Source organism: Evansella tamaricis (genome assembly GCF_019042215.1).
GTDB lineage: Bacteria > Bacillota > Bacilli > Bacillales > Salisediminibacteriaceae > Evansella > Evansella tamaricis.
This window is the reverse complement of record NZ_JAHQCS010000178.1, coordinates 1-115343: the sequence shown is the minus strand read 5'-3', so window position 1 is coordinate 115343 and position 115343 is coordinate 1. Positions and strand designations below refer to the sequence as shown.

Below are 115343 nucleotides of genomic sequence, written 5' to 3'. Positions count from 1 at the left end.
AAAGAAATGGGGGCATGAAGCAATTGCTGTAACGGATCATGCAGTTTTGCAATCATTTCCAGAAGCTTACTCTGCAGGAAAGAAAAATGGTATTAAAATTTTATATGGTGTAGAAGCCAATCTAGTTAATGATGGTGTTCCTATTGCCTACAATGAGGCAAATCGCAGTTTACTAGAAGATACTTATATTGTATTTGACGTGGAAACAACCGGGTTGTCTGCTGTTTATAATACGATCATTGAATTAGCAGCGGTAAAAGTCAACAATGGTGAAATAATCGATCGTTTTGAATCATTTGCAAATCCCCATGAAAAGCTGTCTCCATTAATTATTGAGTTGACAGGTATCACCGATGACATGGTCAAAGATGCTCCGGAAATTAATGATGTAATAAAGGATTTTCATGAATGGATCGGTGATGATATTCTTGTAGCGCACAATGCCAGTTTCGATATGGGTTTCATTAATGCAGCCTTCCAAAAGATAGGGCTAGAAAAGGCAAGCAATCCTGTTATTGATACATTAGAATTGGGAAGATTTTTATATCCCACATTCAAAAATTATAGACTAAATACTCTTTGTAAAAAGTTTAACATTGAATTAGTAGCTCATCACCGCGCTATCTATGATGCGGAAGCGACAGGACATTTACTTTGGAAAATGGTAAAGGATGCGACTGAAAAGGGAATTGTAAAGCATTATGAACTGAATCAGCAGTCCTCTCCAGAGGATTATAAAAAACAACGGCCAAATCATTGCATTATCTTAGCAAAAACAAAAGAAGGTTTAAAGAATCTTTATAAATTAGTATCTTTTTCACATATTGACTATTTTCACCGTGTTCCACGAATTCCAAAATCTGTCTTATCCAAGTACCGCGATGGATTGATAGTCGGTTCTGGGTGTGATAACGGAGAAGTTTTTGATGCTATGATGCAAAAGTCCCCTGATGAAGTAGAGGAAGTTGCAAAGTTTTATGATTATTTAGAGGTGCAACCCCCTTCCAATTATCAGCACTTAATTGAGAGAGAAGTTATTAGAGATGAATTGGCGTTAAAAGATGTCTTAAAGAACATTATAGATTTAGGGGATAAACTTGGTAAAAAAGTTATTGCAACAGGGAATGTTCATTACTTGAACGAAGAAGATTATATTTATCGTAAAATATTGATAGGTTCTCAGGGAGGCGCCAATCCATTAAACCGAACTACTCTCCCTAAGGTCCACTTTCGTACTACGGATGAAATGCTTGAATGTTTTCGTTTTCTGCCGGAAGAAAAGGCAAAGGAAATTGTCGTCACTAATACAAAGCATCTATCAGACCAAATTGATGAAATCAAACCGATTCCTGACGATCTGTATACACCGAAAATCGAAGGTGCAGATGAAGAAATGCGGGAAATGAGTTATGGACGAGCAAAGAGTATTTATGGAGAAGATTTACCAAAACTGGTGGAAGACCGATTAGAAAAAGAGTTAAACAGTATCATCAGTAATGGATTCTCTGTTATTTACTTAATTTCTCAGAAACTTGTAAAAAAATCGTTAGATGATGGTTACCTAGTAGGGTCACGGGGGTCAGTAGGTTCCAGTTTTGTGGCGACAATGACTGAAATTACAGAAGTTAATCCACTTCCTCCACACTATGTTTGTCCGTCTTGCCATCATTCCATTTTCTTTGATGATGGTTCTGTAGGCTCAGGTTTTGACCTGCCAGATAAAGAATGTGAAAAGTGTGGATCAAAATATAAAAAAGATGGGCAAGATATCCCATTTGAAACGTTCTTAGGATTTAAAGGGGATAAGGTACCGGATATTGATTTGAATTTTTCAGGAGAATATCAGCCAACCGCTCATAATTATACGAAAGAATTGTTTGGTGAAGAATTTGTATACCGTGCAGGAACGATAGGAACGGTTGCTGAAAAAACGGCCTACGGTTATGTAAAGGGATATGAAGATGATAACCAGCTTCAATTAAGAGGAGCGGAAATTGACAGATTAGTTGCTGGATGTACCGGCGTGAAACGTACAACTGGTCAGCACCCTGGTGGAATCATTGTTGTGCCAGATTATCTAGAGATATATGATTTCACACCGATTCAATTCCCGGCTGATGACAGAGAGTCTGAATGGAAAACAACGCATTATGACTTCCATTCTATTCATGATAACTTATTAAAACTTGATATTCTCGGACACGATGACCCAACTGTAATTAGGATGCTCCAAGATTTGAGCGGAATGGATCCAAAAGATATTCCAGTTGATGATCCGGAAGTTTTTAAGTTATTTGGAGGGACTGAATCATTAGGGGTTACTGAGGAACAAATTATGTGTAAGACGGGAACTTATGGTATTCCTGAATTTGGTACTAGATTCGTTCGTCAAATGCTAGAGGAAACAAAACCAAATACGTTTAGTGAATTAGTACAGATCTCTGGGTTGTCTCATGGGACAGATGTTTGGCTAAATAATGCAGCGGAACTGATATCGAATGGAACGTGTGTATTAAAAGATGTTATCGGGTGCCGGGATGATATTATGGTCTATCTGATTTATAAAGGGTTAGAGCCATCCCTTGCTTTTAAAATTATGGAGTTTGTACGAAAGGGGAAAGGTCTGCAGGAAGAATGGATTGAAGAAATGAAGAAACATAAGGTGCCAGATTGGTATATTGGATCCTGCTTAAAGATCAAATATATGTTCCCGAAAGCCCACGCCGCGGCTTATGTATTAATGGCTGTTCGGATTGCGTACTTCAAAGTCTATCATCCAATTCTCTTTTACGCAGCTTATTTCACTGTAAGGGCTGATGATTTTGATTTAGATACGATGGTAAGAGGTTCCGCCTCTATTCGAAAAAGAATTGAGGAAATCTATTCAAGGGGCTTAGATGCCACACCAAAAGAAAAAAGTTTAGTAACAGTACTTGAATTAGCATTAGAGATGTGTGAACGGGGATTATCCTTTCAAAAAGTGGATTTATATCGCTCCTCTGCCACAGAGTTCATCGTGGAAGGGGATACGTTAATTCCACCGTTTAATGCTTTGACTGGGGTAGGAACAAATGCTGCCATTAACATTGTGAAAGCAAGGAAGGAGCGGGAATTCCTTTCTAAGGAAGATTTGCGTGAAAGAAGTAAGATCACCAAGACAGTGTTAGAGAACCTGGATGATCACGGATGTCTCGAGGCGTTACCGGATTCGAATCAGTTATCGTTGTTTTAAATTACAAACCAGGTGCCTATCGCTTTTCGACTGTCTAGCTCTAGGCACCATCGGCTCGAGACTCTTCAATCCTTCTCAGAAGTCAAAGAACGACTTCTGACGAAGGCTTTCCAGTGCTTTTCGCCGATAACCAGGTGCCTATCGCTTTTCGATTGTCTAGCTCCAGGCACCATCGGCTCGAGACACTTCAATCCTTCTCAGAAGTCAAAGAACGACTTCTGACGAAGGCTCTCCAGTGCTTTTCGCCGATAACCAGGTGCCTATCGCTTTTCGTGTTTATTTGCAAGGTTAGTTGGTTTATGATATAGTAAGATGGAAATACTGGAAAATAGCGACGTCAGCAAAGAGTGGGTTGAACCCACTCTTTCTTTTGCACTTAAATAAGGTAAGCAAATAAATAGATGATCGTAAAGGTTTTAGGGAATACTAATACTATACATATTGAACACAGTGTTTCGAGGAGGGAAAAACGTGTCAGGGAACGTACGAGAAATAACTGAAACCATACTTACTCCCATCTTAACTGAACTATCTCTTGAATTAGTAGATGTGGAGTTTAAGAAGGAAGGAAAAAATTGGTTCCTTCGAGTATATATCGATAAAGAAAATGGTGTGGATTTAGATGATTGTTCTGCAGTAAGTGAACGCCTAAGTGAATCACTGGATAAAAATGATCCGATAGAGCAGGCGTATTACCTGGAAGTTTCGTCTCCCGGAGCAGAACGGCCATTGAAGAAGGATCGGGACTTTGAACGGGCAGTGGGGAAGAATGTCCATGTTTCTACCTTTGCACCAATCAATGATGAAAAAGTGTTCGAAGGAAAACTTATAGATTTTAATGGTGAAACATTAACTATAGAAATGATAATCAAGACGAGAAAAAAGACCATTGAAATACCTTATGACAAAGTAGCTAAAGCCAGGTTAGCAGTTACTTTTTAATATCTGAAAGGGGGAAAAGGGATTCATGAATAGTGAATTTATGGATGCTTTAACAAGCATTGAAAAAGAAAAAGGTATTGATAAAGAAATTATTTTAGAAGCCATAGAACAGGCATTGATCACAGGTTATAAAAGGAACTTCAATTCAGCACAAAACGTAAGAGTGGATATTAACCGTGACAATGGGAGCATTCGTGTTTTTGCCAGAAAAGAAGTGGTGGAGGAAGTATTTGATTCCCGTTTGGAGATTTCTCTAGAAGCAGCAAAAAACATTAATCCCCAATATGATGTGGATGATGTCGTTGAAATCGAAGTCACTCCAAGGGACTTTGGAAGAATTGCTGCTCAAACAGCAAAGCAAGTGGTAACTCAACGTGTACGGGAAGCGGAAAGGGGAATTATTTATTCGGATTTTATCGATCGGGAAGAAGATATAATGACTGGTATTGTTCAGCGTCAAGACCACCGATTTATCTATGTGGATCTTGGTCGTGTGGAAGCATTGATGCCATTAAGTGAACAAATGCCGAATGAAACATACCGCCACAATGATCGAATTAAAGCATTTATTACAAAGGTGGAAAAAACAACTAAAGGTCCACAGATTATGATTTCAAGAACTCATCCTGGACTTTTAAAACGATTATTTGAATTGGAAGTACCAGAAATTTTTGATGGAACAGTTGAAATAAAATCCGTATCCCGAGAAGCGGGGGATCGTTCAAAAATAGCAGTTCATGCAGAGGATTCAGAAGTTGATCCGGTAGGTTCGTGTGTAGGTCCTAAAGGACAGCGTGTCCAAACTATTGTTAATGAATTAAAAGGGGAAAAAATTGATATTGTTCGTTGGTCTGAAGATCCAAAAGTCTACGTTGCTAACGCACTTAGCCCATCCAAAGTTTTAAAGGTAACGGTTAATGAGGAAGAGAAAATGACCCAGGTTGTCGTTCCTGACTACCAATTATCTTTAGCTATTGGAAAACGGGGACAGAATGCGAGACTAGCAGCGAAACTAACCGGATGGAAAATTGACATAAAAAGCCAAACCGATGCAGAAGAACTAGGGTTATATAACCCTAACGAAGAATATGATAATGAAATTGAAATGGATTCCGAAAAAGAGTTTCTAGAAACTGAGAATCAAGATTAAATAGGGTGTGGTTATAATGGCGGGGAAAAAAAAGTCACCACTTCGCAAGTGCATTGTGACAAATGAAATGAAGCCAAAAAAAGAATTAATTCGTGTTGTCCGTACACCTGAGGGCGACGTTTTAATTGATCATACTTCTAAGAAATCCGGAAGAGGAGCCTATATTTCTGCAAATGTGGAAGTGATCTCAGATGCAAAGAAGAAAAATGTCTTTGCTAGGCACTTAAAAGTGAAAGTCCCTGAAGAAATTTACGACCAACTTCTTGAAGAGGTGGAAAAGGGATAAAATGACGAATTCTCAATGGCTGAATATGTTAGGCTTAGTATATCGTGCAAGAAAAATGGTTACAGGTGAAGAACTGGTCGTTAAGGCGATTCAAAAGAACCATGTTTCATTAGTTCTCATTTCAGAGGATGCCTCTGATAACACTAAGAAAAAAGTTTTAAATAAGTGTGATTACTATAATATTCCTTGTTTTGTAAAGGGTGATCGGACTTCTTTGGGACGGGCGATTGGTAAAAGTGAGAGAGTTGTTTTAGGTATTGAAGATAGTGGATTTGCAGCAAAAATAAGGTCTTTAATTGAATAACTTCGTGATGTATCCATCCAAACTAAATAGGAGTGGGCGTGACGGAAGCGGGAGGTAAGTATATGAAAAAAATGCGTATATATGAATATGCTAAAGAGAAAAACGTAACAAGTAAAGAGGTCATTGATCGATTAACAGAAATGGGGATAGAAGTAACTAATCATATGAGTGTAATTACAGAGAACATCATCAGACAACTAGACGCAAAAACAAACAATCAAACGAAAGAGAAGAAAACAGAGGATAAACCGAAGCGAGAGGGAAATGGTAACGGACAACAACAACAGTCTAAGCCTAAGGGAAATCAAAAGGAAAAGAAAGCCCCGCAAACTCAAGATCGTAATCAGAATGGGAAATCTAAAGACAATAAAAAGAAAAATAAACGAAATCAACCACCTGCCCAACAGCAACAGCAACAGGAACAAAAGCCTGTAGAGAAAGAATCTCCAACTAAAATCTTGTACACACCACCAATTACGGTTGGGGGATTTGCCGATAAAATTAACAAAGAACCTTCTGAAATTATTAAGAAATTAATGTTTTTAGGGGTGATGGCTACAATAAATCAGGAACTGGACAAGGATGCTATTGAACTCTTAGGTGAAGAGTTTGGAATCGAAGTGGAAGAAGAAATCGTCGTTGATGAAACAGAATTTGAAAACTTCAAAGAAGAGGATGATCCAGCCTCTCTTCAGGAAAGACCACCGGTTGTAACCATCATGGGACACGTTGACCATGGTAAAACAACATTATTAGATAGCATTCGTCATACAAAAGTAACTGCTGGTGAAGCTGGAGGAATAACTCAGCATATTGGTGCATACCAAGTAGAAGAAAATGGTAAAAAAATAACTTTCTTGGATACACCAGGTCACGCTGCCTTTACAACAATGAGGGCAAGGGGTGCACAGGTTACTGATATTACCATCCTCGTTGTTGCAGCAGATGATGGTGTAATGCCACAAACGGTTGAAGCCATTAATCATGCAAAAGCAGCGAATGTTCCAATTATCGTTGCTGTCAACAAAATTGATAAGGAAGCCGCAAATCCTGATCGGGTAATGCAAGAATTAACAGAGCACGGTCTTGTTTCCGAAGCATGGGGTGGAGAAACAATTTTCGTTAATGTGTCGGCAATTAATGGAACAGGAATTGATGAACTTCTTGAAATGATCCTATTAGTGTCAGAAGTCGCTGAATTGAAAGCGAATCCCGATAAAGTGGCTAGTGGTACGGTTGTGGAAGCAGAACTTGATAAAGGGCGCGGACCAGTGGCAACGTTATTAGTTCAAGCAGGAACTCTCCATGTGGGTGATTCCATTGTGGTTGGGAACACATTTGGTCGTGTTCGAGCTATGGTTAATGATATTGGCCGTCGTGTGAAAGTGGCTGCTCCTTCTACACCAGTGGAAATTACTGGATTAAACTCTGTACCACAAGCAGGGGATCAGTTCCTTGTTTTCCAAGACGAGAAAAAGGCACGACAAATTGGTGAAACTAGGGCAATGAAGCAACGGGAAGCGGATCGTAGAGAAACATCACGAGTTAGTCTTGATGATCTTTTTGAACAAATTCAGCAAGGAGAAATCAAAGAGATTAATGTAATTGTAAAAGCTGATGTTCAAGGCTCTGTGGAAGCGATGCGTGGGTCTTTAGAAAAAATTGAAGTAGAAGGTGTTAAGGTTAACATTATCCATACAGGAGTCGGAGCGATTGCTGAATCGGACATTATTTTAGCCAGTGCATCCAATGCCATCGTTATTGGGTTTAATGTCCGCCCAGATGTGAATGCTAAGCGTACGGCGGATGCGGAAAAAGTAGATATCCGATTACACCGTGTTATTTACAATGCAATTGATGAAGTGGAATCTGCCATGAAAGGAATGCTGGACCCTGAGTATCGGGAAAAAGTAATTGGCCAGGCAGAAGTAAGACAGACGTTTAAAGTTTCGAAGATAGGGACGATTGCAGGATCATATGTTACGGATGGAAAAATCACGCGTGACTCTACTGTCCGATTGATTCGAGACGGAGTTGTTATCTTTGAAGGGGAAGTTGATGCCTTAAAACGTTTTAAAGATGATGTAAAAGAAGTTGCGCAAAATTATGAGTGTGGAATTACCCTCGAGAACTTCAATGATGTTAAAGAAGGAGATATTATTGAAGCGTATATTATGGAGGAAATTAAGCGTTGATTATAGGTACAATGATCGTGGAGGGGATTGTGTTTGATGCACAGTCCCTTAAAGACAAACGATCCGTTTTAAAAAGTATCGGTACGCGAGTGAGGCAAAAATATAATGTCTCCATCATTGAATCTAATCATCAGGATGTTTGGCAACGGACGGAATGGACAATGGTTTGTGTTGGAACATCAAAGTTACAGGTTGAAAAAGAACTGAAAAGAGCGTTTACTATCATCGATAATCATTCTGATTTGGAAGTGACAGGTGTCACTTGGGAGTGGTTATAGAGGATAGATCTATTCATCGATAGGGGTGTTGTATATGAGTAATGTTCGCGCCAATCGTGTGGGGGAACAAATAAAAAAAGAACTAACTGATATTATTCAACGGGAAATAAAAGACCCACGTATCGGCTTTATAACTGTAACTGCTGTGGAAGTGACAGGTGACTTACAACAGGCTACTGCATTTATTACAGTATACGGTGAAGAAGACCAGCGATCTAAAACTCTTGAAGGCTTAAGAAAAGCGAAGGGATTTGTTCGTTCTGAAATAGGCAAACGAATTCAGCTCCGTAAAACACCCGAATTGGAGTTTAAATTTGACGAGAGCATCGAGCGAGGCAACCGTATTGAAGAATTGCTAAGAAAATTAAATGACGATAAATAGCTCTGAAGAGGCTGGGACATAACTAAAGTGTTTAATCGAAAATCCGAACAACATACAATCATAGCAAGGAAGTAGACGCTCGTTCCTGCGGGATGAAAGGCAGGGGTGAGACCCCACAGTGCGTATGCACGAGGAGGCTCACCAGCCGCCCGCGGCAAAGAAGACACCGTGACTGCGAACGAAGTGAAGCAAGAACGGATGTCGCACTTGTGCCTGTGGTAAAAGCGAAGTATATTTCCGTAGCTAATGATTGCTTGGATTTTTCATTGATTAAAACACTTTTGTCCCAGCCTCTTTTGAGTATACATATTAAAGTAGGTGAGCTGATTTGAGTGAGGTAACAGGTGTTTTACTGTTGTGGAAACCTCGGGGAATGACATCGTTTGCAGCCGTTCAAGAAGTGAAGAAAATTTTTAAAACAAAAAAGGCCGGTCATACCGGCACCTTGGATCCAGATGTGGATGGGGTCCTTCCTGTCTGTTTTGGAAGGGCAACTAAAATTGTGGAATACTTAACTGCTGACAGTAAGACATATGTGGGAGAAGTAACTCTTGGAACATCCACTACGACAGAAGATGCCTCAGGTGAGGTTATTTCAGAGAAAAAAGTGACAAATGTAATCACCGAAGAGGAAGTAGAAGAGGTCTTTTCTCAACTCACAGGGGAGATTACTCAAATACCCCCTATGTTTTCTGCTGTGAAAGTGAATGGGAAACGATTATATGAATATGCTCGAGAGGGAATAACTGTTGAACGTCCACAGCGGCAAGTAACTATTTACGGCCTTACCCTTGAATCAAAAGTAATTAAAAAAGAAAATGGACAAGTGAGTTTTCGGTTTCAAGTGCATTGCAGCAAAGGAACGTATGTTCGAACTTTATCCGTGACAATTGGAGAAATGCTCGGTTACCCGGCACATATGTCTGACTTAACTCGAACTATTTCTGGAAGGTTTATGAAGGATCAATGTGTTACATTGAACCAATTAAAGGATATGTCAGTAAATGAGTTGGCTGGATGTTTAGTTTCAATTGAAGAATCCCTCTCCAATTATCCGAAAACAGTAGTGGATGAATCAACAGAAAATAAAATTATGAATGGAGCTATACTACCCCAATTAATAGACGAATCCCCTGTTGCTCTGTATAATCAACAAGGGGAATGTTTAGCATTATATCAAACACACCCCAAGCGGATTGGGATGATGAAACCGGCTAAAATGCTAAAAACAAACCATTAATTCCATGAATTGTAGGGTAGATAGAGGTGGCATAATTGAAAACAATACGAATAAAACATCCCCATGCCAAAATTGACTTTCCGGAAATGGTTATCGCATTAGGATTTTTTGATGGGGTCCATAAAGGGCATAAGGAAGTTATTTTAACTGCAAAAAAAGAAGCGATGAAGCGCCAATTGAAATGTGGAGTAATGACATTTTTTCCACATCCAAAGGAAGTCCTTCGAAAGGAAAAAAAAGTTAATTACTTAACTTCTTTAAATAAAAAGGAAGAATTAATGTTTCAGTTAGAAATTGATTATTTGATCATCATCGAATTTAATGAAGATTTTTCGGATCTGAATCCACAACAGTTTGTGGATCGTTATTTAATTGATTTTAATATTAAACATGTTGTCGCAGGATTCGACTATTCCTATGGAAGATTAGGGAAAGGGACGATGGAAACTTTACCGTTTCATTCCAGGAACAAACTAACCTACACCATCGTGGGAAAGGTGGAGGAAAATGGTGAAAAAATCAGTTCCACTAGTATCAGGAAAGCACTTTCCGTTGGAAACTTGGATAAGGTTACAAATTTTTTAGGCAGGTACTACGAAACAGATGGAGTTGTTGTGGAAGGAGAACAAAGGGGAAGGCAAATTGGTTTCCCAACAGCAAATATTGCCTCTACAAATCAGACATTCATTCCAGATAATGGTGTTTATATTGTTAAAATCCAAATAAACAATCAATGGTTACCAGCGGTTTGTAATGTTGGCTACAAACCAACCTTTCATGATAAAAATAAAATGGACCTGACAATAGAAGTCCACATTTTAAACTATTCTAAAGACATATATGGTCAAAAAGTGAAGATCCAGTGGATTCAAAAGATGAGAAATGAAGTAAAGTTTGAAAGTGTTAACGATTTAGTAAACCAATTGAAAAAAGATGTCTTTAATGCGAAGTATTTCTTTCAAACTTCGGAGTAAAAATATCTTTTTACAAGTAAGACTTGAAATAATGTTAAAAAACAGGTATGATAACTATTGTTCAACAACCATTGCTCGGCGTAACGAATCACCAACGTTCGCTTGGCACATGGGGATTTTAATGAAGGAGGTGGATCGGATGGCATTAACACAAGAACGTAAAAATGAGATCATTCAAGAGTACAAAACTCATGAAAGTGATACTGGGTCTCCAGAAGTTCAAGTAGCTATCCTAACGGAGCAAATTAATACACTTAACGATCACTTACGTACACATAAGAAGGATCACCACTCACGTCGTGGTCTTTTGAAAATGGTAGGTCAACGTCGTAACCTGCTTACGTATCTACGTAATAAAGATGTTACTCGTTACCGTCAGCTCATCGATCGTTTAGGACTACGTCGATAATTAAGGAAAAGCGGGAGAAATCCCGCTTTTTTCTGATTCTAAATTTGTTGTAATGTCGTATTACATCTAGTTACTGTGTATTAGAATAATACTATAACTAACTGTTACTCGGCATTGCCGGGTTTCTTTTTGTGGAAAACCAAGCTGTAAAGTGACAAATCATAGGTAACCTAACGGGAAGTATTTCATCTTCTACTATTTTTTGTTATGATAAATGTTAGGGTACAAAATGGAACAACTTTCCTTCCGTTAAATGAAATTTTTCCAAAATTCTAATGACAACATGTTTAGTACATAAAATTAAGCCAACAATGATTATAATAAGAAAAGATTAAAAGGACGAGAGGGGTACTCGTAAATGAAACAAGAAAAACAATCATTTTCAATGGAGTGGGCCGGTCGAACATTGACATTTGAAGTCGGTCAATTGGCGAAACAGGCTAATGGAGCAGTTTTAGTCCGCTATGGTGATACAGCGGTTTTATCTACAGCAACAGCTTCGAAAGAACCAAAAGATTTACCATTTTTCCCTTTAACTGTGAACTACGAAGAACGTCTTTATGCTGCCGGGAAAATTCCTGGGGGGTTCATTAAGCGGGAAGGACGACCAAGCGATCACGCTGTATTGACAAGCCGTTTAATTGACCGTCCAATTCGTCCACTTTTCCCTGACGGATTCAGAAATGATGTACAAGTAATCAGTATTGTCATGAGTAATGATCAGGATGCCACTTCTGAAATGGCGGCAATGGTAGGTTCATCCCTTGCCCTATCCATATCAGATATTCCTTTCTCTGGACCAATTGCAGGGGTGACAGTAGGGAGAATCAATGGAGAATTTATGATTAATCCTACACCGAGTCAGTTAGATCAAAGTGATGTCAACCTTGTTGTTGCAGGAACAAAGGATGCAATCAACATGGTGGAAGCTGGTGCAGAGGAAGTAACGGAAGAAACAATCCTTGAAGCGATCATGTACGGTCATGAAGAAATTAAGAAAATAATTGCTTTCCAAGAGGAAGTTGTTGCCAAAGTTGGCAAGGAAAAAATGGAAGTGAAATTAAAGCAAGTTGATCCTGACCTTGAAGCAGAACTACGTGGAAAAGTAATGGACGAATTAAAGACGGCTGCTTTAGTGGAAGAAAAACATGCAAGAGATGCTGCTGTTAAAGAAGTAATTGACCGTGTTGTGGAAGAGTATGTGACAGAAGAAGAGGATCGTTCTTCTGAAGCGAAAGAAGTTATGGACAAGCTCTTTAAAGAAACGGTTCGTGTTTTAATTACAAAGGATAAAATTCGCCCTGATGGAAGAAAGCCTGATGAGATCCGTCAGTTAGCATCTGAAGTAGATGTTCTGCCTAGAACTCACGGTTCTGGACTGTTTACCCGTGGTCAAACACAAGCACTCAGTATTTGTACATTAGGTGCATTAGGAGATGTTCAGATCTTAGATGGGCTTGGTATTGAAGAGTCAAAAAGATTCATGCATCATTATAATTTCCCACTCTTTAGTGTCGGTGAAACTGGACCAATCCGTGGTCCTGGCCGCCGTGAGATCGGACATGGTGCCCTAGGGGAAAGAGCATTAGAACAGGTTATTCCTTCAGAGAATGATTTCCCTTACACTATTCGTCTAGTATCTGAAGTTTTGGAGTCAAATGGCTCCACTTCCCAAGCCAGTATTTGTGCTAGTACACTTGCAATGATGGCAGCAGGAGTTCCAATTAAAGCACCAGTTGCAGGAATTGCAATGGGACTGGTAAAACACGAAGAGGACGTGACGGTACTTACAGACATCCAAGGAATGGAAGATGCCCTTGGTGATATGGACTTTAAAGTCGCCGGTACTTCGAAGGGGATAACAGCAATTCAAATGGATATAAAGATTGCTGGAATAAATCAGGAAATCTTAGAACAAGCATTGGCACAAGCTAAAGATGGGCGCTTAAAGATTTTAGAGAGCATGCTATCAGCAATTCCGGAGCATCGAAAAGAATTAAGTCAATATGCTCCTAAGATCCTCACAATGAAAATCAACCCAGATAAAATCCGTGACGTTATTGGACCTAGCGGGAAAATGATTAACCAAATCATTGAAGATACTGGTGTTAAGATTGATATTGAACAAGATGGAACAGTTTATATTGGCTCCACAGAGCAAGAGATGAACTTAAAAGCTAAACAAATCATCGAAGATATTATTCGTGAAGTGGAAGTGGGACAAACCTACTTAGGGAAAGTAAAGCGGATTGAGAAGTTTGGTTGTTTTGTGGAATTATTTAAAGGGAAAGATGGTCTTGTACACATTTCACAGCTTGCTAAGGAACGCGTGAATAAGGTGGAGGATGTGGTTTCCATTGGTGATGAAATAATGGTAAAAGTCACTGAGATCGATAACCAAGGCCGTGTAAATCTTTCAAGAAAAGCATTGTTACCGGAAGAAAATAGTAGCCGATAAGACTGGGATCTTCCCAGTCTTTTTAAAATTTTTCCTAGTTTCAGGTATCTAGTGGATGCTTGGCACTTCGGAAGTACCAAGCGAAGTCAAAGAGGTTTTGTACATATATGAATAGGTATCATCCAAGTTGTGTCTTTACAGAAAAGCCTATAGACGTTCTACCTTGTCCATCCTTTGCATATTTTTATTGATGAGGGGGGACAGTGGATGATAAAGAAATTTGTACTTCAATTTACGACGTTTCTATTCATTTTAATCTTATCGTTTTCAAGTATTCAAAATCCGATTACGACTGGATATCTTTATGAGTTGCAGGATCATGCAAAGACAGTAATGAGTGAGCAGGATCCTTTGTATTTAGAAATAATGGCGAAACAAAGTAATTATGAAATGGAAGCACAGGATGCTCATATTCATAAAGTGTGGAAGGCAATACCTGGATATAATGGGTTATCCGTTGATATAGAAAGTTCTTATAATAATATGTCCCAATTAGGGGAATTTCAAGAAGAGAGACTGGTGTTTAATCAAATTCCTCCCAATATCACTTTAAAGGATCTTCCCCCTGCACCAATTTACAGGGGACATCCTGATAAACCGATGGTTTCTCTTATGGTCAATGTGGCATGGGGGAATGAGTTTCTTCCTGATATATTAAAGGTAATGAAAGAACATAATGTTAAATCAACTTTTTTCTTAGATGGTTCATGGGTGAAAAATAATCCAAATCTTGCTAAGATGATTGTAGAAGAAGGTCATGAAATTGGGAATCATGCATATTCCCACCCTGATATGAAAAGTCTTTCACGGGATAGAATAGTGGAAGAGTTAGAGAAAACCAATCACATAATTGAAGCCACATTAGATCACACCCCAGAATGGTTTGCACCACCAAGCGGAAGTTTTCGCCAGGAAGTGGTAGACACGGCAAGGGAACTTGGAATGTACACCGTTCTGTGGACCGTTGATACGGTGGATTGGAGAAAACCGGAGCCAAACGCCATGGCTAATCGTATTGTACAAGAGGTTGATGGGGGTTCTCTTGTTTTAATGCATCCCACATCTTCTACGTTAGATGGACTAGAACCCATGATTGAAGGAATTAAAAAGAGGGGATATATATTAGGGACAGTTAGTGACGTATTAAGTGAGACCCGGGTTACAACAACGAATGAATAGTTATTTGTTCAGATTTTGACAGATGCATAGGAGGATACCAGTGATAAAACGCTTTGTAGGAAAAAATGGATTACGTGTTGTCTTTGAACCGAATCATAATGTCCGTTCTGTGGCAATTGGCATTTGGATTGGTACAGGATCACGATTTGAATCAAAACAGGAAAATGGAGTTTCCCACTTTCTTGAGCATATGTTTTTTAAAGGAACCAAATCCAGGTCAGCCCAGCAGATTGCAGAATCATTTGACTCCATTGGAGGCCATGTGAATGCATTTACTTCAAAAGAGTACACTTGTTATTATGCAAAAGTCCTGGATAGTCATGCAGAACATGCGGTGGATGTATTGGCGGATATGTATTTCCACTCCACTTTTGATAAAAATGAATTGGATAAGGAAAGGGGAGTTGTGTTAGAAGAGATAAAAATGTATGAAGATACTCCTGATGATATCGTCCATGATTTATTAAGTAAAGCAAGTTACGGAGAGCATCCCCTAGGTTATCCGATCTTAGGGACGGAAGAGACGTTATCCCAATTCTCACCTGAATCACTCTTCGAATATATGGATCAATACTATCACGCAGATAATGTGGTAATCTCCATTTGTGGGAATGTGGATGAATCCTTTGTGAAGTATGTGGAGGATGTGTTTTCGCCAATGAAAAAAGGGCCAGAAAAAACGAAGCCCTTTGAAAAACCTTTGTTTAATTCGGACCGAATTGCACGAAAAAAAGAGATCGAGCAGGCACATTTATGTATAGGTTATGAAGGATTTCCCCTTCATGATGAACAAATCTACAATCTTGTGCTTTTAAATAATACTTTAGGTGGGAGTATGAGCAGCCGATTGTTTCAAGAAGTTCGTGAAAAAAGGGGATTAGCCTATTCCGTTTTCTCATATCACTCTGCTTTTCATGATACGGGGATGTTAACCATTTATGCTGGGACTGCTCAAAAACATTTAGATGAATTGTTCGAGATCTTAATGAATACAGTGAAAGATGTTCAGGAAACAGGTTTGACGGAAAAAGAATTGGAAAACGGGAAGGAACAACTAAAAGGGAGCCTTATGCTAGGGCTTGAAAGTACAAACAGCAGAATGAGTAGAAACGGGAAAAATGAGTTGTTACTGGGACGACATCGTACATTAGATGAAATTATTGAAGCCATTGATAATGTGACGATGGACAAAGTCGCTGAAACGACGGAACAGATTTTTTCAAAAGACTTCTCTTTAACACTCATCAGCCCAAATGGTAAGCTGCCGAATGGTGTTTTATCCTAACTGTACCAGAGGTAAACTATAATGAAATCGCAAGGTCAGACTCGGTTATAAACTAATCATAAAAAATGTATGCCCCCTATTGTGAAGGGGGGCATGTTTTTTTTTTTTGATCATACGATGATAGTAATGAGGAGGGATAACGATGAGATTAAGTGAGATAAGTAATAAAGAAATTATTGATTATGAAAAGGGAGAACGCTTAGGAGTATTGGGACAGACTGATTTAATTATAGATGAGAAAACTGGTCAGATTGAAGCATTTGTTATTCCCACTTTAAAATGGTTTGGAATGGGGAAACGGGATAAAGAAGTGACTGTTTACTGGAATCAGATCAAGAAGATCGGAACGGATATGATTATTATCGAGGTTTAGGATTTTAAGTATTACATTTTAGGGAGAAAAATGGAAAGGGACTTGGAACATTGGGAATATAATTGGAACCAATCGGTTTTGCTGCTGGGAGGATTTACATCTTCCTGGTTTTTTTCATTTACGGTAAGATTTCCTGATATTTCTCCCTTCTTATCTGCTCTATTGAAAAAAAAGATGTCCACGTTTCACACGATAAGAGGGAGTAACATACTATGTCATGAGTTACACATCGCAAGCAGTGGTCCCCTTTAAATAAAATGAATCTCAAGAAAGGGGAGAGATCGTTGTTAACAGATATGCATATTGCCATTATTGGCGGAGATGCAAGACAGCTAGAGGTTATTCGTAAATTATCAGAATTGGATGGGAAAGTCTCGCTTATAGGGTTCGACCAATTAGATGATGGATTTGCTGGTGCTAGTAAACATTCGTTTCATTCTGTCGATCCTAAAACCATTGATGGGATTATTTTACCCGTTAGTGGCATGTCTGAGGAGGGAGAAATTGAATCTATTTTTTCCGGTGAAAAAATCACGTTACCAGAAGAATGGCTAAAGGAAATTCCGGCCGGCACGGTCATTTACACTGGTATCTCTACAGCCTTCCTAAAGAAATTAGCAATGGATCATGATTGTAAGCTCGTGGAATTAGTGGAGAGAGATGATGTTGCTATATATAATTCCATACCAACAGCAGAAGGAACTGTCATGCTAGTTATACAAAACACAGACATTACTATTCATAATGCAAATGTAATCGTAACTGGATTTGGCAGATTAGGGATGACAGTAGCCAGGACGTTTAGAAATCTTGGAGCGAAAGTGGAAGTAGTTGCAAATGAACCAGAATTAAGGGCAAGGGCCTTTGAGAACAACTTAACAGCATATCCTGTCCAAGAACTGGAACAAAAAGTAAAACATGCAGACATTGTTATAAACACTATTCCGGCAAAAATACTGTCCGTCAATGTTTTAGCGAAGATGATGCCACATACACTTGTGGTTGATTTAGCATCCAAACCAGGGGGAACTGATTTCCGTTATGCGGAAAAAAGAGGTATAAAAGCTTTATTAGCCTTAGGTTTACCAGGGATAGTCGCTCCAAAAACAGCTGGAAAAATAATAGCCAGTGTTGTAACAGATTTATTACAGGAGCAATGGGAAACAAAATAAAGGAGGAACCGATTGATGTCACTGAAGGGGAAACATATTGGGTTTGGTTTAACAGGCTCACATTGTACGTATGATGAGGTGCTTCCTGTAATGCAGGAATTAGTGGATGCTGGTGCCCGTGTTACTCCATTTGTTAGTTATACTGTACAAAACACAGACTCCAAGTTTGGGAATGCACAAGATTGGTTAGATAAGATTCAAGCCATCACTGACGAGCCACTTGTCAATACGATCCCAAAGGCAGAGCCGTTTGGTCCTCAAACACCATTGGATTGCATGGTCATTGCACCACTAACTGGAGGTTCAACCAGTAAATTTGCTAATGCCCTTACGGATTCGCCAGTACTAATGGGGGCAAAAGCAACCTTAAGAACGGGTAAACCTGTTGTATTAGGTATATCTACAAATGATGCACTTGGCTTAAATGGGGTTAACATTATGAAATTAATGTCAACGAAAAACATTTACTTTGTTCCATTCGGTCAAGACCACCCATATAAAAAGCCAAATTCTCTAGTTGCAGATATGTCAAAAATCCCTCAAACCATAGAGGCAGCAATAAACCATCAACAATTGCAACCAGTTTTAATTGAAAGATATAAAGAAGAATAGTGAAAAAATCAGTAACTGTTGTTAAAATAGATAAGAGGGTAAGAATTTAACTCTTGCTATGTATCCTTACTCGTAGTTAAGGGCCTTCCTTAACTACGTTATGTTTTTGTGGGATTATTGAAAAGCTAGTACTCCTCTTATGGAATTCTGGATTTTTTTGAAGCTCAATCATCTTTTCAATAGATTTAGAAACATGGCAGGAAAGCTAAAAACTATACCAAGATCTGTAATTATGGAAAGGAGATTATTCATAATGAGTAAAGCAGGATATCGAGTAGCTGTTTTAGGTGCAACAGGAGCAGTGGGACAACAAATGTTAAAAACACTTGAGCGTTTAGAATTTCCAGTAGAATCTTTATTACCTTTATCATCGAAACGTTCCGCAGGGAAAAAAGTGATGTTTAAAGGGGAAGAGCTTACAGTACAGGAAGCAACTCCAGATTCATTTGAGGGTATTGAGCTGGCTTTATTTAGTGCAGGAGGGTCTGTGTCAAAGGCAATGGCACCTGAGGCAGTAAAGCGAGGTGCGATTGTAGTGGACAACACGAGTGCATTTCGGATGGATAAAGATGTTCCACTTGTGGTTCCGGAAGTTAATGAAGGGGACTTGCATGATCATCAAGGAATTATCGCAAATCCCAATTGTTCCACGATCCAAATGGTAGTTGCCTTAGAACCAATTAGGAAGGCATATGGTTTGAATAAAATTGTTGTTAGTACGTATCAAGCGGTTTCAGGAGCAGGAGCAGAAGCTGTGGATGAAATGTATCAGCAATCGGGTCAAGTTTTAAATAACGAAGAAGTAAAGCCGGAAATTTTGCCTGTTGGTGGGGACAAGAAGCATTATCAAATTGCATATAACGCTGTTCCACAAATTGATCTCTTCCAGGAGAATGGTTATACATTTGAGGAAATGAAGATGATTAATGAGACAAAAAAAATCATGCATGATGATGAATTACATGTTGCAGCAACATGCGTTCGTTTACCAGTGGAAACAGGTCATTCTGAATCAGTATACATTGAAGTGGAACAAGAAGGTGTTTCTGTCTCTGAACTGAAAGAACTACTTCAAGGGGCTCCAGGAGTAACCCTTCAAGATGATCCGCAAGAGCAAGTATATCCGATGGCGGTGGATGCAGCAGGAAAAGATGATGTTTTTGTTGGCCGCATACGTCATGATCTAGATAATACTAAAGGTTTTCACCTTTGGGTTGTCGCGGATAACCTGTTAAAAGGTGCTGCTCTTAATTCTGTTCAGATTGCTTTCTCATTAGAAAAACTAGGGCTTTTAGGTAAGTAATTAATACCTTAGACACATATAAAATAATGGGTATGAGGTGAAAATAAAAAATGAATATTGTTGTGCAAAAATTTGGTGGGACATCCGTAAAAAATGAGGAAGCCCGTGACAAAGCTACGGAACATGTATTGAATGCACTAAAAGAAGGGTATAAAGTGGTTGTGGTTGTATCTGCAATGGGAAGAGTAGGGGACCCCTATGCAACGGATACCCTGTTAAACCTTGTAGGTGGTGTGGACAGTCATGTTTCGAAGCGGGAGCTTGACTTACTGGCATCATGTGGAGAAACCATTTCATCTGTTGTATTTTCCAATTTACTAAGACAAAAAGGAGTTAATTCCTTAGCCATAACAGGTGCTCAGGCTGGTTTTAGGACCAATGAGGATTATACAAATGCGAAAATAATGGAAATGAAAGTATCCGGATTGAAGGCATTACTTCAAGAACATGATGTTATTGTGGTAACGGGATTTCAGGGGGAAACTCCGAAGGGCACTACCGCAACTCTCGGAAGGGGAGGAAGCGATACGTCTGCTACCGCCTTAGGAGCAGCTCTAGAGGCTAATGTGGTGGATATCTTTACGGATGTTGCAGGAGTGATGACTGCAGACCCTCGTATTGTGGAATCCGCCAAACCACTATCAGTGGTGACATATAATGAAATTTGTAATATGGCTTATCAAGGGGCAAAGGTTATTCATCCTAGGGCTGTTGAAGTGGCCATGCAGGCAAAAGTGCCAATTCGAATCAGATCAACTTATTCCGACTCCCCGGGGACACTCATAACATCTAGTACGAGTAAGTCAGTGGGAAGAGATGTCGTTGAGCGTCATGTAACAGGTATTGCCCACGTCCAAAACGTAACACAAATAAAGGTTGCTGCAAATGAAGGGGAATTTGATTTACAGTCTAAAGTTTTTAAAGCGATGGCGAATGCGGGAATTTCTGTAGATTTCATTAATATTCATCCAATGGGAGTAGCCTATACCGTTAGTGATCATGTGGCGGATAAAGCAGAAGAGATTCTACGGGAAATGGGATTAGACCCCCAAGTCCTTAAACATTGTGCAAAGGTTTCTGCAGTTGGTGCAGGTATGACAGGAGTTCCTGGTGTTACTGCAAGGATTGTGGAGGCTTTGACAAGTAAAAACATCCAGATATTACAATCCGCCGACTCCCATACAACCATTTGGGTGTTAGTGAAAGATAATGATATGGTTGATGCTGTTAACGCTCTCCATGAGATGTTTTTACTTGAGAAAGAAGATGAGTAAAAGGAGTGCATTAACATGAATTTCGGTCGAGTTATCACCGCAATGGTCACACCATTTGATTCCAAAGGAAATATAGATTTTCAAAAAACATCCAAGTTGATTGAGTTTTTAATCAAAAATGGTTCAGACGGGATCGTCGTGGCAGGAACAACGGGGGAGTCGCCTACACTCTCCAATGAAGAGAAGATGGCATTATTTGAGCATTCAGTAAAAGTTGTGGACGGAAGAATCCCTGTACTAGCAGGAACTGGTTCAAACAATACTTACGCCTCTGTAGAATTAACGAGAAAAGCTGAGGAAATTGGTGTCGATGGGATTATGTTAGTGGCACCATATTACAATAGACCATCTCAAGAAGGTCTTTACGAACATTTCAAGACAATCGCAGAAAAAACTTCTCTCCCAGTGATGCTATATAATGTTCCAGGGCGAACATCTGTTAATATGGAATCGGAAACCATTATAGCCTTATCAAAAGTGAAGAATATTGTTGCGGTCAAAGAGGCTAGCGAACAAATTGATCAAATGACAAAGATTTTGGCTAATACACCTGATGATTTCCTTTTATACTCAGGGGATGACTCATTAACACTTCCAGTCTTAGCCATAGGTGGAGCAGGTGTTGTGTCTGTAGCAAGCCATGTATTAGGAAATGAGATTCAAGAAATGGTAACTACTTTTATAGAAGGTAATGTGGTGGAAGCGGCAAAACTTCATCAGAAATTATCCCCAAAAATGAAAGGGTTGTTTATTGCACCAAATCCAGTCCCTGTAAAAACAGCACTTCAATTTTACGGATTGGATGTGGGGGGAGTTCGATTACCCCTTGTTCGATTAACTCCAGACCAAAGACACCAGCTTTCAATCATTTTAGAAAAATAATTTATAAAAAGAGAAGCTGGGACAAAAGTGTTTTAATCAATGAAAAATCCGAACGAAATGATAATTGATTCAATTATTAGCTGCGGAAATATACTTCGCTTTCGTTGTGTATTGTTCGGATTTTCAATTAAAACACTTTAGTTATGTCCCAGCCTCTTTCTATTTGGATTTTAATCATTATTTTCTAGCACTCTTAACCGTTTTTCCGTTCCTGACTGGAATATAGAGACTTTCTAGGAATTCTTTTCTTGTTTTTCCAAATTTACATACGTTATACTACGAGTGAATCACTTTTCATTAGGAAATAAAGGAATAATTTCTTACTGCCTTTAAAACATAGGCTATGTTTAAGGCTAATGTTGATTTTTTAAAAGGATGATTTTTAGCGAAATTCGCGACACTCCTGCGGGAAAAGCGAGTTCAGGGGAGACCCCGCAAGGTGCGAAAGCAGCGAGGAGGCTCCCGAACCGCCCGCGGAAAGGGAGTGAATTTCGCAAAAATCAACATTGAACGATAACAAAGCCAAAACATAAACGTTTTTACAATAAATGATTATGAAAGAACCAGAATTAACATACAGGAGGTGTAACTCCTGGTGGCTATCATCTATCCTATAAAAATGATTATTAAGATAAATAAGAGTTTTGTTTATCCTGTTAATAGTGCACGTCTTCAACTGGTTCAAGACGAATAATATAAAGGTGATAGTACTAGGAAATAACGATTGTCTAATCAGAAAACAGAATCTATTCGTATTTTTTCCTTAGGTGGAATTGGGGAAGTTGGAAAAAATATGTATGTCATTGAACTTGACGAGGAACTCCTTATCATTGATTCGGGACTGATGTTTCCGGATGACGATATGCTTGGAGTTGATATTGTCATACCTGATATCACCTATTTAGTGGAAAACAAAACTAGGGTAAAAGGCATTATTTTAACACATGGGCACGAAGATCACATTGGCGGAATACCTTATGTATTAAGGGATTTAGATGTTCCAGTATATGGAACGAAACTCACTTTAGCATTAGTTGAAGACCATTGTAATCAAGTTACCATGTCTAAACCTCCAACATTAAGGGAAATCCATGCCGATTCTAAAATCAAAGTTGGGACAACCCCAGTAAGTTTTTTTAGAACGACACATAGTATTCCAGACTCAGTTGGTGTTATTATTCATACTTCACAAGGTCCAATTGTCCATACGGGAGATTTTAAATTTGATCAAAATCCAGTAGATCAACAGTTGACGGAAATAGGAAAATTAAGTGATGTTGGGGAAAAAGGTGTTTTATGTCTGTTATCGGATAGCACGAATGCGGAACGTCCTGGAATAACCCCATCGGAATCCATTGTAGGGAAGGGATTACAGGAAGTTTTTTATGAAGCACCAGGCCGTATTTTTATAGCAACATTTGCCTCAAATATTCATAGGATTCAACAAGTGATTCACGCTGCTGACTATAATAATCGTAAAGTGGTTGTTGTTGGTAAGAGTATGGATCATGCTGTTAGTATTTCAAAACGCTTAGGATATCTAATAGATGACGGAACATTAATTGATCTTGAGAAACTATCTGAATACGAAAAACACGAAATAGTCATCTTAACTACAGGAAGTCAGGGTGAACCTTTAAGTGCTTTAACTAAAATGGCAAAGGGAAATCATCCTAAGTTTAAAATAGAACCGAGTGACAGAATTATTTTTTCTGCTAATCCGATTCCGGGAAATGAAAAATCTGTTTCAAAAATGATTGATCTTTTATCCCGTATTGGAGCGGACGTTATATATGGTCAGAAGAATGTGCATACTTCTGGTCATGCGAGTACGGAAGAGTTAAAACAAATGATTAATATAGTCAAGCCGAGATACTTTATTCCTGTTCATGGGGAATTTCGAATGCAACATGCCCATGGTGAAATTGCAAAAGTATGCGGTATTCCGTCTGAAAATATCTTTCTTTTAGATAAGGGGGAGACCGTAGAGTTCTCTGATCGCACTGCTAAACTGGGTAAAAGAATTCCTGCGGGGCATGTTCTTATTGACGGTTTAGGGGTAGGGGATGTTGGAAATATCGTATTGCGGGATCGCCGTCTCTTGTCGGAAGATGGAATTCTAGTGGTTGTTGTCACGATTAACAGACATCGAAAACTACTATTGTCAGGTCCAAACATTATCTCTAGGGGATTTGTGTATGTACGGGAATCGGAAGAGTTAATTGTTAATGCAGAATCGTTGGTGAAAAATGCTGTCTTAAATACAATGGCAGAAGGATTTGTAGAATGGGCACAGCTTAAAGTACAAATAAGGGAGCAGTTAAGCCGCTTTTTGTATGAAAAAACAAAACGGAGACCAATGATAATTCCTATCATTATGGATGCTACAGTTGAATAAATGATGCCAGTCCTGTAGATATATTTTATCTATGGGATTTATGCTTGCATGAAACGACTTCTCTCACTGCATACTAGTTGTGAGAAAGGAGTGGTCGTTAGATGAATGAATCCCGTTTCAATAACTTATCCAATGAAACGCCAAATCCTAATCAGGATCAGGGAAAAGGTGCGAAAGAAGGTATTTTGGATAAGATTCAGCAGTTAGGACAAACGAATGTCCCACAGATGGAACAATCCAATATCCATATGGTTACGATCATTGGTCAAATTGAAGGACATATGCAGTTGCCACCACAAAATAAAACAACAAAATATGAACACATTATTCCACAACTGGTTGCAGCGGAGCAGAATCCTAAAATCGAAGGAATGTTAATCATTTTAAACACAGTAGGTGGGGACGTGGAAGCTGGATTAGCGTTGGCAGAAATGATAGCCTCCATGTCAAAACCAACCGTTACCTTAGTCTTAGGGGGAGGTCATTCCATAGGTGTTCCTATCGCCGTCGCTTCGAGATATAGTTTTATTGCAGAGTCGGCTACAATGACAATTCATCCTGTCCGCTTAACAGGACTTGTGATAGGAGTCCCGCAAACATTTGAATACCTTGATAAGATGCAGGACCGTGTAGTTAATTTTGTCACAAAAAACTCTACTATCACCGAAGAGGCGTTTAAAGAGTTGATGTTATCGAAAGGGAACCTCACTAGGGATATAGGGACTAATGTTGTTGGTAGAGATGCAGTGGAACATGGAATTATTAATGAAGTGGGAGGAATCGGTCCTGCCATAAAAAAATTGAATGAATTAATCCAACAAAATAAGCCTAACGAGGATGTTGTACAATGATACTATATACGTATCAATCCCAAGAAAGTATTTTTCCAGTGGATGATTCTGCCTTTGCAAACGTGGAAATGGTGGATGTTCCCGGAGGGCAATTACTGCTCGAAAGGCAAAAAGAAAGCAACAATCAGTATCGAATTGTAAGATTACTGTCAACGGATCCATATATGTATTTAGACCAACGTTATCAACCTGGCCAATTTTATGAATTGGGGAATCAAAATAAATAAAATCATCCTAATATGGAAAAGTCATGAAAGAATATGATATAATAATGAAAACAAGCGTTCGATCATAGAATGGCAGCCGTGGCTTTCGGCTGCTTGTTCATTTTTATCATGAGGTGGTTTCCATGGCCAGAAAACGAAGAAAAAAACAAGATAAATGGAAAAAACAATTAACGTATGAATTAGTGGGCTTATTTTTATTAATCATTTCATTAGTAACCTTTGCAAGACTTGGAGTTGTAGGGGATGGACTTGTTCACGTATTCCGATTTTTTCTGGGGAGCTGGTACATCCTTTTAACAATCTCATTAGCTATTTTATCCATATATATTATGGTGAAACGGACCTTTCCATTTTTGTGGACCCGAAAACTTATTGGTATTTATTTATTCGTTTTTTCTCTTACATTACTTAGTCATGTCCGTTTATTTACAAGACTTTCTACTCATGCAGAGTTTATCGATCACTCGGTCATTCGAAATACGTGGCACCTTTACTGGCTTCAAATCCAGGGGAATGCAATAATTGATGAGCTTGGGGGAGGGATGGTTGGTGCGGTTGGATTTGCCATGTCCCACTTTTTATTTTCAGAAAGGGGCACAACCATTTTTGCTATTGGCTTGATCTTGACCTCCATTGTCCTTATAACAGGAAAGTCATTTATTGATGCGTTGAAAAAAGGTGGTGGTGGATCTGTTTCCTTTTTCCAGAGAATTAAAAATTATTTTGTCCTTCAACTGAAAGAAATGGGAAAGGCGATAGGCAATATTGTAAATCGACTTAAAAATCGAAAGAAAAAACCAGAAGTGAAAACGAATCCAGTTGATAAGCTTCCAATACAAGAACAAGACACGAACGAGGAAGAGCCAATTATCTATGATTTTTCCACGAAAGCCTATGAAACTAATGGGCAAGGGAAAGCGGAAGTGATTGATGTGGAATCAAATGCGTTAAATAAACCAGACCGTAAAGAACAATCAGCCGAGAAACCGGAGCACATAGAGGTTACCCCATCTCTAGCTCCTTCCACTTCATTAGTAGTATCTGAAAAGGAAAATGAGTTCTATCAATTACCTTCCTTCGATTTATTGGCGACACCTTTGAAAGCGAATCAATCGAGAGAGCATTCTATGCTTTCTAAAAATGCCCGAAAACTAGAACGGACTTTAGAGAGTTTTGGAGTAAGTGCCAAAGTAACGAAGGTCCATTTAGGTCCTTCAGTTACCAAATATGAAGTTTATCCAAGTGTAGGTGTAAAAGTAAGTAAGATTGTTAATTTAACAGATGATCTTGCCTTAGCATTAGCTGCAAAGGATATTCGGATGGAAGCACCGATTCCAGGAAAATCTGCTATAGGAATAGAAGTTCCAAACCAGGAGGTTGCGCTTGTAACATTAAGGGAAGTCCTTGATTCCCAAATTATGAAGGAAAAAGACAATAAATTAGCCATTGCATTAGGTAGAGACATTTCTGGCGATGCTGTCATTGCTGAACTAAATAAAATGCCCCATTTATTGGTAGCAGGAGCAACCGGCAGTGGGAAAAGTGTCTGTATTAACGGTATTATAGTAAGTATCCTGATGAGAAGTAAACCACATGAAGTAAAATTGATGATGATTGATCCAAAAATGGTGGAGTTGAACGTTTATAACGGGGTTCCACATTTACTTTCACCAGTGGTGACGGATCCTAAGAAGGCGTCTCAGGCACTGAAAAAAGTAGTTAATGAAATGGAGCGGCGCTATGAGTTGTTTGCCTATTCAGGAACTAGAAACATAGAGGGATATAATTCTCATATAAACAGGGAAAATCTGTCCCGTCCGGAAGATGACCAGCATCAACCATTACCGTTTATTGTCGTTATTGTAGATGAGTTGGCAGATTTAATGATGGTAGCTTCTTCCGATGTGGAAGATTCCATTACAAGATTAGCTCAAATGGCGAGGGCTGCCGGTATACATCTGATTATCGCAACACAGCGTCCATCGGTTGATGTTATTACAGGTGTCATTAAAGCAAATATCCCATCTCGAATTGCCTTTGGTGTATCAAGTTCTACGGATTCCAGAACCATATTAGACGGGAATGGAGCAGAAAAACTTCTCGGGCGTGGAGATATGTTATTCTTGCCTGTAGGGGCAAACAAAGCCACTCGGATTCAAGGTGCTTTCCTCTCCGATGAAGAAGTGGAGAGAGTTGTCAATCATTGTATCGAACAACAAAAGGCACAGTATGCAGAGGAAATGATGCCTCAAGAAGGGGAAGAAACGGTTAAGGAAGAAGTGGATGATGACTTGTATGATGATGCTGTACAATTGGTAACTGAAATGCAAACCGCATCCGTTTCTATGCTGCAACGACGTTTTCGAATCGGTTATACCCGTGCGGCCAGGTTAATTGATGAAATGGAGTTACGTGGTGTGGTGGGCCCTTATGAGGGTAGTAAACCTCGAGAAGTGTTAGTATCCAAAACGGAAGATCAGGAAGTATCAGGACAATAATAATACATTACTATTGCCACAAAAGGTCAAAAACTGCCCTTTTGTGGCATTTTTTTGGTGATATTATTCATAAAACAAGGATGTCGTCTGATGAGGCTTTAGTACATTCCGTGAAATGAGTGTTCAATAGAGTAAGATAAACAACACCCATGTTCGAAAAACTCCATTACCACAATAAATAGTTAAATTTTGCATTATTGGTAGGTTTTTCGCTAAAATCAACTTATCAGATCATATTAAACATAAACTAAGTTAGGAATAGGTATGATAAACATAGGATCAAAAGGAGGGAATCCAGTTGGAAGAAAAACAATTTCATGAATTTTCCGTTGGCAATTTGAATGTTCATTTTTTACCATCTACAACGTATAAAACAAATACATTGTTACTTCATATGCGTGCACCGCTGGAAAAGGAAACGGTAACAAATCGGGCTTTGTTGCCATTTGTCCTTCAGAGCGGTACAAAGGAGCATCCGTCAAGGCAGGAAATCCGCAAGGCGTTGGACGACTTGTATGGAGCTACCTTAAATGTGGATGTTTCCAAAAAAGGTGAATACCATTTAATGAGTTTTAAAATGGAAGTGGCAAATGAAAAGTACTTAGCGGATACGAATCCGTTATTCGAAAAAGGAATGGAACTTTTTGCATCAGTCCTATTATCTCCAAAAGTGGAGAACGGAGAGTTTGATTCAACCATTATGGACGGGGAAAAAAGGACGTTAAAACAAAAAATAGCTTCTGTGTATGATGATAAAATGCGTTATGCTAATAAACGCTTGACAGAAGAAATGTGTGAAGGGGAACCATTCGGTTTATTTGTTTTTGGTGAAGAAGAATCTATTTCAAATGTTGATGGCTCCTCTTTATATCACTATTATCAGTCTGCAATCACTAACGATAATATGGATTTGTATATTATAGGTGATGTCCAGGTGGACGAAATGAAGAAACTGGTGGAAAAATATTTTAAAGGTATACAAGGAGAAAATCGCTCAACAGATCTTCTTCAAGTGGAACAAAAACAAATCACTTCTCCAAAGGAGATTATTGAAGAACAGGATGTTCAACAAGGGAAACTTCATATTGGATATCGAACAAATACAACATATGAAGATGATGAGTATTTTGCCTTACAGGTTTTTAATGGCATATTCGGTGGGTTTTCTCATTCGAAATTATTTATTAATGTAAGAGAAAAGGCCAGTCTTGCTTACTATGCCGCATCTAGAGTTGAGAGTCATAAAGGGTTATTAATTGTTATGTCAGGGATTGAAAGCAATAAATATGAAGATACGACAAAGATTATAAACGAACAGATGGAGCAGATGAAAAGTGGTAATTTTACGGAAGACGACTTGTCTCAAACAAAAGCGGTCTTGAAAAATCAATTACTTGAAACAATGGATGTTCCCCGCGGATTCATTGAACTGGAATATCATAATCAATTAACAACAAAAAAGCGTCAGCTCTCCCATTGGATGGAGGAGATCGATAAAGTTACGAAGGAAGATATTGTTCAGGTAGCAGAGAAAATACAGCTCGATACGGTATATTTTCTCAAAGGGAAGGAGGAGACGAAAGATGAATAAAGTAACATTTGATCAACTTCAGGAAACCCTATATCATGAGGTTCTTCCGAACGGTCTTCAAGTTTATCTTTTACCAAAACCGGGATTTAACAAGACATATGCTACATTTACAACAAAATACGGTTCCATTGATAATCATTTTGTCCCCTTGAATGACAAGGAAAAAGTTCGAGTACCAGATGGAATTGCTCATTTTTTGGAGCATAAATTATTTGAAGATGAAGAAGGAGACGTATTTCAACTTTTTAGTAAGCAAGGTGCATCTGCAAATGCCTTTACTAGCTTTACACGAACAGCTTATTTGTTTTCCAGTACGATGAATATTTCAGAGAATTTGGAAACACTATTAAATTTTGTACAAAAGCCTTATTTCACAGAAGAGTCTGTAGAGAAAGAAAAGGGAATTATTGAACAGGAAATAAAGATGTACGAGGATAATCCAGACTGGAGAAATTATTTCGGTTTAATAGCGAGTATGTATAAAAACCACCCTGTAAAGATTGATATAGCTGGTACAGTGGATTCTATTTACAAAATTACAAAAGATTCCTTGTACACGTGTTATGAAACATTTTATCATCCAAGTAATATGGTTTTCTTTGTTGTGGGGAACCTTGAGCCGGATACTACAATGGAACTCATCAGAAACAACCAAGCAGGGAAAACATTTGAGGAACCACAGGAGATTAAACGATATTTTCAAGATGAACCGGAATCAGTTGCTGAAAAGATCGTTACCATTCCCATGAATGTTCATACTGGCAAATGTCTTGTGGGATTTAAGGACCAAAAACCGGATCGTCAAGGAGAGGAATTATTAAAGCACGAATTATCGATCCAGCTTTTATTAGAAATGATGTTTGGTCAAAGTGGAGAAAATTATCAAAAGTTATATGAAGAAGGGTTAATTGATGACTCCTTCTCGTTTGATTACTCAGGAGAGCAAGGGTTTGGGTTCTCTGTCGTTGGGGGAGATACGGACAGACCAGAAGAACTTGGCAAGCGGATAGCAGGGATGGTAGATGATTTTATTCAAAAACCAATTGATGAACTGCAGATGGAAGGAATCCGAAAGAAAAAAATCGGCTATTTCCTGCGAGCGTTAAACTCACCTGAGTATATTGCGAACCAGTTTACCCGTTATCGATTTAATGATATGGATTTGTTTCAAGTTATCCCAGTCCTAGAGTCACTTACATCAAAGGATATGACAGACGCTATGAAGGATCATTTCCTAACTAATACTCAAATGAGCCAATGTCACGTAAAACCGAAGGGATAGGCTGATGACAGATAAGCCTTTAGCATTTATTTCAGGAGCGAGCGGAGGAATTGGGGGAGCTATTTCAGCAAGGTTAGCTGAAGATGGATTTGACCTTGTGTTACATTATAATAAAAATGAAGATAGTATTACTGACCTGGCAAGAAGTTTAGAGGAAAAATATGAAACGAAGATATACATTGTCCAAGCGGATTTTTCTAAACCAGAAGAAACCGTGGGGAAAATTACCAATTTATCCCTATTTCCCGATGTGATCGTTCATAATAGCGGATCGTCTAAATGCAGTTTAATAACGGATTATTCTCAGGAAGATATTAAAACGGAATTAGCGGCTGGGATTATGACCCCTTTTATGTTAACGCAAGCGTTCTTACCTTTCCTTATTCGAAAAAAACAAGGGAAAATCATTATTCTTTCCTCGATTTGGGGTTTAACCGGTGGATCGTGCGAAGTTCTTTACTCTACGGTTAAAGGTGGTTTAAATAGTTTTGTTAAAGCCTTGGCGAAAGAAGTTGCTCCAAGTAATATCCAAGTCAACGGTGTAGCTCCTGGTGCAATTAAGACGCCTATGCTTAACCATTTATCGGAACCAGAACAGCAGCAATTAGCGGAAGAAATTCCAGCAGGTCGTCTCGGGTCTCCAATGGAAGTGGCGTCTGTTGTGTCCTTTTTAGCCTCAAAAGAAAGTAATTATGTTAATGGACAAATTATCTCAGTCAATGGGGCATGGTATTGTTAAATGTAGATGCATATATTTCCTCCGTTGTGAAAAACTAAATTTGAATTACATCACAAGGAGGAATCTTTCATGTCTGTACTAGATAACTGGCAGCAGTGGAAAGAGTTTTTAGGAGAACGTTTAGACCAAGCCAAAGGCGAAGGTATGGATAATCAGGTTATCAATGATGTGGCTTATCAAGTGGGAGAGTACTTATCCGAGCAAGTGGAACCGAAAAATGAACAGGAAAAAGTACTTGCAGACCTTTGGCATGTGGCTTCCGAAGAAGAACAGCACGCCATTGCAAACATGATGGTCAAACTTGTTCAAAAGAGGTAAGCTGTGAAAAAAAGAAAGTGTCGCTTTAGCAGGCGACACTTTTTTCTTAATTCAATAAAATTGTGAAAAAAATAGAATAGATTTTATCTCATTACAAGAAACCTCTTTTAAAGGGGAAAAAAATCAATTATGATATGTATAACAAACTAGTAAGTAATGTAAGGGGATAAGACAAAAAAGAAAGGGGTTGAACAATGGGGGAGCCAAAAGAATGGTATTTAGAATATCGCATCAATGAAAATCGGCCAGGGTTGCTTGGTGAAATAGCCTCTTTACTAGGAATGCTGCGAATAAATATTTTAACGATTAATGGCGTGGAAGACCAAAGGAGAGGAATGTTGATAAAAAGTCAGAATGAAGAAGCGATCCTTCGTTTAAAATATATTTTAGAAACCATGGATATTATCACTCTGACTAAAATTCGAGAGCCAAAACTTAGGGATCGTCTTGCAGTGCGTCATGGTCGATATATTGAACGTGATGAAGATGAGAAAAAAACCTTTCGATTTGTCCGTGATGAGCTTGGTCTGCTGGTGGATTTCATGGCAGAATTATTTAAAAAAGAAGGACATCGGCTCATTGGAATTAGGGGTATGCCTAGGGTAGGTAAGACAGAATCAGTGGTTGCAGCTTCGGTGTGTGCCAGTAAACGTTGGTCATTCTTGTCATCAACACTGTTAAGACAAACAATACGCAGTCAGCTTGCCGATGATGAATTATCGGAAAACCATATTTATATTATCGATGGAATTGTATCTACAATGAGGGCATCCGAAAGGCATCAGTTGTTAGTAAGTGAAATTATGCGTTTGCCAGCTACAAAAGTGGTGGAACATCCTGATATTTTTGTTAGGGAAACAGAATATTCTTTAGATGATTTTGATTATATAATAGAACTACGAAGTGATGAAGATGAGAAGATTACATATGAAGCAGTGGACTCTGGATTCTCATCCTTTGATATTAGTTAAAGGTGGTAGGTGTTTCGATTGTCTGAATTAGGATTGCGGTTAAAAACCGCCAGAGAAGAAAAGGGATATACATTAGATGAGCTGCAAACGGTAACTAAAATTCAAAAAAGATACTTGTTAGCAATTGAAGAAGGGGATTTTTCCCGAATGCCTGGTGATTTTTATGCCCGTGCTTTCGTGAAAAGATATGCAGATGCCGTGGGATTAAGTTCTGAAATGTTATTTGAGGAACATAAGGATGAACTTCCACAACCGAAGCGGGAACCTGCTGAATTACCTCCCCGGGTAAACAGGACCAAGCCTAAACTCGTTAAGAAAAAATCAAAATTTGCTTCCCTTTTACCAACACTAGTAGTGGTTGTATTTATATTGATAATAGCGGTGTTTATTTACTACTGGACATTAGGCGATGACAATGCTGGTACAGGAATTTCCAGAGAAGATCAGCAAAATGATGCTTCCGTTGATTTACCGGATACTGATATTGATGATGATCAAGAAGAACCGGTGGAAGAGGAGCCTGAACCAGAACCAGAGCCTGAACCAGAGCCCGAACCGGAACCAGAGCCCGAACAATCGTTAGATTTTGACCGTACAGAAGGAACAGACTCCTATTATGTTCTGTCTAATGCAGATACATTTGAAGTAAGAATGGAGTTTTCCGGTCAGACGTGGATTAGGGTAAGGGATTCTGAAAACAATGATCTCCATGAAAGAACGTATAGCAATAATGATGAAATGTCGTTTGATTTCTCGGAGGAAGACCAAATTACTATCCGAGTGGGGAATATACTGACAGCTGACATTTATATTAACGATGAACTATTAGAGTATGCCATCGACAATAACGTTCAAAACATCATTATCTCTTACGAACCAGTAGGTGAATAGTCGTATAGGATAATTCCACTGGGTTACAAAAAAAGAGCTGTTCCATCAGCTCTTTTTTGTATTGCTCTAGTATGTAACAAATAATCAACATTCCAATAATTTTTCGATGTTTTTTACTTCGATATTGGATTTCAAAAGGGAATCCAACTTTTTCTAATAATGAAAAATAGTGTCTATTCATGTTGTATTTTACAAAAACTTTCAATAAATAAGAAGTAAAATTCGCAAAATACCTTTGTTTTTGGTAAAATTGATAAAGCTTATGACGATAATTTCTTCAGATTACTAACGCTGTTAGGGGGATTAAGGTGAACGTACCTAATCAAATCACTATTTCACGAATTATTCTTATCCCTATTTTTATGATACTGTTGTTAATTCCATTTTCATGGGGAGAGTTTCATTTATTAGGGGCAGACATTCCAATTCATCATTTGATCGCAGCCTTAGTGTTTATCATCGCCGCTGCTACGGATTGGTTGGATGGATTCTACGCAAGAAAATATAATCTAGTAACGAACATGGGTAAATTTCTTGATCCATTAGCTGACAAGCTTCTCATCACTGCAGCCTTTATCTCTTTAGTTGGATTGGATATGCTTCCTGCCTGGGCAGCAGTTATTGTCTTAAGTAGAGAATTTGCTGTAACAGGACTTCGATTAGTGGCTTCCGGTGAAGGAGAGGTTATCGCAGCAAGTATTTGGGGAAAATGGAAAACAGTGAGCCAAATTGTGGCAGCTTCTGCTTTAATGTTACATAATACAATCTTTGAGTTGATTGGTTTCCCTTTTGATAAGGTAATGGTTTATGTTGCCGTTTTGTTGACCTTATTATCTGGTATTGATTACTTCATAAAAAATAAACATGTGTTAGTAAAAAAACAATAGGGTGATATTCAATGAATTTGAATGCAGAAATTATCGCTGTAGGTTCAGAGCTTTTATTGGGGCAAATTGTAAACTCAAACGCAAAGTATTTATCTGAACAGATGGCTCACCTTGGAATTAATGTATATCATCACTCGGTTGTGGGAGACAATCCTGATCGATTAACCGACGTGCTTAAAGTGGCGACAAACCGTTCTAATCTAATTATTATGACTGGTGGATTAGGTCCAACAAAAGACGATTTAACAAAAGAAACAGTAGCTGCATTGTTAGGAAAAAAACTTGTTTACGATCCAGAAACTGAAAAAAGAATGGATATGTATTTTAAACAAAGAAACCGTATCATGACTGAAAATAATCGGAAACAGGCCATGATTATTGAAGGATCTCATGTGTTTACAAACGAACATGGTTTGGCATGTGGGATAGGTATAAAAACGAGTGAGTATCAAATTATTATGCTTCCAGGACCCCCGAGGGAATTAATCCCCATGTTCAATAAATTTGTTACTCCATATTTAAAGGGTCAGATATCTAAAGTAAATCATATTCAATCAAGGGTTTTGCGTTTCTTTGATATTGGGGAGTCCCAACTCGTCGAAATTATCGATGATCTTCTTGAGAGTCAAACAAACCCGACGATTGCCCCCCTTGCATCCGGTGGGGAAGTTACCCTCCGTCTGACAGTAATGGGGGAAGGGGAAGAGAAAAACCGAAATTCCTTAGATGAAGTGGAAGAAAAGATTCTAAGTCGGTTAGGAGAGTTTTTCTACGGATATGGAGAAGACACATTATTTGAAAATATAGTGAAACATTTAAAAGAAAAAAATAAAACAATCGCATCTGCTGAAAGTATAACGGGAGGTCTGTTTGCAACAGAAGTTACAGCAATAAATGGTGCTTCTCTTGTATTTCCAGGCAGTATTATATGTTATTCCAATGCAGCAAAACGATCCTTACTTAGTGTATCTAATGAAATACTCAATGATGAAGGTGCTGTCAGTCATACGTGTGCAAAGGAATTGGCAGAAAAAGTAAGAATCAACTTCCAGTCGGATTACGGGATTAGTTTTACTGGTGTTGCCGGTCCTGATCCATTAGAGGGGAAACCCCCTGGAGTTGTGTATATGGGTATAGCATCGAAGGACCGCACCGTAAGCTATGAATTAAAACTAGCTGGAAGTCGTCAAAACATACGTGAGCGTTCTGCTAAATACGGAGCCTATTATTTGTTACAATGGATGCGAAAGGAAACGAAAAAGGTGGATGAATAAACAATGAAATTTGAAGATTTTCCAATATCTGATGAGATTAAACGGGCAATTAAAGATATGGGGTTTGAGGCACCATCCCCTATCCAAGAAAAAGTAATACCTGAAATATTGCAAAAACAAGATGTAATCGGGCAGGCTCAAACTGGGACAGGTAAAACAGCAGCATTTGGGATCCCTCTCTTAGAACATGTAACAAGAGACAAGCATGTACAATCATTGATTTTAACACCAACGAGGGAGCTGGCGATCCAAGTAGCAGGGGAATTACAAAAGTTATCAAAATATAAAAATGCCCAGATTCTCCCGATCTATGGAGGTCAGTCAATAGGTCATCAAATTAAGGCTTTAAAACGTGGGGTTCAAGTTGTGGTTGGTACCCCTGGTAGGGTACTTGATCACTTAAACCGCAATACCCTTCAGTTAAGGAGTGTTCACACTCTTATTTTAGATGAAGCAGATGAAATGTTAGATATGGGATTTATTGAGGACATTGAAAAAATTCTGCAACAAGTCAACCGTGAACGTCAGACTATGCTGTTTTCTGCCACCATGCCACCTCCAATTCGAAAACTGTCGAACAAATACATGAATCGGCCGAAACAGATAACGATCAGCAAGGGAGAAGTGACTGCCCCTTCCATCAACCAAGTGTATTATAAAGTACTGGAAAAAAATAAGATGGAATCCTTATGTCGTGTCATCGACAGTGAAACGATCGACTTAGGTATTATTTTCTGCCGTACGAAAAAAGGTGTTGCGGAGTTAACAGAGGCATTACAGGCAAGGGGATATATGGCCGATGGCCTTCATGGAGATTTAACCCAAGCTCAGCGGGATATTGTCATGAAGAAGTTCCGTGATTCTTCCATCGAGTTCCTTATTGCAACCGATGTTGCAGCGAGGGGGATTGACGTGGAAAATGTTTCTCATGTCATTAACTATGATATTCCGCAAGATCCTGAAAGCTATGTCCATCGTATAGGAAGAACGGGAAGAGCTGGTCGTGAAGGAATCGCTGTAACATTAGTTACACCAAGGGAAATGAAACATTTACGCTCAATTGAAGCAGAAATTAAAATGAACATCCCATCTGAGAGATTGCCTTCTGTTGAAGAAGTGGTCGAGAAGCAACAGCATGTTTGGAAGGGACAAATCATTGATCTTATAGAGAGTGAAGAGGAAGATACAGGTTTATATGACGGTTTAGTAAAGGAACTATTAGATCAGTATCCCCCGGAAAAAATCGTCGGATCCCTCATGAAACTTGCTTTCTATAGTCATGATGATCTGAAAGATGATGGATATGACTTTGGGGATACAGGCGCACAAAAGGGAATGACACGTTTCTTTATTAATGTTGGAAGAAACATTGAACTCACGCCAAAGAAATTATCGGAAGAAGTTTCCCATTTAGTGGGTATTCCAGCCAGTGCTGTTGGGAGAATCGATATATTCGATAACTTCACCTTTATGGAAGTTCCTCAAGAGGTCGCCCCTTTCGTGTACGAAGGCTTGAAGTATTCCCGCGTAAATGGAGCGAGAATTAATTTAGAACCAGCAAAACCAAGACCGAAAAGAAGATAAAGGCCATCCAATGAATGAAATACAAAGCATGCATTTCAATAATTGAATTGCATGCTTATTTGTTCACAAAACGTTCCGGGACCTGGTCCCCGAACGTTTTGTGAACAGCAATATTTTTTGATTGAGATATATTGGTCCTTAAGCATCAAAACCTTCGATTTTCAAGTACTTATTGTCAATATTTAGCTGAATTTTTTTAATGAAAAAATAGCGAACGAACGTTTGCAAATATATTGGCAAATTGATAGAAAAAGGTTAAGATAGATATAGAAATGATAAAAGCCTTATTCGAGGCATCTATTATATCTATGTTGTTAATTATTGAAAAAAAGGAGAGGTAAACATGTCAGATCGCAAACAAGCCCTTGACATGGCCCTTCGCCAAATTGAAAAGCAATTTGGTAAAGGTTCTATCATGAAGCTAGGTGAACAAGCAGAGCAACGAGTATCGACCGTATCAAGTGGTGCCCTTGCTTTAGATATTGCTTTAGGAGTAGGGGGATATCCAAAAGGAAGAATAATTGAAATCTATGGTCCAGAATCTTCTGGTAAAACAACCGTAGCTTTACATGCAATTGCGGAAATACAACGGAATGGCGGACAAGCAGCTTTTATAGATGCTGAGCATGCGCTCGATCCTATTTACGCACAAAACTTAGGAGTTAACATTGATGAATTACTTCTTTCTCAACCGGATACAGGAGAGCAGGCACTGGAAATTGCGGAAGCATTAGTTCGCAGTGGAGCGGTGGACATGATTGTTATTGACTCGGTTGCAGCACTTGTTCCAAAAGCAGAGATTGAAGGGGAAATGGGAGACAGTCACGTTGGTTTACAGGCTAGATTGATGTCACAGGCACTTCGTAAGCTTTCCGGTGCCATTAACAAGTCAAAAACGATTGCTGTATTTATCAACCAGATCCGTGAAAAAGTCGGAGTAATGTTTGGTAATCCAGAGACGACTCCAGGTGGACGTGCATTAAAATTCTATTCCTCTGTACGTTTAGAAGTACGTCGTGCCGAAACATTGAAGCAAGGTAATGATATGATCGGGAATAAAACAAAGATCAAGGTTGTAAAGAATAAAGTTGCTCCACCGTTTAAGACCGCTGAAGTGGATATTATGTATGGAGAAGGAATTTCCCGTGAAGGTTCCATATTAGATATTGCATCTGATTTAGATATCGTTCAAAAAAGTGGTGCCTGGTATTCCTACAATGAAGAGCGTTTAGGTCAAGGTAGAGAGAATGCTAAGCAGTTCTTGAAGGAAAACTCGGACATGACTAGTACTATTGAATCGAAAATTCGTGAATTCCACGGGTTAAACGAAGCAGTTACTGTACCGGCAGCTGATCCAACGGAGTCTGGAGAAATACCTTTAGACATTAAGTAATAGACGAAAAGCACCCCACTAGGTGCTTTTTTCTTATTTGAACCTGATTCATAAAATCCCTTTCTATTTAAATAGCAGAATAACTAGCCCCTCACTGACACCTCTTTCAGATTATGTATTTCTATTAACATACAATGACTTGAAAGCACATCTTTCTCCTGAAAATTTTTAGTACTTTCCTATATATATGTAAAATAAAAGTGAAATAGTAAGAAATAAGACGGATAGATGTTACAGAACCTTTACCAATGCTTGACATTGTAAAATATGAAGAATACAATTAGAAAGAATACTTTTATACAACATACTCAAACTTGTTTTTAACTGTTATGGATGTGCGTTTTTTAATAACAAATGAACAAATGAACAAATGAAAACATGAAACTTAAGTTCCACCAAAGAAATAGCATGAGGAGGTGAATCTGTCTTGGACAGTTTAAGCGTTCAAATCCTCATTTTGCTATTCACTGCAGTGATCGTTTTCTTCATTGGATATTTCGTTCGTAAATCGATTGCAGAAGCCAAAATTTCAAGTGCGGAATCGTTAGCAAAGCAAACGATTGATGATGCCAAACGAGAAGCGGAAGCTAGTAAAAAGGAAGCCATTCTAGAAGCAAAAGATGAAGCACATAAACTTCGAATGGAAGCCGAAAAAGAAGTCCGTGACCGTCGAAACGATATTCAAAAACAGGAGAACCGATTAGTTCAAAAAGAAGAATTATTGGACCGTAAAAGTGAAACGTTAGACAAAAAAGAAGAGACTCTTGAAAAAAGAGAAGATGAATTGTCAAAACGTCAAAAACAAATCGACGAGATGAATAGCAAAGTCGAGGAAATGTTAAAAGAACAACAACAGGAATTAGAAAGAATCTCTGGATTTACAAAAGATGATGCACGTGAAATCATCATGAAAACTGTTTCTGAAGAATTAACACATGAAAAAGCAGTAATGATAAAAGATGCTGTCACAAGAGCAAAACAAGAATCGGATAAGAAAGCAAAAGAGATCTTATCCATGTCCATTCAACGCTGTGCAGCAGACCATGTGGCAGAAACAACCGTATCAGTGGTTAACTTGCCGAATGATGAAATGAAAGGTCGTATCATTGGGAGAGAGGGCCGAAATATTCGTGCCTTAGAAACCTTAACAGGAATCGACTTAATTATCGATGATACTCCAGAAGCTGTCATATTGTCAGGATTTGACCCTATTCGTCGGGAGATTGCTAAGACAGCTTTAGAAAAGCTTGTACAGGATGGAAGAATACATCCTGCTCGAATTGAAGAGACTGTGGACAAGTCCCGTCGTGAAGTAGATGAACTAATTCGCGAATATGGTGAACAATCCACATTCGAAATGGGTATTCATGGATTGCATCCAGATCTCATAAAGATACTAGGTCGCTTAAAATTCCGAACAAGCTATGGGCAAAATGTATTGAAGCATTCAATGGAAGTGGCTTATCTAAGTGGTTTAATGGCATCTGAACTTGGTGAAGATGTGGCATTGGCCCGTCGCGCAGGTCTCTTACACGATATAGGGAAAGCAATTGACCATGAAGTAGAAGGAAGTCACGTTGAAATTGGCGTGGAACTTGCAACGAAATATAAGGAACATCCAGTCGTAATAAACAGTATCGCATCACATCATGGGGATACCGATTCAACTTCAGTTATCTCGACACTTGTGGCTGCTGCAGATGCATTATCCGCTGCGAGACCAGGTGCCAGACGGGAAACTCTTGAAACGTATATTAAGCGTCTAGAGAAACTGGAAGAAATATCCGAATCATTTGAAGGCGTAGAAAAGACTTACGCCATCCAAGCAGGTCGAGAAGTTCGAATTATGGTGAAGCCTGACTTCATAACTGATGAAGACTCTTATCGACTAGCTCGTGATATTACAAAGAAAATTGAAGACGAGCTCGATTATCCTGGACACATTAAAGTGACTGTGATTCGTGAAACAAGGGCAGTTGAGTATGCGAAATAAAGTGGCGTTTTACTGCCACTTTATTTTTTACATATAGGCTATGTTAAAGGCTAATGTTGATTTTTTAATAGGATGATTTTTAGCGAAATTTACGACACTCCTGCGGGAAAAGCGAGTTCAGGGGAGACCCCGCAAGGTGTGAAACACCGAGGAGGCTCCCGAACCGCCCGCGGAAAGGGAGTGAATTTCGCAAAAATCAACATTGAACGATAACAGAGCCTACATATAAAATAGCATTTCGTAAATATTTTAAAAATAGTGTGCAAATACCGGTTCATACCGGTTCAGACTAATTGATTTTGTAACAAGGTGGAAAACTAAATTAAACATCAAGGATTGAGTGATTTACTGTGAAAGAAACATTCTCTTAGAATTAAAGGAGTAGGTTATATGAAAGTTTTATTTATTGGAGATGTGGTAGGCTCTCCTGGGAGAAACTGTTTAAAGCAATTTTTGCCGAAACTAAAACAAAAATATAGACCCGACATTACGATTGTGAACGGGGAAAACGCTGCTGGAGGAAAAGGGATAACGGAAAAGATTTATCATGAAATAAAGGAATCAGGGGCAGATGTGATAACCCTTGGGAATCATACATGGGATAAAAAAGAAATATTTGATTTTATTGATGATGTTCCAAGCCTCGTACGTCCTGCAAACTTTCCCGATGGAAATCCCGGTGTGGGATATGTTATTACCAAATTTGGTAATAAAAAAATCGGGGTTATAAGCGGTCAAGGAAGAACTTTTTTACCTCCGATAGACTGTCCATTTCGAAAATTAGATGAAATTGTTGATGAAGTGAAAGAGAAAACACCGTATATTTTTGTGGATTTTCATGCTGAGGCAACGAGCGAAAAACAAGCGATGGGTTGGTTTCTGGACGGAAGAGTATCTGCAGTGGTTGGTACTCATACACACGTTCAAACTGCAGATGAGAGAATTTTGCCACAAGGAACAGCATATATTTCAGACGTAGGCATGACTGGACCTTATGATGGGATCCTAGGTATGGACCGAGAGATCATTATTAACAGATTTTTGACCAGTTTACCATCCAGGTTTGAAGTAGCTGAAGGGCGAGAACAAATTAACGGCGTTTATCTAACTCTGAATAAAGAAGGTAAGGCAGAATCAATCCATAGGATTAACATAAATGAAGATCGCCCATTTTTTGACTAAATAAGTAAAAGAAGAATATTTGCAAAAGGAATGAATATATACAAAAAGAGAAAAAAATTAGAATTTTTTAACTTTTTGAAACCATTTCGTTGTAAAATATAGGTACAGAAAAATAGAGAGAGAAGTACTATTTACAATGTTTGGAAAGATCTTACCACATCATAATCCTTAAGGAGGTTCTCAAGTGGAAGTATTAAAAGTTTCAGCAAAATCTAATCCTAATTCCGTTGCCGGTGCATTAGCTGGAGTAATTCGAGAAAGAGGGGCAGCTGAGATTCAAGCAATAGGAGCTGGTGCATTAAATCAATCCATAAAAGCAGTTGCCATAGCCCGTGGTTTTGTGGCACCTAGTGGTATTGATCTCATTTGTATCCCGGCGTTCACAGACATCCAAATTGATGGGGATGAGCGTACTGCAATTAAATTAATTATTGAGCCTCGATAGTATAGTCATAGTTTTCCCTGCTTGGGTTTCAAGCAGGTTTTTTGTTGAAATGAAAGGGAAACCCCAGTATGCAGTAAAATAGCTTGAATATTCTTGTTTTAGAAATTGTGAAAGTTATGTTACAATATAAAAGTGAGTTAGAGAAAAATAGAATCGGAGTGAAAACGCTTTCTGTTATTCTATGAAAAGGATTTGTTTTTACTTCACAGTTTGAAAGGAACGAGGTCAATAAATGGGGATTGATGAAAGTAGAGGTGTTTCTTGGGATATTATTTAAAGGAAGACTCCAGGATAACACGTACATATTTCTGTTTTAGTGTAAATGAATGTTTTCACAATCACAATCGAAGGTTTCTCATTGTCACATTAGAAGGGGTGGAATAAGGATGATCAATCAGCTTTCCTGGAAAGTTGGAGGACAGCAAGGTGAAGGGATCGAAAGTACTGGTGAGATCTTTTCAATGGCTTTAAGCCGTCAGGGGTATTATTTATATGGATATAGACACTTTTCTTCAAGAATTAAAGGGGGACACACGAATAATAAAATCCGTGTGAGTACGACAGCAACGAATTCCATATCAGATGATTTAGATATTCTCGTTGCGTTTGATCAAGAAACGATTGACTTAAATCATCATGAATTGCGACCAGGCGGAGTTATTATTGGAGACAGTAAGTTTTCGCCTAAGCAGCCAGAAGGTTGTACAGCGAATCTTTTTTCTGTTCCGTTTACGGAGATTGCAACAGATCTAGGAACTTCTCTAATGAAAAATATGGTCGCAGTTGGTGCATCCAGCGCCTTATTAGGCCTTAAAGTAGAAGCATTTAATTCCGTTGTGGAACAAATCTTCTCCCGTAAAGGGGCTTCTGTCGTTGAAAAAAATCTTCAGGCCATTGAAGCGGGGATGGAATATTTCAAGAAGGAAGCAGAAGGTAGTGTAGGAGATTTTCAATTAAAAGAGGCGGATGGTAAAAGCCGGATGTTTATGATTGGAAATGACGCAATTGCCTTGGGAGCATTAGCAGGGGGAGCACGGTTTATGCCTGCCTATCCAATCACACCTGCTTCAGAAATTATGGAGTATTTAATTAAAAAACTTCCTGAATATGGTGGAACAGTGATTCAGACGGAAGATGAGATTGCTGCTTGTACGATGGCAATAGGGGCAAATTACGCAGGGGTGCGTAGTTTAACCGCGTCTGCAGGTCCTGGTCTTTCATTAATGATGGAGGCAATTGGGCTTAGTGGTATTACGGAAACACCTCTCGTTATTGTAGATACACAACGTGGGGGACCAAGTACGGGGTTACCTACAAAACAAGAGCAATCAGATATCTTTGCAATGATTTATGGAACACATGGGGAAATCCCAAAAGTTGTTATTACTCCTTCCACCGTGGAAGAAGCGTTCTACGATGCTGTTGAAGCGTTTAATATTGCGGAAGAATATCAAGTACCAGTTATTCTTGTCACAGATTTAGCATTGTCTTTAGGAAAACAAACTGTGGAACCGTTAGATTTTAGCAAAGTTAACATTCGACGTGGGAAATTAAATCTAGAAGAAGAACTACCTGAACTGGAAAAAAGTGCTTATTTTAAACGATATGAAGTTACTGACGATGGCGTTTCCAAACGTGTCATCCCAGGGATGAAAAATGGTATTCACCATGTGACCGGGGTTGAGCATAATGAACAAGGAAAACCATCGGAAAGCCCAGAAAACCGTAAAGCACAAATGGATAAACGACTTAGAAAATTACAGGAACTTCCAAAAGTGTTTCCGAGTCCTGTGTATAAAGATGAGCGTCATGAGGAAGCTGACTTGCTCATTCTAGGATTTAATTCAACTCGTGGAACAATTCAAGAAGCAATTCCTAGACTAGAAAAGGATGGTTTAAAAGTGAACCACGGACAAGTTCGACTTCTGCATCCTTTCCCGACTGATGAATTGAAGGCGATGGTTGATAAGGCGAAAAAAGTTGTTGTAGTGGAAAATAATGCAACTGGACAACTTACTCAACTTACGAAGATGAACCTTTCCCGTGGAGATATTCAATCGATTTTAAAATACGATGGAAATCCATTCTTACCATCTGAAATTCACAACCAATGCAAGGAGTTGTTTTAATATGGCCACGTTTAAAGACTTTAGAAATAACGTTAAACCTAACTGGTGTCCAGGGTGTGGCGATTTTTCCGTTCAAGCGGCTATTCAGCGCGCAGCAGCCAATGTTGGAATTGTACCTGAGGAGTTAGCTGTTGTCTCTGGAATTGGATGTTCTGGACGAATCTCTGGATATATTAACTCTTATGGTTTTCATGGAATTCACGGTCGGGCTCTTCCCATTGCACAAGGTGTCAAAATGGCCAATCGTGATTTAACCGTAATTGCATCAGGTGGAGATGGGGACGGTTTTGCAATTGGAATGGGACACACTATTCATTCCATTCGCAGAAACATTGATGTGACTTATATTGTAATGGATAACCAGATTTACGGATTAACGAAGGGGCAAACGTCTCCAAGAAGTGAAATGGGATTTAAAACAAAGAGTACACCTGCAGGATCTATAGAATCAGCCCTTGGAGTAATGGAACTAGCGATTTCAGCAGGAGCGGGTTTTGTGGCACAAAGCTTTTCAAGTGACCTGAAGGAACTTACTTCTATCATTGAACAGGGAATTAACCATAAAGGATTCTCATTAATCAATGTTTTTAGCCCATGTGTTACTTTTAATAAAATTAATACGTACGATTGGTTTAAGGAAAACTTAACTTCTTTGTCGACAATAGAAGGGTATGATCCGTCTAACCGTTCCCAGGCGATGAATACATTAATGGAATATAACGGTCTAGTGACAGGCCTGATTTATCAGGATAAGGAAAAACCTTCTTATGAATCCCTTGTAAAAGGATTTAAAGAAGAACCTCTCGCAAAACAGGATATTGCGTTGGATCAAGGTCAATTCGATAAATTACTAACTGAGTTTATGTAATAGGTAAAGTAAATAAAACGGTACCGATATATTGATATTGGTACCGTTTTTTATGTATTCATGGAGTAGTGCTCTCCCATTAGAGTATGGTTAGTTTCTATGGTAATTCCTAAAATAGCTCTACATATTTTCAACACTCAACTCCTGTTCATCTTCTTTTAATATATGAATAGCATCTTCCTCTTCCGATAGATCATAACTTTACTTCATACTATTTTCTTCATTCTTTTCATCCAGTAAATATAAAATGATTGTAAAGGTTAATGCAAGAAAAAAAATTAAAATATTTTTCTTGGGGGATTCATTTGTCCTCTATAAGTGGACAGTACTGTTTACGCGTACAAATACACATGCTAAAATGAGAGTGGATTATATTTTTCAAAGGGGTAATGGATTCTCAATCAAGGGGGAGAAACAATGACTAACATGATGAAAGCAATCGTAAAAGATAAAAGGGGGTTTGGTGCATCTCTTCAAGAAGTGCCCGTACCAACCATCGGAGATCAGGAAGTACTAATTCAAGTGAAAGCCACTTCCATTTGTGGAACAGATGTTCACATTTATGCATGGGATGAATGGTCCCAAAGCAGAGTAAAACCACCATATGTTTTTGGTCATGAGTTTGCCGGTGTTGTTGTGGAAAAAGGGGAAAATGTTTACAATGTGGAAGTAGGTGACCATGTTTCTGCTGAAACACATATTGTTTGTGGTCACTGTCCCCAATGTTTAAACGGGCAGGCTCATATTTGTGCCAATACACAAATTATAGGCGTGGATCGGGATGGCTGTTTTGCGGAATATGTTGCTCTCCCAGCCCAAAATCTATGGAAAAATGACCCTGAACTTCCATTTGACGTAGCAAGTGTTCAAGAACCATTTGGAAATGCAGTCCATACCGTACTAGCTGGTGATGTGGCAGGAAAAACCGTTGCTGTTATCGGGTGCGGACCAATAGGAATCATGGCGGTAGGCGTTGCCAAGGCAGCAGGGGCTTCTCAAGTCATTGCCTTTGATTTAAACAATTATCGTCTCCAATTAGCTACGGAAATGGGGGCAACAACAGTTGTCAACTCCAAAGAAGCGGATCCCCTCGAAGTGATGAACCAACTGACAAACGGAAACGGAGTAGATGTTGTCTGTGAAATGAGCGGTCATCCTATTGCCATGAATCAAGGGTTCAAAATGGTGACAAATGGTGGAAGAGTGTCCATATTAAGTTTACCAGTTAAACCTGTTGAAATAGATGTTACAAATGATATTGTATTCAAAGGAGTTACCGTTCAAGGAATTACCGGACGCCAAATGTTTAAGACATGGCAGCAAGTGTCGGGATTGTTAGGTTCAGGACAAGTGGACGTTAAACCGCTGATTACTCATCATTTTAAATTAGAAGAGTTTGAAAAAGGATTTGAATTAATGATTGAAGGTAAATGCGGCAAAGTGGTATTACATCCATAACAAGGAGGAGACGTTGTATGAAAGGTTTTGAATATTTAGAGCAGGAACTTCAAGAAATGAAAGAGGGGGGACTTTTCCGTTCACTGGTACCATTGCAGTCAGATCAAGGGGCGAAAGTGGTAATAAACGGAAAGGAAGTCATTCAACTTTCCTCAAATAACTATTTAGGATTAACTAACCATCCGAGAATGAAGAAAGCGGCCATTCAAGCAGTGGAAACGTATGGGGCAGGTACAGGATCGGTTCGGACAATTGCAGGTACGTTTGATATGCATCAAGAGTTTGAAAGAAAACTTGCTGAATTTAAGCATACAGAAGCAACATTAGTACTTCAATCAGGTTTTACTGCGAATCAAGCCATTCTTTCTTCTATACTAACAAAGGAAGATGTGGTAATTTCCGATGAGTTAAATCATGCGTCTATTATTGATGGGATTCGGTTGACAAAAGCTGACCGAAAGATTTACAAGCATGTGAACATGGAAAGTTTGGAAGACGCGTTAAAAGATTCTCGAGACTTCAGAAAACGCCTTGTTGTCACAGACGGTGTTTTTTCCATGGACGGAAATATCGCACCACTTCCTCAAATCGTAGAACTTGCGGAAAAATATGATGCATTAATCATGGTAGACGATGCCCATGCAAGTGGGGTCCTTGGAAGAAACGGACGGGGAACGGTTGATCATTTTGACTTAAATGGCCGTGTTCATATTCAAGTAGGTACGCTAAGTAAAGCAATTGGTGTACTTGGTGGATACGTGGCAAGTTCACAGGCGGTAAGGGATTATTTGATCCATAAAGGACGCCCATTCTTATTTAGCACTTCTCATCCCCCAGCAGTAACTGCTGCCTGCTCGGAGGCTATTGATATGTTACTTGATGAACCTGAGCGGATCGAGCGCTTATGGGATAATACGGAATTCTTTAAAGATGGATTACATGCTTTAGGATTTGATACTGGAAAAAGCGATACTCCAATTACCCCAGTGATTGTGGGAGATGAAGTAAAGGCACACCAGTTATCTGATAAGTTACTTACTTATGGTGTCTTTGCTCAGGGAATCGCGTTTCCAACAGTTGCGAAGGGCCTTGCCCGTGTACGTACAATAGTCACTGCCGACCACACGAGAGAATTGTTACAAGAAGCATTAGATGCTTTTGAAAAGGCAGGGAAAGAACTGGGTATTATCAAAGGATAAAATAAAAAAGTTGTATATGAAAAGGTGTGGCAGATGGGTTATCCCATTGTGCCACACCTTTCTAAAAAGATAAGGAAATATAAGTTTTCTTACTTTTGTCTAACTATAGCGACGAGCGTCTACTTCGGTGGCAGCACGCAAGCGATGCTTGTAGAGAAAGAGGCACTGCCCTACGCTCGTGTTCATAGGCGCTTGCGCTTTTCTTATGCCCCTAGGTTTTCCGCAGTTATGTGTTTCCGTTCTTCAATGAGTAGTTTCTCAACGATTTTTGTATCATCTGGATGGAATGCATGGGCTGATTTTTCAATAAACACTAGTCTTTTCCCTTTAGGAGCCTGAATTTTTTCATAATAATCTTCAATGAGAGGGATATGAACGTGATTGTCCTTTGCCCCATGTATAAAGGTAATTGGGATAGATATTTCTTGAACGGATTCTTTAAAATCAATCGTTGTAATTTCTTCAATAAAAGACTGGGTATAGACTAATTGAAACCCTTTGACAAATGTACGATAAAGATCCAAGATGGAATATACCTTCGAGTGAAGCATGGCAAGGGTGATCTTTGCAATACCTGGATGTTTAATAGTCTCATCTGTATAAACTAACGTTCCAAATCTGTTCTGCCATTTTCGAAGTACTCCCCACTGCTTGAAACTCTCAAGAAATGGTGGTTCACCAACAGATTCCAGCTCCCGAAGAGCTTTATTATTATTTCTTCGTTTCGCTTCCTCCTTCGCCCAGACAAGACTTAGCTTATCGTTTTCACACCAGTTAACAATCTGAGATAAGCCAACATAAGAATAATATTTCTCAGGGTGCCGATGTGCTAAGGACAGACCTAGAATCGACCCCCAAGAATGACCAGCAAGAAAAATTTTGTCCACATGAAAACGACCCCTTAAGTAATCCGTTAAATCGTTCGCATCAGAGATGAATTGGGAAACAGACATCGTCTCCTTAGGGATGGTTTTACTGTATGACTTTCCAGTTCCCCTTTGGTCCCAAAATACGACAACAAAATTTTTTACAAGCTCCTTCGTGTTCATCGTAATGGTATAATCCTGCCCTCTGCTCGATACTCCCGGCGTAGGGAGGGATGGTCCCCCATGCAAGAATAGAAGAATAGGATTATTTGGGTTTGTCCCCTGAATCAGGATCGTTTGTTCAATCCCACCTAGTGTTATTTTTTCTACTGAACTGATCCCATCTTCCGGAATCAAAAAGTCTGGTTTTCTTGAAAAGATACCCAATCGATCACGCCCTTATCATTATAATATGTAAAATTGCCATTATAAAATAAGACGCTAAAATTTATAATTAGTTCCATTTTCTTTTGAAATAGTATGATTTTTTAATTGGTTCATTTTCCCCGATCAGAGAATACCTTAAACCTCCTATTGTATATCAATAGAAAACCCTTTATACTTATAGGTTGGGTAACCAATAAATGCCTGATGATGGTCAAGTACAGTAAATGGTATACGATATTGAAATAAAGGAGTAATGTGACGATGAATGAACAACAGAAGAAACAACAAACGAAAGCAGTAGAATCTAACTCCGCGGACAAAAAATCCGGCCAGGGGAAAGACTTCTCTCAGTATTTTCAAACCACTTACATTCCACCAGATTTAAAGCAAGCAAAGAAACGTGGGAAAGCGGATGTGGAAATTCATTATGATTTTGAAATCCCGGAAGATATGAGGGAAATCGGAAGAGGGAAGAAGTTCCTCATTCGTACGTATGGATGTCAGATGAACGAGCACGACTCAGAAAATATGGCTGGGATTCTTTTAAACATGGGATTTGAAGCAACGTCTGATACGATGGATGCAGATGTCATTTTATTAAATACATGTGCCATTCGTGAAAATGCGGAAAACAAAGTTTTTGGAGAAATTGGTAACTTAAAACCAATTAAACGTGAGAGGCCTGAACTCATCATCGGAGTATGTGGCTGTATGTCTCAAGAGGAATCTGTTGTGAATAAGATTCTCCAAAAGCATCAGCAAGTAGACCTTATTTTCGGTACGCATAATATCCACCGACTTCCAACGTTATTAAAAAATGCGATTTTTAATAAGGAAATGGTTGTGGAAGTTTGGTCCAAAGAAGGGGATATTATTGAAAATATGCCCCGTGCCCGTAAAGGTCAAATACAAGGCTGGGTAAATATTATGTACGGCTGTGATAAATTCTGTACGTATTGTATCGTTCCATACACTCGCGGAAAAGAACGAAGCCGTAGGCCGGAGGATATCATTGAGGAGGTTCGTCACTTAGCTCGTAATGGCTATAAGGAGATCACTCTTTTAGGACAAAACGTGAATGCCTACGGGAAGGATTTAGAAGGGATGAATTACGGACTTGGGGATTTAATGGACGAAATCCGTAAAATTGATATTCCAAGGGTCCGGTTTACTACGAGTCATCCGAAGGACTTTGATGATCATTTAATCGAAGTATTAGCAAAGGGCGGTAACTTAGTGGAACATATTCACCTCCCAGTTCAAAGTGGAAACAGCGATGTTTTGAAATTAATGGCCCGTAAATATAATCGGGAAGAGTATGTTACATTAGCTAAAAAAATTAAGAAGGCCATCCCACATGCTTCTTTTACAACGGACATTATTGTCGGGTTTCCAAATGAAACGGAGGAGCAGTTTGAAGATACACTATCCCTAGTCCATGAAATGGAATACGATAGTGCATATACGTATGTTTATTCACCTAGGGAAGGAACACCGGCAGCTAAAATGGAGGATAATGTTCCCCTAGAAGTGAAAAAAGAACGTCTACAACGTCTTAATGCGGTTGTGAATGAAATCTCTGCAAGAAAAAATAAAGAATATGAAGGTCGGATTGTGGAAGTTCTTGTAGAAGGAGAAAGTAAGAAAAATCCAGATGTTTTAGCTGGCCGCACAAGAACAAATCGTTTAGTAAACTTTGAAGCACCAAAGTCCTGTATTGGTGAGATCGTATATGTTAAAATTACAGATGCAAAATCATGGTCGTTAAACGGCCAAGTCGTGGAAACGGTTGAGGTGACTAAATAATGGAGAAAACATATTCAAAGCAAGAAATTATTGATCAGGCAAAAGAACTGGCAAAAATGATTGCAGAAACAGAAGAAGTGGATTTTTTCAAGCGTGCGGAACTACAAATTAATGATAACCTTCGAGTTCAGGAAATCATAGCACAAATTAAATCCCTTCAAAAAGAAGCGGTTAATTTGCAGCATTATCAGAAAACAGAAGGACTAAAGGCTGTTGAGGATAAAATTGATGAACTTCAAGATGAGTTAGATCAAATCCCACTTGTTCGGGAATTTAAACAAACTCAAATAGATGTGAACCAATTACTTCAATTAGTAAGTACAACCATCTCAAACACGGTGACAGACGAAATCATTAAATCTGCTGGAGGAGATCTGTTAAAAGGGACGACAACCAAAAGTCCTTTTCACTCAGGGGATTGTCACTAATTGATATGAATAAAATGGAAGGTTCTCCAATTTAAATTGGAGGCCTTTTTTTAATAGGTAAGTATAAGTTTTTGCACCTTGGGGCATTGTCTAGCTCCAGCGTCTACTCGCATGGGAACTGAAAAAGTGGTGCTTTCCCACTTTTTCAGTCCCAAAGCAATGAGCGCAGCCGTCGCAATCATTAAAAAGCTTGATAGGAGCGGTTTTCTCCTATCAGGCGAGCGACGAGCGGAGCCATTGCCATATAAATAAATGGAACTGAAAAAGTGGTTTTAAACTTTTTCAGTTGCTTCTTAAACGCTACGGGGCACTTCGGAAGTGACAACTGAAGTCAAAGAGCGGACTTCTAGTAGTCATTCCTCCACTGCCCTACGCTCGTGATCTTAGGCGCTTACGCTTTTCTTGTTGTCTAGCTCCAGCGCCTACTCGCATGGGAACTGAAAAAGTGGTGCTTTCCCACTTTTTCAGTCCCAAAGCAATGAGCGCAGCCGTCGCAATCTTTAAAAAGCTTGATAGGAGCGGTTTTCTCCCATCAGGCGAGCTTAGCCATTGCCATACAAATATAAGGAACTGAAAAAGTGGTTTTAAACTTTTTCAGTTGCTTCTTAAACACTACGGGGCACTTCGGAAGTGACAACTGAAGTCAAAGAGCGGACTTCTAGCTACTTCCCCGAATTCGTTGTCCAACGAGCATTTACTTCACGAGGTAGCTTCGAGTTGCCTCAACGGACAGGACGTCCTAATATCGGGCATGCCACAGGACGTGGCGTTTTGCCCGATGAACGGACAGGACGTCCTAATATCGGGTATGCCACAGGACGTGGCGTTTTGCCCGATGAACGGACAGGACGTCCTAATATCGGGCATGCCACAGGACGTGGCGTTTTGCCCGATGAACGGACAGGACGTCCTACTATCGTTTTTACGCAGTGGACACTCCTATTAGAAAACTAAATCATCTTTTTTCCATTTCTATATCATCAATAGTGTATTTCTAACATATAAATAATTGAGCTATGGAGAATGGAGAGGAAATGGGAGAAAAATCGTTTTTCTCCAAAGAATTTGGCGGGAGATTCCCCCTTTAGGAACTATTTCTTACTTAACATCATAGATTGCAGTAGTCAAACATATTTTTATTATCACAATGGTCATTTGTCTTGCATAGGATGCAAGTGAAACCGTCTTATTTCTAGGATTTTCGTTTGCTGCGCATCAATCAATCGTTTGAGGAGGGAAAAGCATGTCACCAGCAGACAGAGAGCTTAACTACAGAGAGATTATTACGAAAGCCGTATGTGGAAAGGGAAGAAAGTTTTCTCAGGCAAGTCACGCCATTACTCCGGGAGAAAAACCAACAAGTATTTTAGGTTGTTGGATTATTAATCACAAATATCAAGCAACGAAAAAAGGAGATGCCATTGAGGTCCGTGGGAAATACGATATAAATATATGGTATTCCTACAGCAACAATACGAAAACGGATGTTGCAACGGAGACGGTTACCTACACAGATGTGGTACCACTCGCCATGCAGGACAAAAATGTCCTTTCCGATCAATTAGAGGTAATTGCCCGTGCTGTACAGCAGCCAAATACGTTAGAAGCAACCATTGCTGCTAATGGAACTGATGTGAATGTGCAAGTAGAACGGGAGTTCCTAGTGGAAGTGATCGGTGAAACGAAAGTCTGTGTTTATGTAAATCCAGATGGATGCGCAGATGACTGGGACGATAAAGTATGGGATTATGATGTGGAAGATGAAGACTTCGAAGACTTAGATCCAAACTTCCTCATGGGTGATTTAGAAGAATAGTTGACTAAGGAAGGAGCCCCGTCTTCTTCCTTATTTTCTTTTTACATGCACTTATTCAATGCACTGGAAAACAATCTTAAAAGGTGGTTAATAATGGTCAGAAAATCATATGAACTACATGGTATCAAATCAATGCAAGTACTTGAAAACGCCACACAATTAATAGTGGAAGGCTCAGAATTTTACCCACATAAGATTGCTATAAAAGAGGCAACAGGTGCGGATAGAAACTATACTCACGTCAATCGGACAACCTTTTCTCCATTATCTATCTCCAAGATCAACCAGTATTATTTAGGCCAGGAGATGTTGGACACAGCGATCATGACTGCGTATTACTGTCATATCCGTACATATTCTGTTCATGTTCAGAGAATTGGGAAGGAAATTGGTGTCATCTCTGTAAGGGATATGAAACAACGGGACATAACTGCAACTACCTATCCAGAGAAGGAACCGAATTCCACTTCCCTCCTTGGGGCAGATCTTGAGGTAATGATCTGGAACAAAACCAAACAGAAATTCGTTGCAATCCCCATGTCAAAAGATGGGGAAAAAAAGAAAATAGGAGCTGATCGTGCGCTCCTCCGTAAAGGGACTGCATTTTATCAGCCAATTATTGAATTGAGGGCAGTACCAAAGGCAACAGGGGAGGAGCTTCTCCACGAACTTCAACGCTTAAAACATCAATTAGAAACAAAGTCCAGCGAAAATCAGCTACAGGTCGTGTCAGAAAGTAATCCTGTTGGTCGATTTTTTATCGGCGGCCACTTCCATGTCTCTCATCAGCATGCAACATTTCGAAGGATATCCCAACTAGATGCATTGTTAACTTTACCCTTAAGTGCCTTTTGTTTTACAAAGGAGATAGAGCGCAGGGAAATGTATGGGATGCTTGGTGCAGCTAGGCTAAATCCTTATAATGGATTTGAATACCGCAGTTTACCGTCGTGGTATGATTTGATTGGAAGCGAAAACGAAATTTTTTTTCAATGGGTAGAATTTCTCCTCTTAGAACCGGATTTGCCAGATTATAGACTGCCTCCGCCGGTAGTTCGGGCTTATTATGAAGGAAATACAGTACGATTAAAAGAGGTGTCACTAATGTATCTTGAGGAACTTCGGCAAGTTTTAAACGTGACCGAAAAAAAAACGAGCGAAACGGCCTCCAAACGATTAGAGAGATGGATAGATTGGCTAAAAATGAGAGAGAGATTAACGTAACACGGGAAAAAATCGTATGTTATAATATCTGTGATAGAAAACGAAGCCGAGGTTTAGTTTAGTAGGGTTATTGCTTGAAATAGTCAATGATTCCTATACCATTTTACTAACCTTTTAGATTATAAAGTAGATAGTTGGGGGAGAACTATGTCAAAACAGACGCCGATGATTGAACAATATTTAAGAATTAAGGCACAGTATGAAGATGCCTTTTTATTTTTCCGTTTAGGGGATTTTTATGAATTGTTTTTTGAAGATGCCAAAAAGGCAGCGAAAGAATTGGAAATAACGTTAACAGGCCGTGGGAAAGGGGAAGGGGAGCGTATCCCCATGTGTGGCGTACCTTATCATTCCGCGGAACAGTATATCATACAACTTATAAAAAAGGGCTATAAAGTTGCCATCTGTGAGCAAACCGAAGATCCATCTCAGGCAAAGGGTGTTGTTCGGAGAGAGGTTGTTCAAGTAATAACTCCTGGAACCGTCATGGAAGGGAATTTGATTGAGGAGAAAAATAATAATTACCTTGTGTCTGTCAGCATTTTTCCAGGAGAAGTATTTGGAATTGCTTCCATTGATATGACTACCGGGGAATTTCTTGTAACAAAAGTGAACGGGTATGACTCACTCATTCATGAAGTGGCAGGTTATAAACCAAAGGAATTAGTCATTCCAACCGAATTATTAGATGAATATGAAAAGGATTTATCCCAACGACTTGGGGTCACCTTGTCTGTGGGAGATGGGATTTCCGAAGACGATAGTTTATTTTCTCAACTTCAGGATAAGGAATCAAAGATCGCATGCGGTCGCCTATTAAACTATTTATTACAAATAACAAAACGGTCGTTAGATCATCTACAGCCGGCAATGTTTTACTTACCGCAGGATTTCATGGGAGTGGATGTTCACTCCAAACGTAATCTGGAGTTAATTGAAACGATTCGGGACAAGAAAAAACAAGGATCACTTCTTTGGGTGTTGGATCAGACGGAAACAGCCATGGGTGGAAGATTGTTAAAACAATGGATAGAGCGGCCGCTCGTTTCTAAGGACCACATTGAGAAACGGCTTGGTCTCGTGGAAACCTTAATTGACCGTTTTTTTGAACGGGAGTCCCTTAAAGAACAATTGAATGGAGTATATGACTTAGAAAGGTTGTCTGGTAAGGTAGCTTTTGGAAACGTGAATGGTAGAGACATGATTCAATTAAAACGCTCCCTTCAACAGGTCCCAAGTATTTTTGAAACGGTAAATAGCCTTGGAAGTGAGTATGCAACGGAACTGATTGGACAAGCAGATAATTGCCAATCACTTAGGGAACTTCTTGAAACAAGCATACAGGAGGATCCCCCAGTGTCCATTACGGAAGGGAATATAATAAAGGATGGGTATCACGACGAACTGGATCACTATCGTGATGCCATGCGGAACGGAAAAACGTGGATTGCATCCTTGGAACAGAAGGAGAGGCAGGAAACGGGAATAAAGTCCTTAAAGATAGGTTTTAATAAAGTATTTGGCTATTACATTGAAGTAACAAAGGCCAATATACCTCATTTGCCGGAAGGTCGTTATGAACGGAAGCAGACTCTCACTAATGCTGAAAGATATATTACAGAAGAATTAAAAGAGCGGGAAGTATTAATTCTGGAAGCGGAAGAAAAAAGTGAAAAGCTGGAGTACGAACTTTTTATGGAGGTAAGAGAGAAAGTGAAGGAGTACATACGTCCTTTACAGAAACTTGCGTCTATTATAAGTACGATTGATGTTCTTCAAAGCTTTGCAGAAGTGGCAGAAAAAAACCATTATGTTAAACCAAAAATGGAGTCTGATGGAGACGTATCTATCGTGGAGGCCCGTCATCCGGTGGTAGAAAAAGTAATCGATCAAGGGGATTATGTTGCGAATGATATTCACTTAAACAAGGAGCGAGAAATGTTACTGATTACTGGCCCAAATATGGCAGGTAAAAGTACGTATATGCGCCAACTCGCACTCATTTCCATTATGGCACAAGTTGGTTCCTTTGTACCTGCAAAAGAAGCAGTTCTCCCTATATTTGATCAAATTTTTACTAGAATTGGGGCAGCGGATGATCTCGCCCAGGGACAAAGTACGTTCATGGTGGAAATGTTAGAGACAAAACATGCAGTCACAAAGGCCACTAAAGACAGTTTGATATTACTTGATGAAATTGGCAGGGGAACGTCCACCTATGATGGAATGGCACTGGCCCAGGCCATAATGGAATACATCCATCATGAAATTGGCGCAAAAACATTGTTTTCCACCCATTATCACGAATTGACAAGCTTGGCGGAAGAATTGCCAAAGCTGAAAAATGTCCATGTGTCAGCCATGGAGGAAAACGGGAAAGTGGTGTTTCTTCATAAAGTCATTGATGGAGCAGCAGACAGAAGTTATGGAATCTATGTTGCGGAGTTGGCAGAACTACCAGAGCAGCTCATTTCCCGCGCCAAATTGATACTACATGAATTCGAATCCGAGCAATATCCTGCAAAGCGTCCCTTAACGGATGAAAAGACAACCATGGATGAAATTGCAACGGCGAGGGAAGAAGTACTTCATCCCACTTCTCAGGATGTTGCCAACCAGCAACTCACTCTATTCGGGATCCAGGAAGAAGAGAAACGGGACAGGGGAAAAGGGTTAACGGTAAAGGAAAAATCAGTCCTAGAACACATCCAATCTTTAAACTTACTACACGTAACCCCAATCGAGGCAATTCAAGTATTGGATGAGATCCAGCGTAAATTGATGAAAAAATGATGGTGGTGGTGAACAGCAATGGGGAAAATCTATCAATTAAGTGATGAACTTTCGAATAAGATAGCAGCAGGTGAAGTAGTGGAACGGCCCGCGTCCGTTGTGAAGGAGCTTGTGGAAAACTCCCTTGATGCTAATAGTAAACAGATTCGGGTGGATGTAGAAGAGGGGGGTCTCTCTCTCATTCGAATTCTCGATGATGGGGATGGCATTGACGGGGAAGACCTTGAAACAGCATTTTATCGCCATGCAACCAGTAAAATCAGAGACGATCATGATCTGTTCCGCATAGCAACTCTAGGTTTTAGGGGGGAAGCACTTCCAAGTATTGCGTCCGTCTCCAAGCTCACGTTAAAGACGAGCGATGGTGTGGAGCACGGTCATGAGATCCGTCTTGAAGGTGGGAAAGTCGTCCATAAAGGGACAACTGGTGCTAGGAAGGGAACAGAGATTGCTGTCACAGATTTGTTCTATAATACCCCTGCCAGGTTGAAATACTTACGGACGGTTCATACGGAATTGGGGCATATATCAGATGTAATCAATCGAATGGCCCTCGCCCATCCAGAAGTGGCTTTCCATTTAACACATAACGGTAAGACGCTGCTGCAGACGACGGGGAATGGAGATCTTCTGCGTGTTATCTCTGCCATTTATGGAACACAGGTGGCGAAAGTGATGCTTCCGATCGAAGGGGAGACATTAGATTTTAAAGTGAGAGGTTATATTGCAAAACCGGAAGTAACACGTTCAAACCGTTCCTATATGTCAACGATTATTAATGGTCGGTATATTCGTAATTATCCACTGCTGAAAGCTGTTCAAGAGGGGTATCATACCCTTTTACCAATCGGAAAACATCCGATCGTTGTTTTGCACATTGAAATGGATCCGATCTTAATTGATGTTAACGTTCATCCTGCAAAATTGGAAGTCCGTTTAAGTAAGGAACAGGCACTGCAAGAACTTGTTACTTCATCTATTAAAACGATGTTTAAACAAACTCGCTTTATCCCTGAAGTTTCCCGTGGCCCTCAGAAAGAAAGAAAATCTTCAGAACAATTATCCCTTCAGATTATGCATGATTTGTTTTCCGAAGGGAGCACGAATAGTGCTGAAACGGTAGCGGCGTCATCAGGAGAAATGGATGAGCGTAGTCAATATCCAAAAGAAACGCCTTTAAATGAGAAAACAACAAGTTCTGGTAGTCTAAAGGGACCTGAATTTGGAAATAAATACAAAGAAACAGTGTCAACGGTAAAAGAAGACGATGATGAAGGGAGTCAAGAAGGTACAAAATCAAAACAGCCGGTGTCAACAACAGGGGATGAGGTAGTGGATGACCCTTATTCCCCCCAACGGGACACTTCATCGAAAGGGGACGTACTGCACTCGGGAAAAGAGGTCCCAGCACTCTATCCAATTGGACAACTCCATGGAACTTATATTTTGGCACAAAATGAGCAAGGACTGTTTATTATCGATCAGCACGCCGCCCAAGAGCGGATTAAATATGAGTATTTCCGTGACAAAATAGTGGAGGTGGATAAAAGCCTCCAAGATCTACTTGTTCCATTAACCTTTGAAATGACTCAGGCGGAAGAAGAAAGAGTAAAAGAAAAGGGAAATCTATTAGAAGAGGTGGGAATTCAATTAGAACCTTTTGGTACTAGGACCTACCTTGTTCGTTCTCATCCTACGTGGTTCCCGAAAGGACAGGAGCAGGAGATTATCGGTGAAATGCTTGAACAAATAAAACATCCAGATTCTCAGTCTGTGGATATAGGTAAAATTCGTGAAGAGGCTGCGATCCTCATGTCTTGTAAAGATGCCATCAAAGCAAACCGCTACCTGACACCTGATGAAATGTTCCGACTACTAGAAACATTACGGATGTGTGAAGAGCCGTATACATGCCCACATGGTAGGCCGGTTATTTTGCATTTTTCCACGTATGAAATGGAACGGATGTTCAAAAGGGTGATGTAGATGGAAGGAGTAATTGTCACAACTTCAGGCCGACCGTCTCAAAGGATACTAGAACGGGCTTTGGCCATCAGTAAGCAATTACAAGTTCCCTTTATCCAACGGAAGAAACGATCTGTTCCGACTATGAAAACAATCTATCACAGTAATGTCCTTGTTGTGGAAGAGGATAGATTAACCTTCCATTCTAGAGGGGAACAGAAGCCGTTCTTTTTTCATCCGAATGCTGCTATGTTTCGGGCGAAGCATTGGTTAAAGACAAGGGAAGATCCCATGGTCCATGCCTGTGGTTTAACAAAAGGGGATCGCATTTTTGATGCCACCCTTGGCCTTGGATCCGATGCTATTTTAGCCAGTTTGGCTGTGGGCCAGAGTGGTAGAGTTATAGGGGCGGAAAAGTCTAAAATAATCTCCTTTATTGTGGGAACTGGATTAAAAGAGTATGTCAGTTACGTGCCGAAGGTTGATGAAGCGTTAAGAAGGATTGAGGTTCTTTCTGTCAACCATCTGGACTGGCTCGTAAACGCTCCAGACCATTCTGTAGATGTCGTATACTTTGATCCCATGTTTGAGGAATCTGTAACTGGTTCCGATGGGTTTGAACCAATTAGGATACATACTGCTATGGAGACGATATCGGAACAGGCCGTTCTGGAAGCGAAAAGGGTGGCTAGAAAGCGGGTTGTATTAAAGGATCATTTCAGGAGTACGCGCTTTCAAACATTAGGATTCCATGTGGATGTCCGGCTATCTGCCACATTTCATTACGGAACAATAGAACTGGAAGATTAGGTGATCATGGTGAGAAAAAAATTGGTTGTCATTGTCGGTCCCACTGCTGTTGGGAAAACAGCAACAGGAATCTCTTTGGCAAAATCGTTTCAAGGCGAAATTATTAGCGGAGATTCGATGCAAATTTATCGTGGGATGGATATAGGAACGGCTAAAGTTTCTGAAGAAGAGATGGAGGGTATCCCCCATTATCTCATTGATATAAAAGAACCTACAGAGAGTTTTTCTGTGGCAGAGTTTCAAGAACTGGCGAAGAAAAAGATAATGGATATCACTCATCGGGGAAGAACACCCTTCATCGTTGGAGGAACAGGCCTTTATGTGAACTCCGTTATCCATGACTATGACTTCTCCGAATCCGTAGGGGATCCATCTCTTCGGTTAAAATATGAGCGATTTGCCGAGGAACACGGAAAGGAATCACTTCACTACCTGTTAAAGGAAGTTGATCCTGAAAGCTTTAAGGCACTTCATCCGAATAATGTCCGTCGGGTGGTTAGGGCTCTTGAAGTTTATGAGTTGACGGGACAAAGAATTGGAGAGCGCCCCGACCAACCGTTGGAATCCCCGTACGATACTACGGTTATTGGTTTAACAATGGACCGGGACGAGTTATACAAGAGAATTAATTATAGAGTGGATCTGATGATAGAACAGGGTCTGCTAGAAGAAGCAAGGGAGTTATATCATAAAGGAGTCATTAACTGCCAGTCCGTTCAAGCGATCGGGTATAAAGAAATCTATAGTTACTTACAGGGAAAAATCTCTTTAGAGGAATCCATCGAAATGCTAAAACAAAACTCAAGGCGTTATGCTAAACGGCAATTAACCTGGTTTCGGAATAAGATGGACATCACTTGGTTTGATATGACACAGAACCGTAAAAAAAAGCTTGAAGAAATTCATCAATTTGTGGAAGGAAAGTTGTTTTAAATATCGAATATAGATAATAATGTGATAAGAGGGAGGCCTACAAGACAATGAAACAGCCAGTTAACATTCAGGATCAGTTTTTAAATCAGTTGAGAAAAGAAAATATTCCAGTGACGGTTTTCTTATTGAACGGATTCCAACTTCGAGGATTTATAAAAAGTTTTGATAATTTTACCGTGATCCTAGATACCGATGGGAAGCAGCAGCTCGTGTATAAACATGCGATCTCCACTTTCTCGCCTCAACGAAACGTTCAACTTAATCAAGAAGGTAACTAATTAAAAGGCGTTCCTACAGAAGTATACGGTAGGAACGCCTTTTTAACTGGGCTTGGAAACTGTGAAACTGAAGGATAAGTTTACTTGGCTATTTTAAAAGAGAATGCATAAGTTTTTGCACCTTTGGGCATTGTCTAGCTCCAGCGCCTACTCGCTGCGGGGCACTTCGGAAGTGACAACTAGAAGTCAAAGAGCGGACTTCTGTTGTCATTCCTGCACTGCACTGCCCTACGCTCGTGACTATAGGCGCTGGAGCTTTTCTTTTCTTTCCATTGTTTTTCCACGGACTTGATCGGTTGGATCGTTTCAAAGGCCAATTCTTTACGGAGTTCTTCTATATTTCTTCCTTTAGTTAACTCTGTTAGTATATACGTTTTTCGTAATTGTTGCGCCGTATGGTGGCGTGACAAACCTGCCCGTTTAATTTCCTGTCGAATCATTTTTTGCATGGCCACCTCTGATAATCCTTTAGGGGCATCAGCATCATAATCCCAGCGATATGTTCCTCTTTGATAATCAAAAGCAATAAAAAAAGGGGAGGGGTCATACCGTCCTGGGCGTACAGCTTCCGGGATCGTCATATAATATTCAAACATTTTCTTCCGGTCTTCCGGTTGGATAGTCCGTTTCCTCACTTTTCCCTTCCGGCTTAATAAAACAATTTCATTGGAGGCGAAATGGATCCTGTCCACAGTTAAAGTAGTTAATTCTTGAATGGTTACACCATAGAATAGAATGAGACGGAAAATAACTTCATTACGGCCCCGGATAAGATGACGGTATTTTTGCTGGTTATCCGTTAGTCCCCGGTTAGAGACTACCGTGGAAAAAAGATTTTTTATTTCTTTATTTGATAAAAAAGGATTGTTATCCGTTTTTCTGTTTTGTAACGTATTTTGAATATACCCTTCCAGAAGGGTCACTTGCTCCTCCTGGTCCATGAATTTCAACCATTGTTTTAAAACGGACAAAATCCGCCGAATTGTATTATGGGAATATCTCACCCCTTTATGTAAATAGGAATAATAGGAGTAAAGTTCTTCATTGGTGGGTAACTCAATGGATACAGGGGGAGTTCTGATACTCTCGAGCCAGCTGTGAAACTGTTTTAAGTCATAAGCATAACGTTTTAATGTGCTCTGTTGCTTTTTTTCCTGTAAAGATAATAAAAAGCGATCCATACCATGGATGAGTTTCATTCGTTTCACTCCTTTGTATTCAACATATTTTTATTATATTCCAACAATTCCCACTTGTCTTGCATTTGCCTTTATTCTATGACGTTAACTTGATAGTAAAATATACTCTAGTTATTGATTATGAAAAAGGGATGAGATAAAAGCGATTGGAATGGGCTTTTGTCACGTGTACGATGAAATTGCGTATAGTAGTTGTGAGAGAGATGTTTCCACTATACAATAGAGGATGGTGACCTCGTTGGAACAAGCAGCACGAATGAGAAAAAGAGGGCAAATTAATGTTGTACTAAAGAAGTATCCAGATCAAGAGCATGCTCTCCTCTCCCATCAAGAAACGGATGTTTTAGAAAAGCCAGAACATGTTGCGTATAAAAAAATGCAACAGGAGTTAAATGAATTCATTGGACTGAAAAATATTAAGGATTTCATGAAAGAAATTTATGCCTGGTTATATTTAAATCAAAAACGCCAGGATGAAGGTTTAAAGGCTGGTAAACAAGTTCTTCACATGGTTTTTAAAGGGAATCCTGGCACTGGCAAAACAACTGTTGCTCGTCTCATTGCCAAGATGTTTAAAGAGATGGGAGTTTTAGAAAAAGGCCATTTGATTGAAGCGGAAAGGGCCGATCTCGTGGGAGAATATATTGGTCATACGGCACAAAAAACCCGGGAACTTGTTCAAAAGTCCCTTGGAGGCATTTTATTTGTAGACGAAGCGTATTCCCTCGCCCGTGGTGGTGAGAAAGACTTTGGAAAGGAAGCTATTGATACATTAGTGAAATCTATGGAGGATCAACAGCACTCCTTTGTTTTAATTTTGGCAGGATATCCAAAAGAAATGGACCGATTTTTAAAACTTAATCCAGGTCTCCCATCCAGGTTTCCCATGAAAGTTACTTTCCCTAATTATACAGTGAAGGAATTATTGCTTATGGCAAAGAAGATGGTCAAGGAACGGGATTATCAATTAGATAATAGAGCAGAGGATACGTTAAAGGATCTCTTAACGTATACGAAAGAAAAACAAGAAGAACACTTTAGTAACGGGCGTTTTATCCGTAATTTATTGGAGCGGTCCATTAGATCTCAAGCTGTACGTCTTCTAGAAGAAGGAAAATTTGAGAAAGTAGATTTAATGACGATAAAAAGTGTAGATTTGACAAAAGCTTTTCATCATACAGACGTAAGGATCGAATGAGGTAAGGGAGGTATATGATTTGGAGAAGGAAATACAAGTAAAAGAAGAACGTGTTTTATTAGTAGGGGTCAACACTCCAGAGATGGCAGAAGAGGATTTTTCCTACAGAATGGAAGAATTGGCAGCATTGACGAACACTGCAGGGGGAATCGTTGTTACGGAAATCTCACAGAACCGCGATCGTCCAGACCGGGCTACTTATATTGGAAAAGGAAAAGTGCAGGAAGTTAAGGCTGTTATGGAAGAACTGGAGGTGGAGTTGATCATCTTTAATGATGAACTCTCCCCTTCCCAGACAAGAAATTTAACAGCAGAACTAGATGATGTGAAAATCATCGATCGGACTCAACTTATCCTCGATATTTTTGCAAAACGTGCCAGGTCGAAAGAAGGAAAACTGCAGGTGGAACTTGCTCAACTGAGTTATTTGTTACCACGATTAAGGGGACAGGGTCTTTTGCTCTCCCGTTTAGGTGGTGGAATTGGTACGAGGGGGCCAGGGGAAACACAACTGGAAGTGGATCAGCGTCATATTCGCGACAGGATGACAGATATTCGAAGACAATTGGAACAAATCGTCTCCCACCGAGAGCGGTACCGCAGCAGAAGAAAGAAAAATCAGGCCTTTCAAATTTCCCTTGTGGGTTATACCAATGCAGGGAAGTCCACGCTTCTGCATAAATTGGCAAAGGCCGATGTACATATGGAAAACCAATTGTTTGCAACTCTGGACCCTACGACGAAAAGGTTAAAGCTGTCATGCGGGATGGAAGTGTTGTTAACAGATACCGTAGGATTTATTCAACAATTACCCACGTCTTTAATTGCTGCCTTTCGCTCTACACTGGAGGAAGTTCAGGAAGCAGATTTACTGCTCCATGTGGTGGATAGTGCGAATCCTGATTATCCAAATCATGAGAAGACAGTCAACAAATTATTAAAGGAACTTTCCGCAGATCAAATATCTATGTTAACCGTTTATAATAAACGGGACTTACTAGAGGGGGATTTCTTTTCTGTTTCGGAAGGACCGACAACCTTAATCAGTGCCAATGACGTGGAAGATCTGGACAAGCTAAAAATGAAAATTCAATCCATTATGGAAGAAAATTTCTCTCCATATATCATTCATTTAGAATCATCAGAAGGAAAATGGCTTCATCGCCTGCAAAAGGAGACCATTTGTGTGGAACAAAGATTTGCAGAAGACAAGGAAGAGTATATTATCAGAGGATACGCTCCGCCTGAATCAGCCATTTACCATGAAATGCAGATGAGGACAACAGAGGAGACAGGACATGAATGAACAACTTATAGAAAATAAACTGCAGGAGGTTATTACTGCAGTTGAAAGGGGCCTCCAACAGGCTTTTTTGGAACGGGAAAAAATAAGCGAACACAATCAACGGAAAGTCTTAAAGGCCTTTCGTGACAACGAAGTATCTGAATTCCATTTTCAAGCGTCTACTGGGTACGGTTATGATGATGTGGGGAGGGAGACGTTAGAAAACATTTACGCTCATGTGTTCGGTGGTGAAAAAGCCATCGTAAGGCCTCAAATCGTATCAGGAACACATGCCATCAGTACGGCCCTTTTTGGATTACTGCGCCCAGGTGATGAATTACTATATATTAGTGGAAAACCTTACGATACATTGGAAGAAGTAATTGGGCTTAGGGGAGATACGAGCGGTTCTCTTCTTGATTTTGGAATTACATATAATTATGTTCCATTAAAAGATGGAATGGAAGTAGATTTCAAGGCAGTCCAAGAACAAATCAGCGGGAAGACAAAAGTCATCGGCATCCAACGGTCTAAAGGCTATGACTCCCGTCCATCTTTCACGGTGGAACAAATCGGGGAAATGGTATCCTTTGTTAAGGAAATTAAAAGTGATGTTGTGGTTTTCGTAGACAATTGTTATGGGGAGTTTGTGGAGAGAAAAGAACCTGGAGATTTGGGTGTTGACGTCGTTGCAGGTTCTTTAATTAAAAATCCAGGGGGAGGCATTGTGAAAACTGGCGGCTATTTAGTCGGTAAAGAAACGTATATTAGACAATGTGCCAATCGTTTAACTGCTCCTGGAATCGGACGGAAAGGGGGAGCTTCTCTTTATAGTTTATTGGAAATGTACCAAGGGCTGTTCCTTGCACCCCACGTAGTCCATCAGGCGGTGAAAGGAGCAATGTTTACAGCAAAACTCTTACAGGAAATCGGTATGGAAACCGCTCCTTCTTGGGATGCGGTAAGAACGGATCTCATCCAATCTGTTTCCTTTCCTACGAAGGAGACAATGATTGCTTTTTGTCAGGCGATTCAAGCTGCTTCTCCTGTGGACGCCCATGTTAAACCACACCCTAGTCCAATGCCCGGCTACGAAGATGACGTCATAATGGCAGCGGGAACATTTATACAGGGTGCCAGTATCGAACTAACGGCAGACGGTCCGATTCGGCCTCCATATACTGCATATGTCCAAGGTGGTCTAACTTATGAACACGTAAAGATAGGTGTATCAGATGCAGTATTATCTCTTCTTAAGCAGGGGCTATGGGAGATAAAAAGTATCTAAACATAAAAGTAACATTGGAAGTTGGTAAAAAAATAATTAGAACATTCATCGAACAAGTTTTGTATATTAGTATCGGTTAAGGGGATTTTATTATCGTGTCGAATAGACATGTCATAACACTTTACAAAGGACTAACATGGTTTGTCAGAAAAATTACCATGTTAGATTATCTGACATCATTTAACACAAGTCTTCCCATCTCCGTTACTATATACATAACACGAGGAAAAGCGAACAAAAAACATAGATAATAACTTATTGTTACCAAACTGTTCGTGATGGGGATGAAAGTTATCCTTGTAGAAAACCGATATTGAAGGAGGAGTTAAACGAAATGAGTAAATTCTCAAAAGACGACATTTTAAAAATGGCGAAAGAGGAAAACGTAAGGTTTATTCGACTTCAGTTTACTGACTTGCTTGGTATAATTAAAAACGTTGAAATTCCAGTGGATCAACTTCCAAAAGCACTTGACAACATGATGATGTTTGATGGATCATCCATTGAAGGATTCGTTCGAATTGAAGAATCTGATATGTACTTATATCCGGATCTAGACACGTGGGTAATCTTCCCATGGACACAGGAAAAAGGAAAAGTTGCCCGTTTAATCTGTGACGTTTACAATCCAGACGGAACTCCGTTTGCTGGTGACCCGCGCGGATCTCTTAAAAAGGTTCTTCAAGAAGCAAAAGCTATGGGATTCTCTGACTTTAACATTGGTCCTGAGCCAGAGTTCTTCCTTTTCAAAGTTGACGAAAAAGGTGAACCTACACTAGAACTAAACGACAAAGGTGGATATTTCGATTTAGCACCAACTGACTTAGGGGAAAACTGCCGTCGTGATATCGTTCTTGAGTTAGAAGACATGGGCTTTGAAATTGAAGCATCCCACCATGAGGTTGCTCCTGGACAACACGAAATTGACTTTAAATATGCAGATGCAGTAACAACTTGTGACAACATTCAAACGTTTAAACTAGTTGTAAAAACAATTGCACGGAAGCATGGATTACACGCGACATTTATGCCAAAACCATTGTTCGGTGTTAACGGAAGCGGAATGCACGCTAATATGTCTCTATTCCGTGGGGAAAAAGAGAATGCATTCTTTGATCCAGATGCTCCAGGTCAATTAAGTGAAACGGCAATGCAATTCCTTGGAGGAATTTTAACACACGCTAGATCATTTACAGCGATTACAAATCCAACTGTAAACTCTTATAAGCGTTTAGTTCCAGGATACGAAGCACCTTGTTATGTTGCATGGTCCATGCGTAACCGGTCTCCATTAGTGCGTATTCCATCTTCTCGCGGGTTAAGTACTCGAATCGAAGTTCGTAGTCCCGATCCGTCAGCAAACCCTTATCTTGCAATGGCAGCAATGCTTGCAGCAGGGCTAGATGGTATCCGAAACAAAATTGCTCCTCCAAAAGCTACTGACCGTAATATTTACGCGATGGATCTTGACGAGAGAGAAGCAGAAGGAATCGATGCATTACCATCCACGTTAAAAGAAGCAATTGATGAGTTAAGAACAAACGAAGTGATTACAGAATCTCTTGGTGAGCACGTTTTAGAACATTTCATCGAAGCGAAAGAAATCGAATGGGATATGTTCCGTACGCAAGTACATCCATGGGAACGCGAGCAGTACATGACGGTTTATTAATAAGAAAAGTCTTAGAGCCACAACGGTTCTAAGACTTTCTTTTTGTGGGTGGATTGTTTAGAATTTAAACCAATGCTTGTCTACCCACGAAACGCCCACAAAGTAGAGTAAAAAAAATTAATCTTTAAGAATATTGTCCATGTAACTCTCATATTTATTTAGGTTATCCTGTTCTAGTCGTTTGCTAATGTGTGAATAAACATCACTTGTAATAGAGATTGATTTATGACCTAATCTTTCTTGTACGTATTTCATATCTGCTCCTGCTTCAAGAAGAATTACAGCGTGACTATGTCTTAATGCATGTATAGGCATTTTAGTGATTCCCGCACGTTTTAAAATGCGCTCAAATGCATTAAAGAGAGAAGATTTAGGCATGAAGTTTCCGTCTTCTCTACACAGTACCAAATTAAGATCATGATGATATGTTTCATTCATCGTGAGTTTATTTTGATTTTGCCATTTAAGATGGAATTGTAATTCGTGTGCCAAAGATTTGCTTATAGTGATTTTCCTTTTTGAATGGTATGTCTTTGTATCCCCAAACAATTCTTCTTTGTTTTTAGCTTGGAAATCTAAACTTTTTTCTATTCTTATTGTACCATTAGCTATATCTACGTCAGACCAACATAAAGCAGCCGCCTCACCTTTGCGAAGACCAGTCTCTAATAGAACCTTAAAAAAGATATAGTAGGGGTATCCGTACTGTCTAGCGCACAGTAAGAAATGTGAAATATCTCCTGATTCCATATATTCAAGTCTTTTATCTTTATTTTCTTTTTTTACTTTAGGAATAATAGCACCATCACATGGGTTGGTGGTTATTTTTTTTCGTGTAACGGCTAATTTCATTGCGCCATTCATTGAGTTGTGAACAATTTCTATAGTGCGTTTGCTATACCCTTTATCGGCCATATGATTTAAAAATTCTTGATACTTTGCCGGTTTTATCTCATCTAATTTAATTTTGTCTTTAAAATAAGGAACAATATGATTCTTTACTGCAAATTCATGAGATTGTATAGTGTTTTTTCTAATATCTTTGTTTTTAATAACACCTTCTAACCATTCATTAACAATAAAATGTTTTAATGTCACTTGCTTGTCCATTTCAAAGCCTTCATTAATTTTTTGCTCCATTTCTTGAGCAGCTTTCTTCGCTTCAGGCTTAGTTGAGAACCCTCTTTTTGATTTCTCTTTCCAACTATCGGTGATGGGGTCTTTGTAACGAATACGGTACTCCCACTTCTTATCCGAATGTTTTTTAAAGCTTGCCATTACTTTTCCTCCTTATCATAATTCTTTTATTAGTTTCTTTTGACGAGGTTTGCCAAATGCAATTTTCTCTCGTTCTACACGGTTTATTTCTTCATACAAAGTGTTTAGAACTTTTGTTAACCCTCTGTTGTCTAAAATAGATAAGTTTTCTGAATGGAACATTAATAAGAATCTATATAAAGTTACATTAGTAGCCATAGAATTAAATGATTTACTCAACCCGTTAATCATTTTTGATCCATTTTGAGGGTCGTGTTCTTTTAAATTATTTAACACTTTATTTATATCGTTAATGTCTGCTTTCATAATTTCATAAATAAATTCCATTCCACTTTGTTCTTCGATCTCTTTATTTTTTTTCTTGCGCTCTTCAGTTTCGATATAGTTTTTCGTACTTTGATTCCAATCATCGTATTGTTGCTCCGTATACTCCCAATCAGGGTTTTCGTATCTCTCGATCATTAAAGCTTCTTCGTGAGCTTCTCGTTCAGGAGATAGGAAACCGAAATGTTCCAAGTAATCCTCGATTTTCTTTTCCTCAATCTCTAGTTGTTTAAATACCTCATATAACACACTATAATCAGGTTTTTTATTTCTATTGTTCTCGATTTGACTTATATATGCGTCACTTTTACCAACAGACCTAGATAATTCAATGGAATTTATCTTTTTATGCTTTCTCAATTTTTTAATAAAATCACCAATTTCTCCCTCGAAATTTAGTAAGTATTTTTGCATAATTTATCACCTCTATAACGGATAATATCATATTACAACCTATAATTCAATTTAATGAACTTAAAAATATATCATAGAATATAATGGTATACATAATATATATATTGACCTATATTATAGTTCGTGATATTATGTATTTATCAAGTGAATGAAGGGGGTGAAACGAGATGATAAATCTACAGATTGATGATGCTGAAGTAAAAAACATGTACATGAACAAACTTGATGAACGTATGAGAGAGCTTGATCTTGAACTAGTGTACTGGGATCGCAAAGAATTACTCCGCAGAACTTGCATGAGCTGGAACTTTATCCAGGAACAATTCTTCTATGATGAGGAGTTCAAAAAGTTACGTTTTAAAGTAGGGAGTAAGTGGTTCTTTAAAGCACGTGAGACCCAACAATTTTTACTTAAGTGGTTAGAGGAAAATGGGAAAGTCAGCTAATACATATTGCAATACATAGATTACTAGTTTGATAGCAATACATACCATAAAACATACCTAATCCAAATAGAAAGGAGGTCATTCAATGAGAAAACTAGGACAAGATTATAAATCATCATACAATAACTTATCTGTTGAAGATCACGAAGAACTTTCAGCAGCCTATAAACAATTTACTGGAACAGACTTACCTGTTTTAGATCATTATGTACAATGCGTTTTAAAGGGTTAAATGTTAAGGGGGTACTTATACCCCTCAGATACATACAAAATCGTGAGAGCTTATTACTATATAGGCTGAGAGGAAAATAAAAGGAAGATAAACTAAATTAAATGGGAGGCGAATAAATGACTGAAGCAGTATCAGAAGAATACAAGGCGCTATTTAAGGAATTTAAACATGTTGTTGATTGCTATAAGGATGCATACGAACTGATGCAAACCATGCATAAACACTGCGAGCACTACAAACAACTTTACTTTATCACACAAGATTTTATTGACGAGCAACAGTTGGGAGTGGAGTTTGACAACTATTTAGAAAATTACGAAGAAGAAAAAGGGGAGGATTTAATAAAATGAACACAGTAGAAACTAAAGCAATTGCGTATATAACGATGGATGATGCTACGGTATATATCCTTGATACATATAGCAGTGGTCAAATTAAATTTAAGGAAGTGTGTGACCTTATCGAAAGTGCAATTTATATCGGTAGACAGTTTATTACAATCGGTGGAACTAGAATTGATGTAAATAAAGTATGGAGTGTTCGTTGCCCTGAGACTGATACTACTTATTTGATTAATGAAGACAACGATCCAAAAATTGAGCCAATCTCAAAAGAATCAATTGAAAAAATGGAATATCGTGAACTGTCTGAAACAATTAACACTCTTATGGATTGGAGTTGTAACCATATAGACGAAGATGATGAAGAAGAGGGAACTATTCATGAATTGCTTGATACAGCTATTGATGAGTTGAAACAAAAATATTGCGATGAGGTATATGAAAAGGAACGGCTTGATCACATTCTCTTTTCATTCCTAAGCGCAAACGGATTATTTAAATTGTTCGAGAAGCATATAGAAGAACTAAAGCAGGAGCAGAATGATCCAGAGGACAAATTTCATGTAGCGGAGGAATTGTATGGTGATTTAAACGAGTTTATGCGTGAACGACCTGAATATAAAGAAAGAGTATAGTCTGGTAATCATTGAAAGGGGTGATTCAAATGGTGTAGTTAAGTAGTTGTCTGCTGGTAAAGTCTTGTGAATGAAAATAATTTATAAAATACATGAGGAGGAAATTTATATTATGACTATTGATAAAAATGAAAAAGAGAAATTGTTTGACGAACCACGTACATGGACTGATGAGGAAAAGGTAGGTTTTGCGGAAGTGTTATTAATGTTTATTGCCTCAAATGATCTTTCATATGATTTGTATAAACATCTAGCAGACATCAGAACTAGTGAAGATACTTTACCTTACCTTGAGCATACAGGAAAGTTTGAAAAGCTTTTACATAAAGAATTGATTGAGTTAGGGGAATTAGAATTTTATGAGCAGCAATACCAAAAGAAAAAAGAGGAATATATGATTTATAAACTAGCTAATGCTCAACAAGAAGGAGTGGTGCAGTAATGGAAAAAATAATAAATTTTGACGACTATGCTAGTAAGAAAGTAATGGAAGAATTTAACGCTATTCAATCCCTATGTAGAAGTTTAGTTGAAGTGAACTTAGAGGGTGTTACATCATATATTTGTGAATCGGAGATTAGGGATCAATTCAATGACAGGGTAGTACAGGTGTCAAATGCACTCTTATCATTGTATCTTGAAAACTATAAAAAAGAAGAGATTCTTGGATTGTTATCCAATGGTCAAATTGAATATTTACGTAGCAGTATAGAAGAGTGGATAAGAACTGAGGAAACTATTGCGGATTATTTTGAAGGTTTACCTGTTTACATAGGATCGGAAGAAGAATAAACATAAAAAGAAAGTGCGAGCTTCCAAAGTCGCACTTTCCTACCATTTTCAGTTCACAACTTTGTCACAAATGGAAATATGAAAAAAGTGTACAATAAAACTATGTGTAGAGGAAATTTGCATAATAATAACATTATCTCATATCACTAAATACATCATAATTGATAAGTTTATAGCTTGTCAACATAATTTTTAAAGGAGGTGAAAGGATGCATAATAATCAAGTTACCAAATTATGGACTAAGTCGAATCACGAAAGAAGAAAAGCAATACAAGAGTTAGAGGATATGATGCAAATAGTAGATGACTTCCTAGAATTATACGGTTATAGAGAAGACTTTCATGATTTTCTGAAAATGATTTTAAATAAATCCATCCAGGCGGAACATTACCCGTACAAATATGGTAATTTACGTAAGATCCACTTTAGGATGAAAAAAGATAACATTGATTCTGAGGTTACATAGGAGCCGTATTTCAGCATTTAAAGTGTCGGGAGTATAAAACCATTAGGAAGGGTAGCAATACCCTCAAATACAGTCTGTATTATGGTAAAACGATTCTAGAAGGGAAGGGATAATGATAGATATTAAGACTCTTAAAAAAGGGCAATACTTCAAGAATTATAAAGAACTATGCTTAGAATTGGATATTGAAATTAAAAAGAATACAAACAGTAAGAACGCTCAACTTAAGGAATTATCGAGGTACTGTAGATACCATACTGAAGGTCATAAATTTATTATTGATGAAGTTTATAATAATCCAAAGCCGAAAGAAGACAACAGAGGAAAACAGGGTGTTTTTACTCATCTAATGCAAACTCTAATCATGGATTATTTGGTTGAGCAGAATAAGCAAACTGTATATGTTACAAGAAACCATTTGTTACACCACATAAGAATGATGAATAAAAATTATACATATTGCTCTGAGAATGTACCTCAATTGTCCAAGATGAAAAAGATTGAAGAAAAGATTATCTATGATTTTTTTAATACTACAAACAGTAACTTTAAATCTGCTTTCATGTCCGTGTTAGCAAATTTAAGAAACCGGTCATTGATAATGTATGAAAAAGTTACTTCCATATGCCAAAAGGATAATATACATAGACCAGCTACTGAAGATGAAAAGGAAAGTATTCAAAGGTGTGAAAAAGAGGTATTGAATGAACTTGGTTATAAGGAAATGTCTCATGTGAGAATTAGTTCTAAATGGAACGAATTTAAAAAAAGGATGTCACAGCTTCTTCTGTTTAATTATGACATTCGATTTTATTACATATCATATAAAATTACAGTTAACAGGGATTACATAAGTGATGAATATGAAGATACTTTAAATTTAACTCTTAGTGAATTAAAAAGAGAAGGGTTAAAAAATGAGTTAAATAGAATTGTCATGGAAAGATTAATTGCAAATTCTAAGCTGAGGAAAAAACGAGCTTCTAATCCAACTCAAAGCACAAAAATGGATAAGTACCGGCTTCAATTCAGTTATGAAGATGATAATGAAAAATTAGTTAATTTACTAATTGATTATACTGCTGATGATATTACCGATGAAATCAATAGGATTGCAGCCGAAGATATGAAATTTAAAATTGAAGAAGAAGAATTTGAATCATTATTTTCTTAAAAAACGCTCATTCTTACTACCTAATAAATAATAATTCTACTAGGTAGTAAAAATGGTCAATTTTATATAAGTGAATGGTCGATTGCGCTGTGAGGGGTGAATGGGCGTTAGCCCAGAGGGGTGGTGCAGCGCAGGTATTCGGTTTTGTGTAGCGTAGCGGAACAAATACCGAATAGATGGTGGGTAGCACCCCTAATCTTTTGAACTTGTCTTTAAGGAGGTGATTAAATTGTAAATAAATAGATTAATAGAGTTGTCCAGTTACAATAGTCAATTAGTTTTAAAAATATAAGCGCACGTAACGGTAGCGCACAAAAGAGGAGAGATTGTTAATGAACAATCAACATGGAAAAGTAGAATCCAATAAAATTAATCAAAGGAGTGGAGTTTTTGAGCAAATCAAATACGCATACAGGAGAAAATACAAAGTTTAAGGATATATTAATTCGTGTTGTTGAAGGTGATGAAACAGCTTTAGAGGATCTCATAAAGCAGAAGCAAAATTGGAAGACACATGAAAATAAAATAGGTAGAAAGAATACATATTTAGATGTAAGGACAGTATACACAGTTCCAACGCTAAACCACTTTTATAAATACTGTATTGAGAACTTTGCTAAGTTGGGTAAAGATGAAGTTAAAACTATATTTCAAGAAGCATTAATGGAGTTTGTAAATGTTGAAATATTACAGAAAAATCCAACTAAACCTAAAGAATTAGGAAATTATACGTTAGTTAAATGGGCTAAAAAGTACATACATGGATTTATCCAAACTGAACAAGATAGGGTACTAGGTAAAGTTGTTCTTGCCAAAAATACGGGTGAAATAGTCTCCAGAGAAATTGAAATAGTATCAGAACGTGGTAGTTCATCTGATTACGATAATGACGAGGATAACTTATCTGATTCAAGTAGTTACTATAATCAAAAATCCTTTGAGCAATGGGATCAAAAGAACTTATTCATGAGTTTTGCAGATTTCATTAAGGATATGGAAATGGAAGCATACATAAATAAAATTTTAACAAAGCAGCAACTAGCCGTATATCAAAAGTTGATACGTAAATATGAGTTAGATAATCAAAAAACATACGGTAACACTCACATAGCAAAAGAATTAAATATAGATGAATCACGTGTACGGGCCATTGAGGAAACGATTGGTGATAAGTTGTATAAGTTATATAAGTTGTGGTTCAATACGAAGAAAAAGAAAAATGTTCCACTGTCTCATGAAATAAGGGATTTCCTCACTATGTTTAATAACGTGATTGATAACATAGAGGATGTAAATGCTCAATTTGAATTACTTATAGGTTGGTTTAAAACTCAGTTTGACAAAGAGAAACAAGTTAACGTGAATTATTTACATAAAAATAGAGTGGAGCATGAACCGAGTATCATTGACTTGATTATGGAAGGTGATTCACAATTTAAAGAGGTATTGCTTCAGATGGATAAGCAATTACATAAAAGTACTTACATGACACTTTGCAAGATAATGAATGGTGAGATTGTACATAGAAAATTAAGAACAGAAACAAAAAATACAATCATCACCAAATGCTTAAGTATTTTCTATACATATTTGAATAATTTAGATAAAGATTTACGGAAAGTAGCCAGTTACATAAAGACATACGAAAAACAATAGAAAATGTAGTCCTAAAATCTTACATATTATAGTGTAAGGTACATCTGATCAGATTGTATCTTTCCTTTATCGGAAGGTGGGAGAAGAAATTCTTCTAGAATTCGTGAATTTTTATTGTGCTTGCCAGCATAATTTTAACCGGTGACTTATGTTACTGGTTACTTTTTTTTTGAAAATTATTGAACTTATTTCAATTATAATTTCAACCTAAAAGGGAGGGAGAGTGATGGATCATAATCAAATTGATACACTAAACCAACTAAAACGTATGAAAAGTATTACTAATATAGAGCTTTCTAAACAGTTAGGAATTAGTCCAGGATTACTATCTATGTGGTTTAACCACAAAGCAAATATGAGTGATACTAAAGCTCAGAAAGTTAAAGAATACATTGAAAGTAAACAAGTTTATCACTGGGTAAAAGTACCCGTTGATTTATAGATTTAGACGGTAGCCGTGGCACATATATTATGTGAATCGTTGGGTATCATGTCCGTCTTTAAATAAAACGTGGTGCAAGAAGCTGTTGGACTTTTGAAGTGAGTTCAATTACGTTTCGTAACATATTGTCAATAGCCATAATAAAGGTGTCCTCCTTTATTAGCATGTGAGGTAAGGGGATAGGATTTTATTCTTATCCCTTTGTTTTATGTGTTTTAAATAGGTTAATATCGCCTGACGGGGCGTTATTTTAAATACTTACTGTAGTTATCCCAAACTACACTCCTTCTTGAGAGTAGGCCTTACCAGCTTACTCTTTTTTTTACTGTTAGTATCGTTCTGCTTTTAGTAGAGCGTTATTAAATAAATGCAACCTCTTCTCAGGTTGCGACTCCTTTTATTCCACTGAAAATGTGGACGGTCATATCACGTGGCTGTCCCATTTTCAAAAAAATTATTAGAAGGGTAGTGTTTTAATGTCCAAAGAGGTTGTTGTTATTGAAAAAGGTGAATTAGAAAAAATGCTTCAACATTATACTAGGCAAATTGAAGTTGATTTGTTCCGTGGTCTTCTGAGATACATGAATCGTACAGATGATGGTTTAAAGTTATTAATCGAAGAAGTTGATTATATAAAGACTTCATTAAAAAGTTCTAAGTCTGATTTATTATCACAAAAAGAAAGTAAAAAGTTAGTTGAATATATAGGTGATATAACACCAGAAGAAAGGAAGCAACTAGAACAACAAATTAGCGATATTGTCAAAGGGGATGAGTAATGAAACAGTTAATCAAAGTCAGTCCTATCTCTGAGGATTTAGTTAGAGATCCAGACTTGTACATATATCAGTATCGTGCAGATAATAATTCTTTGTTATGGGATAAAATTGTAACAAATTATTACGATGCTTATGGACTAGAAGACTACATAATGTTTGAGCGTGAAAATGAACCACTTTATATGATGGAACAGTTTAATATTGAAGATGATGAAGAGGTATATGTGTTTAAACATGCTGAACCTATGTTGGATCAATATGAATATGACATTGCAGCATATAGAGTTAAAAATGATTTATCAGAAGTCGAAGCAATTGATTATGTTCTCACTTGTCAGGCAGAGAAAAGAATCAAAGAAAGTTGTCACGATATGTTTTTTAGGGAAACGCTTCAAGAATTAATATTTAAAGAAGATGAGGAAATTTTGAAAACAGAAATAATGAAACAACGTGTAAATGAGACGTTTGATAAAAAAGAACATCAAGAAATGTGTATGGATTACTTATCTGATAAGAATGTTTCATTGACAGATGAATTTAAAATAGCAGTGGAAAAGAGAACGATAAAACGTCAATTAGGTAAAGGCCATTTTATTGAGAAGGTGGATTATCATGAAGATAAAGTTATGTTGTAGGTGCTTGGTTGTCACCAGTGATAATCTCTGTAAATGTGGAAGTAATGAATTTAGAGAGTTAATTGTGAATGTACATAAAAGTGAATTTAAACCAGTAGAGAGAATTGAAGCACAGTAATTAGGTGCTTATTTTTAATGTAAAAAGGTGGAATGTAAATGGAAGTTGGAAAAACATATGAGTTTAAGCATCGTAAATCACCAAGTGATCCAATAATTACTGAACAAGGAAAAGTTCTTTCAGTTGGAATTACTGGTGATGGAATGAGATACGTTGAAACTGATATAAAGGACAATATACCGGTCAGAAGTAGATACATAAACTTAGATATATTGTTTAGTGGAGCAGAGTACCAGGAATTGAAAAACAATTATTACATACCAAGAAATAAGAAATTTATAGTGATTGACTAGTTAAGCACATTGGTGCTTATTTTTTGTGTTTCCAGGCGGTTAGATGAGGTTCAATTCCTCATGAACACACCAAAATAAAAGGAGTGAAATAGATGGGCGATTACAGTAAAGAGGAACTAAGGGAAATGGTACAAGATTTGATTGAAGAAGGCTGTTTTGACGGCTTAGATATAGATATAGAGAATGAAGAACCAGAAGTGCTATTAAGGTGTTTGTGGGATGATTTAATTAATACTACTGCAAATCTAAGAAATAATCGGTGATTAAATGGGCTGGACGGAAGCTGAGAAAAAGTTTTATTCAAGTTGGAAAGGTTATGAGTTCGACAATGATCCATGGAAATATAGAGAACATAAACGTCCAAAAGAACTAAAAACTGTTGATCAGATTCGTGATGAGTTAATTGCAGCAGGAAAAATTAAGCCTAAAAAGAAGCGGAAAAAGAAAATTAAAAAAATGATAAATAGTGACATAATTCTTTAAATTACCTTTTAATCTACTAAATTGTTATGTATAATTTTGGTAGATTGGAGGTGAGAGGATATTGAGCGTTAATATAAGTAAGGTTGTCGCATTATTGAAAAACAGAACATTATCTACCATTAATTCTGGTTCAAACGACGATATGAAAAATCAAGTTAATGAATCTGTCAAAATGACTAAGAGATGGTATCTACGTAAAAACATCTACCAAACCAGTAAACTTATACTTTGGCAAGGTGTATTAAGAGATTTCGGTACATTTGGATTAAAACCAAATAGCGTAAGAAAATTTTCAAAAAAAGATAAACCAAATGAGACGTTTGATTTCCATCAATCATTTGGCAGAGGTAAATTACTAAGTGTTGATTTTGGAGCAAGTAACATTGACAGAGAACTAGCATTAACTCACACTGGGATAGTTATTGCGGATTATACGGGTATGGTTGTAGTAATTCCCATAACTTCTCAGGATAGCTTAGAAATCGATACTATGTCAGAGGATATTAAATCATCATTGATACCCGTATCTTGTAAAGAATTCAATCAATTTAAAAATGATTCATATGTTTTGGTTCATCAAATGAGAGTTATTTCTAAAAATAGAATAACAAGACAAGGAGTAGTGGGATCTATTGCCAACACAAAACTTATGGATCAGATTGAAGATTATTTACTAAAAACACATACACCATATATGAGTAAAATGCTAAATGAGCAAATACAATCGTTAACGAAACAGAATGAAAAACTTATTGAAGAATTATTAAATTTAAAGAAATTGCAGGAAACAATTGACAAGTAATTCATTTTATATTATTCTTTAATTAAGAAATTTACGTATGCTGCCTTTAGGGCGTGACCTACTTATAGTAGGATTGCAACATTACATCATATTCTCATTTACATGAGAAAATCCCCTAGACTTGAAAATATCTAGGGGTACCACATAATTTATTCAAGACCTCACATCAAACTGTGGGGTCTTTTTCGTTGTTTGAAAGTTCATCTACTTTGATCTATAATTACGAAACAACTTATATTAGGGGTGGACATAATGCCAGTCAAAACAGTAACAAGAAAAGATGGGTGTACTATTACGAGTTATGAATATAGTGACGAAGAATGGCTGGATATGTAACAAAGGAATATCTTTCCATTATGTCGAATTAAAGGGCATGATGGGAGGTGATTAAAATCAGTGAGAATCAAAAGTTTGAAATAGAATTCTTATTCGCTGAGCATGATATTAGATCATATACTGGTTTTGCAAAAAGTAAAGAAAAAATGCAATCTCATTTAATGAGTAATGACTGGTTTATCTCTAATGAAGGATTTGTCATTAATATGAAACTTGTTAGAAGGTTTTATATAATAAAGAGTTTATAGTCACACTGTGGTGTGGCTTTTTCTTTTGGAGGTGAAACACATGGAAAAGGACGAAATATTAATTGAGTATGCAAAGGTTAACGACATACCACTCGATGAAGTTTTTAAACATCGCAAAATATTTGAAAATACATATGCTTATGCTATATTTACTCTTGGTTTGCAGATAAGAGAATTAGTGGAAGTTATAAAAAAGGAAATTGGTTTTTATCGGTTTAAAGGATGGATAGAGGAAAAATTAAAATGGGTGACAAAATAAAGGACACTTTCTGTTATGGGAGTGTTTTTTATTTTGTTAAAAATTTGAGGAGGTAGTAAGAATGGATTTTATGTTAATTATAATTTTCGTTATCTCTATACAGATAAATTTAATGATGTTGGGAACTTATCTTATTGAAAAATGGTTTGCTAGAAATGGTTAATTACCAAGCACGATACATGTCCTATTGCAAAGCGAAAGGAATTGAACCAGGAGCCCATTTCAAGTCATGGGACTATATTGTATGGGTGCAGGATAAATCGGAACAATTCAAGCGTGAGAACGGTATTAATAGTTTAAATAGTGATGAGTTACATAGAAAGTTTACCAGTTGGTTATTAAAGGAGGTAAGTTGATGAATACATTACATGATGAACTTTTAGAAGCTGACAACAAAATAAAGACATTATTAGAACATAAAGCAAAAGAAATGCTTGAAATAATAGAACATTTTGAGGAACGACAAATTAAACAAAAACAGAATGTTGACAGCTATAGAAAATTTATAAAGAATCTTTAGTTCTTAATTTACAGGAGGTTAAATAGATGATAATTGCAATTTTAATACTATTGATATTTTTTGCTTTAGGATTCGGTTCTGGAATTATCAGTAATAAAGCAGAGAATGAGAATCATAAAACACAATATGCAATAGGATACGCAGCAAGTGTATTTGCTATTTGTTTTACCTTATGGTTAGGTGTTTAATCATGCAGCGTAAAGAAATTTTAGACTACATAGCATTAATCGTGAGTAGAAGTCAGTTTACCGTTGAGGATGTTCTTAAATGGGAAGCTGATTTTTTTATGGAGGTTTGTAGGTTGATAGATAACTGTATTTTAGATATTGAAAGACAATACATTAAGAATCAGGAGTGAATTAAATGTATGAGCGTATTAAACAGCGTCCACTGTTAAGAAAGAGTAAATATACTGGGGCAGAAGCATTTGCACTATTTGCTAAAGCAGCATTTGAGGATGATGATAGTGAGCTAAATAAAGCGTTAAGGGAACGAATGGCAGAAGTGGAAAAGGAGAAGTATGGTAATGAGTAAACCCTGGGGGAAAGAGATTGATCATCAACACATAGTAAAAATGTGGGGAGAAGAAAGAAAAACTGTAATTGTAAAACACGGTGAATATTATGGGCCTTATACATACAAAGCTGATAACTTCTTTAATGGTCAATTTGGATGTGTTATAAGTAAGGATATAGAAGAAGTAAAAAGTATTGTTGGAGATGTGGAAGTAATTAATTTGGGAAAATAAAGGATATTTGTTAACCCTTGCCGAATGTTGTAAGTAAATAATTTGGTGGAGGGTGATGAATGATGAGTTATAAAGATGAATTTATTCAAGCTGTTAAAACAAAATTTTCAGATGAAACTAGAAAAAACATTAATAGGGAAACTGTAGCTAAACAGATTAGAATGTACTTTAGAGATTTACAAAGTAAATTAAAAAGTGAAATAATTTATTCATCTTTTGATATGAATATGACAGAAGAAGGATATCTTTTGGATGTTGAGATCACTGTTGGTAATCAGATATTATCCATAAAAGAAGATAAAGATGGATTTACTGTAACTGACAGTCGGCTTAAGATTGATTTTATTTATTATAAAACCTTTAGAATGTTTAGCGAAGTTCATAAAACGGAGTTTACAACTGAATTATTGGATTTATATCTAAAGGAAATTTTTGAGGACAAATTGAATTAGCATCCATAAAGGGTACTTTTTATTTTCGTCTGGAAATTTAGAGGTATTTGTTTCTATATGCCGAATATTGATTAAGTAAATATTTGGTGGAGGTGATTGATATGTTTTTTTCATTGGATGAACTGCAAAATAATTTTAACGGTAATGATCTAAGGAGTTTTAATGCAGCAAGAGCTTTTCCATGTCTTTTGAAAATTAAGGAGAAAAAGACAATTGCTCATTTATATCCTAAAAATCTTGTAAATAATGATGTATCATCATTTATTGTCTTTACTGACGATATGATCTATGAAATTAAAGAAGTAAATAAGTCGGTTAGTGTTGATACTTATTTAATAGGAGATTTAATTAATTTTAAGATTAATGAAGTTGGTAATGGTGAAACAATTGCACATTTGAATTTTAGCGATGAAAGAGGAATTAATTTAATTAGTGATCGTGATTCTAATTCGTATTACCAATTCGATTATTCCGAAAAAATTAAAGAAATATTCCATTGGTTATTAACTAATAGTTAAGCATCCATTTAGGGTGCTTTTTTGTTTGGAAAAATTAGGAGGTTATGAAAATGAGTAAAATTAAAATTGAAAATATTGAGCAAGTATATAGTGTTATTGGTGCTAAAGAGGAATATTTAAGAGCGGTGAATATTAGTTATTCTATTCAAAAGGGATTTCATAAGGTACACGGTGAATTGAGAGTGGATGCTGAGAAGTATTTAAATAAAACTCATGATCAACTATTGGAATTGATTGAAGAGGATATAAGAAATATTTTTACATATGAGCCAGTAAAAACAGATTTTGAAGGTATTAGAGCAGCGAAGGATAAGTTAAGAAAGATGAGTGGTGAGAGTGGGGAAAGTGAGTCACAAGATTTAGGAATGCTTATAGGATTGAAACTAGTAGGGTTGTTGTCAGCCGATGAAGAATCATATGATAAGCGTTATAAAGATTTAGTGGAATTAATGAGTGAAAAGTATGAAGTAGATGCAGATTTAGTGAATGTGATGTTAAAGCCTGTAATTGATTATGCAGCTATAAAGTATAAAATTAATATTACTAAAAATAGTAAATAACATGGACAAAAATAAACAATATCAAAATTTCTTGATATATGAAAGCGAGGTGTCGAGAAATGTCGGATAAGTTGAATAATAAGCAAATAGAAGTTATTGATATGATTGTTAACACCGATAAAAGCATTACTGAAATATGTGAATTGTCTACTGTTCCAAGGTCAACTTATTATAAGTGGAAAAAGGAAAACAAAGTATTTAATGAAGCGTTAGAAGAGGCTTTAAATCATAAAGAAAAGATATTAAAGCAGAACATTAAAAGTAATGCTATTCGTTACATTAAATGGCTTGAGGATATTGGTAAAGACAATGAAAATGCTAATGCCAGGGTAAACTCCATTAAGGAATTATTGAGCCTTGGAGGGCTTAAAGAAGCAGAAAAACTGGAAATTAAGAACGATGATAGCGATACTAAGAATGTATTATTAGAGAAGATCAAGAAAAAGAAGCAGCTAGAAAGCGAATAAAAGAAAGTTTTTATCGTGTCTTTTTTATTTGCTTTTATTGAATGTATCTTTTTAAATAAAAACATACATTCAAAACATTGAAAACAGTGGATTTGTTATAAAATTCATGATATACTCTATTTAATTAAAAAAACATACATTCAAAACGTTTATTTTATTGACGTTGGAAGGAGTATATCATGAATAAGAATCCTAATCACATTAAGGATGTTCAGCCAATTAGAGACAAACAGCAGTTAGAGGATATGAAATGGGCATTAAAAAGACATTGTTCAGAGCGTGATTACATCTTATTTATCTTAGGTTGTGAAACTGGTTTACGTGTAGGTGATCTATTGAAACTAAAGAGGAATCAAATACTTAACCTTAAAACGAAGCGTGAGAAGATATTGAGGGCAAAAGAAGGTAAAACAAAGAAGATTAGAGATATTTATATAGGAAAATGTTTTAATGAGGTATTTGAATATGCTTATACATTAGAAAGTCAATGGTTATTCCCTAGTAGAAAAGGTGATAAGGCTATTTCACCTACTCAAGCGTATAGACAGTTGAATAAAGCAGCAGACTTTGCAGGAGTTGATAACGTTGGGAATCATACACTAAGAAAAACATTTGGGTACTGGTTCTACAAGGCCACAAAGGATATTGCAATGTTACAAGAGATACTTAACCACAGCACACCAGATATTACACTAAGGTATATAGGTATCACCAAAGAAGAAACAAACAATACATTAAAAACATTTAGCGTATTTGACTAGGATGATCACTAAAGATGTGATTATCTTTTTTCTTTGTCTGATAATAGAATATATGTTCGTGTTACATAAAACGACATAATTCGACACCCCCCACCCTTTATTTCGTCCTGCCGATTTTGGGGGTCTAAGTCGCTTAAAAATACTCACTATGTCTCAGTAATTCGGAAGTTTTAGAAAAAGGTAGGTGAAAAAATGAAGCAATTAAACGATGAACAAATAGACTTACTTTACAATTATCTATCTCGTCACTTTTCTGATGATGAAATAGAGGAATTAGTCACTAATTATCCCCTTACTGGTACAAATGGTTTACGTAAAATGTTAGGGGAAATAGATATTGAATACTTTTGTAAAGCATATATCCATGATCAATTTAAACTAGACTTTGGGGACTATGCACAAGAAATATTATCCACTCTAAAAAATGGAATAGAATCTAATGCAAAAGAAAACTTAGCTGTAGTTGCACCACGTTCACACGGTAAAAGTACCATCTCTTCATTAGCAATTCCAGCATGGGCAGCCGTGTATCAACGTAAAAGTTACATCTTATTCATATCTGCTAATGGAGATATTTCTGCAAACTTTTTAACGAAAATTCAACGTATGTTAGAATCACCGGAAGTTATTGAAGACTTTGGTATACAACGTGATAAAAAAAGAACATGGAATGCAGATGGATTGGAAACGATACACGGTGTATGGGTTGCTTGTTCCGGTTGGCAAAGTGGATTAAGAGGTTTAAATAAAAACACACGTCCAGATTTAATCATATTAGATGACTTAGAAGATAAGAAAGTAATGGAATCTGAATCATTACAGAAAAAACTAGAAGGTGCTTTTCGTGATGAAATATCTCGACTAGGTTTCTATAAAACGGATATGTTTTACATTGGTACATTATTATCACAGAATTCACTTTTGGCACGTGTCATGAATGAACCATCATGGAAAACACTCTTTTATCAATGTGTGAAAAGTTTCCCTAAAAATGAACATTTATGGGACGAATGGCGTTCCATTTATCGTAACTTAGAAAATCCCAATAGGATGGACGATGCTTATTCATTCTACTGTGAGAATAAAGAAGCCATGTTAGACGGTGTAGAAGTCTTATGGGAAGGTAGATTCCCAGAGAATGAGGTTAAATACAAAGGTGCTTATTATAACATCATGTTAGAACGTGAAAAGTCAGGGGAAGCAGCCTTTTGGAAAGAGGATCAGAATCAACCTACATCAAGTGAAAATTATATTCTGAAATCCTTACAAACTTTTGAAACGTTACCTCGATTAGATGAAATGGAGGTTGTGTTAGGTGTCGATCCATCTATGGGTAAAACAAGTAAAGCAGACTATTCTGCTCTATGTGTATTGGCCAAACATAAGCAAACGACACGTAAATATGTGATAGATGGGCAGTTACATAAAGTTCCACCAAATGAACTAATTAAAATGATTATTGATTTATGTAAAAAGTATCCTTCCATTACTACAATTGGCTTTGAGTCAGTGCTATTCCAAGAATATATAGCGGATGATTTGAGGCAAAAGTTAAAAGAAGAGGAAATGTACCACGTATTAGTTAAAAATGTGAAGCCACGTACCAACAAACATGCTCGTATCATGAATTTAGAGCCATTTGTCACGCGTGGGGAAATATTATTTAATCGTGATTGTGTCTCTTTTAATAAACAAGTTGAAGATTATCATTATGGAGCCAAAAATGATGATGCACCAGACGTGCTTCAATTATCTTATGAATTAGTGGAAGGTATCAAGAAACCTAAGAAGATATACAATAAACCAGTTGGCTGGTAAAGGAGGTGAATGAATGGATTTAAGTCATGTTAAATTTGGGACAGATAGACATATTACATACAAAGATTATGAGAATATGTTTAGTAATAATGAGGATGCGTGGTTAAAACTAAGAAAATTGAATAATATCGGTACTCATCCACTTCTTGCAATTGCTTTGCCTCGTGAAGTGGCTATTCTGTATTCAGATATGGCTTTTAGTACTCCTATTAATGCTTTTGCTAAGGATAATGAGGAAGCAGATAAGGCTTTAGATGACATTATTGAAAACAATAGTTTAGATATGATGTTGTCAGAAGCTTCTCTAAGCACAGCCTATAAAGGTGGTGTCGTATTCAAGAATTATCTTGATGAGGGAGTTTCTAAAATATCCTATGTTGAGCCAGATTTCTATTTTCCTAAGTTTTCCAAGTTTGATAAACGTAAAATCGAATTAGAAACCCTCGCTTTTCCATTCGTGGAGAATAAAAGGGAATACGTGTTTACTGAAACGTATGAAAAGAGGAATGGTGAATATTGGGTAACTACAGCTACTTATCTATTCAAAAGTAATAAAATTGAAAAGTTAGTAGGTGAAAGCACATCCATTAATACGAAATTAACAGAATCACCATTAACCTATGTTCCTTTAATTCGTAACGGTTCAAACTTTTGGGGAGATTCCATGTATAAAGCATTAACACCTTTATTTGATTCTTTAAACCATCGTGTAACTCAAATTGCAGATATATTAGATAGGCATTCAGATCCTAATATGTATGCTGATCCTTCTTTCTTTGAAGATGATGGGAATTTTGAAAGTGGTGGGAAGGCATATCCTGTTGATCATGGAAAAGGTGAAAAGCCTCCAGGTTATATCACTTGGGAATGGAGTGCTGATGCCAATTTTAAGTTTATTGAAGATATTATTTTTAAGGCTTTAAGTTATGTATCACCACTTGCACCAGCTTTATATGGTTTAGATAATACTTCTCAGGCTTCAGGTAGAGCGTTATTACTAAAGTCATGGCGTACTCAATGTATGGTGACACGTTCCCATACATATTGGAGAGAAGCATTAAAGAAGATATTGTATAAAGCTCAACAATTACAGGTGATTGCTGGAAATGGAAAATATACTCCGGCCATTCCAAATGTGGAATTAAAGTTAAATATTCCTACTGATTTTTATGAAATGGCACAATCAGAGCAATTAAAGGTGACAAGTAAAACAAGTTCTATAAAATCTTCTATTTCTCGTTTGAATCCTCACTACACCAGTAAACAAGTAGAAGAGGAATTCTTAGAAATCATTAATGAACAGAATGAAATTAACAATCTAACGTTTATGACAGATCCTACTCAACCTACAGGTGGTACTTAATAATGAGCATTGATAAGTTGGATAGGGAATCAAACAAACTAGTTAATGATTACAAGATATCCTATATCTCTATACTGGAATTGTTAGAAGAGCAAATAGACAGGGGATTAAGTGAACGTCAAGCACGTTCTATTCTTAGAGAAATACAGTTGGAATTGAAACATTTGGATGAAGAGGCTTATAAATGGTCGTATGATGTATTACCAGAGTATTATTTATTGTCTTTACATAACATTGATACAGACTTTGCATATTTAAACGGTGTGAATGTTATTAGAGGGGAGCAAATAGTACTTCATAAACATGCTATTGCTAATGCAAGTAGGAATACATATACTGACTTAGCCAAAAATACTGCCTTTATGAATGAGGAAGCAAAAAGAATCATTCGTTCCAATGCAAGTGAACTATTAACCATGCAGACTATAACAGGTCAAGACTACAAGAAAACAAAAAAGCAATTAAAAGATGCTTTAGTTTCTCAAGGTGTTACCTCGTTTGTGGATGCAGGTGGGAAGCATTGGAAAATAGAAGATTATTCATCCATGTTAGTTCGTTCTAAGTCTCGTACCTTACATAATCGTGGGACAATGAATAGATTAGAAGAATATCAAGATAAGTACCCAAGTAATGAAAACTTTGGGCTTATTCGTATTTCTTCACATAATAGTACATGTTGGTGTGGTGCATATGAAAATACGGTTTGGAGCATTAAGGGAAATCATCCTATGTATCCTTCAATCAAAAGTTTACCTAACCAGCCGTATGAAAATTTACATCCAAATTGTAGACATGTATTCCTTTCCTATATGCCAGAATTAGCACGTATGAGGGGAGATGAAGGAATTATTATTAGTACGAAATATCAGAATCGTACAATTAAAGATTTAAATAAAGAATTGTATCATCAACGTCATTAGTTGGTGTATTTTTTATGTTTTAAAAAATCTCGTCACATAAGACGTAAAAATGGGAAATGGAGTGATATTTTTATGTTTATTTTTAACAAACAAATTCGTTTTTTCAATGCTGAAGGTGGTAGCGGTGGAGCTTCTAATAACCAAAATAATGAACCTAATAATACAAATTCAAATAATCAAAGTGGGAATTCAAACTCGTCTGAGGGGACGAAAAACACCGAGAATATGATTCCTTACGAAAGATTTAAAGAAGTGAATGATAATTATAAGGCTATGAAAAAAGAGTTAGATGATTTCAAAGCAGCACAACAAAAAGCTGAAGATGAAGCAAAGAAAAAACAGGGTGAGTTTGAGTCTTTGTACAATGACTTGAAATCTAAGCATGACCCATTAGAGCAAGATTACAAACAGTACAAAGAAACCTTTGAAGAAATTTTAAAGGCAAAGAAAGAAGCTATTCCAAAGGAGTTTAAAGATTTAGTACCTTCCGGTAGTGAATTAGAACAACTTAAATGGATAGAAAATGCAATTTCAAAAGGATTATTCAAAAAAGAAAATCCTCAGTCATTTGGTAATCAAGGTAATAATCCAGATGGTAGCAATACCACTCAGACAAGTTTTGCCGATGCGTTGGCGAAAGCATTTAAAACAAAATAAAAACTATAAAACGAAAAGGGAGTTGTTAAATTATGGCAGTAACATTAGAACAAGCAAAATTAAACACACAGGACGATATTCAAAAAGGGGTAATTGATGAGTTTCGTAAGAGTTCTTACATCTTAGATAACATTCAATTCGATGATGCGGTAACACCAGGAACTAGCGGAGGTACACTAACTTATGGTTATACACGTGTATTAGCTGAATCCGGTGCAGATTTCCGTAAAATCAATCAAGAGTACGCTAACAGCGAAGCAACTAAAAAGCGCTTTGTGACTGAATTAAAGCCTCTAGGTGGAAGCTTCAATATTGATCGTATCGTTGCTAATACTGGTGGTCTTGTAGATGAATTCCAATTCCAATTAGCACAAAAAGTAAAGGCAGCACGTGCTTTATTCCATGATACAGTTATCAATGGTTCCGTTGCAGAGAATGAAGATTCTTTCGATGGTTTAGACGTGGCTGTTACTGGTTCCTCTACTGAATATCACACAGATGGAATTATTGACTTATCTACTAGTTCAGCAATTGACTCCAATTACAAGGTGTTCTTAGATGAGTTTGAGAACTGGTTAGCTGAATTGGATGAAAAGCCGTCAGTAATTGCTGGTAACTCTAAGCTAATCGCTCGTATTAAGCAAGTAGCACGTAGATCAAGTTACTTAACTCAATCTGAGGATGCTTTTGGTCGTAAGGTATCTGCTTATGACGGTATTCCTCTAGTTGACTTAGGAGCAAAAGCAGGATCTAACAATCCGGTAGTAAAAATTGAAACTCGTACTGTTGGTGATTCTGTAACAGGATTAACTGATATTTATGCTGTTCGTTTTGGTATGGATGCATTCCATGGTGTATCTCTTGCTAATCAAGACTTAGTCACATACTTCCTTCCTGATTTCAGTACTCCAGGTGCCGTTAAAACTGGTGAAGTTGAAATGGTTACTTCTGTTGTTCTTAAAAAGCAAAAATCTGCTGGTGTATTCAGAAACGTTAAGGTTCAATAATAATGACAAAAGTCTATTCTCCAAACAAGAATTTTAATGGAGTGGTAGCAAATGTCACTTTTGTTGAGGGAGTAGGGGAAACTAATTCCCCTTACTCTCTTGATTACTTTAAACGAAAAGGATATACCATTAAGAACAATGAAAAGAAGGATGAAGAAAACAAAGGTCAATCTAATGACTTAGATAACATGGACTTGAAAGAATTAAAAGCATTAGCAAAGGAACAAGGTGTCAAAGGTTATTCGAATATGGGTAAGCAAAAGCTTATTTCTAAATTGGAAGCAAGGTGATAACTATGCCAATTTCAAAGCCTTTGAAAATAATAATCAATGAAACTATTTCAGCTAATTCGACAGAAACTGTTGAATATGAAGTACCTATTGATCAACGATGGGAATGGAAAATTTGTACATTGAACATTGTTTGTTATCAAAGTAGTCCTCTTATCATAGAAGAGGTTACGATTGATGGAAATGAAATCGGTACTAACGGTTATATTGATTTTAGAAACTTCTATGGTGAATCTCTAAGTTTAATTGATAGGTTAAAGGTGCAATTGACTAATGATTCAGATTCAGACAAAGAAGTAACAATCGAAATGTTTGGAGTTGATAACAGATGATTAGTTTAAATCAAGCTGATGAGTATTTCCTTAATCATCTCCAGTGCGAAAAGTGGTCAACTTTCAATGAGCAAGTAAAAGAAAATGCTTTACATACAGCAGAAAATTTAATCAAAGGTCACTTTACTTTGCGTGAAAATGCAGAGGGAACTACAGCTTATTTTCATGCTGTTTGTGAACAAGCTTTGCACTTACTAACATTCTCTAAAGAACGTTTTCAACTTCAAAATGAAGGTATACATGATTACCGTATAGATGATATACACATCCAGATGAATAATGCTATATTTTCTCCTATTGTGATTGGATTTTTAAAGCCTATTATCAAAAAGAATATAGGTAAGATAGTATGATTAATGACTTCTTAAACCAAGAGTGTTTAATCATCCCTTTTACAAAAGATTCCTATGGTAAACCTCAAAAGGGTGAGCCTATTCCCACCCCATGTAGGATAAAAGAAGAATTTAAAATGGTGAAAAATCAAGCAGCAGAGGAAGTTGTATCTAAATTACAATTTTGGTTTTCTCCTGAAACAGAAATCAATTTTGACTGTTTAATTGGTTATAAAGGTGAACATCAAATTATTTCGATACAACCTAAATATCATTTGGACGGTACACCTAACAGATTGGTGGTGTATTGCTAATGGCTACTTACAACATGAGTTTTGATGATTTGGCTAAGATGCTTAATTCAGCACCAGATAAATTGGAAGCAAAACTTATTGAGGGAATGACAGAAAATGCAGAGGATTTACTTTCCGTATCTCAACAATTAGCGCCACTTGAAGAAGGTGGACTGATGGAGAGTGGAAGTATTGAACAGCCTCAAAAAGTAGGAAATGAGATCCAAGCAAAAGTTGGCTACTCCAAAGAATACGCTTTAAGAAGACATGAAGACATTTATCAACTTGGGCCGGTATCTGCAAAGAAACCTAAAGTAGATGGTATGCACGTGGGAAGGAAGTTCCTTGAAAAGCCTTCTAAAAAATACGGTGAAATGTATTCGGAGCGGTTAATGGAAAAGTCAAAGGAGGTATTCTAATGGACAAGATACGTTTACCTATAGGGTTGTGTCAGGTTACTTATGACGGTGTTTCCCTATCTCCGTTGGCTGAGAAGGTTGTATTTGAAGCTATTCCTAAATATCAAGAATTAAAAGGCGGGCAAATGCAAACCTTTTATTTGTTTGAGGATTATAAAGTAATGTTAACTATGTCCATTTCTAATGAGACATACGAAACCATGAAACTATCTAATCCAGGTTTACAAGATCATGAGCATGGACTGTATGATAATCCTGCAAAGATAGAAAGGGATGGTAAACAAATTACAATCCATCCTTATGATGCTGGTGAGAGTAAAGAATATGATATTACAATTTTTTCAGCTATTCCCGATCCTAATATACCATTCAAAAAGACATATGATAAAAGACAAGACAAGGTGAGATTAAGATTTATTGGTCAGCCTAGTAAATCTTTTGATGACAATAAACTTAAATCTTATTATTTTATTGGTGATTACGAAAAGGTTGTGGAGTAATGTTGTTAGATCAAATTGCAAAGTATATCGATGATAACATTCCTTCATTAACGGAAGGGAATAACTTATGGAAAAATCATTATCCAGATGCACCAGATACGATTGTATCAGTTATACATAGTGGAGGTTATCCACCTTCTCAATATTCACCTACGAGGGAATTAACCTTTGAAATAAAGATTAGATCAATGGACTATAACGATGGTGTTGAGTATGGGAATCAAATAATGGATATATTCCACGACAAAGAGAATTACCGTTTAGGTAATTTTTTTATTTTGGGTAGTAATGCCTATAGTGAGTTGTCTTATCTTTATCAAGATGATAATAGACGAGATCAATTTTCATTAGAATTAGCGTTTTTAATCAAAAAATAAAACAAATTGGAGCGTGATATACATGAGTGAAGATATTAAGTTACAGTATGGTAAGTGTGATGTATATGTTGATGGTGAAAAGGCAGTAGATTTGATTGGAGAGGCTTGTACTTTTACAGCTACACCTCAATATGAAGATATTGATTTGTATGAAATCCCTAACTATGACAAAAGTCTCGAAGGTTGGGAAGTAACCTTTTCACTTGTTCTTGAAGACTATGCAAAGGAAAAATTAGAACTTGGTATGCCAATGTTATCAAATCAGCTTGGTGCATTAGTGGATGGGAGATTGGGACAACGTGCACGTGATAAAGCAGTAGAACTTCGTATTCGTCCACGTGGAGCAGATATCACTGATACTCAAGATGATTTAGTGATTTACAAGGCATTTCCTGTTAGTCCTTTTGAAAAGACATATGGAAAAGAAAAGTCAACTTGGACAATTGAGTTTGAAGCATTATCTAAAACTGCCGACCCTTCACAAGCTGGAAATTATTTTTCAATTGGTGAAGAGTTACAACTTTAAATTATAAAGGAGGAATTACATATATGAAAGATGTTAAAAAAGTAACGGTAGCAGGTCAAAAAGTAGAAATTAGAAAATTCACCATGCGTAAATTTGCTGAGTTAATGTTAGCATTAGAGCATTTACCAGGTAAGTTAAAAGGTCAATTTACGAAAGAAGAATTAGAATCATTTTCTAATGAACAATTACTTACTAAATTTCCTTTGTTATTTGCTACAGCACAAGATGATGTTTTTGAATTAGTATCAGTTGCTTCAGGAGTTGACAAAGAACTATTAAACAATGCAGATCCAGTTGAATTTATGGGTGTGATTGAAACTATCTTAGAATTAAACAATGTGAAAGCGATTGTGGATAAGGTAAAAAACCTAATAACGGTTCTACGGAACAAAAAATAAACGTAGAACCACATACCAGTTTAAGTAAATCCCTTTATGAAAGGGTACAGGAAATGATCTTATCAGTAGTACATACTTATGCTTCTAACTATGGTTGGACAAGGGATTATATACTTGATAATACATTTTTAGATGAAAGTTTTATACTTCAAGAAATGATTGAAAAGGAGAAAAACCAAAATTACTTGATGATGGCTAATATTCAAATGGTTCCTCACATGAAAGAGAAATCACGTGAGCAATTCTTAGAAAACTTAATGGATAGTACAAATCATCATAGTAGAAAGTACGTTCATCCAGAACAAAAAACTGATTTTGAGGGAATTAAACGTGCAAAACAACAATTGAAAGCAATGAGTGGAGGTGTCTAAATAGACATCTCCATTTTTTTGTACATAGAAAGGCGGTGAGAACATGAGTAAACAATACAATGTTGTAACAAATTTAATCGCCAAAACAGACTCTTTTGTTAACGGTATGAAAGATGCATCTCAAAAGACAGAAAGTTTCAACAAAAACTTTTCAAAGAAGATGACTGATGTTGGTAAGAAAATGACTGACTTTGGGAAAAAGACAACAGCATTAGTCACTTTACCTCTTGTCGGCATTGGAGCAGGCCTTATCAAAGTTGCCAGTGATGCAGAAGAAATGAGAGGAAAATTTAGTGTAGTTTTTGATGGAATGGAACAAGAAATGCGTGACTTTGCAGCAGAAAGTGCAGATGCTTGGGGAAGATCACAGATAGATATTGAAGGTTATTTAAGTTCTACTCAAAATATGTTGGTGGGTATGGGCATGGCTAGAGATGAGGGGGCAGATTTATCTAAACAGATTGTTAGTTTGGGAGTTGACTTAGCTTCTTTTAACAACTTAGCTGAATCTGATGCCCTTAGAAACTTAGAATCTGCCATTAGCGGAAACCATACAGCAGCACAATCATTAGGTGCAGTGATCAATGAAAACACAATAGCAGTAGAGATGGAAAGAATGGGCTTGCAAGGTAAATTCCAGGATTTATCTGAAGCAGAAAAAATGCAAGTAAGATATAATACAATTCTTTCTCAATCAACAGATGCCGTAGGGGATGCTGAAAGAACCAGTGGTTCATTTGCTAACCAAATGCGGAGGTTAACAGGTCAAGTAAAAGATGTTTCAGCCGATTTTGGAGAGTTGTTACTTCCAATGGCTACGAAAGTTGTTGAGAAAGTCGGAGATTTAGTCACATGGTTTGGTAACTTAGATGGTTCAACAAAGAAGATAATTCTTATCATGGGAGGAGTAGCAGCTGTAATTCCTCCTATTATCATGGTTTTAGGTATGTTAGCAACGGCAATAGGGGCGATTGGTTTACCAGTAGCTTTAATTGTTGGTGCTATTGCTGGTTTCATTGCCATATTAACCAGTGCCTATGCTACAAATGAAGAGTTTAGAGACAGGGTAAATAATGCTTTTCAAAATGTAAAAGACTTTGTGTCCAATGCTATTCAATTTATACGTGATTTTTGGGATACACACGGTCAGGCCATTTTAGATAAGGGAATGGAAGTCTTTAATAAAATCCAAGAAGTAGTATTCACAGTAATGGATGCGGTTGTTAATTTTGTTCAAGAAAAATTGGAAGTTATTTTAGATTTTTGGAATGAACATGGAGAGCAGATTATGGAAGCTGTTCAAAATGTATTTGCATTTATTCAAGAGATTGTTGAATTTGTCATGCCAATAATTATATCTATAATTGAAACAGCTTGGAAATTAATAAAGAATGCTTTTGACTTTGCCTTAAATACAATCCTATCATTGGTTAAGTTTTTTGCTTCTGTATTTACTGGAGATTGGCAAGGAGCAATGGATGCTTTAAAATCAATTTGGGACGGTGCATTGAAATTTATAAAAGGTTTGGTGCAAATAGTTCTTAATTTTATTGGGGACTTTATCGGTAAGATAATCAACAAATACCAAGATTTATTTAGCGCTGGATTTGAGAAGGTACGACAAATAGTGTCGAATTTACTTGAACGTATTAAAAATGCCATTTTATCACCGATAGAAGCAGCACGTGATTCCGTTTCCAATTTACTTTCCAGAATAAGTGGTTTCTTTTCAGATTCCTTTGAGAAAATACAAAACCGAGCGGATAAATTCAAAAATGGATTTATTAAAGCGTGGGAAGGGATTCGAGATGGAGTCAAGAAACCAATAAATGGAATTATTGGATTTGCTAACTCGGTTTTAGGTGGATGGGAAAAAATGATCAATGGAATCGGTAATGCGATAGATAAAATCCCATCGTTTTCTACTCCCGACTGGATTCCTGGGATCGGTGGAAAAACATTCTCTGTTCCTTCATTGCCAAAAATAAGTTTGCCCAAAATACCAGCACTTGCCGAAGGTGGTATAGCTACAGATGCGGTACTAAGTTTAATTGGAGAAGGTTCAGAGCATGAAGCTATTATGCCTCTCTCGAAACTATTCGGTATGATGGATAGTTTTGCAGATACTGTATTTAATCGTTTAGTTGGAAGTATTGAAAATATGACCGATAACTTAATAAGATCATTAAGTGATACCCTATCAGAAAATGAATATTTACAACAGAATTCAAATCAGACAATACATTTTAATCCGAGGTTCCATTTTGAAGTTAAACATGACAAACTAGATCACAAAACACTAAAGGAAATTAGTAATTTTGTTTCTAGACAAACATTAGACTATATAAAACTCAGAGGTGGTTAAGAAGGGTGTTAATTCATCCTTCTTTTTTATGGGAGGTTATAATTTTGACAATTAGTAGTAGTCTATATTTCACCTATGCAGGGATAAATTCTTATGATATGGGATTAATCAATATATCTTCAAGTGCAGGTTTATATAATGATCCAATAATTGGTAGCCGGAATTTGATAGAGGATCAAGACATCGGAGGAAAACGGTACTTAAAAACGATTGACTATGAACCACTTGAATTTCCGATAGTTATGTATTTTAATGAAGTTTTTAATGACGAGAAAATTAGAGAAATATCAAGGTGGTTATTACAAGACAATTATCAACCACTAGTGTTTAGCAACAATCAAAACAGGTATTTACAGGCTGTACCGGTTGGCGATTTTGATTTAATACATAACGGATTAAAACAAGGGTATTTATCACTGTGGTTTCGTTGTGATACATTTCATGCATATACTCCTTTTGTTTCTTCTAGACTTTATGACTTATCAGAGAACACAGAAGAAGGAACAATGATTAACTTTCAAAATAATGGTGATTTAGAGACACAGCCAATCATCTATTTAGAAAAAGTTGGAGAAGGGGATGTTACTTTTGTAAATACTTCTGACGGTGGAAAGACAATGACAATAAGTAATGTAATAGATGGAGAAAAGATTACAATTGATAATACCATACATGACTTGAAGTGGAATTCAAATGTTAATTATTATAATGATTTTGACTTTAACTGGATGAACCTTGTTTATGGTGTAAACCGAATAAAAGTATTAGGTAATTGCAAATTTTATTATAAATGTCAATTCAAAATATACTAAAAAAGAAGGGTGAACGTTATGATTCATCCTTCTTTTTATAATGTAACTTGTAGTGGTTTATAATCATTGAATAAAGAATTTTTTCTACTTCTTCTAATGATAGGTTATTTTCTTTTTCGTCATCAGAAGGCGCTGTTGAAAAAACAAATTTATATGTCATTGATATCTCCTTTTTATCTTTTATTATTCCCCAAATTATTATAATAAAATCCACGAAAAAAGACTACCTCACCTCTAAAGTAGTCCTTTCCCTCTCCTTTCACTTTGATGTGAAAGAATTTTGTCGAATAGGTAAATTATAACATGGTAATTATGGGAATTAATCCAATAATGTGTCAAATAATTGAATTTATGCAATCAATTTGAATATACTCAATATCCTCGTTTTTATCCTTAACATGTAACCTCTTAGTAACGTGATCAATGTAATAAATACTACCAGTAAACTCCTCATAAAATCCATTCTTCCAGTACTTAAACGTTAACTCTGTGTTATTCTCCATTGCTTCACAGATAATGTATTCATATTCCTCTAATTTTTGCTCGTCTAATGTTGGTTTAGGTTGTTGTCGTTGCTTATAATCAAAATCTCTAAGCATTTTTACATGCTCTGGAAGCATCATTGCCGTCCATTTTATTACTCCACGGTCACGATTATTTTTTAAGTTCATGTATATCCCTCCTAAATATAGATTACGCAAATAAGAAGAGAAACACAAGAACGTTTGTTCTGTTTTTACTCACTTGTACTTATTGAAGTAAGTATTCCATCTGAAAAGTATAAATAATAACCACTCCCATATACCCATTGTTCACGTGTTCCAAAGTCGTAACTGCGTTTATTTATACTTTGAGGTTCTCCCCAATTAGAATTTAGAACTTGCTCCTGTGTCATGCCTATTCTAACTCCTGTTTCACCTGATACTAAGTTGTTTAACTTTTGAATCTGCAAACTTATAGTTTCATTGTCATATGTATATTTAACATCTCGCAGATTTTCTCTAATACGAGTTACGTCAATATTACCTTCCACCTCGGAAAGTGTTAAAGCTACTGCAATAAGTTCAATGTCGGCAGAAATCTCATCATCATGACTTGTTAATGTTACAAGTGCTCCTGTATAGTCTCTACTTCTAATTTGATGAATTGCATCCTTATGCCATTCATCAAACATATCATCTGTAATAAAGCTAGTAAAATGATCCTCATCAACTTCTTTAATTTGCTCATAGTCATCAGTATTTGTATCATTTTCAAGGTTAGTTGGTGATTCTGAACAACCCATTAGAATAAAGAGAAAAACACCAAATAACACTTTTATTATCATAAAACCCCTCCTCTAAACAAAAGTCCTGTATTATAAGTAAATTTTACCATTAAAATCAGAACTTTGGTTGATCGGACTGAATTTTTTATAATAAAAAAGCTACTACTTAGGTAGCTTCTTAAAATAGTACTTGTCTTTTCCTTAATTCTCCTTCAATCCTCTTTAAGCAATACCCCATTCTTCCATTAATCTGACTTCCAGTAAACCTTAATACTTTCCACCCATGTTTCCTTAGAAATGTATCCTTTTTACGGTCATGCGCTTTTTGTTTAGGGGTAGAATGAAATGCAGCACCATCACATTCAATTGCTAATTTTTGAACTGGAAATGCAATATCTATTCTAAACTTCCCACACGGAACCTGAGTGCGTGGATAGTATCCATTAATCCTCAATGCTTTTAGTAGCCTTATTTCAATTGGGCTTTCCGTTTTCTGAAATTCTAAATCAATTGATTCTACTGGTTCATACCTATCATCCCAGGTTTTAAGTTGTCTGTAACTTGAATAGATAGCGATTGGTACAGCTATGAATAAAACTAAAATGGAGATCCCTATATTAATCACCTCATTTTCATTCTTACCAATACTGAGAGTGATCAATACATAAAGAGACATCGGAGGTTATCCAATGTCTCTTTTGAAACTTATTCACATCCGATTGTTACAAGCTGTCTGCCCTACAGCAAATTAATTATACCACAAAAATTCACACTATTCATCAATTTCTTCACAAAGATCATCAATGCTAATGTTAAATACTTTTGCTAACTGATATGACTGTTCTAAATCCGGTTGCTTTTTATTCTTTTTCCATGAGATGAAGGTCGGTTCAGATACTCCCACTTTTGTATAAACAAACTTTCCAATTAAACCTCGTTCTTTCATCCAAAATTCAATTTTATTTTTAAACATCTTACTTCCCCCAAAAATTGCTATAAATACATATTCCACAAAGATAACTCCAATCCCTACAAAAAGTTATTTTAGATAAAACTTAAATTTATTTAAGAAAAACCTTTACTCGGTTTAAGGAATGTCATACAATGGATGACAGATAGTAAAGAGAGGAGGAATAACATGAACATTCCAGTTGATTTAGGTTTCGGATGGACTAAAGCAATGTATGGATCAAAGGTTTTTCGTCAGCCTTCTATTGTAGGAGAGACAAAACCTTTATTTCCAGAAAACAAAAGAAAGGGTGATCTAATATACGAAAATAAATACTTTGTTGGTGATTTAGCACTCAGACATAGTGATGTTAAATTTACATCAATCAAAGAGAATAAGGCTGATTCATGGATTACTGAAATTTTACTAAAAACTGCACTAGGTTATTTAGCGCCAATGGAAACAGTCAACGTAGTTACTGGTTTACCAATTGATTATTATTTTTCGCAAAAAGAGAGTTTTACAAACATGTTGGAAAGTTTTAATGATCATAAACCATTTCATTTAGATGTTCTGAAACAATCTGATTTTATGGCGTTTCCTAAGATAAATAAATACAAAATTATACCTCAACCATTAGGAGCAGCAATGGATTTCCTATTAGATGTTCATGGAGAATTAGTGAAAACAGAAGAAGCAAAGAAAACTATTTTAGTAATTGATATTGGATATTACACACTTGATTTATTAATCCTTGATGGCATGGAAATACACAAATTTAGTTGCAGTCCTCCTAACCTTGGTGTAGATACAGCATACAGACTACTTCAACAATACCTCAAAGAGAACTTAAACACAGCACCAGCAAGGCATGAATTAGACAGAGTTGTATTAAGTGGTGAGTTTCAAGATTATGACGTTAAGCCATTGATATTAAAGGCTTTTAGATCATTAGCAACTCAGATACAGAATGAGATTGAAAGTTTTAATATGAATTTTCATTTATCACTTATAACTGGTGGAGCAGCACACTTAATTTCCGACTTGATAGAAGTACACAACAAAGTAATTTTAGATGATCCTCAAATGGCTATTGTAAGAGGATATAGAAAGTTAGGTATTAGATCATGGGGAGAGTAAACTTCCGTCTGAGAGCAATTGACAGTGACATAGAGCAAGGTATTAAACAGGAAATGTTAAGTCATGGGTTGGATAAAAGTGATGCTGTGAGAAGCCTCGTAAGGCTCGGTATTATTGCTCGAAAAGGAAACAAACCACTCCAAATTAAAGATGAGGAACAGGGAAATATTGAACTTATTAAGAAAGATAAAAATGCAGATGAGTTAGTTACTGATCTTGATAATTTAATCAATTCCTTTTAATTCACACTTGTCTAAAACCAAGGTAATGTACAGTGTTTTTGTTTTGTATGGTTAACTTAGTTTTAGTTTGTCCATGGTTTGATAAGGTTGAATTTTTAAATCTGTTAAAAGGGGTAGGTGGGGTGAGAAAGGAATGGGGGTGCGGGGGCAAGGAAAGAGAGGGGAGGAAGGGGAAAATAGTAAGTTGTCAGAATAATGGGGCAGATGAATAATATTCTGAAAATTCAAAAGGAGGAATAGAGTTGATAACTTTGGGGACAGTCTTCATTGGAATTGCAACTGCATTGTTAGCTTATAATACTGGCTTGGAACATGGTAATAAGAGTGAGGTAAAAGAAAAAGGTCATGAATGCGAAATTATTCCAGTCACAATTGATGAGGCTATGAAAACCTTGGAAAATGATTTTTCAGAGGATTATAGTGGTGAAAACTAAAACAATTGATTTTAGAGAGTTTATAAGGAATGAAAGGATAGACATTGAGCTAAACGAATTAAAAACACTATCCTTACCTGTCTTTACTACTGGATATGTTGTTATCGGTATCACTTGTGTATTTGCTTTAGCAATTGCTATCTCAGAAAATATTGCAGTACGAAAAGGAAATGAAGACATTGCAGAGGGAATAGTTAATTTTATGAAATTGTTCATGCCATTAACTATAATTGCAGCTCTGATTGTTCTTTCCTTTTTTAATCCTTTGCTATAGGAGGGGAGCAATGTTTAAACAAAAGTTATTAGAGAGGAAGTTAAAAAGGCAATTAATCAGAGCGTTTAAAGCAGGTGGGGTTTATCGAGAGTATCAAAGTTATAAAGATAAGAAGAAAGTATATCCTAAGATACACTCAGCTAGAGTATTAAATGAGGGAAAAAAGGTTGAATATGTATTTACGTTATTGAATGGGCAAGATCCAAAAGAAGTCAAAAAAAAGGAGTACGCCTTTTATCAAGTGTTTGGGCGCACCCTAGAAATAAAAACCGATGGTATTAAAAAATATACGCTCACTGTTTACTCCAATGACTTAAAAGATAAAATTAATTGGAATTTCGATAAGTTTAAAGATGATATTACAGATCATGAAATTCCAATTGTAGCAGGGTTTAATAAAAATAATGAATTGGTAACATTTGATTTAATCGAAAATCCACATCTTCTAATTAGTGGAACTACCGGTAGTGGAAAAAGTACGCAATTAAGAAGTATCTTAATGACTTTAATTGCAGCAATGCCTCCAAATAATTTAGAGCTTTATTTAGCTGATATGAAAATGGCTGAGTTTGCTTTTTTTAGATATGTTAAGCACGTTAAACAATTATGCATGAATGCAAAAGAAGCAAAAGAAATGCTATTTGGTGTGATGGATGAATTAGATAGACGACAAGAATTAATTGTAAAAGAGGAAGTTACTCATGTTAAGGATTTAAAAGAAAATCCGGTGCCTTATATCGTTATTGCCATTGATGAATTTGCTTCACTACATGATAAAGATGCTATGGAATGTTTATTGGAAATAAGTAATAGAGGGAGAGCATTGGGGGTAATTTTGATACTTTCGATTCTTAGACCAGATTCTAAAACGTTAGATAGCCGATTAAAAAACAATCTCAATGCAACGATGGGATTTAAAACTCGAAACAGGACTAATGCAAATGTCATAGGCACACCAGGAGCAGAGGATTTAAAAGGAAACGGACATTTCTTACTTGATTCAATCACTGTTGAAGGAATACCAGAATTACAAGCACTGTTTTTAGATGAAAAGAAGTTGCAAAAGTTATTAAAGCATTACAAAGTGAAACCAGAAGAATGGAATATTGAAGTGAATGAGGATAATGAAGACGATGAACTAGACGGCCTTCAAGGTGGACTATTAGAGGATGATGACGAATGATTCACCGAGATAAACAGATTATTAAAGCTGTTGAAAAGTTTCGTTGTCTGGAGCGTTATCACATTGAGAGAATGTTCTTTAATCATTGTCAACGTCCACAGAACAACGCAAATATCAGTTTAAAGCGACTTAGAGACAGAGGATATTTAGTCAAAGCTCCAAGTAGAATGCCTTATGTCTATATACCAAAATCAAATACTTCTATTAAACGTAATAGCAATAAAATCGACCACTTTTTAGCCATAGCAGATACCTTCATCGACCTAGCACAACCTAAAACTTTTGATATAGAACCACGTTTCAATGCAGACGTAAGGCCTGATATTTGGGTTGTATTTCGTAATTCACCTTTCTACTTTGAAGTACAAAGAACAGTATACAGTCAAAAAGTAATGCAAAAGAAAATTGATCTATATGAGGAGTTTTATAAAAGTGGTGAATGGCAGTCTTTTAAATGGCAGCCGAAAAATAAAAAAGTATTTCCTTATGTGATACTGCTTAGTGACTGTAAGTACGACTTAAAAACAAAAAATGTTAAGGTGTTTCAGTTTAAAAGTGTACATGACATTTTAATTACTTTACAGACTGCTAAATAGGCGGTCTTTTTCTTTTGTCGTCAGTTTGGTGACAATTGAAAATTTCAAACAGCTTCACAATGGATACTTGAAAATATTTAGAATGAATAAAACAGTAAAAATAATACAAAATAATGTTTGACATGTTACAAGTTTGCATGTTAACATGTAATTAAGCAATTAAGAGGAGGTGGAGACAATAAAATCAATCACCATTAGATTGTCTGAAGAACTTCATAGACAAATCAAAATTAAAACTGTCACAGAAGACACGACAATTCAAGATTATTTAATTAATTTGATTCAAAATGACTTAGGTATCAATGAGGAACAAAAATAAAAGGAATCAGCCATCCCGCCAAGAGACACTGATTCCTGAACACAAACCCTTTTATGGAGGTCTGTAGTTACATAATAACAGACTAGCCTCAATTCCTCCATAAAAGGTAAACAAAAACTAGGAGGAATTTAAAATGAATAAAGTTGAAAAGGTTACTGCTGTTGAAACTGGCAAATTAGAAGGTCATGTAAAGTTAGAATTAACTGTATCACTTGAATCTAAATCACTATTAGACATTTTTTTGCAAGCAGATAGCGTTCACAATGCACTGCCTAATGATGAAATTCAAGTCTTAGTTAAACGTAACGGTAAAGTTAAGCCACTATATATCCATGATGTTACTGCTAATGTGGAGCGTGTTTATGACAATGATTCTGATGAGTGTATATACAATGGCTGATATTAAACTCAAATTGTCACATGATGAGTTGAGAGAAATAATACACGCTATAGATAGCAGAGTTGATCAACTTTCCAATCGACTAGAAAGTTTTCTGAATCTTGATGATAATGAAAAAGATAATAAACGTGTTAAAGATACCATTGAGCGCTTAAGAAATACAATTACATTATCTAATGATTTTCTTTTGGATTATAAAAGCAGGGTAGAGTATATAAGTTCAGATGATGTTTACGAGGAAGGGGATACACTGTGAGAAAAGAAAACCTCCAGTTGACTGATTTGTTGCAAAATCTTAGTAACGCATTGAGTGACCGTGAAGGTCGGAATAAAATCCATGCAGATACAGATGAGTATGTAAATGGTGTTAGAAAGGTAGTGCCGGAGATTGAGAAGGCTTTGGATAAGGTTAAATCATATTTGAACTACAATGATAAAAAGTCTGTTCCTACAATTTTAAAAAGGGTAATTGAACAATCTTATATTGAAGAGATAATTAATAGTACAGATAACTATGATCAATTGGAACAAGGTATCCAGTGGATTGAAGCAAATACGGATATTGATACTGGCGATATGCGAGAGCAGTTTGAACATACAAAAAGCGTGTGGAAGGATTAACGGGGGATATTTTCCCTCGTTTTTATTTTTATTTTGACAAATTTATAGTAATGGTTTACAGTATTAATAACCACAACAAAGTTAGTGATATCAACGGTTTATAGCTATTCAATTTGCCCACAAAAACACCCACAATTTGCCCACAAAGTCATGAAAAATTATTAAATGGAATGAAAAACAATTTTATGAATATGCTGATATAATGGGGTTTTTATACTCTTATTATATATATTTTACCTATGAATTATGTTCCGTACGCAAGTACACCCTTGGGAGAGAGAACAGTACATGACGGTTTATTAATAAGAAAGAACGCTAGAGGCCTAAGGCTTCTGGCGTTTTTTTATTTCGAAAACAAAGCTACTGTTCTTAAACTACGGAATAGGTAATAGGATAGATGAGAATAGTATGAAAAAAAGCTTGCCACAACAAGGGAGCCCTTGTGTTTAGCAAGCTTAAATCTTTTATTAATGTAATGTACGGAAAACGCCTATAACTTTTCCTAAGATAGAAACGTTTTCTAAAATAATTGGCTCCAGTGTAGAATTTTCTGGCTGAAGACGTATATGATCTTTCTCTTTAAAGAATCGTTTTACTGTCGCTTCATCTTCCTCTGTCATGGCAACAACGATATCTCCGTTTGATGCGCTCTGCTGTTGGCGGACGACCACATAATCCCCATCAAAAATCCCAGCTTCAATCATGGAATCACCGGAAATCTCCAAAACAAAGGAATTTTCATCATGGACTAAGGATGCAGGAAGGGGAATGTATTCCTCAATATTTTCAATTGCGGTAATGGGCTCCCCGGCAGTAACTTTACCGATAATTGGGACATAGACAGATGGGCTCTCCGGGAAACGGGAAGCGTCCCGGTCTGCTCCCATCACTTCAATGGCACGGGGTTTTGTGGGATCTCTTCGTATGTATCCTTTTTTCTCCAATCGGGATAGATGTCCATGAACTGTGGAACTGGACGCTAGTCCAACCGCTTCCCCAATTTCCCGTACGGAAGGGGGATAGCCCCTTTTATTTACTTCTTCCTTTATGAATTCTAGTATATCCTGTTGCCGTTTTGATAGCTTTGTCATATTGTACACCTCTTTTATGTTGTCATTAAGATCCAATCAACCGTATCCTATTAAAAAATAATTTCATAATTTATCCATCATTACGTTAGTTTCAGTATAACATGGTTATAAAAATGGTGCAAACATTCGTTCTATTTATCCCTTGACAGGAACAAACGTTCTTTATATAATAAATGAGAACATACATTCTTGTAGAGGTGATGAATCATGAAATATATGAATAAATTAAAAAAAGGTCTGGATTTTTCTGTTATTATTCTTTTTGTATCAGCAGCATTATTTGCCTGGACAACCATAACATCATCGGATAAAGAACCTTCGTATTTAAACGAATACATTTCCAGTGAGTGGGTCGTAACGGAAGGGGAATCTCTCTGGACGATTGCGGCAAACAATTACGAGAACACAAATCTTTCCATTGAGCAGACGATCGTATGGATGAAGTCAAAAAATAATCTGGAAAACGAATCGATCTTTCCAGGACAAACGTTGGAAGTACCGGCACAGTTAACGGTATATGTTTCCGAATGAAAGGTATTATTTACGTCCGTGTCAGTACAATAAAAGAGTCACAAACATCTTCGTTGGAAAGGCAAAAGAGAGAGCTTCTCCACTTAGCAGTAAAGCAAGGAATAGCAATTATTAAAGTAATCGAGGAAAAAGCGAGCGGTTATGATGTGGATCGGGAAGGAATTTTAGACATGTTATCCCTTTTTAAAGAAGGGAATGCCAACATCCTTTTAATACAGGATGATACTAGGCTTGGCAGAGGGAATGCAAAGATGGCAATTCTCCACCAGCTACTTAAATGGAAGATTAAAGTTCTGACCATTGAAGATCAAGGGGAGTTATCGTTATCAGAAACAGATACAATGGTGTTGGATATCGTCTCCATAGTGGAAGAATACCAGAGAAAATTACATAATGTGAAAATAAAGCGGGGAATGAAGAAAGCTGTTGCAGAAGGATACCGTCCGGAAAAGAATCTCAATTGGAAAAATAATGCCGTCGGGAGGAAGCGAAAGGAAGTTCCCGTAAAGGAAATTATTCGGCTTAAGGATACAGGTTTAACCTTTCATGAAGTGGCTGCCACATTAAGGGGATTTGGTTATGACCTCTCTAAAGCGACTGCCCACCGGAGATATCAGGAATTTTTTCAGGAGAACAATACAGATTCGAATCGTGACATTTGAAAACATCCATGTTGTTTTGTAAAATGAAACTACAATATTATATGGAGGTTTTATAATCGAATGCTTGGAAAAGAAAAGCTGCAACGGATAAATGAATTGGCGAAAAAATCGAAATCAGAAGGACTAAGTTTAAAGGAACAGCAGGAACAAAAAAATCTTAGGACTGAATATATTAAAAATGTACGGAAGTCATTTAGTAATCAGTTAAAATCTGTGAAGATCGTCGATGAGGAAGGAAATGACGTTACTCCTGAGAAACTAAAACAGGAGAAGAAAAAAGATAACAACAATGGATGGATTCATTGAAAATGTAGAAGACTATCAAAGGATAGTTCTTCTTTTTTATCATTATGCTCAAATTTCTTGTGATAGGGTAAACATTTAAGACCCTGGAAATGCAACATTTGTTTTGCAATAGTAGAAAGTTTATCATGAAAACAAGATCACGAAGAAAGGATGATTGTCACATGAAAACAATTGAAGCGTTATCGATTAATACGATACGAACTTTATCAATTGACAGTATTGAAAAGGCACAATCTGGTCACCCAGGGATGCCAATGGGTTCTGCACCAATGGCATATACACTCTTTGCAAATTATATGAATCATAACCCGAAAAACCCCAAGTGGTTTAACCGAGACCGATTTGTTTTATCTGCAGGACATGGTTCGATGCTATTATATAGTTTACTACACTTACACGGTTATGATGTGTCTATGAACGACCTAAAAAACTTCCGTCAATGGGGAAGCAAAACTCCAGGTCATCCAGAATATGGTCATACCCCAGGGGTGGAGGCAACGACAGGCCCCCTTGGTCAAGGGTTGGCTATGGCAACAGGGATGGCGATGGCCGAGCGACATTTAGCCGCCACATATAATAAAGATAACTTTAACCTGATTGACCACTTTACATACAGTATTTGTGGTGATGGAGATTTAATGGAAGGGATATCCTCGGAATCCGCTTCCTTAGCAGGACATCTAAAGTTAGGACGTCTCATTGTATTGTATGATTCCAATGACATTTCCTTGGACGGGGACTTACATCATTCATTTTCAGAGAATGTGGAAGACCGTTATAAAGCCTATGGATGGCAAGTGATTCGTGTAAATGACGGAAATGATATTGAAGAAATTTCAAAGGCGATCGAAGGAGCAAAGGCTGATGATAGACCTACTTTAATCGAAGTGAAAACAACGATCGGATACGGTTCCCCGAATAAAAGTGGTAAATCCGCTTCCCATGGAGCCCCATTAGGGGAAGAAGAAGCGAAGCTCACAAAAGAGGCATATAAATGGACATTTGAAGAAGATTTTCACGTCCCAAACGAAGTGGCTGAGCATTATGAAAAGTTAGCAGAAGAAGGGGCAGCAAAGGAAAAAGCATGGAATGATTTGTTCGATCAATACAAAAAAGAATATCCTGACTTGGCAACACAACTGACAACAGCAATCCATGGAGATTTACCAGAAGGCTGGGATAAAGATGTTCCCGTGTATGAAGTGGGAGATAAAAAAGCGAGCCGAGAATCTGGTGGGGAAGCACTAAATGCCCTTGCAAAAAATATCCCTGCCCTTTTTGGGGGATCAGCAGACCTTGCATCTTCTAATAAAACGATGCTAAAAGGGGAGTCTGATTTCTCTAGGGATAACTATGCGGGAAGAAATATTTGGTTTGGTGTACGGGAATTTGCAATGGCAGCGGCAGCTAATGGGATTGCACTCCATGGGGGATTAAAACCGTTTAATGCAACTTTCTTTGTATTTTCCGACTACTTAAGACCAGCTGTTCGTCTTTCAGCCTTGATGCAAATTCCAGTTACGTTTGTTTTTACCCACGATAGTATTGCTGTTGGGGAAGATGGACCAACTCATGAACCTGTGGAACAACTTCCTGCTTTAAGGGCAATGCCAGGTTTATCATTAATTCGTCCTGGAGACGGGAATGAAACGGTGGCAGCGTGGAAATTGGCTGTGGAAAGTACAGATCAGCCTACGGCACTTGTTCTAACTCGCCAAGGGCTTCCAACAATAGAAGGTACGAAAGACAGTGCTTATGAAGGAGTCAAAAAAGGTGCTTATGTGATTTCAGAGGCTAATGGGGAAGCGGCAGGATTACTACTTGCATCAGGTTCTGAAGTTGGTTTAGCAGTAGAAGCCCAGCAGGCCCTTGAGAAAGAAGGGATATTCGTGAATGTGGTGAGTATGCCGAGCTGGGACCGATTTGAAAAACAAAGTCGAGAATATAAAAACTCCGTGATCCCACCACATCTAAAGGCTCGCCTTGGAATTGAAATGGCAACTCCATTAGGGTGGGATAAATATACTGGTGACTTTGGATCCGTTTTAGCTATTGATGGATTTGGAGCCTCAGCACCAGGGGATAAGATTATAAAAGAATATGGATTTACTGTTGAAAACGTGGTTACCCAATTTAAACATTTACTGGAAAAATAATGAAAAACAGTGTCTGATTCCAATATCAGGCACTGTTTTTCATTTGTGATAGTGGCTTTCGACAAAAGAAGTCAATCTTCCCTCCGTAGTGTGACAATTATTATTAGTCTTGTCCATTATAATAACGAAATAGGAATCCCTTGGGGGGGTGAGTTGATGAGAGAATATGAAATTTATATTATTCGTGAAGAGATTGCAAATGCATATTTTGGATTGGAGACAAAGTTGTTCCGTTTGTTTCAGGAAAATCGGTCAGCAAAGGGTAATCTCAAAGAAGTGACCGATCGTCAAATAGACTTTATTATTAAGAGTATTAATAAAGAAAGACTTCACGTTTATTTACAGAATGAATTAAAGAACAAGTATGGCTATTCAGTTGTGGACTTTAAACATTATATAATTATGGATGAAGAGAATAGTCAGGCAGGCCTTTATATACATGATGACTATATTACTCTCTATTCAGAAGGGAGTTATGATGCGGAAGCTTGTTTTTTTGAAGTTCTTCGACAGTACCACTCCTTCTTCCTGGCGATGGAATACTCACAGAATCGTTACGGGTGGCTAAAACCAATTAAATCTTTAGATATCGTTCAACAATCCTAGACGATTTTTAACATTTTTTATCAAGTTCTCTTTTCTTACACATGCCAATACGTTATAATAAATAAGGTTCCTATTAGAAATAGATAAAGTTGGATACAACAACGAGAAGGAGGGTCACCGAAAATGTGGGTAAATATTTTAGTCGGTGTCATCGCTCTGTTGGCAGGAGTTGCACTAGGTTTCTTCATCGCCCGACAGTATATGATGAGTTATATGAAAAAGAATCCGCCAATTAATGAAAAAATGCTTCGTGTCATGATGATGCAAATGGGAATGAATCCGTCCCAAAAGAAGATAAATCAAATGATGAAAGCAATGCAAAATAATATGAAATAATTAGAAACACTCCGGTTTGGAGTGTTTTTCTATCGTGGAAAAGTTTATGATTGCATGGAGGATTAAAAACTAAGTTAGATTAGAAGATTTTTAACTGATACACTTAACAATTCATTAGTTGAATTGTTTTTCTTTTCGGTCATTTCCATATCTGATATGATGGTAATGGTCTTTTGTAAAATACATATACGTAAGGTTGAGGTGCAGCAGGATGCGAGTTTTTATTGATTTATTGTGGTACTTTAAAGAGGAAAAATGGAAATACGGCGGTGGTATAGTAGTGCTTGCCCTCGTGTCTTTTTTATCTCTCCTACCTCCATATGTTATCGGGGTTATTGTTGACCATATTGATAGGAATACGTTAACACGAACGGTTTTAGTACAGTGGATGGGGGTTTTATTTGCGTTAGCAATTATCGTATATATTCTCAGATATGTCTGGAGAATTTTAATCTTTGGTTCTGCGATTCGTTTAGCGCGAATTCTAAGAAATAAGTTATATGATCATTTTTCCAGAATGTCCGCTTCCTTTTTCCAAAAGCGTCGAACGGGGGATTTAATGGCCCATGCTACCAATGATATAAGGGCTATCGAGCAAACTGCCGGAGCAGGTGTGTTGACATTAGTAGACTCCTTAACCATGGGTGGATTTGTAATTGTAACGATGGCCGTTACAATTAGCTGGGAACTCACACTAATTGCATTAATTCCAATGCCATTTATGGCTTATGCCACCAGTAAATACGGTTCCATGCTGCATAAACGTTTTTCCAAAGCACAAGCTGCCTTTTCTTCTTTAAATGATAAAGTACAGGAAAGTATGTCTGGAATTCGGGTGACAAAGACGTTTGGTTATGAAGAGAAGGAAGTGTCCAGCTTTAAGAAAGAATCGGATGATGTGGTGGAAAAAAACATTCATGTGGCAAAAGTAGATGCCTTATTTGACCCCACAATCCAAATTATCGTCGGTATGTCTTTCTTTTTATCTATCGCATTTGGAGCAAGATATGTAGTGTTGGAAGAATTAACTATCGGGCAACTTACTGCCTTTACGGTTTATTTAGGTCTGTTAATATGGCCGATGCTCGCGTTCGGTTGGCTATTCAACATTGTCGAAAGGGGACGGGCCTCCTATGACCGTGTGTCTGCTCTACTTCGTGTAAAACAGGACATCGTTGATAAACCAGGAGCGAAAGAAACTCCCCCTCAAGGGGATATTGAATTTAATATCCATAGCTTTTCTTATACGTCCGGTGATTCTCCGGTTCTAAAGGACATTTCCTTCCGACTGAAACGGGGACAAACATTGGGAATCGCAGGTCGAACCGGGAGCGGAAAGACCACGCTTACGAAGACATTAATGAGGGACTTTGAAGTGGAAGATGGGATAATCTTGTTAGATCAGGTTGCCCATGATAACTATACATTAGATGCTTTACGCTCATCTATTGGTTATGTTCCACAAGATCATTTCTTATTTTCAGCCACTATCGCTGATAATATTGCGTTTGCAAATCCAAAAGCCAGTTATCAGGAGATTATCGCGGCAGCCAAATTAGCATCGATTCATGAGGACATTGTCCGATTTGATGAAGGATATGAAACGATCGTAGGGGAGCGGGGCGTAACACTCTCTGGTGGACAAAAACAACGGATTTCCATTGCACGTGCCCTTTTGGCTGATCCGGAAATACTCATTTTAGATGATTCCCTGTCAGCAGTGGATGCAAAGACAGAGGAACATATCCTCCAATCGTTGAGGGAAATCCGCAAGGGGAAAACCACGTTGATCACCGCACACCGGTTGAGTGCCATAAAGCATTCTGATTTGATTCTTGTTCTCGAGCAAGGTCAGATTATCGAACAGGGCGATCATGGGGAATTAATGGAACAAAATGGATGGTACCGAAAAATGTATGAGCATCAACAGTTAGAGTCACTTGTGGAAAAAGGGGGTAAATCTTCATGATTGAACGTCATAAACACTTATTAGTCCCATTACCGCAAGGAGCCGTATTTAAACGACTCATGAAATACGCGACACCACACTGGAAATGGCTTATTATAGCATTCTTATTATTGGTAGGGGGAACTGGAGCACAAATCCTTGGTCCAATTTTAATTAAAATTTTCATTGATGATTACTTGACGCCAAGAATCTTTGATTTTCAACCATTACTCTGGTTAGGAGCAGGTTATTTAGCTCTCTATCTATCATCTGCAATAATGAATTTCTCGCAATCCTTATTATTTCAAAAAATAGCATTACGTATCATTCAGCAGCTTCGAATTGATGTTTTCGCTAAAGTGGAAAAATTAGGTTTGTCCTTCTTTGACCAGTTCCCTACTGGGGGATTAGTTTCAAGGATTACAAATGACACAGAACAAGTGAAAGAATTATATGTCAGTGTCATGGCAGTTTTTGTTCAAAATATTGTTTTTCTTATTGGTGTATTTGTTGCCATGTTTTTCTTAAATGTTCAGTTAGCCCTGTTCTGTCTTGTGTTATTGCCGATAATTATTACGATCATGCAGTTGTATCGTAAATTCAGTTCAAAGTATTACTCCGAAATGAGTGAAAAACTCAGTCAGTTAAATGCTCGACTGAATGAATCCATTCAAGGAATGACCATTATTCAAGTGTTTCGGCAAGAACGGAGAATGAACCAGGATTTCAAGAAGACAAATAAAGAACACTTTAATGCCCATTTTAAAAGTATTAAATTAGATGGTTTATTATTACGTCCTGCCGTTGACTTTATTTCTATTTTAGCTCTTATTCTTGTTTTAAGTTTTTTTGGAATCACGTCTTTTAATAGTCCGGTTGAAATTGGAGTGTTATACGCTTTTATTAACTATTTAGATCGTTTTTTTGAACCGGTGAACCAGATGATGCAGCGTTTATCTATTTTTCAGCAGGCGATGATTTCAGCGGGGCGTGTGTTCCGCCTAATGGACCACGATGAACTTGCTCCGGTGAAACAGGGGAACCTTTCTCCATCCATCGAAAAGGGAATGATCGAGTTTAAAAACGTAACATTCTCCTACGATGGAAAACAGAATGTCTTAAAGGATATAAGTTTTCAAGTCAAAGAAGGGGAAACACTCGCCCTCGTTGGTCATACGGGAAGTGGGAAGAGTTCCATCATCAATTTGCTCATGCGTTTTTATTCCATAAAACATGGTGAGATATTAGTCGATGGTGTACCCATTGAAGCTTATGAAGAGGAAGAACTCCGTTCCAAATTAGGCCTCGTGCTGCAAGATCCATTTTTATTTGTAGGTGATATTGAACATAATATCCGTCTGTATGATGAATCTATTTCAGATGGAGATGTGAAGGCAGCCGCAGAGTTTGTCCATGCCGTTCCATTCATCGAGAAACTTCCGGAGGGGTATCACACACCAGTAGGGGAGAGGGGAACCACGTTTTCCAGTGGTCAGAGGCAGTTGTTATCGTTTGCTAGAACCATGGCTAAGAAACCGAAGATTCTTGTTCTGGATGAAGCGACAGCAAATGTGGATACAGAAACCGAAACGGAGATTCAAAAGGCATTAGAAAAAATGAGGCGTGGCAGAACAACGATTGCCATTGCTCACCGGTTATCCACGATAAAAGATGCGGATCAAATACTGGTCTTACACCAAGGGGAGATTGTGGAGCAAGGAACACACCAACAACTTCTTGATCAGGAAGGTTTGTATCATAAGATGTATTTATTGCAGCAAGGTGCTGAAAAATTAGTGGAATTAGCGGTGGAAACTTTAGAATAACTGTAATTCAGGGAATATTCGGAGTGAAAGGAGTGGGTGTGATGGCAGATTTTATAGAAGAACGGGTGATGGATAAGCCCGTGGAAACGGTATATAACTTCCTGGCAGATCCGGTCAATCGGCAATATATCTATTCGATTGTTAGTGACGTAGAAAAGTTGACCGGTGGGGACATTGCAGTGGGGAGTAGATTTCGGGAAATGAGGCAATTCTCTAACCGTAAAGTAGGTTCTGAAATAGAAATTATCGCCCTAGAACCGTCTCGCCTTGTTACGTTAAAAAGTGAGGCAAATGGAATGAATGTGATTTATCGCTATACAATTGAAAAAGCAATAGATGGAACGAAAGTCAAATGCGAAGCCACAGTGGAGGCAACGAAACTGAGGACGAAATTAATGCGTCCAGCACTTGTAAAGATGGTTAAAAAGGAAGATACAGATCACCTATTATATGTTCAAAAGGAACTGGATAAGCAATAATAGAATAGAAAGAGGTTTTGGGGGATCAATTTATGTATAATTGCCATGGAATTTGCTGATTGTATAAGTGCTCATGGTTGACGCGGGATACTCCTCAGGGGTATGTTATAATAGAGGGAATTGAGACAGATTGAGGTGAGTGTATGGACATGGATCAAAAATTAACTATTCCCCTTACTTCAGAAAAGAAACCTGCAGCGATGAGGTTTGAAGAGGAAAAGAAAGAACTAATACATCGTTTAAAGCGTGTCGAAGGACAAGTTCGGGGCATACAACGGATGGTGGAAGAGGATCGCTATTGTGTTGATATACTGGTCCAGTTATCGGCAATTAATGCCGCCCTAAAAAAAGTAGGCTACAATTTGCTGGAGGACCATACCCGTGGCTGCGTTTCCCACGCCGTTTCAAATGGTGATGGTGATGAAGCCATAAACGAATTAATGAAAGTGATTCAACAATTTTCCAAATCATAAGTTTTCTAACTGTAGGTCATGTAAGTGTCCAATTTCCACCAAAATAGACAGGAATAAATGTAGGATATATTATTTAAGAAGGAGTGTACGAGATGAAAAAAGAGATTATTCGTGTGGACGGTATGACTTGTAATCACTGTAAGTCAGCAGTGGAAGGCACGTTGAAAAAAGTTACTGGAGTTTCTGCCGCTGAGGTTAGTTTAGACGATAAAAAAGTAACCGTAGAATTTGACGAAAGTGCCGTTACGTTAGAGAAATTGAAGGATGAAATTGAAGAACAAGGTTATGACGTTGTTTCAAACGGATAAAAGGTTAAGGCGCTGAGCTTTAGTTCAGCGCTTTTCTTTTCGAAAGGTAAGAAAGTATAAATTTTTGCACCTTCGGGCATTGTTCAGCTCCAGCGCCTACGGGCTCGGATCACTTCATGACTTTTCGGAAGCCAAAAAGCGGCTTCTGTCAAAGTCCTTCCAGTGACTTTCGCCCGTGAC

The 115343-nt window shown here is 37.3% G+C and carries 130 protein-coding genes (1 of these 130 running past the window's edge); 120 read left to right on the top strand and 10 right to left on the bottom strand.

Going from position 1 to position 115343, the window contains the following annotated elements:
- The 41 genes from KS419_RS22495 to KS419_RS22295 all read left to right on the top strand — a co-directional run.
- A protein-coding gene (locus KS419_RS22495; RefSeq protein ID WP_217069141.1) for a PolC-type DNA polymerase III crosses the window boundary here: on the top strand, nt 1-3232 show its 3' portion. Its footprint begins 1067 nt before the window's first position; only the last 3232 of its 4299 coding nucleotides appear in the window; the start codon falls outside the window, past its left edge; it ends in the stop codon at nt 3230-3232.
- 471 nt (nt 3233-3703) lie between these two features.
- Nucleotides 3704-4174, top strand: a complete 471-nt coding sequence (gene rimP / locus KS419_RS22490) for a ribosome maturation factor RimP (protein WP_217069140.1) — start codon at nt 3704-3706, stop codon at nt 4172-4174.
- Nucleotides 4175-4199: 25 nt separating this feature from the next.
- Complete coding sequence (nusA, locus tag KS419_RS22485; RefSeq protein ID WP_217069139.1) at nt 4200-5324, top strand: transcription termination factor NusA; 1125 nt, start codon at nt 4200-4202, stop codon at nt 5322-5324.
- Between the two features lie 16 nt (nt 5325-5340).
- The gene (rnpM, locus tag KS419_RS22480) at nt 5341-5610 is read left to right on the top strand and encodes an RNase P modulator RnpM (protein WP_217069137.1); all 270 of its coding nucleotides are present in this window, start codon (nt 5341-5343) and stop codon (nt 5608-5610) included.
- Nucleotide 5611: 1 nt separating this feature from the next.
- Nucleotides 5612-5914: a YlxQ family RNA-binding protein gene (locus tag KS419_RS22475; protein ID WP_217069135.1), complete on the top strand. Its 303-nt coding sequence runs from the start codon at nt 5612-5614 to the stop codon at nt 5912-5914.
- A 62-nt stretch (nt 5915-5976) separates the two neighbouring features.
- Nucleotides 5977-8109, top strand: coding sequence for a translation initiation factor IF-2 (infB, locus tag KS419_RS22470; protein ID WP_217069133.1), 2133 nt, complete (start codon nt 5977-5979; stop codon nt 8107-8109).
- Entirely contained in the window at nt 8106-8387 is a 282-nt protein-coding gene (locus tag KS419_RS22465; protein ID WP_217069131.1) for a DUF503 domain-containing protein, read from the top strand. The genes infB and KS419_RS22465 overlap by 4 nt, the downstream gene beginning before the upstream one ends.
- Before the next feature lie 34 nt (nt 8388-8421).
- Nucleotides 8422-8769 (top strand): 30S ribosome-binding factor RbfA, encoded by a 348-nt coding sequence (gene rbfA, locus KS419_RS22460; protein ID WP_217069129.1) that lies wholly within the window; start codon nt 8422-8424, stop codon nt 8767-8769.
- A gap of 328 nt (nt 8770-9097) precedes the next feature.
- The gene (truB, locus tag KS419_RS22455; RefSeq protein WP_217069127.1) at nt 9098-10009 is read left to right on the top strand and encodes a tRNA pseudouridine(55) synthase TruB; all 912 of its coding nucleotides are present in this window, start codon (nt 9098-9100) and stop codon (nt 10007-10009) included.
- A gap of 35 nt (nt 10010-10044) precedes the next feature.
- Nucleotides 10045-10983 carry a riboflavin biosynthesis protein RibF gene (ribF, locus tag KS419_RS22450; protein WP_217069125.1) on the top strand — a complete coding sequence of 313 codons (939 nt, stop codon included), beginning with the start codon at nt 10045-10047 and terminating at the stop codon, nt 10981-10983.
- 139 nt (nt 10984-11122) lie between these two features.
- Complete coding sequence (gene rpsO / locus KS419_RS22445) at nt 11123-11392, top strand: 30S ribosomal protein S15 (RefSeq protein ID WP_217069123.1); 270 nt, start codon at nt 11123-11125, stop codon at nt 11390-11392.
- A gap of 358 nt (nt 11393-11750) precedes the next feature.
- Nucleotides 11751-13850, top strand: a complete 2100-nt coding sequence (locus tag KS419_RS22440) for a polyribonucleotide nucleotidyltransferase (RefSeq protein WP_217069120.1) — start codon at nt 11751-11753, stop codon at nt 13848-13850.
- 207 nt (nt 13851-14057) lie between these two features.
- Nucleotides 14058-15029 (top strand): polysaccharide deacetylase family protein, encoded by a 972-nt coding sequence (locus KS419_RS22435; protein WP_217069118.1) that lies wholly within the window; start codon nt 14058-14060, stop codon nt 15027-15029.
- Between the two features lie 40 nt (nt 15030-15069).
- Nucleotides 15070-16314, top strand: a complete 1245-nt coding sequence (locus KS419_RS22430; RefSeq protein ID WP_217069117.1) for a M16 family metallopeptidase — start codon at nt 15070-15072, stop codon at nt 16312-16314.
- 142 nt (nt 16315-16456) lie between these two features.
- Entirely contained in the window at nt 16457-16687 is a 231-nt protein-coding gene (locus KS419_RS22425) for a YlmC/YmxH family sporulation protein (RefSeq protein WP_217069115.1), read from the top strand.
- Between the two features lie 284 nt (nt 16688-16971).
- Nucleotides 16972-17859, top strand: coding sequence for a dipicolinic acid synthetase subunit A (dpaA, locus tag KS419_RS22420; RefSeq protein WP_217069113.1), 888 nt, complete (start codon nt 16972-16974; stop codon nt 17857-17859).
- A 15-nt stretch (nt 17860-17874) separates the two neighbouring features.
- A complete protein-coding gene (locus tag KS419_RS22415) occupies nt 17875-18471 on the top strand; it encodes a dipicolinate synthase subunit B (RefSeq protein ID WP_217069112.1) in 597 nt (198 codons plus the stop codon).
- Between the two features lie 253 nt (nt 18472-18724).
- Nucleotides 18725-19774 (top strand): aspartate-semialdehyde dehydrogenase, encoded by a 1050-nt coding sequence (gene asd / locus KS419_RS22410; RefSeq protein WP_217069111.1) that lies wholly within the window; start codon nt 18725-18727, stop codon nt 19772-19774.
- A gap of 50 nt (nt 19775-19824) precedes the next feature.
- Nucleotides 19825-21048 (top strand): aspartate kinase, encoded by a 1224-nt coding sequence (gene dapG / locus KS419_RS22405; protein ID WP_217069109.1) that lies wholly within the window; start codon nt 19825-19827, stop codon nt 21046-21048.
- Nucleotides 21049-21063: 15 nt separating this feature from the next.
- Nucleotides 21064-21930: a 4-hydroxy-tetrahydrodipicolinate synthase gene (gene dapA / locus KS419_RS22400; RefSeq protein WP_217069106.1), complete on the top strand. Its 867-nt coding sequence runs from the start codon at nt 21064-21066 to the stop codon at nt 21928-21930.
- Between the two features lie 724 nt (nt 21931-22654).
- Complete coding sequence (locus KS419_RS22395) at nt 22655-24328, top strand: ribonuclease J (RefSeq protein WP_217069105.1); 1674 nt, start codon at nt 22655-22657, stop codon at nt 24326-24328.
- Between the two features lie 101 nt (nt 24329-24429).
- Nucleotides 24430-25179, top strand: coding sequence for a ClpP family protease (locus KS419_RS22390; protein WP_217069103.1), 750 nt, complete (start codon nt 24430-24432; stop codon nt 25177-25179).
- Nucleotides 25176-25406, top strand: coding sequence for a YlzJ-like family protein (locus KS419_RS22385; RefSeq protein WP_217069102.1), 231 nt, complete (start codon nt 25176-25178; stop codon nt 25404-25406). The genes KS419_RS22390 and KS419_RS22385 overlap by 4 nt, the downstream gene beginning before the upstream one ends.
- Nucleotides 25407-25528: 122 nt before the next feature.
- Nucleotides 25529-27904 carry an FtsK/SpoIIIE family DNA translocase gene (locus KS419_RS22380; RefSeq protein WP_217069100.1) on the top strand — a complete coding sequence of 792 codons (2376 nt, stop codon included), beginning with the start codon at nt 25529-25531 and terminating at the stop codon, nt 27902-27904.
- Nucleotides 27905-28202: 298 nt separating this feature from the next.
- Nucleotides 28203-29495 carry an EF-P 5-aminopentanol modification-associated protein YfmF gene (gene yfmF, locus KS419_RS22375; RefSeq protein ID WP_246594531.1) on the top strand — a complete coding sequence of 431 codons (1293 nt, stop codon included), beginning with the start codon at nt 28203-28205 and terminating at the stop codon, nt 29493-29495.
- Nucleotides 29488-30777 carry an EF-P 5-aminopentanol modification-associated protein YfmH gene (yfmH, locus tag KS419_RS22370; protein WP_217069098.1) on the top strand — a complete coding sequence of 430 codons (1290 nt, stop codon included), beginning with the start codon at nt 29488-29490 and terminating at the stop codon, nt 30775-30777. The genes yfmF and yfmH overlap by 8 nt, the downstream gene beginning before the upstream one ends.
- Nucleotides 30778-30781: 4 nt before the next feature.
- A complete protein-coding gene (ymfI, locus tag KS419_RS22365; protein WP_217069096.1) occupies nt 30782-31516 on the top strand; it encodes an elongation factor P 5-aminopentanone reductase in 735 nt (244 codons plus the stop codon).
- A gap of 69 nt (nt 31517-31585) precedes the next feature.
- Nucleotides 31586-31834: a DUF3243 domain-containing protein gene (locus KS419_RS22360; RefSeq protein WP_217069094.1), complete on the top strand. Its 249-nt coding sequence runs from the start codon at nt 31586-31588 to the stop codon at nt 31832-31834.
- 194 nt (nt 31835-32028) lie between these two features.
- A complete protein-coding gene (locus KS419_RS22355; RefSeq protein WP_217069092.1) occupies nt 32029-32805 on the top strand; it encodes a DUF3388 domain-containing protein in 777 nt (258 codons plus the stop codon).
- An 18-nt stretch (nt 32806-32823) separates the two neighbouring features.
- Nucleotides 32824-33696 (top strand): helix-turn-helix domain-containing protein, encoded by an 873-nt coding sequence (locus tag KS419_RS22350; RefSeq protein WP_217069090.1) that lies wholly within the window; start codon nt 32824-32826, stop codon nt 33694-33696.
- Between the two features lie 308 nt (nt 33697-34004).
- A complete protein-coding gene (gene pgsA / locus KS419_RS22345; protein WP_217069088.1) occupies nt 34005-34583 on the top strand; it encodes a CDP-diacylglycerol--glycerol-3-phosphate 3-phosphatidyltransferase in 579 nt (192 codons plus the stop codon).
- A gap of 17 nt (nt 34584-34600) precedes the next feature.
- On the top strand, nt 34601-35857 hold the full coding sequence (locus KS419_RS22340; protein WP_217069267.1) for a competence/damage-inducible protein A: 1257 nt from the start codon (nt 34601-34603) through the stop codon (nt 35855-35857).
- Between the two features lie 3 nt (nt 35858-35860).
- On the top strand, nt 35861-37441 hold the full coding sequence (locus KS419_RS22335) for a DEAD/DEAH box helicase (protein ID WP_217069086.1): 1581 nt from the start codon (nt 35861-35863) through the stop codon (nt 37439-37441).
- Between the two features lie 343 nt (nt 37442-37784).
- Nucleotides 37785-38834, top strand: coding sequence for a recombinase RecA (recA, locus tag KS419_RS22330; protein WP_217069084.1), 1050 nt, complete (start codon nt 37785-37787; stop codon nt 38832-38834).
- Between the two features lie 448 nt (nt 38835-39282).
- Nucleotides 39283-40827 carry a ribonuclease Y gene (gene rny / locus KS419_RS22325; RefSeq protein WP_217069265.1) on the top strand — a complete coding sequence of 515 codons (1545 nt, stop codon included), beginning with the start codon at nt 39283-39285 and terminating at the stop codon, nt 40825-40827.
- A 390-nt stretch (nt 40828-41217) separates the two neighbouring features.
- Complete coding sequence (locus tag KS419_RS22320; protein ID WP_217069082.1) at nt 41218-42009, top strand: TIGR00282 family metallophosphoesterase; 792 nt, start codon at nt 41218-41220, stop codon at nt 42007-42009.
- Between the two features lie 184 nt (nt 42010-42193).
- The gene (locus KS419_RS22315) at nt 42194-42454 is read left to right on the top strand and encodes a stage V sporulation protein S (protein WP_078595664.1); all 261 of its coding nucleotides are present in this window, start codon (nt 42194-42196) and stop codon (nt 42452-42454) included.
- Nucleotides 42455-42840: 386 nt separating this feature from the next.
- Nucleotides 42841-44583 carry a 2-oxoacid:acceptor oxidoreductase subunit alpha gene (locus tag KS419_RS22310; protein ID WP_217069079.1) on the top strand — a complete coding sequence of 581 codons (1743 nt, stop codon included), beginning with the start codon at nt 42841-42843 and terminating at the stop codon, nt 44581-44583.
- A gap of 1 nt (nt 44584) precedes the next feature.
- Nucleotides 44585-45451, top strand: a complete 867-nt coding sequence (locus KS419_RS22305; protein ID WP_217069077.1) for a 2-oxoacid:ferredoxin oxidoreductase subunit beta — start codon at nt 44585-44587, stop codon at nt 45449-45451.
- Between the two features lie 417 nt (nt 45452-45868).
- Entirely contained in the window at nt 45869-46909 is a 1041-nt protein-coding gene (gene tdh / locus KS419_RS22300) for an L-threonine 3-dehydrogenase (protein ID WP_217069075.1), read from the top strand.
- Between the two features lie 17 nt (nt 46910-46926).
- Nucleotides 46927-48108 (top strand): glycine C-acetyltransferase, encoded by a 1182-nt coding sequence (locus KS419_RS22295; protein ID WP_217069074.1) that lies wholly within the window; start codon nt 46927-46929, stop codon nt 48106-48108.
- Nucleotides 48109-48311: 203 nt separating this feature from the next.
- Here the strand turns inward: KS419_RS22295 and KS419_RS22290 are convergent, their stop codons facing one another.
- Nucleotides 48312-49361: an alpha/beta hydrolase gene (locus KS419_RS22290; protein ID WP_246594526.1), complete on the bottom strand. Its 1050-nt coding sequence runs from the start codon at nt 49359-49361 to the stop codon at nt 48312-48314.
- 261 nt (nt 49362-49622) lie between these two features.
- Between KS419_RS22290 and miaB the strand changes: the two genes are divergently transcribed.
- The 10 genes from miaB (at nt 49623) to hfq (ending at nt 61414) form a co-directional block, all read left to right on the top strand.
- The gene (miaB, locus tag KS419_RS22285; protein WP_217069072.1) at nt 49623-51167 is read left to right on the top strand and encodes a tRNA (N6-isopentenyl adenosine(37)-C2)-methylthiotransferase MiaB; all 1545 of its coding nucleotides are present in this window, start codon (nt 49623-49625) and stop codon (nt 51165-51167) included.
- Nucleotides 51167-51595 carry a YlbF/YmcA family competence regulator gene (locus tag KS419_RS22280; RefSeq protein WP_217069070.1) on the top strand — a complete coding sequence of 143 codons (429 nt, stop codon included), beginning with the start codon at nt 51167-51169 and terminating at the stop codon, nt 51593-51595. Before miaB ends, KS419_RS22280 begins: the two co-directional genes overlap by 1 nt.
- A gap of 717 nt (nt 51596-52312) precedes the next feature.
- Entirely contained in the window at nt 52313-52549 is a 237-nt protein-coding gene (locus tag KS419_RS22275) for a hypothetical protein (protein WP_217069068.1), read from the top strand.
- 289 nt (nt 52550-52838) lie between these two features.
- A complete protein-coding gene (locus tag KS419_RS22270) occupies nt 52839-53411 on the top strand; it encodes an outer spore coat protein CotE (protein ID WP_217069067.1) in 573 nt (190 codons plus the stop codon).
- Between the two features lie 93 nt (nt 53412-53504).
- Complete coding sequence (locus KS419_RS22265; RefSeq protein WP_217069065.1) at nt 53505-54635, top strand: putative amidoligase domain-containing protein; 1131 nt, start codon at nt 53505-53507, stop codon at nt 54633-54635.
- Nucleotides 54636-54782: 147 nt separating this feature from the next.
- Nucleotides 54783-57428 (top strand): DNA mismatch repair protein MutS, encoded by a 2646-nt coding sequence (gene mutS, locus KS419_RS22260; protein ID WP_217069063.1) that lies wholly within the window; start codon nt 54783-54785, stop codon nt 57426-57428.
- Nucleotides 57429-57446: 18 nt separating this feature from the next.
- Nucleotides 57447-59414, top strand: coding sequence for a DNA mismatch repair endonuclease MutL (gene mutL / locus KS419_RS22255; RefSeq protein WP_217069061.1), 1968 nt, complete (start codon nt 57447-57449; stop codon nt 59412-59414).
- The gene (locus tag KS419_RS22250) at nt 59415-60203 is read left to right on the top strand and encodes a class I SAM-dependent methyltransferase (protein WP_217069060.1); all 789 of its coding nucleotides are present in this window, start codon (nt 59415-59417) and stop codon (nt 60201-60203) included.
- Between the two features lie 6 nt (nt 60204-60209).
- Nucleotides 60210-61136, top strand: a complete 927-nt coding sequence (gene miaA / locus KS419_RS22245) for a tRNA (adenosine(37)-N6)-dimethylallyltransferase MiaA (protein ID WP_217069059.1) — start codon at nt 60210-60212, stop codon at nt 61134-61136.
- A gap of 47 nt (nt 61137-61183) precedes the next feature.
- Nucleotides 61184-61414 (top strand): RNA chaperone Hfq, encoded by a 231-nt coding sequence (hfq, locus tag KS419_RS22240; protein WP_217069058.1) that lies wholly within the window; start codon nt 61184-61186, stop codon nt 61412-61414.
- Nucleotides 61415-61593: 179 nt separating this feature from the next.
- On the opposite strand, the gene KS419_RS22235 is transcribed toward hfq, so the two are convergent.
- Nucleotides 61594-62613 (bottom strand): tyrosine-type recombinase/integrase, encoded by a 1020-nt coding sequence (locus KS419_RS22235; protein ID WP_217069057.1) that lies wholly within the window; start codon nt 62611-62613, stop codon nt 61594-61596.
- Nucleotides 62614-62851: 238 nt separating this feature from the next.
- Between KS419_RS22235 and spoVK the strand changes: the two genes are divergently transcribed.
- The 4 genes from spoVK to glnA all read left to right on the top strand — a co-directional run bounded on the left by spoVK (nt 62852) and on the right by glnA (nt 68056).
- A complete protein-coding gene (gene spoVK / locus KS419_RS22230; RefSeq protein ID WP_217069055.1) occupies nt 62852-63811 on the top strand; it encodes a stage V sporulation protein K in 960 nt (319 codons plus the stop codon).
- Between the two features lie 19 nt (nt 63812-63830).
- Nucleotides 63831-65117 (top strand): GTPase HflX, encoded by a 1287-nt coding sequence (hflX, locus tag KS419_RS22225; protein ID WP_281419873.1) that lies wholly within the window; start codon nt 63831-63833, stop codon nt 65115-65117.
- Nucleotides 65110-66384: a methionine gamma-lyase family protein gene (locus KS419_RS22220; RefSeq protein ID WP_217069054.1), complete on the top strand. Its 1275-nt coding sequence runs from the start codon at nt 65110-65112 to the stop codon at nt 66382-66384. Before hflX ends, KS419_RS22220 begins: the two co-directional genes overlap by 8 nt.
- A 334-nt stretch (nt 66385-66718) precedes the next feature.
- Nucleotides 66719-68056, top strand: coding sequence for a type I glutamate--ammonia ligase (gene glnA, locus KS419_RS22215; protein WP_217069053.1), 1338 nt, complete (start codon nt 66719-66721; stop codon nt 68054-68056).
- A gap of 117 nt (nt 68057-68173) precedes the next feature.
- On the opposite strand, the gene KS419_RS22210 is transcribed toward glnA, so the two are convergent.
- Together KS419_RS22210 and KS419_RS22205 are read right to left on the bottom strand one after the other, a co-directional pair.
- The gene (locus KS419_RS22210; RefSeq protein WP_217069052.1) at nt 68174-69334 is read right to left on the bottom strand and encodes a site-specific integrase; all 1161 of its coding nucleotides are present in this window, start codon (nt 69332-69334) and stop codon (nt 68174-68176) included.
- A gap of 15 nt (nt 69335-69349) precedes the next feature.
- On the bottom strand, nt 69350-70072 hold the full coding sequence (locus KS419_RS22205) for a helix-turn-helix domain-containing protein (RefSeq protein WP_217069050.1): 723 nt from the start codon (nt 70070-70072) through the stop codon (nt 69350-69352).
- A gap of 167 nt (nt 70073-70239) precedes the next feature.
- On the opposite strand from KS419_RS22205, the gene KS419_RS22200 reads away from it, so the two are divergent.
- The 45 genes from KS419_RS22200 (at nt 70240) to KS419_RS21980 (ending at nt 97016) form a co-directional block, all read left to right on the top strand.
- Nucleotides 70240-70518 carry a group-specific protein gene (locus tag KS419_RS22200; RefSeq protein ID WP_217069048.1) on the top strand — a complete coding sequence of 93 codons (279 nt, stop codon included), beginning with the start codon at nt 70240-70242 and terminating at the stop codon, nt 70516-70518.
- Nucleotides 70519-70603: 85 nt separating this feature from the next.
- Entirely contained in the window at nt 70604-70750 is a 147-nt protein-coding gene (locus tag KS419_RS22195; RefSeq protein ID WP_217069046.1) for a hypothetical protein, read from the top strand.
- 116 nt (nt 70751-70866) lie between these two features.
- Nucleotides 70867-71100, top strand: coding sequence for a hypothetical protein (locus KS419_RS22190; protein WP_217069044.1), 234 nt, complete (start codon nt 70867-70869; stop codon nt 71098-71100).
- The gene (locus KS419_RS22185; protein ID WP_217069042.1) at nt 71097-71726 is read left to right on the top strand and encodes a hypothetical protein; all 630 of its coding nucleotides are present in this window, start codon (nt 71097-71099) and stop codon (nt 71724-71726) included. The genes KS419_RS22190 and KS419_RS22185 overlap by 4 nt, the downstream gene beginning before the upstream one ends.
- Before the next feature lie 112 nt (nt 71727-71838).
- Nucleotides 71839-72168 carry a hypothetical protein gene (locus KS419_RS22180; RefSeq protein WP_217069040.1) on the top strand — a complete coding sequence of 110 codons (330 nt, stop codon included), beginning with the start codon at nt 71839-71841 and terminating at the stop codon, nt 72166-72168.
- Nucleotides 72168-72518 carry a hypothetical protein gene (locus tag KS419_RS22175; protein ID WP_217069038.1) on the top strand — a complete coding sequence of 117 codons (351 nt, stop codon included), beginning with the start codon at nt 72168-72170 and terminating at the stop codon, nt 72516-72518. The genes KS419_RS22180 and KS419_RS22175 overlap by 1 nt, the downstream gene beginning before the upstream one ends.
- A 209-nt stretch (nt 72519-72727) precedes the next feature.
- Nucleotides 72728-72985: a hypothetical protein gene (locus KS419_RS22170; RefSeq protein WP_217069036.1), complete on the top strand. Its 258-nt coding sequence runs from the start codon at nt 72728-72730 to the stop codon at nt 72983-72985.
- Between the two features lie 112 nt (nt 72986-73097).
- A complete protein-coding gene (locus tag KS419_RS22165) occupies nt 73098-74159 on the top strand; it encodes a hypothetical protein (protein ID WP_217069034.1) in 1062 nt (353 codons plus the stop codon).
- Between the two features lie 390 nt (nt 74160-74549).
- Nucleotides 74550-75815, top strand: a complete 1266-nt coding sequence (locus tag KS419_RS22160) for a hypothetical protein (RefSeq protein ID WP_217069032.1) — start codon at nt 74550-74552, stop codon at nt 75813-75815.
- A 226-nt stretch (nt 75816-76041) separates the two neighbouring features.
- Nucleotides 76042-76257, top strand: coding sequence for a helix-turn-helix domain-containing protein (locus KS419_RS22155; protein WP_217069031.1), 216 nt, complete (start codon nt 76042-76044; stop codon nt 76255-76257).
- Nucleotides 76258-76733: 476 nt separating this feature from the next.
- Nucleotides 76734-77036, top strand: coding sequence for a hypothetical protein (locus KS419_RS22150; protein WP_217069029.1), 303 nt, complete (start codon nt 76734-76736; stop codon nt 77034-77036).
- Nucleotides 77036-77671, top strand: a complete 636-nt coding sequence (locus KS419_RS22145) for a hypothetical protein (RefSeq protein ID WP_217069027.1) — start codon at nt 77036-77038, stop codon at nt 77669-77671. The genes KS419_RS22150 and KS419_RS22145 overlap by 1 nt, the downstream gene beginning before the upstream one ends.
- A 156-nt stretch (nt 77672-77827) precedes the next feature.
- Nucleotides 77828-78082: a hypothetical protein gene (locus tag KS419_RS22140; protein ID WP_217069026.1), complete on the top strand. Its 255-nt coding sequence runs from the start codon at nt 77828-77830 to the stop codon at nt 78080-78082.
- A gap of 92 nt (nt 78083-78174) precedes the next feature.
- Nucleotides 78175-78345 carry a hypothetical protein gene (locus KS419_RS22135; protein ID WP_217069025.1) on the top strand — a complete coding sequence of 57 codons (171 nt, stop codon included), beginning with the start codon at nt 78175-78177 and terminating at the stop codon, nt 78343-78345.
- Between the two features lie 4 nt (nt 78346-78349).
- Nucleotides 78350-78565 (top strand): hypothetical protein, encoded by a 216-nt coding sequence (locus KS419_RS22130; protein WP_217069023.1) that lies wholly within the window; start codon nt 78350-78352, stop codon nt 78563-78565.
- Between the two features lie 61 nt (nt 78566-78626).
- Nucleotides 78627-79367 (top strand): type II toxin-antitoxin system PemK/MazF family toxin, encoded by a 741-nt coding sequence (locus tag KS419_RS22125; RefSeq protein WP_217069021.1) that lies wholly within the window; start codon nt 78627-78629, stop codon nt 79365-79367.
- Between the two features lie 624 nt (nt 79368-79991).
- Entirely contained in the window at nt 79992-80210 is a 219-nt protein-coding gene (locus KS419_RS22120) for a hypothetical protein (RefSeq protein WP_217069019.1), read from the top strand.
- Nucleotides 80211-80344: 134 nt separating this feature from the next.
- The gene (locus KS419_RS22115) at nt 80345-80566 is read left to right on the top strand and encodes a hypothetical protein (RefSeq protein WP_217069017.1); all 222 of its coding nucleotides are present in this window, start codon (nt 80345-80347) and stop codon (nt 80564-80566) included.
- Nucleotides 80566-80730 carry a hypothetical protein gene (locus KS419_RS22110; RefSeq protein WP_217069015.1) on the top strand — a complete coding sequence of 55 codons (165 nt, stop codon included), beginning with the start codon at nt 80566-80568 and terminating at the stop codon, nt 80728-80730. The genes KS419_RS22115 and KS419_RS22110 overlap by 1 nt, the downstream gene beginning before the upstream one ends.
- 26 nt (nt 80731-80756) lie before the next feature.
- Nucleotides 80757-80918 (top strand): hypothetical protein, encoded by a 162-nt coding sequence (locus KS419_RS22105; RefSeq protein WP_217069014.1) that lies wholly within the window; start codon nt 80757-80759, stop codon nt 80916-80918.
- A gap of 2 nt (nt 80919-80920) precedes the next feature.
- Nucleotides 80921-81088, top strand: coding sequence for a hypothetical protein (locus tag KS419_RS22100; protein WP_217069012.1), 168 nt, complete (start codon nt 80921-80923; stop codon nt 81086-81088).
- 5 nt (nt 81089-81093) lie between these two features.
- Entirely contained in the window at nt 81094-81264 is a 171-nt protein-coding gene (locus KS419_RS22095) for a hypothetical protein (RefSeq protein ID WP_217069010.1), read from the top strand.
- Nucleotides 81257-81478 (top strand): hypothetical protein, encoded by a 222-nt coding sequence (locus tag KS419_RS22090; protein ID WP_217069008.1) that lies wholly within the window; start codon nt 81257-81259, stop codon nt 81476-81478. Before KS419_RS22095 ends, KS419_RS22090 begins: the two co-directional genes overlap by 8 nt.
- Before the next feature lie 59 nt (nt 81479-81537).
- A complete protein-coding gene (locus tag KS419_RS22085; RefSeq protein ID WP_217069006.1) occupies nt 81538-81930 on the top strand; it encodes a hypothetical protein in 393 nt (130 codons plus the stop codon).
- A gap of 101 nt (nt 81931-82031) precedes the next feature.
- Nucleotides 82032-82448: a hypothetical protein gene (locus tag KS419_RS22080; protein ID WP_217069004.1), complete on the top strand. Its 417-nt coding sequence runs from the start codon at nt 82032-82034 to the stop codon at nt 82446-82448.
- A gap of 50 nt (nt 82449-82498) precedes the next feature.
- Nucleotides 82499-83008 (top strand): hypothetical protein, encoded by a 510-nt coding sequence (locus tag KS419_RS22075; RefSeq protein WP_217069002.1) that lies wholly within the window; start codon nt 82499-82501, stop codon nt 83006-83008.
- Nucleotides 83009-83067: 59 nt separating this feature from the next.
- Complete coding sequence (locus tag KS419_RS22070; protein ID WP_217069000.1) at nt 83068-83475, top strand: phBC6A51 family helix-turn-helix protein; 408 nt, start codon at nt 83068-83070, stop codon at nt 83473-83475.
- A gap of 179 nt (nt 83476-83654) precedes the next feature.
- Nucleotides 83655-84236: a tyrosine-type recombinase/integrase gene (locus KS419_RS22065; RefSeq protein ID WP_217068999.1), complete on the top strand. Its 582-nt coding sequence runs from the start codon at nt 83655-83657 to the stop codon at nt 84234-84236.
- 192 nt (nt 84237-84428) lie between these two features.
- Nucleotides 84429-86054 (top strand): phage terminase large subunit, encoded by a 1626-nt coding sequence (terL, locus tag KS419_RS22060; RefSeq protein ID WP_217068997.1) that lies wholly within the window; start codon nt 84429-84431, stop codon nt 86052-86054.
- 13 nt (nt 86055-86067) lie between these two features.
- Nucleotides 86068-87417, top strand: a complete 1350-nt coding sequence (locus tag KS419_RS22055; RefSeq protein WP_217068995.1) for a phage portal protein — start codon at nt 86068-86070, stop codon at nt 87415-87417.
- A 2-nt stretch (nt 87418-87419) separates the two neighbouring features.
- Nucleotides 87420-88337, top strand: coding sequence for a phage minor capsid protein (locus tag KS419_RS22050; protein ID WP_217068993.1), 918 nt, complete (start codon nt 87420-87422; stop codon nt 88335-88337).
- 72 nt (nt 88338-88409) lie between these two features.
- Nucleotides 88410-88994: a hypothetical protein gene (locus KS419_RS22045; protein WP_217068991.1), complete on the top strand. Its 585-nt coding sequence runs from the start codon at nt 88410-88412 to the stop codon at nt 88992-88994.
- Nucleotides 88995-89026: 32 nt separating this feature from the next.
- A complete protein-coding gene (locus KS419_RS22040; protein WP_217068989.1) occupies nt 89027-90001 on the top strand; it encodes a major capsid protein in 975 nt (324 codons plus the stop codon).
- A gap of 2 nt (nt 90002-90003) precedes the next feature.
- Nucleotides 90004-90291, top strand: a complete 288-nt coding sequence (locus tag KS419_RS22035) for a Rho termination factor N-terminal domain-containing protein (protein WP_217068988.1) — start codon at nt 90004-90006, stop codon at nt 90289-90291.
- 5 nt (nt 90292-90296) lie between these two features.
- The gene (locus KS419_RS22030; protein ID WP_217068987.1) at nt 90297-90623 is read left to right on the top strand and encodes a hypothetical protein; all 327 of its coding nucleotides are present in this window, start codon (nt 90297-90299) and stop codon (nt 90621-90623) included.
- Nucleotides 90620-90976 (top strand): hypothetical protein, encoded by a 357-nt coding sequence (locus KS419_RS22025; protein WP_217068986.1) that lies wholly within the window; start codon nt 90620-90622, stop codon nt 90974-90976. Before KS419_RS22030 ends, KS419_RS22025 begins: the two co-directional genes overlap by 4 nt.
- The gene (locus KS419_RS22020) at nt 90973-91269 is read left to right on the top strand and encodes a hypothetical protein (protein WP_217068984.1); all 297 of its coding nucleotides are present in this window, start codon (nt 90973-90975) and stop codon (nt 91267-91269) included. The genes KS419_RS22025 and KS419_RS22020 overlap by 4 nt, the downstream gene beginning before the upstream one ends.
- The gene (locus KS419_RS22015) at nt 91269-91667 is read left to right on the top strand and encodes a hypothetical protein (protein WP_217068982.1); all 399 of its coding nucleotides are present in this window, start codon (nt 91269-91271) and stop codon (nt 91665-91667) included. Before KS419_RS22020 ends, KS419_RS22015 begins: the two co-directional genes overlap by 1 nt.
- Nucleotides 91667-92167: a hypothetical protein gene (locus KS419_RS22010; protein ID WP_217068981.1), complete on the top strand. Its 501-nt coding sequence runs from the start codon at nt 91667-91669 to the stop codon at nt 92165-92167. Before KS419_RS22015 ends, KS419_RS22010 begins: the two co-directional genes overlap by 1 nt.
- On the top strand, nt 92167-92544 hold the full coding sequence (locus KS419_RS22005) for a minor capsid protein (RefSeq protein WP_217068979.1): 378 nt from the start codon (nt 92167-92169) through the stop codon (nt 92542-92544). Before KS419_RS22010 ends, KS419_RS22005 begins: the two co-directional genes overlap by 1 nt.
- 22 nt (nt 92545-92566) lie before the next feature.
- Nucleotides 92567-93070: a hypothetical protein gene (locus KS419_RS22000; RefSeq protein WP_217068977.1), complete on the top strand. Its 504-nt coding sequence runs from the start codon at nt 92567-92569 to the stop codon at nt 93068-93070.
- Nucleotides 93071-93093: 23 nt separating this feature from the next.
- The gene (locus KS419_RS21995; protein ID WP_217068975.1) at nt 93094-93468 is read left to right on the top strand and encodes a hypothetical protein; all 375 of its coding nucleotides are present in this window, start codon (nt 93094-93096) and stop codon (nt 93466-93468) included.
- Between the two features lie 53 nt (nt 93469-93521).
- Nucleotides 93522-93839 (top strand): hypothetical protein, encoded by a 318-nt coding sequence (locus KS419_RS21990; protein ID WP_217068973.1) that lies wholly within the window; start codon nt 93522-93524, stop codon nt 93837-93839.
- A gap of 43 nt (nt 93840-93882) precedes the next feature.
- Nucleotides 93883-96204 carry a phage tail protein gene (locus KS419_RS21985; protein ID WP_217068971.1) on the top strand — a complete coding sequence of 774 codons (2322 nt, stop codon included), beginning with the start codon at nt 93883-93885 and terminating at the stop codon, nt 96202-96204.
- Between the two features lie 44 nt (nt 96205-96248).
- Nucleotides 96249-97016, top strand: coding sequence for a phage tail domain-containing protein (locus KS419_RS21980; protein ID WP_217068970.1), 768 nt, complete (start codon nt 96249-96251; stop codon nt 97014-97016).
- A 16-nt stretch (nt 97017-97032) separates the two neighbouring features.
- On the opposite strand, the gene KS419_RS21975 is transcribed toward KS419_RS21980, so the two are convergent.
- The 5 genes from KS419_RS21975 to KS419_RS21955 form a co-directional block, all read right to left on the bottom strand.
- Nucleotides 97033-97230 carry a hypothetical protein gene (locus KS419_RS21975; RefSeq protein WP_217068968.1) on the bottom strand — a complete coding sequence of 66 codons (198 nt, stop codon included), beginning with the start codon at nt 97228-97230 and terminating at the stop codon, nt 97033-97035.
- A gap of 121 nt (nt 97231-97351) precedes the next feature.
- Nucleotides 97352-97687, bottom strand: coding sequence for a YolD-like family protein (locus tag KS419_RS21970; RefSeq protein WP_217068966.1), 336 nt, complete (start codon nt 97685-97687; stop codon nt 97352-97354).
- A gap of 65 nt (nt 97688-97752) precedes the next feature.
- The gene (locus tag KS419_RS21965) at nt 97753-98343 is read right to left on the bottom strand and encodes a hypothetical protein (protein ID WP_217068964.1); all 591 of its coding nucleotides are present in this window, start codon (nt 98341-98343) and stop codon (nt 97753-97755) included.
- Nucleotides 98344-98461: 118 nt separating this feature from the next.
- On the bottom strand, nt 98462-98959 hold the full coding sequence (locus KS419_RS21960) for an endonuclease domain-containing protein (protein ID WP_217068962.1): 498 nt from the start codon (nt 98957-98959) through the stop codon (nt 98462-98464).
- A 96-nt stretch (nt 98960-99055) separates the two neighbouring features.
- Entirely contained in the window at nt 99056-99256 is a 201-nt protein-coding gene (locus tag KS419_RS21955) for a helix-turn-helix transcriptional regulator (protein WP_217068961.1), read from the bottom strand.
- A 165-nt stretch (nt 99257-99421) separates the two neighbouring features.
- Here KS419_RS21955 and KS419_RS21950 point away from each other — a divergent pair, with 165 nt between their 5' ends.
- The 9 genes from KS419_RS21950 to KS419_RS21910 all read left to right on the top strand — a co-directional run bounded on the left by KS419_RS21950 (nt 99422) and on the right by KS419_RS21910 (nt 104441).
- Nucleotides 99422-100372, top strand: coding sequence for a ParM/StbA family protein (locus KS419_RS21950; RefSeq protein ID WP_217068960.1), 951 nt, complete (start codon nt 99422-99424; stop codon nt 100370-100372).
- Nucleotides 100360-100614 carry a hypothetical protein gene (locus tag KS419_RS21945; RefSeq protein ID WP_217068959.1) on the top strand — a complete coding sequence of 85 codons (255 nt, stop codon included), beginning with the start codon at nt 100360-100362 and terminating at the stop codon, nt 100612-100614. Before KS419_RS21950 ends, KS419_RS21945 begins: the two co-directional genes overlap by 13 nt.
- Nucleotides 100615-100856: 242 nt before the next feature.
- Nucleotides 100857-101048 carry a hypothetical protein gene (locus tag KS419_RS21940; RefSeq protein ID WP_217068957.1) on the top strand — a complete coding sequence of 64 codons (192 nt, stop codon included), beginning with the start codon at nt 100857-100859 and terminating at the stop codon, nt 101046-101048.
- Nucleotides 101038-101322 carry a hypothetical protein gene (locus KS419_RS21935; RefSeq protein ID WP_217068955.1) on the top strand — a complete coding sequence of 95 codons (285 nt, stop codon included), beginning with the start codon at nt 101038-101040 and terminating at the stop codon, nt 101320-101322. The genes KS419_RS21940 and KS419_RS21935 overlap by 11 nt, the downstream gene beginning before the upstream one ends.
- Before the next feature lie 10 nt (nt 101323-101332).
- Nucleotides 101333-102505 carry an FtsK/SpoIIIE domain-containing protein gene (locus tag KS419_RS21930; protein WP_217068953.1) on the top strand — a complete coding sequence of 391 codons (1173 nt, stop codon included), beginning with the start codon at nt 101333-101335 and terminating at the stop codon, nt 102503-102505.
- Nucleotides 102502-103101, top strand: a complete 600-nt coding sequence (locus tag KS419_RS21925) for a replication-relaxation family protein (RefSeq protein WP_217068951.1) — start codon at nt 102502-102504, stop codon at nt 103099-103101. Before KS419_RS21930 ends, KS419_RS21925 begins: the two co-directional genes overlap by 4 nt.
- A 452-nt stretch (nt 103102-103553) precedes the next feature.
- Nucleotides 103554-103820 carry a hypothetical protein gene (locus KS419_RS21920; RefSeq protein ID WP_217068949.1) on the top strand — a complete coding sequence of 89 codons (267 nt, stop codon included), beginning with the start codon at nt 103554-103556 and terminating at the stop codon, nt 103818-103820.
- Complete coding sequence (locus tag KS419_RS21915; protein WP_217068947.1) at nt 103813-104076, top strand: hypothetical protein; 264 nt, start codon at nt 103813-103815, stop codon at nt 104074-104076. Before KS419_RS21920 ends, KS419_RS21915 begins: the two co-directional genes overlap by 8 nt.
- Entirely contained in the window at nt 104073-104441 is a 369-nt protein-coding gene (locus KS419_RS21910) for a hypothetical protein (RefSeq protein ID WP_217068945.1), read from the top strand. The genes KS419_RS21915 and KS419_RS21910 overlap by 4 nt, the downstream gene beginning before the upstream one ends.
- Before the next feature lie 467 nt (nt 104442-104908).
- Here the strand turns inward: KS419_RS21910 and lexA are convergent, their stop codons facing one another.
- On the bottom strand, nt 104909-105532 hold the full coding sequence (lexA, locus tag KS419_RS21905) for a transcriptional repressor LexA (protein WP_217068943.1): 624 nt from the start codon (nt 105530-105532) through the stop codon (nt 104909-104911).
- A gap of 207 nt (nt 105533-105739) precedes the next feature.
- Here lexA and yneA point away from each other — a divergent pair, with 207 nt between their 5' ends.
- The 11 genes from yneA (at nt 105740) to copZ (ending at nt 115163) form a co-directional block, all read left to right on the top strand.
- Nucleotides 105740-106063, top strand: coding sequence for a cell division suppressor protein YneA (gene yneA / locus KS419_RS21900; RefSeq protein WP_217068941.1), 324 nt, complete (start codon nt 105740-105742; stop codon nt 106061-106063).
- Complete coding sequence (locus KS419_RS21895; RefSeq protein ID WP_217068939.1) at nt 106060-106725, top strand: YneB family resolvase-like protein; 666 nt, start codon at nt 106060-106062, stop codon at nt 106723-106725. Before yneA ends, KS419_RS21895 begins: the two co-directional genes overlap by 4 nt.
- 60 nt (nt 106726-106785) lie before the next feature.
- Complete coding sequence (locus KS419_RS21890; RefSeq protein WP_217068937.1) at nt 106786-107031, top strand: DUF896 domain-containing protein; 246 nt, start codon at nt 106786-106788, stop codon at nt 107029-107031.
- 161 nt (nt 107032-107192) lie between these two features.
- Entirely contained in the window at nt 107193-109187 is a 1995-nt protein-coding gene (gene tkt / locus KS419_RS21885; RefSeq protein ID WP_217068935.1) for a transketolase, read from the top strand.
- A gap of 156 nt (nt 109188-109343) precedes the next feature.
- Nucleotides 109344-109793 (top strand): sporulation inhibitor of replication protein SirA, encoded by a 450-nt coding sequence (gene sirA / locus KS419_RS21880; protein ID WP_217068933.1) that lies wholly within the window; start codon nt 109344-109346, stop codon nt 109791-109793.
- 123 nt (nt 109794-109916) lie between these two features.
- Complete coding sequence (locus tag KS419_RS21875; protein ID WP_217068931.1) at nt 109917-110129, top strand: YneF family protein; 213 nt, start codon at nt 109917-109919, stop codon at nt 110127-110129.
- Nucleotides 110130-110340: 211 nt separating this feature from the next.
- Nucleotides 110341-112098 (top strand): ABC transporter transmembrane domain-containing protein, encoded by a 1758-nt coding sequence (locus KS419_RS21870; RefSeq protein WP_217068929.1) that lies wholly within the window; start codon nt 110341-110343, stop codon nt 112096-112098.
- Nucleotides 112095-113903, top strand: coding sequence for an ABC transporter ATP-binding protein (locus tag KS419_RS21865; RefSeq protein ID WP_217068927.1), 1809 nt, complete (start codon nt 112095-112097; stop codon nt 113901-113903). Before KS419_RS21870 ends, KS419_RS21865 begins: the two co-directional genes overlap by 4 nt.
- A 41-nt stretch (nt 113904-113944) precedes the next feature.
- Nucleotides 113945-114382: an SRPBCC family protein gene (locus KS419_RS21860; protein WP_217068925.1), complete on the top strand. Its 438-nt coding sequence runs from the start codon at nt 113945-113947 to the stop codon at nt 114380-114382.
- Between the two features lie 149 nt (nt 114383-114531).
- A complete protein-coding gene (locus KS419_RS21855) occupies nt 114532-114855 on the top strand; it encodes a metal-sensing transcriptional repressor (protein WP_281419871.1) in 324 nt (107 codons plus the stop codon).
- A 92-nt stretch (nt 114856-114947) separates the two neighbouring features.
- Nucleotides 114948-115163: a copper chaperone CopZ gene (gene copZ / locus KS419_RS21850; RefSeq protein ID WP_217068923.1), complete on the top strand. Its 216-nt coding sequence runs from the start codon at nt 114948-114950 to the stop codon at nt 115161-115163.
- Nucleotides 115164-115343: the final 180 nt, after the last annotated feature.

Bases quoted from the DNA above. Each gene is read 5' to 3' on its own strand.
- nusA (WP_217069139.1), top strand. From the start codon at position 4,200: ATGAATAGTGAATTTATGGATGCTTTAACAAGCATTGAAAAAGAAAAA.
- rnpM (WP_217069137.1), top strand. From the start codon at position 5,341: ATGGCGGGGAAAAAAAAGTCACCACTTCGCAAGTGCATTGTGACAAAT.
- KS419_RS22475 (WP_217069135.1), top strand. From the start codon at position 5,612: ATGACGAATTCTCAATGGCTGAATATGTTAGGCTTAGTATATCGTGCA.
- infB (WP_217069133.1), top strand. From the start codon at position 5,977: ATGAAAAAAATGCGTATATATGAATATGCTAAAGAGAAAAACGTAACA.
- rbfA (WP_217069129.1), top strand. From the start codon at position 8,422: ATGAGTAATGTTCGCGCCAATCGTGTGGGGGAACAAATAAAAAAAGAA.
- rpsO (WP_217069123.1), top strand. From the start codon at position 11,123: ATGGCATTAACACAAGAACGTAAAAATGAGATCATTCAAGAGTACAAA.
- KS419_RS22440 (WP_217069120.1), top strand. From the start codon at position 11,751: ATGAAACAAGAAAAACAATCATTTTCAATGGAGTGGGCCGGTCGAACA.
- KS419_RS22435 (WP_217069118.1), top strand. From the start codon at position 14,058: ATGATAAAGAAATTTGTACTTCAATTTACGACGTTTCTATTCATTTTA.
- KS419_RS22425 (WP_217069115.1), top strand. From the start codon at position 16,457: ATGAGATTAAGTGAGATAAGTAATAAAGAAATTATTGATTATGAAAAG.
- KS419_RS22415 (WP_217069112.1), top strand. From the start codon at position 17,875: ATGTCACTGAAGGGGAAACATATTGGGTTTGGTTTAACAGGCTCACAT.
- asd (WP_217069111.1), top strand. From the start codon at position 18,725: ATGAGTAAAGCAGGATATCGAGTAGCTGTTTTAGGTGCAACAGGAGCA.
- dapG (WP_217069109.1), top strand. From the start codon at position 19,825: ATGAATATTGTTGTGCAAAAATTTGGTGGGACATCCGTAAAAAATGAG.
- dapA (WP_217069106.1), top strand. From the start codon at position 21,064: ATGAATTTCGGTCGAGTTATCACCGCAATGGTCACACCATTTGATTCC.
- KS419_RS22390 (WP_217069103.1), top strand. From the start codon at position 24,430: ATGAATGAATCCCGTTTCAATAACTTATCCAATGAAACGCCAAATCCT.
- KS419_RS22385 (WP_217069102.1), top strand. From the start codon at position 25,176: ATGATACTATATACGTATCAATCCCAAGAAAGTATTTTTCCAGTGGAT.
- KS419_RS22380 (WP_217069100.1), top strand. From the start codon at position 25,529: ATGGCCAGAAAACGAAGAAAAAAACAAGATAAATGGAAAAAACAATTA.
- yfmH (WP_217069098.1), top strand. From the start codon at position 29,488: ATGAATAAAGTAACATTTGATCAACTTCAGGAAACCCTATATCATGAG.
- ymfI (WP_217069096.1), top strand. From the start codon at position 30,782: ATGACAGATAAGCCTTTAGCATTTATTTCAGGAGCGAGCGGAGGAATT.
- KS419_RS22360 (WP_217069094.1), top strand. From the start codon at position 31,586: ATGTCTGTACTAGATAACTGGCAGCAGTGGAAAGAGTTTTTAGGAGAA.
- KS419_RS22355 (WP_217069092.1), top strand. From the start codon at position 32,029: ATGGGGGAGCCAAAAGAATGGTATTTAGAATATCGCATCAATGAAAAT.
- KS419_RS22335 (WP_217069086.1), top strand. From the start codon at position 35,861: ATGAAATTTGAAGATTTTCCAATATCTGATGAGATTAAACGGGCAATT.
- recA (WP_217069084.1), top strand. From the start codon at position 37,785: ATGTCAGATCGCAAACAAGCCCTTGACATGGCCCTTCGCCAAATTGAA.
- KS419_RS22320 (WP_217069082.1), top strand. From the start codon at position 41,218: ATGAAAGTTTTATTTATTGGAGATGTGGTAGGCTCTCCTGGGAGAAAC.
- KS419_RS22310 (WP_217069079.1), top strand. From the start codon at position 42,841: ATGATCAATCAGCTTTCCTGGAAAGTTGGAGGACAGCAAGGTGAAGGG.
- KS419_RS22305 (WP_217069077.1), top strand. From the start codon at position 44,585: ATGGCCACGTTTAAAGACTTTAGAAATAACGTTAAACCTAACTGGTGT.
- tdh (WP_217069075.1), top strand. From the start codon at position 45,869: ATGACTAACATGATGAAAGCAATCGTAAAAGATAAAAGGGGGTTTGGT.
- KS419_RS22295 (WP_217069074.1), top strand. From the start codon at position 46,927: ATGAAAGGTTTTGAATATTTAGAGCAGGAACTTCAAGAAATGAAAGAG.
- miaB (WP_217069072.1), top strand. From the start codon at position 49,623: ATGAATGAACAACAGAAGAAACAACAAACGAAAGCAGTAGAATCTAAC.
- KS419_RS22280 (WP_217069070.1), top strand. From the start codon at position 51,167: ATGGAGAAAACATATTCAAAGCAAGAAATTATTGATCAGGCAAAAGAA.
- KS419_RS22270 (WP_217069067.1), top strand. From the start codon at position 52,839: ATGTCACCAGCAGACAGAGAGCTTAACTACAGAGAGATTATTACGAAA.
- KS419_RS22265 (WP_217069065.1), top strand. From the start codon at position 53,505: ATGGTCAGAAAATCATATGAACTACATGGTATCAAATCAATGCAAGTA.
- mutS (WP_217069063.1), top strand. From the start codon at position 54,783: ATGTCAAAACAGACGCCGATGATTGAACAATATTTAAGAATTAAGGCA.
- mutL (WP_217069061.1), top strand. From the start codon at position 57,447: ATGGGGAAAATCTATCAATTAAGTGATGAACTTTCGAATAAGATAGCA.
- KS419_RS22250 (WP_217069060.1), top strand. From the start codon at position 59,415: ATGGAAGGAGTAATTGTCACAACTTCAGGCCGACCGTCTCAAAGGATA.
- miaA (WP_217069059.1), top strand. From the start codon at position 60,210: ATGGTGAGAAAAAAATTGGTTGTCATTGTCGGTCCCACTGCTGTTGGG.
- hfq (WP_217069058.1), top strand. From the start codon at position 61,184: ATGAAACAGCCAGTTAACATTCAGGATCAGTTTTTAAATCAGTTGAGA.
- KS419_RS22235 (WP_217069057.1), bottom strand. From the start codon at position 62,613: ATGAAACTCATCCATGGTATGGATCGCTTTTTATTATCTTTACAGGAA.
- KS419_RS22220 (WP_217069054.1), top strand. From the start codon at position 65,110: ATGAATGAACAACTTATAGAAAATAAACTGCAGGAGGTTATTACTGCA.
- glnA (WP_217069053.1), top strand. From the start codon at position 66,719: ATGAGTAAATTCTCAAAAGACGACATTTTAAAAATGGCGAAAGAGGAA.
- KS419_RS22210 (WP_217069052.1), bottom strand. From the start codon at position 69,334: ATGGCAAGCTTTAAAAAACATTCGGATAAGAAGTGGGAGTACCGTATT.
- KS419_RS22205 (WP_217069050.1), bottom strand. From the start codon at position 70,072: ATGCAAAAATACTTACTAAATTTCGAGGGAGAAATTGGTGATTTTATT.
- KS419_RS22200 (WP_217069048.1), top strand. From the start codon at position 70,240: ATGATAAATCTACAGATTGATGATGCTGAAGTAAAAAACATGTACATG.
- KS419_RS22195 (WP_217069046.1), top strand. From the start codon at position 70,604: ATGAGAAAACTAGGACAAGATTATAAATCATCATACAATAACTTATCT.
- KS419_RS22190 (WP_217069044.1), top strand. From the start codon at position 70,867: ATGACTGAAGCAGTATCAGAAGAATACAAGGCGCTATTTAAGGAATTT.
- KS419_RS22185 (WP_217069042.1), top strand. From the start codon at position 71,097: ATGAACACAGTAGAAACTAAAGCAATTGCGTATATAACGATGGATGAT.
- KS419_RS22180 (WP_217069040.1), top strand. From the start codon at position 71,839: ATGACTATTGATAAAAATGAAAAAGAGAAATTGTTTGACGAACCACGT.
- KS419_RS22175 (WP_217069038.1), top strand. From the start codon at position 72,168: ATGGAAAAAATAATAAATTTTGACGACTATGCTAGTAAGAAAGTAATG.
- KS419_RS22170 (WP_217069036.1), top strand. From the start codon at position 72,728: ATGCATAATAATCAAGTTACCAAATTATGGACTAAGTCGAATCACGAA.
- KS419_RS22165 (WP_217069034.1), top strand. From the start codon at position 73,098: ATGATAGATATTAAGACTCTTAAAAAAGGGCAATACTTCAAGAATTAT.
- KS419_RS22155 (WP_217069031.1), top strand. From the start codon at position 76,042: ATGGATCATAATCAAATTGATACACTAAACCAACTAAAACGTATGAAA.
- KS419_RS22150 (WP_217069029.1), top strand. From the start codon at position 76,734: ATGTCCAAAGAGGTTGTTGTTATTGAAAAAGGTGAATTAGAAAAAATG.
- KS419_RS22145 (WP_217069027.1), top strand. From the start codon at position 77,036: ATGAAACAGTTAATCAAAGTCAGTCCTATCTCTGAGGATTTAGTTAGA.
- KS419_RS22140 (WP_217069026.1), top strand. From the start codon at position 77,828: ATGGAAGTTGGAAAAACATATGAGTTTAAGCATCGTAAATCACCAAGT.
- KS419_RS22135 (WP_217069025.1), top strand. From the start codon at position 78,175: ATGGGCGATTACAGTAAAGAGGAACTAAGGGAAATGGTACAAGATTTG.
- KS419_RS22130 (WP_217069023.1), top strand. From the start codon at position 78,350: ATGGGCTGGACGGAAGCTGAGAAAAAGTTTTATTCAAGTTGGAAAGGT.
- KS419_RS22120 (WP_217069019.1), top strand. From the start codon at position 79,992: ATGGAAAAGGACGAAATATTAATTGAGTATGCAAAGGTTAACGACATA.
- KS419_RS22110 (WP_217069015.1), top strand. From the start codon at position 80,566: ATGAATACATTACATGATGAACTTTTAGAAGCTGACAACAAAATAAAG.
- KS419_RS22105 (WP_217069014.1), top strand. From the start codon at position 80,757: ATGATAATTGCAATTTTAATACTATTGATATTTTTTGCTTTAGGATTC.
- KS419_RS22100 (WP_217069012.1), top strand. From the start codon at position 80,921: ATGCAGCGTAAAGAAATTTTAGACTACATAGCATTAATCGTGAGTAGA.
- KS419_RS22095 (WP_217069010.1), top strand. From the start codon at position 81,094: ATGTATGAGCGTATTAAACAGCGTCCACTGTTAAGAAAGAGTAAATAT.
- KS419_RS22090 (WP_217069008.1), top strand. From the start codon at position 81,257: ATGAGTAAACCCTGGGGGAAAGAGATTGATCATCAACACATAGTAAAA.
- KS419_RS22085 (WP_217069006.1), top strand. From the start codon at position 81,538: ATGATGAGTTATAAAGATGAATTTATTCAAGCTGTTAAAACAAAATTT.
- KS419_RS22080 (WP_217069004.1), top strand. From the start codon at position 82,032: ATGTTTTTTTCATTGGATGAACTGCAAAATAATTTTAACGGTAATGAT.
- KS419_RS22075 (WP_217069002.1), top strand. From the start codon at position 82,499: ATGAGTAAAATTAAAATTGAAAATATTGAGCAAGTATATAGTGTTATT.
- KS419_RS22070 (WP_217069000.1), top strand. From the start codon at position 83,068: ATGTCGGATAAGTTGAATAATAAGCAAATAGAAGTTATTGATATGATT.
- KS419_RS22065 (WP_217068999.1), top strand. From the start codon at position 83,655: ATGAATAAGAATCCTAATCACATTAAGGATGTTCAGCCAATTAGAGAC.
- terL (WP_217068997.1), top strand. From the start codon at position 84,429: ATGAAGCAATTAAACGATGAACAAATAGACTTACTTTACAATTATCTA.
- KS419_RS22055 (WP_217068995.1), top strand. From the start codon at position 86,068: ATGGATTTAAGTCATGTTAAATTTGGGACAGATAGACATATTACATAC.
- KS419_RS22050 (WP_217068993.1), top strand. From the start codon at position 87,420: ATGAGCATTGATAAGTTGGATAGGGAATCAAACAAACTAGTTAATGAT.
- KS419_RS22045 (WP_217068991.1), top strand. From the start codon at position 88,410: ATGTTTATTTTTAACAAACAAATTCGTTTTTTCAATGCTGAAGGTGGT.
- KS419_RS22040 (WP_217068989.1), top strand. From the start codon at position 89,027: ATGGCAGTAACATTAGAACAAGCAAAATTAAACACACAGGACGATATT.
- KS419_RS22035 (WP_217068988.1), top strand. From the start codon at position 90,004: ATGACAAAAGTCTATTCTCCAAACAAGAATTTTAATGGAGTGGTAGCA.
- KS419_RS22030 (WP_217068987.1), top strand. From the start codon at position 90,297: ATGCCAATTTCAAAGCCTTTGAAAATAATAATCAATGAAACTATTTCA.
- KS419_RS22025 (WP_217068986.1), top strand. From the start codon at position 90,620: ATGATTAGTTTAAATCAAGCTGATGAGTATTTCCTTAATCATCTCCAG.
- KS419_RS22020 (WP_217068984.1), top strand. From the start codon at position 90,973: ATGATTAATGACTTCTTAAACCAAGAGTGTTTAATCATCCCTTTTACA.
- KS419_RS22015 (WP_217068982.1), top strand. From the start codon at position 91,269: ATGGCTACTTACAACATGAGTTTTGATGATTTGGCTAAGATGCTTAAT.
- KS419_RS22010 (WP_217068981.1), top strand. From the start codon at position 91,667: ATGGACAAGATACGTTTACCTATAGGGTTGTGTCAGGTTACTTATGAC.
- KS419_RS22005 (WP_217068979.1), top strand. From the start codon at position 92,167: ATGTTGTTAGATCAAATTGCAAAGTATATCGATGATAACATTCCTTCA.
- KS419_RS22000 (WP_217068977.1), top strand. From the start codon at position 92,567: ATGAGTGAAGATATTAAGTTACAGTATGGTAAGTGTGATGTATATGTT.
- KS419_RS21995 (WP_217068975.1), top strand. From the start codon at position 93,094: ATGAAAGATGTTAAAAAAGTAACGGTAGCAGGTCAAAAAGTAGAAATT.
- KS419_RS21990 (WP_217068973.1), top strand. From the start codon at position 93,522: ATGATCTTATCAGTAGTACATACTTATGCTTCTAACTATGGTTGGACA.
- KS419_RS21985 (WP_217068971.1), top strand. From the start codon at position 93,883: ATGAGTAAACAATACAATGTTGTAACAAATTTAATCGCCAAAACAGAC.
- KS419_RS21970 (WP_217068966.1), bottom strand. From the start codon at position 97,687: ATGAACTTAAAAAATAATCGTGACCGTGGAGTAATAAAATGGACGGCA.
- KS419_RS21965 (WP_217068964.1), bottom strand. From the start codon at position 98,343: ATGATAATAAAAGTGTTATTTGGTGTTTTTCTCTTTATTCTAATGGGT.
- KS419_RS21960 (WP_217068962.1), bottom strand. From the start codon at position 98,959: ATGTCTCTTTATGTATTGATCACTCTCAGTATTGGTAAGAATGAAAAT.
- KS419_RS21955 (WP_217068961.1), bottom strand. From the start codon at position 99,256: ATGTTTAAAAATAAAATTGAATTTTGGATGAAAGAACGAGGTTTAATT.
- KS419_RS21950 (WP_217068960.1), top strand. From the start codon at position 99,422: ATGAACATTCCAGTTGATTTAGGTTTCGGATGGACTAAAGCAATGTAT.
- KS419_RS21945 (WP_217068959.1), top strand. From the start codon at position 100,360: ATGGGGAGAGTAAACTTCCGTCTGAGAGCAATTGACAGTGACATAGAG.
- KS419_RS21930 (WP_217068953.1), top strand. From the start codon at position 101,333: ATGTTTAAACAAAAGTTATTAGAGAGGAAGTTAAAAAGGCAATTAATC.
- KS419_RS21925 (WP_217068951.1), top strand. From the start codon at position 102,502: ATGATTCACCGAGATAAACAGATTATTAAAGCTGTTGAAAAGTTTCGT.
- KS419_RS21920 (WP_217068949.1), top strand. From the start codon at position 103,554: ATGAATAAAGTTGAAAAGGTTACTGCTGTTGAAACTGGCAAATTAGAA.
- KS419_RS21915 (WP_217068947.1), top strand. From the start codon at position 103,813: ATGGCTGATATTAAACTCAAATTGTCACATGATGAGTTGAGAGAAATA.
- lexA (WP_217068943.1), bottom strand. From the start codon at position 105,532: ATGACAAAGCTATCAAAACGGCAACAGGATATACTAGAATTCATAAAG.
- yneA (WP_217068941.1), top strand. From the start codon at position 105,740: ATGAAATATATGAATAAATTAAAAAAAGGTCTGGATTTTTCTGTTATT.
- KS419_RS21895 (WP_217068939.1), top strand. From the start codon at position 106,060: ATGAAAGGTATTATTTACGTCCGTGTCAGTACAATAAAAGAGTCACAA.
- KS419_RS21890 (WP_217068937.1), top strand. From the start codon at position 106,786: ATGCTTGGAAAAGAAAAGCTGCAACGGATAAATGAATTGGCGAAAAAA.
- tkt (WP_217068935.1), top strand. From the start codon at position 107,193: ATGAAAACAATTGAAGCGTTATCGATTAATACGATACGAACTTTATCA.
- sirA (WP_217068933.1), top strand. From the start codon at position 109,344: ATGAGAGAATATGAAATTTATATTATTCGTGAAGAGATTGCAAATGCA.
- KS419_RS21875 (WP_217068931.1), top strand. From the start codon at position 109,917: ATGTGGGTAAATATTTTAGTCGGTGTCATCGCTCTGTTGGCAGGAGTT.
- KS419_RS21870 (WP_217068929.1), top strand. From the start codon at position 110,341: ATGCGAGTTTTTATTGATTTATTGTGGTACTTTAAAGAGGAAAAATGG.
- KS419_RS21865 (WP_217068927.1), top strand. From the start codon at position 112,095: ATGATTGAACGTCATAAACACTTATTAGTCCCATTACCGCAAGGAGCC.
- KS419_RS21860 (WP_217068925.1), top strand. From the start codon at position 113,945: ATGGCAGATTTTATAGAAGAACGGGTGATGGATAAGCCCGTGGAAACG.
- KS419_RS21855 (WP_281419871.1), top strand. From the start codon at position 114,532: ATGGATCAAAAATTAACTATTCCCCTTACTTCAGAAAAGAAACCTGCA.
- copZ (WP_217068923.1), top strand. From the start codon at position 114,948: ATGAAAAAAGAGATTATTCGTGTGGACGGTATGACTTGTAATCACTGT.